This is a genomic window from Kitasatospora sp. NPDC058063 (assembly GCF_042885395.1).
GTDB classification, from domain to species: Bacteria; Actinomycetota; Actinomycetes; order Streptomycetales; family Streptomycetaceae; genus Kitasatospora; species Kitasatospora lactacystinica.
In genome coordinates this window covers 17,109-132,451 of the sequence record NZ_JBHVSD010000014.1, presented here as the reverse complement: position 1 = coordinate 132,451, position 115,343 = coordinate 17,109, and the positions used below count along the sequence as shown (strand labels likewise).

Sequence of the window (115,343 nt, the reverse complement as noted above, 5' to 3'; positions counted from 1 at the left end):
CGACCTGGACGTCCACGTCCACGTCCACGCCGACGGTCACCTGCCCGCCCGGCCGTACCGACAGTGACACGTCGGTCTCGTCGCACACGCAGACGTCCACCGCCGGACCGCGCGGGGGCCGGCCGGACTGCCCCGCGCCGGAGGCGGTCGCTCCGCCGACCAGCGCGCAGACCGCGACCACGCAGGCCGCCGCGCCGATCAGCCGCACCCGTCGCCCGGGCGCCGCGCCCCCACCGCCGCCGGGCGGTATCCGGCGGATCTGCCGACGCTGGGGCATGGGCTCCACACACCTCTCGGGTCGTCCGGGGAGGACGGAACGGCTCGGGCCGACCGACCTCAGGGGAATGGGCGGAACGGTCAAGACGGGGAGAAAGATCAGATACGGTCGTATTCCTGACGGACATTCCATCGGGTACGACCAGAAGTGATCAGACATGGTCAGGCGGACGGCCCGCCTTCGGGGGGCGGGCCGTCCGTCATCAGGTCAAACGATCTTCGAGTCGGCCGGTTACGGCCCGCGCAAGCTGTTCCGTGCGCTCAGCTGCGGCGGTGCGCGATCTCCACGTTCTCCAGCACGCCGACCGCGTCCGGCACCAGGATGGCGGTCGAGTAGTAGGCGCTGACCAGGTACGAGATGATCGCCTTCTCGTCGATGCCCATGAAGCGGACCGACAGCGACGGCTGGTACTCGTCCGGGATGCCGGTCTGGTGCAGGCCGATGACGCCCTGGTTGTCCTCACCGGTACGGATCACCAGGATCGAGCTGGTGTTCTCCTTGGTGACCGGGATCTTGTTGCACGGCAGGATCGGCACCCCGCGCCAGGCCGGCACCTGCTGCCCGCCGAGGTCGACATGGGTGGGGTACAGCCCACGGGCGTTGAACTCCCGGCCGATCGCGGCGATGGTCCGCGGGTGGGCGAGCAGGTAGTCGGGGTCACGGCGACGGTTGAGCAGCTCGTCCAGGTCGTCCGGGGTGGGCGGGCCGGAGTGGGTCTGGATCCGCTGGTCGAAGTCGGCGTTGTTGAGCAGGCCGAACTCCGGGTTGTTGACGATCTCGTGCTCCTGGCGCTCGCGCAGGGCCTCGATCGTCAGCCGCAGCTGGTGCTCGGTCTGGTTCATCGGCTGGTTGTACAGGTCCGCGACGCGGGTGTGGACCTTCAGGACGGTCTGCGCGACGCTCAGCTCGTACTCACGGGGCTTGAGCTCGTAGTCCACGAAGGCGCCGGGCAGCTCGAACTCGCCGCGGTGGCCGGCCGACATGGCGATCTCGGCCTCGCCGCGCTCGTTCTGCGCCTGGAGCGGCAGGGCCAGGAAGGCCTGGAGGTGCTCCTGGAGGCTGGGCGCGTTGTCCCGGATGGCGGCGAAGTCCGCCCGGGTCAGCGTCAGGGCGACACCGGCGGTGGCGGTCTTGGCGGTGAACTCCCAGGTGGCGTCCGGGTTCAGCAGCCCGTCCTCGCCGAAGCGGTCGCCGTCGCCGGCCACGCCGACCACGGTGTCGTCGCCGTACTTGCCGGTGCCGATCTTGTTGACCTTGCCGTGCGCGATCAGGAAGATCTTGTCGGCGGCGTCCCCCTGGGTGGCGAGCACCTCGCCGGGGCCGAAGTCCCGCTGCTGGCAGCGGTCGGCCAGGGCGGTGAGGACGTCCTCGTCCTCGTAGCCGCGCAGCAGCGCCAGCTCGCCCAGCTCCGCCGGGATCACCCGGACCTGGGAGCCGGTCTTGATGAACTCCACCACCCCGTTGCCGACGGCGTAGGTGAGCCGGCGGTTGACGCGGTAGGCGCCACCGGCCGCCTGGACCCAGGGAAGCACCTTGAGCAGCCAGCGGGAGGTGATCTCCTGCATCTGCGGTGCGGACTTGGTCGTGGTGGCAAGGTTCCGGGCAGCGGCTGTCGCGAGGCTCTGCTGCTTGGCCTGCACTGCCTCCGGGCTCGTGTCCACGGTCATCGGCAGGGATCTCCATTCCTGTGATCGGGTCACGCGTCCAGGGGCATACCGGCCCGTCCTGGCGCATGCCATGACGGATCATCAGATCCGCTTACTGGTGGGGGCGTTGGTGTTTCGCGCGAAAGGCGGCCGCCGTCTCCGGGCGGCCCATCCGGAACCCTAGATCACCAGGACCCGACCGGGCCCGCACGGAGGCCCACTACCCCCCGATAGGGTGAATCTCACCCGGTCCGCCCCCACAGTCACATAAACTCCGGGAACATCCGTTCGCCCCTGCGATCCCCGTACTGCCAACGGCTTTCCAGCCCCGGCCCGGGCCCTGTCGAACGGCCCGGAGGCCACCGCCGGACGTCAACCCGGCGCACCGTCCCGGCGTCGGCGCGGAGCGCGCGAACCACCCCGGCAACGCGACGGTCCCGGGGACGTGGAGGACTCCGGAAACGCGAAGGGCCCGTCAGGTGCCGGCACGGGGGAAGCCGGCACCTGACGGGTGAACGGGGGGCGCGAAGGGCGGGGTCCGCACCGGGAGGCCCGGGCGCCCGCGACGGGCTGCCGATGACGCCGACGGTCCCGCCGGGTCAGGCGCAGGCGACCTGGGTACCGGGGATGCCGATGATCCCCGAGTTGTTGGTCTCTCCGCCGTTGTACTCGTAGTACAGGTAGGAGTAGAAGTCGATCCGGGTGTTCGGACCGCAGGCCGAATCCGGGGCGACGGCGTACGTCACCGTGAAGGCGCTGCTGGCGCCCGGGGCGAGCGGAACGCTGTAGCGGGCGATGCCACCGTGGACGTTGTCGCTGCACCCGTTGGTCTGGGTGCCGCAGGCGGTCGCGGTGAACTTGAGCCCGTTCTCCAGACTGGTGGCGTAGGTCTCCTGGACACTCTGGTAGACGAACTGGATCGGGGTGTCGTACGGGTTGGTGAGCGTCAGGGAGAGCGTGAACTCGCCGCCCCGGACGGTCGTCTGCTTGTCGGAGACGGCCGTGAGGGGCAGCTGGGTGTCGGCCCGGGCGACGGGGGCGGCGGCGAGGAGCAGACCGACGACGAGGGCCGGACACGCGGCGAGCGCGGCGCGACTCGGATGTGTTCTGCGCATGACCAAGGAGCGTAGGCCTCGCCTCCGCCGGGGTTGCGTTCCTCGGCCCCGGTCCGTACCGACGCAGGAGCGGCGGACGGACACCGCGCACCCGCCGCCCGCGTTCCGCCCCCACGGGTGCGCCCGGGGCCCTATGCTTCGCCGCCCCTCCCCCGCCCCGTCACCCGCAGGGCGGCAGGATGTCGCAGAGCGCGCCGAGTGCCGCCGGGTAGGCATGGTCCGGCGGCGTGGCGTAGCCGACCACCAGTCCGTCGACGGCGGGCATCGCCTCCTCGCCGATCGCCGGGTGGCGGTAGTCGGCGAGCCCCTCGACGGCCAGGCCCCGGTAGGCGGCGGCCTTGAGCACCGAGCGCTCGGTGCCCGGCTCCAGCCGCAGCACCGCGTGCAGGCCGGCCGCGATGCCGGAGACCTCGATGTGCGGAGCGCGGGCGGCCAGTGCGGCCACCAGCTGGTCGCGGCGGTCCCGGTAGCGGCGGCGCATCCGGCGCACGTGCCGGTCGTAGCCGCCGGAGTCGATGAAATCGGCGAGGGTGAGCTGGTCCAGGGCGCTGGCCCAGCCCTCGCGTTCGCCCTTGGCGGCGAGCACCCGGTCCACCAGGTGGTCGGGCAGCACCATCCAGCCGAGCCGCAGCGCGGGGGTCAGGCTCTTGCTGGCACTGCCGAGGTAGACCACCCGTTCGGGATCGAGCCCCTGAAGGGCGCCGACCGGCTGGCGGTCGTACCGGAACTCCCCGTCGTAGTCGTCCTCCAGGAGCAGCCCGCCGTGCCCGCGTGCCCAGTCGACCACGGCCGCGCGGCGGCCCGGGTGCAGCGGGCCGCCGGTCGGGAACTGGTGGGCGGGGGTGAGCAGGGCCGTCCGGATCTCCGGATACCGGGCCAACTCACCCGTCCGGGCACCCAGTTCGTCGATCGACAACGGAACGGTGGCAACGCCCGCGGCGGCCAGCAGCCCGCGGTGGAAGCCCAGTCCGTACGCCTCGACGGCCAGCGGGCCGTGCTCGGCGGGCGGCAGGACGGGTGCGGCGCCGTCGAAGAGCAGCCGCAGCGCGTGGGCGAAGCCGGAGCAGACCACGATCCGGTCGGGGTCGGTGCGCACCCCCCGCGCGCGGGCGAGGTAGTCGGCGAGGACGGTGCGCAGCTCGCGCCGGCCCTGGGGATCGCCGGGCCCGAAGGCCTCGTTGGGGGCGCCGGTGAGGGCCCGGCGGGCGGCGGCGAGCCAGGCGGTGCGCGGAAAGGAGGCGGCGTCGGGCTGTCCCTGCCGCAGGTCGTGGGTGGGGCCGGGGCGGCGGACGGGCCGGCGGGCTCTGGTGCGCGGGACGGGTTCGGCGCGTTCGGCCACCGTGGTCCCGGAGCCCTGGCGGGCGGTCAGCCAGCCCTCGGCCACGAGTTCGGCGTAGGCCTCGGCGGCGGTGTTGCGGGCCAGGCCGAGGTCGGTGGCGAGGGCGCGGTAGGGCGGCAGCCGGGTGCCGGGGGCCAGTCTGCCGCTGCGGATCGCCTCACGCAGCGCCGCCATCAGCGCGGCGCGCCGCCCCCCGGTGGCGGGGAGGTCGAGGTGCAGGTCGTTGCCGGTCGAGTGGGCGGGCTCGGAGGGGTGCGTGCCCCGCGTGTCCGTCATGGTCACGCACCCTACCGGCCGCCGCCCCGGCCCTCCTCGGGCGGCTGCCCGGCCGCGGGCCGGGGCGATCGCCCCGAGGGTCTGTCGTCAAACCCCCGCCTGCGGGGCGGCGACAGACCCTACGGCACGACGGTGACCGGCCAGCGGCCGGCCTTGACCAGCCGGACGGCCACCGAGCCGATCACCTTGTGCCCCGCCTGCTCGGAGACGCCGACCACCACGGCGTCGGCGCGCAGTTCGTCCGCGAGCTTGGCGAGGCCGCCGTACGGGTCGCCGCGCATGGTCAGGAAGCGCCACTCCACCTTCCACACCTCGCGCACCCGGTGCTCGGCCTCGCGGAGCGCGGCCAGCAGTTCCTCGGCGATCTCCTGGGTGGTCTCCTCCACCGCGGCACCGGCCAGGGCGGTCGCGGCGCCGAGGATCGGCTGGATGTACGCCACCGCGAGGACGGCGCCCTGCCGGCGGGCCAGTCCGGCGGCGTAGGCGGTGGCTCGCCAGGAGGAGTCGGAGCCGTCCAGGCCGGCCAGGATCACGCCGGGACCGTCGGTGCCCAGCTCGAAGCCGGCGGGTGCGGCCGCGGCCTCGTGCCCCGGGGGGCCGGTCGGCGCCCCGGCCGCGGCGGCCCCCCGCGCGCCGGCGTCCGCCGCCCCACCCGTACCGGCGGCCGCCTCTCCCGCGTCCGCCGTGTCCGCTGCATCGCTCTCGTTGCTCATGGAAATGAGGCTATGCCCGCCACCGGGAGTGACGGCGGCGGGCTCTCCGGGTGAGGGCTGTGGCCCGGGCCACCCGGGGCGGTGGTCGGGGCCCCGAATCCGGCACCGGCGGCTGGCCGACCGTCACGCGCTGTCGACCGTGTGCGCGGCCTCACAGCGGTTCCGTGGGGGGTTCGGAGTGGTGCGGGCCACTTCCCCGGCCTATTTGATCTTGGAAATAGGGGCAAATCTGGCGAAATCACTACAATTCCTTGATCCTTACGCCCGGTAACAGCCCTCTGACATGGCTAAACCTTCGAATCCTTGAAACCGCCACGACCGCCCCCGTAACTTCGAACCCGTTGCACCGAGCGATCCGCTCCGGCCGGGCCAACCGCCCCCGGGCAGGACGGTGCAGAACCACGCGAGTGACGTGTCCCCGAAACCGACGGCCTTCCGAGGGTCTGGTTCCGCGCGCTCGCGAACCCTCCGAAAGGAACTCCATGACCTTCCGCAACGAGACCGCCGCTGCCGCCACCACCGCCACCCCGAAGCGCCGCAACCGCGTCCGGATGGCTCTGATGGCCGGGGCGCTCACCGCCCTGCCCGCGGCCGGCCTCGTCGCGGCCACCAGCGCCTCCGCCGCGCCGGCCACGGTCTGGGACAAGGTCGCCGCCTGTGAGGCGACCGGCAACTGGGCCGTCAACTCCGGCAACGGCTTCTACGGCGGCCTGCAGTTCACCTCCAGCACCTGGGCCGCCTTCGGTGGCACCGCCTACGCCCCGCAGGCCCACCAGGCCACCAAGGCGCAGCAGATCGCCGTCGGCGAGAAGGTGCTCGCCGCCCAGGGCCCCGGCGCCTGGCCGGTCTGCTCCGCCAAGGCCGGTCTGACCAAGTAGGACCGCACGCCACGAGGCCGCCGCACCCCGCCCCGGGGTGCGGCGGCCTCGTCGTGCCCGGGGCCTCGTCGTGCCCGGGGCCCGCGGGATCGGGGCCCGCAGGATCGGGGCAGCCGTGCCGGTCAGGACGGCCGGGGCGGGAGCGGCAGCGGGACGGCCGGCAGGCCGTCGATGCTGGTGCCGACCAGCGGCTTGCGCTCGCAGTAGGCGCCGAACTCCTCCTCGTCCTTGCGGTCGAAGTACTGGGCGTGCAGGTCGCGGTCGGCGCGGTAGTCCATGAACGGCACCGCGTACCCGCAGGAGTCGCTGACCCGCTCGGCCTCGACCAGCACGATCGCCCGCAGACCGGAGCCGTCCGCGGCCGGGTCGAAGTGGCGCAGCAGTCCGGCGAACCGCGGGTCGTCCCGGAAGACCGGCTCACCGCGCCCGTGCACCCGCACCACGGTCGGCGGGCCCTCGAAGGCGCACCACATCAGGGTGATCCGGCCGTTCTCCCGCAGGTGGGCGACGGTCTCGGCCTGTGAGCCGCCGAAGTCCAGATAGGCGAGGGTGAGTTCGTCGATCACCACGAGCGTCCCGGCGCGGCCCTTGGGCGAGAGGTTGACGTGCCCGTCGGCGGCCAGCGGGGCGGTGGCGACGAAGTAGACCGGCTGGCGCTCGATGAAACCGCGCAGCCGGCCGTCGATGCGTTCGTACTGCTTTCCCATGGGCGCAAGTGTGCCCGCATCCCGACTGGTGGGAAAGGAGGTTCCGGCCCCTGAGACGGCCGCTCGGGCGGCCGGGGCCGCCCGAAGCCGACCGACCGCCGTCCGCGCCCTCCAAAGGCCGCCCGACGGCGCCTACGATGGTTCGGGTACCTGTCACCCGCCAGGCCGAGCACGGGAGTTGCGATGACCCGGAGCACCCTCCCCACCACCGCGCCCGGGACGGTCCTCGGCACCCCCGCCGCGCCGCTGCGCCCGTACGTCCTCGGCTACCGCGGCTACCGGCTGGCCCTGCGCCGGCCGCTCCGGCGGCTGGAGGTGCCGACGGACGTGGTCACCGTGGCCCTCGCCTTCGAAGGCACGATGAGCCTCACCGACGCCGTCTCCCCCGAGCCCGCCACCGCCTTCGGCTCGGTCGCGGCCGGGCTGCGCCGCACCGCGACGATCGCCGAACACGCGGGCGTGCTGCACGGTTTGGCCGTCTCGCTCACTCCGCAGGGCGCCTTCCGGGCGTTCGGTCCGCTGGCCGGCGAGCTCGGCGGGCACTGGGCCGAGGCCGGGGACGTGCTGGGCCCGCGGCTGCGGGCGCTGACCGACCGGCTGGCCCACGCCCCGAGCTGGCCGGCCCGGTTCGCCATGCTGGACGGCTACTTCGGTGCGCTGTTCGCGTACGGGCCGGACTGGGACCCGTCCGTGCACTGGGTCTGGCGGCAGCTGCGGCACACCCACGGACTGGTGCCGATCGGCGACCTGGTCGAGGGCACCGGCTGGAGCCGCCGCAGGCTGGAGCTGCGCTTCCGCGAGCACCTCGGGCTGGCCCCCAAGCAGGCGGCCGGCATCCTCCGGCTCCAGCACACCCTCCACGTCCTGACCGCCCACGAGGAGCGGACCGCCGGGGACCACCCCTTCGGGAACCGCCCCACCGGGGCGCGAACCACCGGGGCGCGAACCACCGGCGCCGACCTGGCCACGCGCTGCGGCTACTACGACCAGTCCCACCTCGACCGGACCTTCCGCGCCATGGTCGGCCGCTCGCCGAGCGCGTTCCTGGCGTCCCGGCGCACCGCCGCCGCCCTGCCCGAGCCCGCCGGCCGGGTCACCGACCGGGTCACCGGGCGGGTGACCAGCACCCTCCTGGACGCCGGAGGCTGAAGCGCACGCCTGCGCACGGCGCGTGGTCTCCGAAAGTGCGCGGCCGCCGACGGTGCGCATTTGTACAAGACGAACCGGTGCCCCGCACGGCACGCTCGAAGGGCCCGGCCGGTACGGGGGACCGGCCGGTCACGGGGGCGGGCAGGCACGGGGCACGCGGGGTGTCAGCCGGTCACTGCTTCATGTAGACGCTGTCCATGAACTCGATGATCTGCTGGTCGGTCAGCCGCTGGCCGTCGCGGTGCCCCATCGCCAGGTCGGCCTCGCTGATCATGCCGACCAGCCGGTCCCCGTCGATCACCGGGATGCGCCGGATCTGGTGCTGCTCCATCTTGCGCAGCACCGCCTCCATGCTGTCCTCGGCGCGCACGCAGTGCAGGTGGCCGGAGAGCTCCATGGCCGTCATGGTGGCCGGGTCCTTGCCCTCCGCGATACATCGCAGCACGATGTCGCGGTCGGTGATGATGCCCTTCAGCTTCTGGTCGTCGCCGCAGATCGGCAGCGCGCCCACGTTCTTGTCGCGCATCATCCGCGCGGCCTCGGCCAGTGTCTGGTGGGCGCCGACGCACTGGGCGCCGGTGTGCATGATGTCTCGGGCAGTGGTGGTCACGGGGACTCCTTCGTCGGTGGTTCCCCCCGCTGGTCCCCCCGCATCCCCCCGGCGGTGCTCCCGGGCTCCCGCCGTCGGAGCGGAACGGGTGTGACCGCGCCCTCACCATAAGCAACCCCGCCCCCGCCCGCGACCCCGGGCCGGGGAGACCGGTTCCGGAACGTCCGAGGCGGGGCGCCGGGTGCGGCCGCAGAGTGGGAGGCGGAACGACCGGCACGACGACCCACGCTTCCCGAGGAGTGAGTGAGCCATGGACGCCACCGAGACCCCCGCCCCGCAGGTCTGGCCCAGCCTGCGCGCCACCGACGCCCGGGCCCTGATCCGCTTCCTGGTCGAGGCCTTCGGCTTCCAGGAGGTCGTCACCTACGGCGAGGGCGACGTCGTCGCGCACGCCGAACTCGCCTGGCCCGAGGGCGGCGGCGTGATGCTCGGCTCCGAGCGCGGGACGCCCGAGGGCGCCGAGTCCTGGCCGGGCCGGCCGGGCGGCTTCACCGCGTACGTGGTCACCGCCGACCCGGACGCCGTGCACGCCCGTGCGGTGGCCGCCGGGGCCCGGATCACCACCGGGCTGTACGAAACCGACTACGGCTCGCGGGACTTCGCCGCCGCCGACCCGGAGGGCAACCGCTGGTACTTCGGCACCTACCCGGGCGCGCCCCGTCCGCCCGCCGGGCGGACGACGGGAGTCTGAGGGCAGACCCCGGGAGACCTCGGGGCGGCCGCCGCCGAACGGGGGCAGACTGGCTGCGGGGGCACCCCACCGGAGGCGCCGGAGACAGCGGAGGCACCTGGGACACCGGAGGCGCTGGAGGCATCGGAGGCATCGGAGGCGGAGCGTGCCGCAGATGACGGTGGACGGGCGCACCCTCGCCCTCTCCCACCTCGACAAGGTGTACTACCCGCGCACCGGCACGCCCAAGGGCGAGGTGCTGCGCTACTACGCCGCCGTACACACCGCCCTGCTCCCGCACCTGCGCGACCGCCCGGTCTCCTTCCTGCGCTGCCCGGACGGTGTCGAGGCGGAGGTGTTCGTCGCCAAGAACCCGCCGCCCGGCACCCCGGGCTGGGTGCGCACGGTCGACGTGCCGAGCAACACCGGCGAGCTGCGGCAGGTGGTGCTGGAGGACGGCGCGGCGCTGCTGGCGGTCGCCAACCTGGGCTGCCTGGAGCTGCACGTCCCGCAGTGGCACGCGGCCGTGCCCGCCCTCGCCGACCGGCTGGTGCTGGACCTCGATCCCGGCGAGGGCGCCGACGTGCTCACCTGCCGCGCGGTCGCCCTGCTGCTGCGGGAGCGGCTCGCTGCGGACGGTCTGGCGGCCTGGGTGAAGACCTCCGGCTCCAAGGGCCTGCACCTGCTGGTCCCGATCGAGCCCACGCCGAGCACCCGGGTCTCCGGGTACGCGAAGGCGCTGGCGGCCGCCCTGGAGGCCGAGCACCCGGAGCTGGTGGTGCACACCATGGCCAAGGCCCGGCGCCGGGGGCGGGTGCTGGTCGACTGGTCGCAGAACAACGCCAAGAAGACCACCGCGGCGCCGTACACCCTGCGGGCCCGGCCGCTGCCGACCGTCTCCACCCCGCTGGCCTGGGCGGAACTGGAACGGGCCGCCGAGGAGCGGGACCTGGTCTTCACGCTCGCCGAGGTGCCCGGCCGGCTGGTCGCGCACGGCGACCTGCTCGCGCCGCTGCTGGACCCGGAGCGGGCCCGGCCGCTGCCCGGTGCGCCCTCGGCGGCCGGAGCGCCGCCGCCGGTGCGCCAGGTGCTGCACCCGCCCGTCGAGGTGATGCGCCCGGCCGCCGTGACCGCCGTCCCGCCCGCCGACGGCCTGGGCGGCGGGGGCGTGCAGTACGAACTGAAGCTGGACGGCTTCCGCTGCGTCGCCTTCGCCCGGGGCGGGCGGCCCGCGTACCTCCAGTCCCGCAGCGGCCGCGACCTCGCCGCCGAGTTCCCGCCGATCGCCGCCGCCGTCGCCCGGCTGCCGGAGGGGCTGGTGCTGGACGCCGAGCTGGTCGCCTGGCGCGGCGGCCGGTTCGCCTTCGGCGAGCTGCTGCGCACCCGCCGGGCCCGCGCCGCCGCCCCCGAGGTGGCACTCGGGCTGATCGCCTTCGACCTGCTGGCGCTGCCCGGCCGCGACGTCCGCCGGCTGCCGCTCACCGACCGCCGTCGGCTGCTGCTCGCCGCCCTCGCCGACGTCCCGCCGCCGATCCGGCCGGTGATGGCCACGACGGACCGGGCGGAGGCGCTGGAGTGGATGGAGCGGCTCGCCGACACCGGGGTGGAGGGCCTGGTCTGCAAGGCCGCCGCCGCCGCGTACCGGCCGCGCGGCGCGGGCCGGGTCTGGGTCAAGTTCCGCCGCGGCGACACCCTGGACGCCACCGTCGGCGCCGTCACCGGCCCGGCCGACCACCCGCACGCGCTGGTCCTGCGGCTCGACGACGGCCGGGTGTTCCTGACCGCCCCGCGGCTCACCCCGGTCCAGTCCGGCGAGGTCGCCGAGGTCGTCCGCCCCCTGCTCGGCCCGCCCGGCACCGACCCCGAGCACGGCCCGGTCCACCCCCTGACCGCCCCCCTGCGCGCCGAGTTCACCCTCACCGGCCGCCCGCCCACCGCGACCTTCGTCCGCCTCCGGGGCGACTGACGTCGGACCGCGCTCACGTCCCGCGCTTCGCCGACGCGTGGGCGAACTCCGTGACGAAGGCGTCGTCGAACAGCGGCAGGTCGGCGGGCCTGCGGCTGGTGACGAGCGGGCCGGGGCCGTCGTGGCAGACGTGCACCGGCTCGTCCACCCAGTGCGCGCCGGCGTTGACCAGGTCGGTGCGCAGGCTGGGCCAGGAGGTGAGGGTGCGGCCGCGTACGGCGTCGGCCTCGATGAGTGTCCAGGCTGCGTGGCAGATCGCCGCGACCGGCCGGCCGGCGGCGCCGAAGGCGTGCACGAAGTCGACCGCCGGGCGCTCCAGGCGCAGCCGGTCGGGGTTGGCGACGCCGCCGGGGAGGACCAGCCCGTCGTAGTCGGCCGGGTCGGCCTCGGCGACCAGGGCGTCGACGGCGAAGGTGTCGCCCTCGGCGTGGTGCCGGACGGTCCGGACCCGCCCCTCGGCGGTGGACAGCAGCCGCGGGGTGCCGCCGGACTCGGCGACCGCCTGCCACGGGTCGGTCAGTTCGACCTGCTCGGCCCCGTACGGCGCGACCAGGAACGCGATCGTCCGGCCGGTGAGCGTGGTGGACGGCCAGCCCATGGCGCAGTCGCTCAGCCCGGGTGCGGGGCGGTCAGGTCGACGGCCACGGGCGGAGCGGTGCTGAGCCGGGCGCGCGGGCAGTCGAGGTGGACGGCGCGGTCGAGGTGGTCGAGCCGGGCGACCAGTCCGGCCGGGACGAGCACCCGGGCGCCCGGCACCCAGGGCTCGGCGTCGACCAGCAGGTGGTCCCCGGCGTCCTGTTCGACCCGGCCGACCGGGCCGTCGGTGGCGTGCACCTCGTACCCGACCAGCGTGAGGTCGGCGGCGGGATGGGAGCCCGGGCGGTACTCCCACAGGTCGGTGGTCATGGCGTCACGCCTCCGGCCGGTCCCAGGGGCGCCGCTCGCGGCGCTCCCGGCGTTCCCGGAACTCCGTCGGGTCCGCCGGTGCGACACCGCTGCGGGCCTCGCGCCGGCGGCGCAGCAGTTCGGAGGCGGCGACCGCGGCCCCCACCGTCGCCGCCCAGACCACCCCGAGCGCGACCAGTACGGCGGTGGCCGGTGTCCGGGCGCCCACGCCGAAGCAGATCGCCGTCATCACCAGGGCGGTCAGCGTCACCCCCGCCGTGACCCTGCGCCCGACCCCGCGGAGCACGCGCCGGACCCGGCTCGGCGCTTTGGCGCCCATCGTGCTCAGCTTCCGGTCGAGCCGTGCGTCCTGCCGCAGATCGGACTCGATCTCCTCGAGGAGCCGCCGCTCCCATCCGCTCAACGCGGGTCCGTCCATCTCGGTCACCTCCGACACTTCCGGTGACGTGCTCGCACCCGGCGGGTTGCCCGGTACGGGCCGGCACTAACCGTTGCGGGCACCGCCTGTTCCGGCGCCGACGGGCCCGAAGGCCCGGGGGCGGGCGAGCAGGCTGTCGTCCAGGACGCCCAGCAGGGCGGCGGCGTCGCGGTGGACCTCGGCCGCGCCCGCCGCCCGCAGCTCCGGGCCGGTGTCCCGGCCGGCCGTCAGGGCGACGCACGGCACCCCGGCCCGCCGCACGGCCCGTACCTCGCGCACGCTCCCGGCGACGGCCACGGCGTGCCAGGGCCTGCCGTCCACCAGGTCGAGCGCGGCTCTCACCGGATCGCCCCCGGGATCGGCCACGGTGAGCGCCGGAGCCCCGGCGGGACCGGGGCCGGTCAGCACCACCGTCCACCCCCGGGCGGCGCACTCGCGCAGCAACTCGGCACCGCCGGGCAGGGTGGGCTGCCACCAGTCGGTACCGAAGAGAGCCGCCGAGACCACCGTCATGACCACCGCTTCCGTTCGCGGGCGACGCACCGAATGCTCCCTTCCAGGTTAGGTCGCTCCCCCGCCGCGCGCGCAGCCTGCGCCCGGACCCCCGGGAAACCTTCCGGCGGTCCGGAAAAGTGGCTGGCCGCAGGTGATCGTTTGGCCCTAGGGTGTCGCTCCGTCACATTGGTCCAGTCCTGGAGCCCGATCCCCGATGCCTTCGCCCGCCGTGTACCGCTCGCCGAGATCGAGCGCCACCGTCGCCACCGTTCTGCTCGCCGTGAGTGCCGCCACGACCCTCGCCTCGCTCGGTGCGGGCTTCCTCCTGTACGGGGAGGCCGGCGATCTCGCCAACGGCGCCGAGACCGACGGATCCGCGCTGATGGACACGGCACAGCTCTACGACAACATCGGCTACCTCCAGGTGGTGGCCCTGGCCGCGTCCGCGGTCACGTTCGTCACCTGGTTCCATCGGGTCCGGGTGAACGCCGAGGTCTTCGACCCGCGCGGGCACCGGTTCAAGCGCGGCTGGGCGATCGGCGCCTGGTTCACCCCCGTGGTCGCGCTCTGGTTCCCCCGCCAGATCGCGGGCGACATCTGGCAGGCCGGTGCCCGGCCGGACGCCTCTGGCGTGCGCCCGCAGCTCCCGCAGACGCTGCTCAACCTCTGGTGGGCCGCCTTCTGGGCCTCCAACGTGACCGGCCGGGTCGGCTCCCAGTACCTCTCCTCGGCCTCGGCGCAGTACGCGGACGGCTACCAGCAGGCCGTCGGCTGGCTGATCGCCTCCGACCTGCTGTCGGTGGTGGCCGCCGTCCTCGCCGTCCTGGTGGTCCAGAGGCTGACCACCATGCAGGAGGAGCGCTTCACCGAGGCTGCCGTCCCCGCGTTCGGGCTCCACGGCGGCACCGTCCGGGGCTGAGCCCGCTAGGCCCTCTCTTTCGGATCACGTCGGACCAGTGGGCGTCGTTGGAGTGCGTGCATCGGCGGTGCGGAGGAGGGAGTCCATGCGGAGCATCGGCGACCGACGACAAGCCGGCGAGGTGCGTGCTCCGGCGGCGACCGCCTGGCGTGATCCGAAAGAGAGGGCCTAGGTCGGCCGGGGCCCGCGGGCGGGGCCTCGGCCGGGGCCCGCGGGCGGGGCCTCGGCCGGGGCCCGCGGGCGTGGTGCTCAGTCCGTGAACGGGTCGGAGGCCAGCCGGGCGTGCAGGTGCTCGTCGGTGTAGACGCCCCCGCCGTAGGTGTAGGAGGCGCGCAGGGTGCCCTCGTACGGGAAGCCGGCCCGCGCCGCGACCCGGCAGGAGTCCTCGTTGCCGACGGCGTGGTAGAGCTCGATGCGGCGGGCGTCGGCCTGCTCCACCGCCCAGCGGGTGGCGGCGGTGGCGGCCCGGGTGGCCAGGCCCCGGCCGCGGGCGGCGGCGAGCAGCCAGTAGCCGACCATGACGACGCCGTCGTCCCGGTTGGTCCACACCAGGTAGGCGTTGCCGCACAGGCGGCCGTCGGCGGCGTCGACGACGGCGAAGGGGGCCGCGCTGCCGTCGGCCCAGCGGGCCTCGCAGCGGTCGAGGTAGGCCTCGGCGTCGACCGGGCCGGAGCCGCCGAGCGGGGTCCAGCGGGCGACGGCCGGGTCGGCCGCGGCGGCGACCAGGGCGGGCACGATGCCGCCGGGCACGTCGAGGCCGTGCCCGAACGGGCGCAGCAGGGCGTCGCCGAGGTCGAGGACGGCGGGGCGGAAGACCCGCCGGTCGGTGGCGGGATCGCTGATGGTCATCCCGTCTTCCTATCCCCGGCACCCCCGGGCCCGCCAGCGAATTTCCCGGGCCCGGAGCGGGTCAGATCCGGGCCAGGTAGCCGTTCTCGACCAGCCAGAGCACGTTCGGCCTGGCCGGGCCGCCGGGCAGCAGGGCGCCGTCGAGCTGGTACTGGAGGCCCCAGCCGGGCTGGTTGAACCACGGCGCGATCGGGCCGGCGTGCACCGTGAAGGCCTTGACCACCTTGTAGTCGTGGTAGTTGCAGGCAGCCGGCGGGTTGCTGTCCAGGCTCTGCGGCGGGAGCGCGCGGTTGGCATAGGGCAGGCCCTCGGGGGCGAGGTAGGCGCCGTACTCGCTGCCGTAGCGGTCGATGTTCTGGTTCGGGTACAGCGTGAGCTCGAACTCGATCGGGCTGCCGTCGGGCAGGGTGACGTAGCCGTCGGCCGGCGGGTAGATCCAGCCGCCCTTGCCGCCGTTGCCGGCCGGGTCGTAGTACTGGGCCAGGAAGGTCTGGTCGCTCGCGCCGCCGGTGCGCTGGTAGCCGGCGAGCTGGCGGCCGACCGGGCCGGTGGTCGGGAGGTCGGCGGGGCCGAGGCGGGCGTCGTCGTGGCGGAAGGCGGCGGAGCACTGGTCGGAGGGGGTGGCCGCCGGGGCCGCGAGGGCGGCGGGGGTGCTCACGGCGGTGAGGGCGGCGGCCGCGGCGAGCGGCGCGACGAGCAGGCGAAGGCGAAGGCGCACGGTGTCTCCGTCGAACGGGTCAGCGGTCGAAAAGGGAGCCACGGAGGGGCATTGTGCTCACCCTCCGTGGCTGGTTCGACACCAGGCAATCGGATCTTCTGATCATTCGTCAATATGATCCGTACGACTGCTCGTTCGACTGCGCTGATTCCGCCGAATCCGGGACAGCGGGGCCGCCCGTCCAGGAGGATGGGCGGTCCGGCGCCACCGGGTCGCCTCCCCGGGTCACTTCCCCGGGGCGACCCGCCCGAGCAGGTGGAGCAGCCGGTCGAGGGCGTCCTTGGAGTTCGGCTCGGTCAGGTTGACCATCAGCCGGAACGCCACCTTCAGCAGCGCCGGGTGGCCGAGCCCGGCGGCCCCGGCCGCGCCGAGCAGCTTCGGGCGGCCCAGCAGGTCGGCGGCCAGGCGGCCGAGCGCGAAGTAGCCGGCGTACGCGGAGCGCAGCGCCTGCGGGTAGGCGCGCAGGGCGAGTTCGCGGCCGCGGTCGGTGCGGCGGGCGAGGGCCTGGACGATGGTCTCGGCGGCGAACCGGCCGGACTCCATCGCGTAGGCGATGCCCTCGCCGGTGCCCGGGCTGACCGTGCCGCCCGCGTCGCCGACCAGCAGCAGGCCGTCGGCGTAGTGGGGCCGGCGGTTGAGGCCCATCGGCAGGGCGGCGCCGCGGATCGGCTCGGTGACCCCGTCGGGGGTGTAGCCGTACTCCGGGGGCAGGCCGTCGCACCAGCGGCGCAGCAGTTCCCGCCAGTCCGCCTCGGTCCCGGCGGTGTCGAGGACCCCGAGGCCGACGTTGGCGGTGCCGTCGCCCATGCCGAACACCCAGGCGTAGCCGGGCAGCAGGCCCCGGGCCGGGTCGTCGGGGTCGCGCAGGTCGAGCCAGGCCTCCAGGTAGCGGTCGTCGTGGCGCGGGGTGGTGAAGTACGTCCGGTACGCGACGCCCACCGCGCGGTCGGTACGGCGGTAGCGCTTCATCGCCACCGACAGCCGGGTGGAGTTGCCGTCGGCGGCGACCACGACCGGGGCCCGGTAGGCGACCGGTAGGCGCTCCTCCCCCGACCTGGCGGTGACGCCGGTGATCCGGCCGGTCCGCTCGTCCAGCAGCGGGCCCGTCACAGTGACGCGTTCGACCAGCCGGGCACCGGCCGAGGCGGCCTTGCGGGCGAGCAGTTCGTCGAAGTCGGCACGGCGCCGGACCAGCCCGTACCCGGGGTAGGCGGAGAGCTCGGGCCAGTCGAACTCCAGCGAGCGGCGCCCGGAGATCAGCCGCAGGCCCCGGTTGTGCAGCCAGCCGGCGTCCTCGGAGACGTCGATGCCGAGGTCGGTCAGCTGCTTCACGGCGCGCGGGGTGAGGCCGTCGCCGCAGACCTTCTCGCGCGGGAAGGCGGATTTCTCCAGCAGCAGGACGTCCAGCCCGGTCCGGGCGAGGTGGGCGGCGGCGGTGGAGCCCGCCGGTCCGGCGCCGACCACGATGACGTCGGCGCTCTCCGCGGCCCGGACGGCCTCCTCGTCCCTGTCGGTCTCCTCGGGCCGGACGGTCCGCTCGGGTCGGACGGTCTGCTCTGGGCCGGGCATCGCACTCTCCCACGGGTCGGATCGGCTGTACTCGCGACGGATTCCTCGGACTGGGCGGTTCCGGACGGACGATAGAGAACCCCGGCACCCGCCCGCCGCCCCGACACGCAGGCCGCCGCCGCGAACCGGTCAATACCGGCCACCACGGCCGTCCGGGTTCACCCACCGGACCGGGGAGCGGAGTCGACCGCTCGGGCCGCACGGGCCGCACGGCACCATGACGAGCGGGTGATCGAGTACCTGCGGGGCGCCGCGGCCGGGCCGCGGCGCCACTGAGCCCCTGGCCCGCGAGCAGCTGCGGGACCAGGGGCTCCTTGTCGTTCCACGGTGCGCACCCCCTGGCCAGGGGGTTCACCGGCGGTCGCACCGGATTCGACGAGGGGCCCCGGCCACGGGGGCGGCCCAGGGACCCTCACCCGGTACCACGGCCGCCGCCGCTCCCCGGGTTCACCCACGGCCCCGCCAGCCCCGCCGGCCCTGCTGGCCACACCAGCCGCACCGGGCCCACGCGGTCCGCGCGGTCCGGCCCCGGGAACGCCGGAAGCCCCTGGCCGCACGGGGGAACGGGCCAGGGGCTTCCACTCCGGACTACGGACGGCGGGCCCTCACGGGTTCAACGCCAGCACCACGTACCCCGCCAGCACCGCCAGGTGCACCGCGCCCTGGAGCGGGGTCGCCCGGCGCGGGATGACCGTCAGGGTGAGCAGGATGATCGTCAGGGTCAGCAGCACCATGTGCGCCGGGTCGAGGCCGAGGACGAGGGGGCCGGAGAGCCAGCTGGAGGCGATCGCGACCGCCGGGATGGTCAGGCCGATGCTGGCGAGCGCCGAGCCGAGGGCGAGGTTGAGGCTGGTCTGCACCCGGTTGCGGACGGCCGCGCGAAGCGCCGCGATGGTCTCCGGCAGCAGCACCATCAGGGCGATCACCACGCCGACGACCGCGTGCGGGAGCCCGGCGTCGTCCACCGCCTTCTCGATGGTCGGCGACACGCCCTTGGCCAGGCCCACCACCGCCACCAGGGCGACGGCGAGCAGCAGCAGGCTGATCCCGGCGGCCCGGACGGTCGGCGGGGAGGCGTGCTCCTCCTCGTCCAGCACCCGGCCCTCGGGGGTGACGGGCAGGAAGTAGTCCCGGTGCCGGACGGTCTGGGTGGCCACGAACAGCCCGTACACCACCAGTGAGGCGGTGGCCGCGAAGGTGAGCTGGGTGGTGGAGAACTGCGGGCCGGGCGAGCTGGTGGTGAAGGTCGGCAGCACGAGGCTGAGGGTCGCGAGGGTGGCGATGCAGGCGACCGCGGCGCCGGTGCCCTCGGCGTTGAACACCGCGGTCCGGTACTTGACGGCGGCGACCACGATGGACAGTCCGAGGATGCCGTTGCAGGTGATCATCACGGCGGCGAAGACGGTGTCCCGGGCCAGCGTGGAGGACTTGTCCCCGCCGTCGGCCATCAGCGTCACGATCAGCGCGACCTCGATCACGGTGACCGCCACCGCGAGGACCAGTGACCCGAACGGCTCCCCCGACCAGTGTGCGATGACCTCGGCGTGGTGCACGGCGGACAGTACGGCGCCCACCAGGAAGCAGGCGACCACCGCCACCACCCAGCCGGGCAGTTCCTTGTGCCAGGTCAGGGCGAGGACGAGGAACGACACCACCGGAACGACGACGGTCCATTGCGCGACGGCCGCGCGGAGCTTCGTGATCATGCCGCCGAGGATCCCAGACCGGAGGCCCGTCACCCGGGTACCCGCGCCGGGATTCGTAGGGATGTGGCATAACTCATCCCCTTTCGCGCCATTACCCTCCGTAGTCGCGAAGGTACTGAAGCACTTTGTCGACATGGCGCCGCACCCCCTCCGGCACGCCCCCGGCGGCCACCACGCTCTTGTCGCTGGTGCGGTAGGCCGCCGCGACCAGGGCGGGCAGGTCGCGGGTGAGGCCGCGGTGCTTTATCTGCTGGTCGAGCCAGCAGACGTAGTTGCCCATCGCGGCGATCGCGTCGCCCGGGTCCCAGTACGACTTGGCGCCGGGGTGGGTGGCGGCCTTGCCCCAGGCCTCGAAGACCGAGGGCGTCCACATCGCGATGCCGTACTCGCCGGTCTCCGGGCGGGCCGCGTTCGGGTCGAAGCCGCTCTCGGCCCTCAGCATGGCGGCCAGCAGCACCGGGGTGACCTCCGGCTCGGGGCAGCGCCGCGCCGCGGTCTCGATCATTCCCCGGTAGGCCGGCGGGACGTCCGAGCCGGCCGGGATCGCACCGGGCAGCGGGGGCACCGCGCGGTGGGCGGCGCCCGGCCCGCCCGGCTCCGGTCCGCCGGTCAGCGCGAGGACGGCGAGCCCGCAGGCCAGCAGGCCCGCGCCGGCCCGGACGGCGGCGCGCCGGCGCCGGCCCGGCGGGGCGGCGGCCCGGGCGACCAGCAGGGCCAGCCCGGTCCGGGTCCGCTCCTCCCGCCCGGGGGCCAGGCAGGCGGTGACCACGGGCCGCCAGCGCGCCGGCAGCGCCTCGTCCAGCCGCAGCGGCGCGGCGCCCCGCGCGTACGCCTGGCCGGCCAGTGAGCGGGCCCGGGCGGTCGCGCCGAGGAAGGGGTGCAGGCCGCCGGTGAGCAGCTGGTGGGCGATCACGCCGAAGGCCCAGACGTCGGCGCTGGGGCGCACGGCGACGCCGCGGGCGCCGGTGCGCTCGGACCACCACTCGGGCGGGACGTGGTCGGGCGAGCCGAGCGGAGGGGCGTAGGCGTGGGTGCCCTCCAGCTCGGCGGTGAGGCCGAAGTCGGCGATCTTGGCGGTGCCGTCGGGCATCAGCAGGACATTGGCCGGTTTCAGGTCCCCGTGCACCCAGCCGGCCCGGTGCATGTGGGTCAGCCCGGCGCAGACCTCGGTCAGGATGCGTTCGGCGCCGGGCACCGCCGTACCGGGGCGGGCCTCGGCCAGCAGGTCCTGGAGGCTGCGGGCGGCGCGTTCCATCACCAGGGCGACGGCGCCGTCGAGCGCCGGGTGGTCCGGGTCCTCGACGGTGGCCACGGCGAAGGTGCGGATCAGGTGGGGATGGTCGGCGCGGCGGCTGAAGCGCTGCTCGCTGCGGGCCATCCGGGCCACGGTCCGGCGCTGGCCGGGGCTGAACCGGGCCGCGCCGAGGATCTTGACGGCGGCCGGGCCGCCGTCGGGGCCCTCGGCGGCGTGCACGCTGCCCCAGGCGCCCGCGCCGAGGAAGGCACCGAGGCGGTAGCCGGCGATCGGATAGCCCGCCGGGACGGCGAACGGCGGGCCACCGGGCGCGGTCCCGCCGCCGGGCGGCTCGGACTCCGGCCCGGGCGGGGCGGCGGACGGGTCAGCGGTCCCGCCCCCGGGCGTCACGGGCTCCGACCCGGGCGGGGCACCGGGCGTCACGGCCGGGCGGCCGGGCGCCGGGGCGGGAGCAGTGCGAGGTGCTCCTCCCGGACGAGGTCGAACCTCAGCGCCAGCGCCACCAGTTCCTCGCGCTTTCCGCCGCCGGGGCCCTCCTCGTACGGCTCGCGCAGCCGCAGCTTGGTCGCCACCAGGTAGTCGATGTGGTAGTTGACCGCCGAGCGGCTCAGTCCGCCGCAGCCGGGCAGGGCGCGCAGCCGGGCGAGCACCTCGGTCACCCCGGGGACGGCCGCGGCGGAGGGCGAGCGCAGTCTGGGCTCGCAGAGCGCGAGCAGGACCAGGAAGTACTTGGCGGTCGGGTCCAGGGCGAACGGGCTGACGGTGCGCTCGCCCTCGGCGCCGCCGGGCCGGCCGTCGAGGTAGGCGTGCTGCGGGGCGAAGACCTTGAAGGCGGCGGGCCCGCCGAGGGCGGGCAGCAGCACCCGGGAGAGTTCGAACGGGACGGGCGCGCCGATCCGGCCGGGCGCGACCTTGACGTGCTCCCCCGCGCCCTCCAGGTTCTCCACCACGTAGGTGGCCGAGGTGCTGAAGTTGGACAGCCGCCAGTAGTCCTCGGCCGCGACCACCTCTCCCGCCCGGCGGGAGACGCCCTGGTCGGGCAGCGGGATGGGGACCGGCCGGCCGGGCTCCCCGCGCCCGAACACCGCGGTCTCGCCCGGGCCCATCCGCAGCAGGCCGGGGGTTTCACCGGGTGCCACCTCGGGCCCCGGGCCTGGAAGTTGCACGATGACCGTGTCGACGCGGCACCTCCGTGGGATCGGGCCGATGGTATCCGTCCGATTCACCCCGGGGGCAACCCGCCACCCGGACGGGTGAGCGGAGCACCGGGGCACCGCCAACCCCGCCGGGCCGTGCGCGGGTTGCCGACGTCACCCGCCGTTTCCCGATGAACTGATCGTCCGTCAGGACTGGAGTTGTCCGTGTGCTGAACGGGTGGCGAATGGTTGCAGGATGTAGTTGAACCGTCACCATGAGTGTGACGCAACGCACACACGCCGAGTTCACAATGTGTGCAAGACTCATCTCAAGGAGTGAGATTCCCTTAATTTCCAAGGAGGTTCGCATCATGCGCGCTCGGATCGCAGCTGTGGTCATGGCGGCGGCAGGGATAGCCGGCCTGTCGGCGGCCCCGGCCACAGCGGCCACGGCGACGTCCGGCACCGACGGCGCGGCCTGCGCCGCGGTGCTCAACCGGCCCTGCGTCTCGCACCAGGCCGACGGCGAGGGCATCGTGGGCGTCGCCCGGGTCAGCGCCGACCGGGGCCAGTTGACGCTGGTTCGGGTCGAGATCCGCACCCAGGCCGCCTGGGGCAGCCCGTGGAAGACGGTCGCCACCGCGACCACCGTGCGGTTCGGCTCCGCCGAGGCGGTCACCCCCCGGGTGACCGCCACCGGCCCCCGCGTGATCTGCGCGACCGCCGGCCCCGCGCTGGACGTCGCCCAGCAGGTCACCACCTGTACCAACCCGTTCTGACCGCGGGGCCGCCGAGGCGCCGCACCCGCCCGCCCCACGCCGTCCGTACGACCGGGCAGCCGTCCGGACGACCGGTGAGCGGGAAGCCGTAGAGGACACGAACGCCGGGCCGGCCGTCGGGACATCCCCCGACGGCCGGCCCCGGCCGTTCCCACCTGGCAGAACGGGCAGGGGCGGAAGATCGCCCGCCAGTCGGACCCGGGTGGACCTGGGGCACCCCTTCACGGCAAACTGGTCTAGACCTCGGAGGTCTAGACCTCAGACTCGCCTCAGAACGGTGGACCCAGTATGGAAATCGTGATCGTCCCTGACGCCCGTGCGGCCGGCGACCTCATCGCCGCGGCGATCACCGATCTGCTGACCGACAAGCCCGACGCCCTGCTCGGCGTGGCGACCGGCTCGACCCCGCTGCCGATCTACCAGGCCCTGGCCGAGCGGGTCCGCGACGGCCGGCTGGACGCCGCCGAGGCGCGCATCTGCCAGCTGGACGAGTACGTCGGCCTGCCCGCCGGCCACCCCGAGTCGTACCGGTCGGTGGTGCTGCGCGAGGTCGTGGAGCCGCTCGGCCTGACCGAGGACTCCTTCCTGGGCCCGGACGGCAACGCGTCCGACATCGCCGCGGCGGCCGTCGCCTACGACCGCGCGCTGGCCGAGGCCGGCGGCGTCGACCTCCAGCTGCTCGGCATCGGCACGGACGGCCACATCGGCTTCAACGAGCCCTGCTCCTCGCTCTCCTCCCGGACCCGGATCAAGACCCTCACCCGGCAGACCCGGGTGGACAACGCCCGCTTCTTCGACAGCATCGACGAGGTCCCGCACCACGTCATCACCCAGGGCATCGGCACCATCCTGGAGGCCCGCCACCTGGTGCTGCTCGCCACCGGCGAGGCCAAGGCCGAGGCCGTCGCGCTCGCCGTCGAGGGCCCGCTGTCCGCGGTCGTCCCCGCCTCGGCGCTCCAGCTGCACCCGCACGCCACCGTGGTGGTGGACGAGGCGGCCGCCTCCCGCCTCAAGCTCGCCGACTACTTCCGCGACACCTACGCGGCCAAGCCGGCCTGGCAGAAGCTCTGACCACTCCCGGGCGGCACCCCTGACGGGCCGGGGTGCCGGCCGCCGACTCCCCTCGGCGGCCGGCGCCCCGGCCGCTTCGCGTCCGCACCGGGTCCGCCCCGGGTGCGCCTCAGCGCTTGCGGAGCCAGTCGCCGAAGGCCGCCAGGCCGGGGCCCGGGTCGCGGCGGCCGAGGCCGATCCGGAAGCGGTCGGCCGGGGTCGGGGTCAGCTCCGAGCGGAAGATGCCGGCGGGCAGCAGCAGCACGCCCGCCTGTTCGACCAGGGCGGTGCAGAACTCCGCCACGTCGCCCGGGCCCCGGTAGCGCGGGTAGGCGACGCAGCCGCCGTCCGGCGCGCGCCACTCGAAGAGGTCGGCGAACTCGGCGAAGAAGGCGTCGAACCGCGGCAGGTTCTCGGCGATGATCGCGCGGTTGCGGGCCAGGATGTGCTCGCGGGCGGTGATCGCGATCCGGGCCAGCACCTCGCTCGGCGCCGAGTTGCAGATCGTGGTGTAGTGCTTGGCCCGCTCCAGGCGCGAACGCAGTTCCCGGTCCCGGCAGGCGATCCAGCCGATCCGCAGGCCGGGCAGGCCGAGCGACTTGGAAGTGACGTTGAGCGACAGGGCCCGCTCGGAGAGGTCGGCGGCCTGCGGCAGGGCGCGGGCCCGGTCGTGCTCCAGGCCGCGGTAGACCTCGTCCGAGAAGAGCCGGATGCCTCGCTCGTCGCAGAGCTCGGCCAGCCGGACGAAGTCGGCGGCGTCGATCACCTTGCCGGTCGGGTTGTTCGGGAAGTTGACCGACAGCACCCTGGTGTTGGGGCGCAGCGCCGCCTCGACCGCGTCCAGGTCCAGCGCCCAGTCCCGCTCCGCGTCCAGCGCGACGCCGGTGACCTCGCACAGCGAGAGCGGAACGGTCTCGGCGGACTGGTAGTTGGGGGTCAGCACCACCGCGTGGTCGCCCGGTTCGAGCAGCACCTGCATGGCGAGGTTGAGCCCCTCCTGGGCGCCGCCGAAGCAGATCACGTCGTCCTCGCCGACCAGCTCGTACATCCCGGCGACGGCGCGGCGCAGCCCGGGGTCGCCGAAGGTCTCGGTGTAGCCGAGGGCCAGGGTGTCCCAGGCCTCGCGGTCCTCGGGACCGGCCAGGACGAGCAGTTCGGCCATCGTCATGGTCTGCGCGTCGGAGGCGGTGAGGTGGTACCGGGCGGTGAACTCCCAGCGCGAGAAGTGGGTTTCGAGCCGGAAGTCGGGGAGCTGGGTCACTGGTGGTACTCCTTGGCGGGGCCCGCCGGGTGCTGCTTGAGCTCGGCGAGCAGGCTGTACGCGGTGGAACGGGAGATCCGAAGCGCGGTGGCGACGACCGGGACGGCGCGCCGGACGGCGAACACCCCGGCCCGGTCGAGTTCGGTCAGGACGGCGAGCCGGTCCTCGCGGGTGAACCGTTCCAAGGGGCGGCCCCGGTCGCGGACGTACCCGCCGACCACGTCGTTGATCCGCTCGGTCCAGTCGCGCTCGAAGAGCGGTTCGGGGCGCGGCGCGGTGGGGGCGGCGAAGCCGGCCAGCAGGGCGGCGGCCTGCTCCAGCGGGCCGCGGTCGAGGTTGACGCAGAGCACCGCCGTCGGCTTTCCGGTCTCGTCGCGCAGCACGGCGCTGACCGAGGAGAGGCGCCGGCCGTCGGGCAGCAGCTTCTCGTAGGGGCCGTAGACGTCGGGGGCGGAGGGGTCGATCCCGTCCAGTTCGCCGAGCAGCGAGGGGTCGCCGGGGGCCCGCGGGGTCATCGGGTTCCAGATGGCGAGGACCCGGTCGGTGGCGGTGTCGTGCAGCACCACCTCGGCGTACGGGCCGAGCAGCAGGGCCACGGCGCGGCAGACCGGGGACCAGGTCGGCACGCGTGGGTCGGGGTTTTCCGCAGACATGATCGGACTGTACGTCCGGGTCGGACACTTCGTCCAGGACTTTCGCGCACCGGGCCCCGCCGAAGGATCTCGGCGGGGCCCGGTGCGGCTGCCCGTGTGCGGCGGGCGCTACTTGCAGGTGATCAGCAGCCCCAGGATCGCGGAGCAGCTGCGGGTGGCCCGGCTGGTGGCGGGCGACGGGTCGGCGGGCGCCCCGGCGGTGCGGGCCACGGTGACGTCCCAGCTGCGGAGCAGCGAGAACAGGCCGACCCCGACCGAGAAGTGCCGGGTGGTGCTCGCACCCTTGGCCAGTGGCGCGGTCAGCGCGCAGCTGAGCTTCCCGGCGGCGACGGTGCAGTCGCCGGAGGTCGTGGTCAGTCCGGCGGGCAGGTCGGCGGTGACGGTGGCCGCGGCGACCGGGTCGGGGCCCTGGCCGGTGAGGGTGACGGTGTAGTCGACCCGGCTGGAGAGCAGCCCGGCCACCGGGGTCGCGGTGAGCGCGACGCCCAGGTGGGCGGCGGGGGCGGTGTAGGTGAAGCGGTCGGCGGCGACGGCCGCGCTGGTGCCGCCGGGCCCGGTGACCCGCACGTCCACCGGCCCGGTGACGGCGGTCGCGGGGGCGGTCGCGGTGCAGCTGGTCCGGGTGCAGCTGAACGAGGCCGCGGCGCCGGCCGCGCCGAAGGTCACGGCGGTGGCGCCGGCCAGGTCGGTGCCGGTGACGGTCACCGTGGTGCCGCCCGTCCCGGAGCCGCCGTTCGGGCTGATCGCGGTCACGTCCGGCACCGGCAGCGGGAAGTCCACCACGTCGACGGTGTTGCCGGTGAAGTCGGCGAGGTAGCCGTGCCGCCCGTCGGCGGTCAGGGCCAGGCTGTACGGGGCGGCGCCCACCGGGACGGTCGCGGTGACCGTCCGGCTCGCGGTGTCCACCACGCTCAGGGTGCTGTCGGCGTAGTTGGAGACGTAGACCGCCGCGCCGTCCGGGGAGAGGGTCACGGCGTAGGGGCCGGAGCCGACCGCGACGGTGCCGAGGACCGTGCCGGCCGCGGTGTCGATCACCGCGGCGGTGCCGTCGTCGCCGTCGGCGGCCCACAGCCGGGTGCCGTCCGGGCTGAGCGCGAGCCCGAAGGCTCCGTGGCCGACCGCGACGGTGCCGCTCACCGTGCCGCTCGCGGTGTCGACCACGGTGACGGCCTTGTCCCCGGAGGCGGCGACGTACAGCCGCGCGCCGTCCGCGGAGACGGCCAGCCCGTGCGGTTCGGCGCCGACCGGCACGGTCGCGGTCACGGTGCCGGACGACGTGTCCAGCACGCTCACCGTGTTGGCGGCGGCGTTGCTCACGTAGGCCCGGGAGCCGTCCGGCGCGAGGGCGAGGCCCCAGGGCTGGGCGCCGACCGGGACGGTCGCGGTGACGGCGTTGGTCGCGGTGTCCACGACGCTGACGGTGTTGTCCAGGTGGTGCGTCAGGTAGGCCCGGTGCCCGTCGCGCGACACGGCGACGGCGTAGGAGCCGCTCCCGGCGGTGAAGGTGCCGGACACGGTGTTGGTCGCGGTGTCCAGCACGCTGACGGCGCCGCTGCTCTGGCTGGTCACGTAGGCGTGGCCGCCGTCCGGCGTCAGCGCGACGCCCGCCGGGTAGGGCGCCACCGCCACGTGCGCGGCGACGGCCGGCGGCGGCGTGACGGCCTCGGCCGTCGCGGGCAGCGACAGCAGTGCGGCCGTGGTCGCGACTGTCGCGGCCACGGCCGTCCGGGCACGGAATGCGCGGGGTATGCGGGGTGCACGGGATGCACGGGGTGTTCTCATGGATCTCTCCAGCTGCTCGGCACGTACGGGTGGTGCGGATGTGGTGGTGTTCGGAGCAGGGGGAAGCGTAGGAGCCTCTCTGACTTTCCGTCAGGGAGTGACTACTAATGTCGCCAAATGTTCAGATCCGATCGCAGCGCGGCACAGCCAGGCCCGGCATCCGCCTCCCCGGGGGCAACGTGACCACGGTCTCGGTCGGAGTCGTGCAGAAAATTGGAGTTGGAGAGTCGTATTCGGTAGCGTTCCAAACGTGAGGCTGACCAAGAGCACCGACATCGCCCTGCGGATCGCCATGCGACTGGCCGTCCTGGGCGAGGGCGACAACCCGACCACCCGCGAGGTGGCCGAGTCGGTCGGTGTGCCGTACACCCACGCGGCGAAGGTGGTCAGCCGGCTGCAGCACCTGGGGGTGGTGGAGGCCCGGCGCGGTCGCGGCGGCGGGCTGATGCTCACCTTCGCCGGGCGCACCGGCTCGATCGGACTGCTGCTGCGGGAGCTGGAGGGGGTCGGCGACGTGGTCGGCTGCGAGGACGACCCGCCGTGCCCGCTGCGGGCCGCGTGCCGGCTGCGCGGGGCGCTGCGGAACGCCCAGGAGGCGTTCTTCGCGGCGCTCGACCACCTCTCCGTCGCCGACCTGGTGGCCTCCCCCACCGGACCGGTCCTGCTCAGCCTCACCACCGGACCCCCTGACACCGCCGGACCCACCGGCTGATCAGCCCACCCGGGGCCGCGCACCTTCTTGCGGCCTTTAATGCGAATCTCAGATACCAATAAGGAGTCGTCTGATGCTGTCCGCGAAGTCCGCCGAGGTCATCGAGGCCACCCTGCCCGTCGTGGGCGCCGCCATCGGGGACATCACCCCGCGCTTCTACGACCGGATGTTCGCCGCTCACCCGGAGCTGCTGCGCGACCTCTTCAACCGGGGCAACCAGGCCAACGGCAGCCAGCGCGAGGCCCTGGCCGGCTCGATAGCCGCCTTCGCCACCGCCCTGATCGCCAACCCGGACCAGCGGCCGGACGCGATGCTCGCCCGCATCGCCCACAAGCACGTCTCCGTCGGCATCGCCGACGACCAGTACAAGATCGTCCACGAGCACCTGTTCGCCGCCATCGTGGAGGTGCTCGGCGAGGCCGTCACCCCCGAGGTCGCCGCCGCCTGGGACGAGGTCTACTGGCTGATGGCCAACGCGCTGATCGCCGTCGAGGACCGGCTGCGCGCCGAGGTCGCCGCCGGCGGCGACCCGGCCGACCTGTGGCGCCCCTACACCGTGGTCGCCCGCGTCCAGGAGACCGAGGCCGTCACCACCTACCTGGTCCGCCCGGCCGACGGCCGTCCGGTGCCCGCCTTCCGCCCCGGCCAGTACGTCTCCGTGCGCACCGAACTGGCCGACGGCGCCCACCAGATCCGCCAGTACAGCCTCTCCGGCGGCGCCGACGGCGCGCTGCGCTTCAGCGTCAAGCGCGAGGACGGCGGCGAGGTCTCCGGCCACCTGCACGACCACCTGAAGGCCGGCGACCCGATCGACCTGGCGCCCCCGCTGGGCGACATCGCGCTGGCCGACGGCGACGGGCCGGTGCTGCTCGCCTCCGCCGGCATCGGCAACACCCCGATGACCGCCATGCTCGACCACCTGGCCACCACCGGCTCCACCCGGCGGATCGTCTCCGTGCACGGCGACCGCGACCAGCTGAGCCACGCCTTCCGGGCCGAGCTGGCACGGCTCACCGGCACGCTGCCGAACGCCACCTCGCACGTCTTCTACGAGCAGCCGCTCGGCGAGTGGCCGGCCGAGCGCACCGGCCTGGTGGACCTCTCCACCGTCGAGGTCCCGGTCGGCACCACCGCCTACCTGTGCGGGCCGCTCCCGTTCCTGCGCGCCGTCCGCGAGCAGCTGCTGACCGCGGGCGTCCCGGCGGCGGACATCCACTACGAGGTGTTCGGCCCGGACCTCTGGCTCGGCGCCTGAGGCCCTGAGGTCCTGAGGTCCTGAGGTCCTGACGACCCGAGGCCCCGGGGCCCGAGGTCCCGGGCCGAGGTCCCCCCGCGGCACCGGTCCGCTCGGTACGATCACGAGCGGACCGGTGCCGTTCGGCCTCCGGCGCCCTCCGCGTGTCCGCAAGTCCGCACACCGGTACGTCCGGCGGGAGTTCGGCAGAAGGGAGCCCGGATGCGGGTCGCGCTGTTCGCCACCTGCGTCAACGACGCGCTGTTCCCCGCCACCGCGGTGGCCACCGTCCGGCTGCTGGAACGGCTCGGCGTGACGGTGGACTTCCCCGCCGGGCAGACCTGCTGCGGTCAGCCGCAGTACAACACCGGCTACCGCAGGGCCTGCGAGCCGCTGGTCCGGCGAACCGCGAAGGCCTTCGCCGGGTACGACCACGTGGTGACGCCCTCCGGCTCCTGCGTGGCGATGGTCCGGGACAACTACCCCCGGATCGGCGCCCGGGCCGCCGCCGAGGGCCGGGGCACCGAACTCGCCGACCTGGCCACCGGCCTGGTGCCCCGGGTCGTCGAACTGACCGAGTTCCTCACCGACGTGCTCGGCGTCGAGGACGTCGGCGCGTACTTCCCGCACACCGTGACCTACCACCCGTCCTGCCACGGCCTGCGCCTGCTCGGCCTCGGCGAGCGCCCGCGCCGGCTGCTGGGCGCCGTCGAGGGCCTGGAACTGGTCGAGCTGCCCGGGGCCGAGGAGTGCTGCGGTTTCGGCGGCACCTTCGCGGTCAAGAACGCGGCGGTCTCGGCGGCCATGGCCGAGGACAAGCTCGCCAACGCGCTCGGCACCGGCGCCCGGATCCTGTGCGGCGCCGACAACTCCTGCCTGCTGCACCTCGGCGGCACCCTGCGCCGCACCGGCGCGCCCCTGCGACCGCTGCACCTGGCGGAGATCCTGGCCAGTACCGAGGAGCACCCCTGGAGGCCGTCCGCATGAGCGCGCGCAGCGAGCGGACCGGGAACCCGGCCGGCACCTTCCTCGGCATGCCCGCCTTCCCACAGGCCGCCGCCGGGGCCGTACGGGACGAGCGGCTGCGCGCCAACCTCCGGCACGCCACCCGCACCATCCGGGACAAGCGGGCCCGGGCCGTCGCCGAACTCGCCGACTGGGCGGAGCTGCGCGCCGCCGGGAAGGCGATCAAGGACCACACGCTGCGCCACCTCGACCGCTACCTGGTCCAGCTGGAGGAGACCGTCACGGCGGCCGGCGGCACCGTGCACTGGGCCGCCGACGCCGAGGAGGCCAACCGGATCGTCGCCGGGCTGGTCCGGGCCACCGGACGGACGGAGGTGGTCAAGGTCAAGTCGATGGCCACCCAGGAGATCGAGCTCAACGAAGCGCTGGCGGCCGAGGGGATCACCGCCTACGAGACCGATCTCGCCGAACTGATCGTGCAGTTGGGCGACGACCGGCCCTCGCACATCCTGGTGCCGGCGATCCACCGCAACCGGGCCGAGATCCGGGAGATCTTCGCCGACCGGATGGCCGCCTGGGGCCGCCCGGCACCCGCGGGCCTCACCGACTCCCCCGCCGAACTCGCCGAGGCCGCCCGGCTGCACCTGCGGGAGAAGTTCCTGCGCGCCGAAGTCGCCGTCTCCGGCGCCAACTTCATGGTCGCCGAGACCGGCACCCTGGTGGTGGTCGAGTCCGAGGGCAACGGCCGGATGTGCCTCACCCTGCCGCGGACCCTGATCTCCGTGGTCGGCATCGAGAAGGTGGTGCCGACCTGGCGGGACCTGGAGGTCTTCCTCCAACTGCTCCCCCGCTCCTCCACCGCCGAGCGGATGAACCCGTACACCTCGCTGTGGACCGGGACGACCGAGGGCGACGGCCCGTCCGAGTTCCACCTGGTGCTGCTGGACAACGGCCGCACCGCCGCGCTCGCCGACCCGGTCGGCCGCCAGGCGCTGCGCTGCATCCGCTGCTCGGCCTGCCTCAACGTCTGCCCGGTGTACGAGCGGGCCGGCGGGCACGCCTACGGCTCGGTCTACCCGGGGCCGATCGGTGCCGTCCTGACACCCCAACTGCGCGGCACCGCGAGCGCGGTGGACGCCTCGCTGCCGTACGCCTCCTCGCTCTGCGGGGCCTGCTACGAGGTCTGCCCGGTGGCGATCGACATCCCCGAGGTGCTGGTGCACCTGCGCGAGCGGGTGGTCGAGCAGGGCGGGCACCCGCTGGAGCGGGCGGCGATGGCGGCGGCCGGCTTCGTATTGGACCACCCGGCGGCGCTCACCGCCGCCGAGCGGCTGGCCGGGCGCACCCGCGCGCTGCACCCGCGCCGGCTGCCCGGGCCCGGGCGGGCCTGGACCGACACCCGGGACCTGCCGGAGGTGCCCGCCGAACCGTTCCGCGACTGGTGGCGGAGGAACCGCACATGACCACCCCCGACCGCACGCGACCCGACAGCCCGTCCGGCTCGCGGGAGTTGATCCTCGGCCGGATCCGGGCCGCGCTCGGCGACACCGCCGGGGTGGCCGAACAGCCGCCGCCCCGCGACTACCTGACGGCGCACGTGCCGACGGACGACCCGGCGGCACTGCTCGACCTGCTGCACCGCAACCTGGCCGACTACCGGGCCCTGGTGCACCGCTGCCGCGAGGACGAACTGCCGCGGCTGATCGCCCGGTTGCTGATCGAGCGGGGCAGCCGAACGGTCGTGGTGCCGGACGGCCTGCCGCCCGGCTGGCTCGCCGCCGCCGAGGCCGAGGGGGTCGCGCTCCTCCCGGACGACGGGACGCCGACCGCCGCCCGGCTGGACACCGCGGACAGCGTGGTGACCGGCTGCGCGCTGGCCGTCGCCGAGACCGGGACGATCGTGCTGGACGCCGGCCCGGGCCAGGGCCGGCGGCTGCTCTCGCTCGTCCCCGACCACCACGTCTGCGTGGTGCGGGCGCCGGAGCAGGTCGTCGCCTCGGTGCCGCTCGCCCTTCCGCGGCTCGATCCGGTGCGCCCGCAGACCTGGATCTCGGGCCCGTCCGCCACCAGCGACATCGAACTGGACCGGGTGGAGGGGGTGCACGGGCCGCGCACCCTGGAGGTGCTGCTGGTCACGGCGGCGGAACGGGACGCCGGGTAGGGCGGGTCAGTGCAGCCTGAGCTCCAGGGTGCAGCACTTCGCCCCGCCGCCGCCCTTCAGCAGCTCCGAGACGTCCACCGGGACCGGCTGGTAGCCGTGCTCGGCCAGACGGCCGGCCAGGTTCTTGGCCGCCTCCGGCAGCAGCACCCGGCGGCCGTCCGAGACCGCGTTGAGCCCGAACACCTCGGCGTCTGCCCGGTCGGCGAGGACCGCGTCCGGGTACAGCGCGCGCAGCACCGAGCGGCTGTCGGCGTCGAACGCCTCCGGGTAGTACATGACGTGGTCGTCGGCGAGCACCGCCAGTGCGGTGTCCAGGTGGTAGAAGCGCGGGTCGACCAGGGTCAGGCTGACCACCGGGACGCCGAACAGCTCCCCGGCCTCGGCGTGCGCGGCGCGCGAGGTGCGGAAGCCCGTCCCGGCGAGCACCCGGCGGCCCACCACCAAGTGGTCGCCCTCGCCCTCGTTGACGTGCCCGGCCCGGCGCACCTCGCGGTAGCCGTGCTCGCGGAACCAGGCCAGGTAGGCCTCCGACTCGGCGGCCCGCTCCGGGTGGCGGAAGGTGGCGACCAGGGCCCGGCCGTCCAGCACGGTGGCGCCGTTGGCGGCGTACACCATGTCGGGCAGGCCGGGCACCGGGTCGATCAGCTCGACGGTGTGGCCGAGCCGGCGGTACGTCCAGTAGAGCCGCTCCCACTGGCGCAGGGCGAGCGCGGTGTCGGTGGGCTGGGACGGGTCCATCCACGGGTTGATCGCGTAGTCCACGGTGAAGTGCGTCGGCCGGCACATCAGGTAGCGCCGCGGCCGGGCCTGGCGCTCCGGTGTCTGCGTGAGCATGACTCAACCATCCTTGGATCGCGGGGAGTTCGTCGCACGGAGTTCGGGGTTCGCGAGGCCGAACACCTTCGTTCCCAAGGCGGCTGCCCCGGCGGAACCGTTCGCACACCCGGGCGGGCGCTCCCGGCGGTCGCACGCCCCCGCGCACCCGGCGCAGGCACCGGCGCACCGGCCCTCCGGCGCCCGCGGGCGGGCCGCGCCGCCCGTGGACCCCGGCCGCCCCGACGGGCCGCCCTGCCCGTGGAGCCCGACCGCCCCGACGGACCGCCTGCCCGTGGACCGCGGCTACCAGCGGACCGCGCCGAAGTCCACCGGCCCGGGCCGCAGCTCCCGGCACCGCTCCGCCAGCGCCCGCAGCCGGCGGTCCGCCTCCTCGGCGGACATCCGGCGCCGCCCGCCGTGGCCGGGCAGCAGCCACTCGAAACGCAGAACGCCGAGGCCGCGCCGCAGCGAGGCGGCGAGCTCCTCGATCGAGTACCAGGTCACCGACTCCGCCACCTCGATGTCCCCGGTGGTGCGGGACCAGTACAGGCTGTCGCCGCTGAAGCAGTACCGCTGGTCCGCGAGGTAGAGCACGCTGCCCCGGGTGTGGCCGGGGAACGGGTGGGCGACCAGGCCGGGCGAGACCTCCGTCGGCCCGGTGCCGCGCAGCACCCGGTCGGCGTCGGGCGCGGCCTCCAGGTCGCCCTCGTGGATCCAGAGCCGGGCCCCGAGGCGGTCGGCGTACGCCCGGCCGTGCGCGGCGTGGTCGCGGTGGGTGAGCAGGACGTCGGTGACCGGGCCGAGCGCGGCGTACCGGGCGGCCAGGGCCTCGCTGTAGCGCGGCGTGTCGACCATCACCCAGCCGGTCGGGCGGCGGCAGAGGTAGGAGTTGGCGCCCGCGATGCGGCGGGAGTTGTGGCCGAGCAGCAGCAGGTCGTCGGCGAGGGCCAGCGGGAACGGGTCCTCGGCCGGGTCCAGCGGCCCGGTGCCGGGGCGGATGGAGCGGGTCGGGCAGGCGTGGGCGGCGGCGAGCAGCTGTCGGCGCTCGGCCGCGTCGCGCGGCTGGCGGACCAGCTCGGAGCGGCCCTCGTGCTCGCGGACCAGGCCGGGCGCGAGCTGCCGGGCGACGTCGCAGTTGGTGCAGCGGTCGTCGATGGACCAGTTCTCGGGCGGGCCGGGGCGCGGGTCGGTGGTCATGGATGCCTTCCCCCAGGAGGACTGCGGCCGGAGCCGGCCGCTCCCTTCGAGCATCCGCCGGACGGGCCGGAAAGCGGAAGGGGGTGCCGATCTTGTGCTTTCCGGGGACCGGGTCTCTGCGGGCGGAAGCGCCCGGTTCGGGTACGTGGCCCATCTCACGTGCCGCCGGGGTCACCTACGGTGGCGTAGGTCACTTGATTAGGTGAACTATCTCTTTCATGCCGAATCTCCAGGAGACCCTTGACCTCGATTCGTACGCCGCCCTCGGGGACAGCTTCACCGAGGGTCTGAACGACCCCGGCATCGACGGCAGGTTCGCCGGCTGGGCCGACCGGCTCGCCGGAATCCTCGCCGACGGACGCCCGCCGGGCGACTTCCGCTACGCCAACCTCGCCGTGCGCGGCCGGCTGCTGGACCAGATCACCGCCGAGCAGGTGCCGCAGGTCCGCCGCCTCCAGCCCGACCTGGTCACCTTCTGCGCGGGCGGCAACGACATCCTCCGGCCGGGCAGCGACCCGGACGAGGTGGCCGGACGCTTCGAGGCCGCCGTCGTCCAACTCACCGAGAACGCCGGGACGGTGCTCGTCTGCACCGGCTTCGACACCAAGGACGTGCCGCTGCTGAAGCACCTGCGCGGCAAGATCGCCACCTACAACGGACACGTGCGCGCCGTCGCCGACCGCAACGGCTGCCAGGTGGCCGACCTGTGGTCGCTGCGCGCGGTGCAGGACCGCCGCGCGTGGAGCGAGGACCGCCTGCACCTGTCCCCCGACGGCCACCAGCGGGTCGCCCTGCTGGCCGCCCGCTCGCTGGGCCTGCGCACCGCGCAGGACCCGGAGGCCCCGTGGCCGGACGCCCGCGTGCTCACCCCCGCCGACCAGCGGCGGGAGAACATCCAGTGGGCCCGCGAGCACCTGCTGCCCTGGGTCGGCCGGCGCCTGCGCGGCGAGTCCTCGGGCGACCACGTCGAGCCCAAGCGGCCCGAGCTGCTTCCGCTCTGACGGTCCGTCGGTTCACTCCGCCGGACGGCTCCACCGAACGGCTCCGCCGGCCGCTGCGACTCGGGAGGTCCGCAGCAGCCGGTGGAGCGCTCCGGCACAGCCCGCGCCGACCAGGTACCAGAACAGGTCCGGCGGGTTGAAGGTCGAGCCCAGCACCAGCCGGGCCAGGACGCTGTGCCGCCCCCAGGCGTCCGGCAGGCCGGTGAGCTGGAACAGCTCCACCGCCCAGCTCAGCGCGGCGGCCAGGACGGCGGCCCGGCCGGGGCGCAGCCTCGGCGCGGCCAGCACGAGCAGGGCGTACAGCAGGACGGTGTAGAGCGCGTCCCCGGCGTCCTTGGCGAGGTCCCCGCCCAGCGCCGCCCGCACCCCCAACCCGGCCGCCACGGTCAGCGCGGCGGCGGCCCCTGCCGCCAGGCGCACCCGAAGGCCTGTCCCCCCAAGATCGTTCACCCGCCCCACGCTACCCCGCGCCGCACGCACTCCGCCCCGGCCTCCCGCCGCCTCCCCGGAGCCCGCACGCTCCGCCCCGCGCCCGATCCCGACCCGCGCCACCTGCGCCCCGCAACCGGACCCCCTTCCCCCGGAACCACCGCGCGACGCCGCACGTCACTCCCCCCGACGAACGTCCGCGCAGGTCGCGGGCGGGACGAGGACCGGAAGGGACGGGCGGGACAAGTGGCGCACGCGGGTGGGGCCGAGGCGGCCGAGGATCGGTCGGGGCCGACGGCGGGGCGGGACGAGCGGACCCGGCGCGGGTTCGCGGTGGCCGGGTTCGCCCCGGCGCAGGACGGGAGGGCGCGGGAGCGCGGCAAGGAGCTGCGGGCGCGGGTGCCCCGGGAGCGGCACGCGGAGTTCGCGCCCGCGCCCGACCGGCCGACCGCCGTGTCCGCGCTGGAGACCTCCAACACCGGCCGAATAGCCCGGCTGGTACCGATCCGGGTCGGCCGGATGGCCGCGAGCCCGTTCGCGTTCCTGCGCGGGTCGGCCGGACTGATGGCCGCCGACCTCGCGGGCACCCCGGTGACCGGGGTCGGCGCGCAGCTGTGCGGGGACGCGCACGCCGCCAACTTCGGCCTGTACGGCGACGCCCGCGGCCAGATCGTGCTGGACATCAACGACTTCGACGAGACCGTCCCCGGCCCCTGGGAGTGGGACCTCAAGCGGCTGGCCGCCAGCCTGGTGCTGGCCGCCCGCGAGGCCGGGGCGAGCGAGAGCACCGCCCGCGAGGCCGCCCAGCACGCGGCCGGCTCCTACCGCCGGACGGTGCGCACGCTCGCCAAACTCCCCGGACTGGACGCCTGGAACGCCATCGCGGACGAGCAGCTGGTCTCCTTCGCCGAGGCGCACGACCTCGCCGAGGTGCTGCGCAAGGTCGGCGCGAAGGCGCTCGGCAACACCAGCGCGCGGTTCGCCGCCCGCAGCACCGCCCGCACCGCGGACGGCGGTTGGCGCTTCACCGCCGCTCCCCCAGTGCTCACCGAGGTGACCGACGCGACCGCCCGCGCCGTCGCGCACGCGCTCGGCCCGTACGTCGAGACGGTGCCGGCCGAGGTGCGCACCCTGCTGTCCCGCTACCGGGTGCAGGACGTGGCGTTCCGGGTGGTGGGCACCGGCAGCGTGGGCACCCGCTCGTACGTGGTGCTGCTCACCGACCACCGGGACCAGCCGCTGGTGCTGCAGGTGAAGGAGGCGCGTCCCTCCGCGCTGCTGCCGTACCTGCCGGCCGGGCCGCGGTCCGTTCCGGACGGGCACGAGGGCCGCCGGGTGGTGCTCGGGCAGAAGCACATGCAGGTGGTCAGCGACACCCTGCTGGGCTGGACCACGGTCGACGGACTCCCCTACCAGGTGCGGCAGTTCCGCAACCGCAAGGGCAGCGTCGACCCGGCCGCACTGCAGCCGTCCCAGCTGGACGACTACGCCCGGATCACCGGCGCCCTGCTGGCCCGGGCGCACTCCCACACCGCCGACCCGGGCCTGCTGGCCGGGTACTGCGGCAAGGGCGAGACCCTGGACGAGGCGGTCGCCGCCTTCGCGGTCGCCTACGCGGACCGCACCGAGGCCGACCACGCCGACCTGCTGACGGCGGTGCGCAACGGGCGGCTGCCCGTCGAGCACGGCGTCTGACCCACCCGGCCGCGGCCCCGCTCAGCGGGGCGGCGGCTCAGCGGGCCGGCGGCTCACCGGGCCGGCGGCTCACCGGGCCAGGAACGGCGCCACCGCGGCGACGAACTCGGCGGGCCGGGCACCGTGCACCAGGTGCCCGGCCTCGACGGTGACCAGGCGGCAGTCCGGGATCAGCCGGGCGAGTTCGGCGATCCGCTCCTGCGGGATGTGGCTGGCCGGGCCGCCGGCCACCGCCAGGGTGCGGGCCGTGATCCTCGCCAGCCCCGCCCGCCAGGCCGGGTCGGGGTCGTCGAGCTGGGCCCTGACCGCCCGGACCATCGCCCAGTCGAAGTGCACCTCCGGGTCCGGATCCTCGGGCAGCGCGCTCGCCGGGCGCGGGTACAGCGCGGGGATGTCCTCCAGGACCAGCCGGTCGATCCGCTCCGGCGCGGCCTGGGCGAGCAGGTAGGCGACGGCGCCGCCCATCGAGTGGCCGACCAGGTCGACGCGGGCGAGTCCGAGGGCGTCGAGGAAGGCCAGCACGTCGTCCCGCATCGCCTCCAGCGAGTAGGCGGCGGTGCGGGAGCTGCCGCCGTGGCCGCGCAGGTCGAGCGCGTACACGTGGTGGCCGGGGGCGAGCCCGGGCAGGACGGGTGCCCAGTCGGCGGCGCGTTCGCCGAGGGCGTGCAGCAGGACGAGGGGAGGGCCGCCGGGGCGTCCGCTCTCCCGGTAGGCGAGCGTCACCCCGGGCAGGTCCACGGTCCGGTTCCGTACGGCGTCGGTCATGCCCGCCACGGTACGCACGGACCACCGGCTAGCGGACCGGCGTTCGCCCTCGGCGGATCGCGACCGGCTCGCCCTCGCGCTGCTCACGGTCCGCGGCCCGGCCGGCGAACACCGAGGCCAGGACAGCGAGTCCGGCCACCGCGGCGCACACCGTGCTCGCCGTCAGGAAGGCCGAGCGGTGCCCGCCACCGCCGGCGGTCTCCCGCAGGTAGACCCCGGACAGGGCTGAGATCGCGACGGCCGCCGCGATCCGCTGCGCCATCTGCAGGATCGCCCCGCTCACCCCGGCCGCCTCGGCGGGCGCGTGGCGCAGCACGAACGCCTGGTTGGTGGAGCCCATCAGTCCGACCGAGGCGCCGCCGAGCAGTTGCAGCAGCGCCAGCAGCCAGGGCAGGACGGCGGCGGGCGCCCAGTGCGCGAGCAGCCCGCTGAGCAGCATGGCGAGCGCCGAGCCGACCATCCCGGCGGTGACGGTGCGCCGGCCGTAGCGCTGGACGACCCGCCAGGCGAGCGCGGAGGCCGTGCCCATGGCCACGGCGGAGGGCAGCGCGACCAGCGCGGCGCCCATCGGGGACAGGCCGAGGCCGTCCTGCAGGAACATGGTCAGGACCAGCGAGGCCGCGAGCGAGGAGCCGAACTGGGCCATCGCGGTGGCCGTCCCGAGGGCGTACGGCGCGGAGCGGGTGAGGGCCGGGTGGATCAGCGGCCGGCCGCCGGCCCGGGCGTAGCGGCGCTGCCACCAGGCGAGCGCGCCGAGCAGCAGCAGGGCGGTGGCCGCGAAGGCGAGCCAGCCGGTCCAGCCGGGCGGCCGGACGAAGGGCAGCATCAGGGCGAGGGTGAGCGCCCCGACCAGCAGCAGGCCGAGGAGGTCGAGGTTGGCGCCGCGCGCGCTGGGGCGGGGCCTCGGCAGGTGGCGGGCCGCCAGGGCGACGGTGGCCAGGCCGAACGGGACGTTGAGCAGGAAGGTCAGCCGCCAGCCGTTCTCGGGGCCGGCCAGGGCCAGCACGGCGCCGCCGATCGGCGGGCCGAGCGCGAAGGCGAGGCCGCCGGTGACGGCGTACATGCCGAGGGCGCGGGCCCGCAGCTGGCCGTCGAAGACGTCCTGGAGGGTGCCGATCATCTGGGAGTTGACCAGGCCGGCGCCCGCGCCCTGGAGCAGCCGGGCCGCGATCAGCACCCCGGGCTCGGTGGCGGTCGCGGAGACCAGGCTGACCAGGGTGAACAGGGCGAGGCCGGTGACGAAGAACCACTTGCGGCCCTTGACGTCGCCCAGCCGCCCGCCGGGGATCAGCGCGAGGCCGAAGGCCAGCGAGTAGCCGGCGACGATCCACTGGAGGTCGGCGGGCCCGGCGTGCAGGCTCTCGCGCAGGGCGGGGATGGAGGTGTTGAGGACGGACTGGTCGAGCAGCGTGGTGAAGCCGCCCGCGACGCAGACCAGCAGGATCCGGCGCCCGGCGGCGTCGAAGCGCTCCTTGGGCTTTCCGGATCCTCCGGGCTTCCTGCTGTCCTCGGGCTCCCTGCTGCCCTCGGGCTTCCCGGGCTCCCCGGCTATCGGGTCGGCGGCGGCGCTCACGGTTCGACCACCACCAGCGCGTACCGGGCCTCGTCCGGGCCGAGGCTGCGGAAGCGGCTGGTGACGCCGACGTAGCGCAGGCAGTCGCCGGGGCCGAGCGGCTGCGGCTCCCCGTCCACGGTCAGCTCCAGGTTCCCCTCGAACAACCACAGGTGGTGCTCCCGGCCGGGCGTACAGGCGCGGTCGTACGCGATGTCCGCGCCGGCCGGCAGCCGGCCCTCGATGATCTCCGCCCGCAGCGAGCCGTGCGGCGGCGAGACCGACCGGCGGACGAACCCGGTCGTCCCGTCCCGCCAGACCTGCTGCTCCCCGGCCCGCACCAGCCGGGCCGGGCCGGACTCCACCTCGGCGAGCAGCCGCGACATGGTCCGCCCGTACACGGCGCACAGCCGACCGAGCAGCGCGGCCGTCGGACTGACCTCCGCCCGTTCCACCCTGGACAGCGTCGAGCGGCTGACGTCCGCCAGCCGCGCCAACTCCTCCAGGGTCCATCCGCGTTCCAGCCTCAGTTCGGCGAGCCGTTGCGCCAGCCGCTCGTCGGCGGCCGTGTCGATTCCCATATTCGCGATGCTATCCCGGATCTGAGATCATCTCACCGGCTCCGGGCCCGCGACTCCGGCCGGCCGGCGCAGCCGGGACGGCGGGCAGGGGGGCGGGCAGGGGGCGGGGCGGGCGGCGAGTGGCGGGTGTCGGGCGGCGCACCCCCGGGGAGGTGCGTCCGTCACCTCCGGCCGGTCGCCGGGGCTTGACGGGGCCTCGGCCCGAACGGGGCGCCGATCATATGATGTGCGGCGGATCGTGGCCGGTCGGCGGCCCGTGAAACAAGGGGGACCAGCGTGTTCGGCATCATCAGACCGTGCAGGCACCGATTGTCGGAGCGCCTGCAGACTTCCTGGATGGCCCACCTGTGCGGGCTCTGCCTCGCACTGCGGGACGACCACGGGCAGCTGGCGCGAACGGCGACCAACTACGACGGTCTGATCATCTCCGTGCTGGTCGAGGCCCAGGCCGCCCGGGAGGACTCCTCCTGGCGCCGCACCGCCGGGCCCTGCCCGCTGCGCGGCATGCGGACCGCCTCCGTCGCCAAGGGCGAGGGCGCCCGGCTCGCCGCCGCCGTCTCGCTGGCACTCGCCTCGGTCAAGATCCGCGACCACGTCGAGGACCGCGACGGCGTCTTCGCCCGCCGCCCGGTCGCGGCCGGAGCCCGTGCCGTCACCCGGCGCTGGGACCGGCAGAGCGCGGGCAGCGCCTCCACGGTCGGCTTCGACACCGCGGTGCTGCTCGACGCGGCCTCCCGGCAGGGCGAGTTGGAGCGCACACTGCGGCCCGGCGGGTCCGTCCTGCTGGTCACCGAGCCCACCGAGACCGCCACCTCGGCCGCCTTCGCGCACACCGCCGTGATCGCCGGGCGCCCCGGCAACGCCGCCCCGCTCGCCGAGGCCGGACGGCTGTTCGGCCGGCTCGCCCACCTCCTCGATGCCGCCGAGGACCAGGCCGCCGACGCGGCCTCGGGCGCCTGGAACCCGCTGACCGCCACCGGCACCGACCGCGCCGAGGCCGAACGGCTCTGCCGTGACGCCGTCCACGGCATCCGGCTCGCGCTGCGCGAGGTCGAACTCGCCGACCGCACCCTCGTGCACGTCCTGCTCGCGCACGAGACCGAGCGGGCGGTGGAGCGGGTCTTCGGACCGGCCCGGCACGGGGCGGCCTGCCGCCGCCCGGACGCGGCGGGCACCGCCACCGGCGAGCACCCGCACCAGGCGCCGCCGCAGCAGACGCCGCCCGGCCAGGCACCGATCCCGCCGTGGGTGCCGCAGGGCCCGGGGTTCACCCCGCCCGGCGAGAAGCCGCCGAACCCGCGCAACCTGCTCGCCGGGTGCGCGATGTGGGCGCTGATGGCCTGCACCTGCCAGCTGCTCTGCTGCGACCACGAGGACCCGTTCAGCCGCGAGCGCCGCGAGGGCTTCTGCGTGCGGAACGACTGCGAGTGCGGTGACTGCGGCGGCTGCGGCGACTGCTGCCAGTGCTGCGACGGGGACTGCTGCGACGGGTGCGACTGCTGCTCGTGCGACTGCGGCTGCAGCTGACCGGTCAGTCCCTCCGGTCGGCGCCGCCCTCCCGCTCCCGGCCGCCCGCCACCGGCCCGGGGTGCCCCCGCAGCACCCCGGGCCGGTCCGCGTTCCACTCCCGCCCGGCCTCCCCGCGCCGCCAGAGCGGCAGCACGGCCACCGGCAGCACCGCCACCGGGCCCGGCCCGGCGCACTCGGGCGGCTCGGCGCACTCAGGCATCGCGCCCCGCCGCCTTCCGGTCCACCACCAGCGAGTCCTCCAGCCGCGCCAGCAACCGCCGGAACCGCTCGGTGTCCTGCTCCGTCATCCGCCCCTCGGGCGACGCCCCCGGCCGCTCGGCCGCTCTCTCGTCCATGCGCCCGAGGCTAGGCGGTGGCGATCAATGGGCGATAAACGCGCGTTCGGGCGAAAAGCACTCGCCCGGTGCGGTTCGACCGGGAACGGTCGCCCCGCGTGGCGTCCCCTCCGCACCGCCGGCACCGCCGACACCATCGGCACCGCCCGAGGCCGCCCGGGACCACCCGCTGCCGACGGGCAACGACGGCCCGCACGCGGCGTTCGCCACGGGCGACGGGGTGCGCTCGCCCCCGGTCCCGGCCCCGCCCCGGCCCCCTCCCCCGACTACCGCCCCGGCGTCGCGGCCAGCAGCAGCCGGGCGGCCTCCCTCGCGTCGGCGGCGGCCGTCGGATCGCCGTGGACGGCCGCGCTGGTGATCGCCCCCTCGGCCAGCAGGGTCAGGTGGACGGCCGTGGCGGACGGGGCTCCGGCGGCCTGGGCCAGGCCCGCGAGGTAGCTCCCGAACTCCGCCTTGTGGTGCCGGGCGGCGGCCACCACCGCGGGGCTGACGGCGCCCAGTTCGCCGAGCGAGTTGACGAAGGCGCAGCCCCGGAAACCGGGTTCGGCGAACCACCGGCCGAGCCAGTCGTAGACCGCGAGCAGTTGCTCCCGCGGGTCGCCGCCGGTGCGCGAGACGTACTCGGCGAGGCTCGCCCGCCAACGGCCGTCGCGGCGCAGCAGGTAGGCCTCGACGAGCTCGCCCTTGGACGGGAAGTGCTGGTAGACGCGGCGCATGGTCATGCCGGAGGCGGCCCGGACGGCGTCCATGCCGACCGCCTGGATGCCCTGCCCGTAGAACAGCTCCTCGGCCGCGTCGAGGATCCGGGTCCGCGGGTCTTCCTGCTCCATCTGCCGTGCCCTTTGCGTGAGAACGATGATTCTCCTATCGTATCCACCAGAGTGAGAACGATCGTTCTCACCAGCGGAACGCCCATTCCGAGGAGCATCCATGCCCGAGACCGGCACCGAGCAGCGCCCGCCCCTGCCCCCGTTCACCGAGGAGACCGCCCGCCGGAAGGTCCGGGCCGCCGAGGACGCCTGGAACACCCGCGACCCCCGGCGGGTCGCCCTCGCCTACACACCGGACAGCCGCTGGCGCAACCGCTCCGAGTTCCTCGCCGGCCGCGAGCGGATCGCCGACTTCCTCACCCGCAAGTGGCAGCGCGAGCTCGACTACCGCCTGATCAAGGAACTCTGGGCGTACGACGGCGACCGCATCGCGGTCCGCTTCGCGTACGAGTGGCACGACGGCGACGGCCGCTGGTACCGCTCCTACGGCAACGAGAACTGGGAGTTCGACCGCGACGGCCTGATGGCCCGTCGGCACGCCTCCATCAACGACCTGCCGATCACCGCCGAGGAGCGCCTGTTCCACTGGCCGCTCGGCCGCCGCCCGGACGACCACCCGGACCTCACCGACCTCGGCCTCTGAACCGCCCCCGCCACGGGGACGAGATCGTCTACGCCAACACCCCGGCCAACGAGGTGTACCTGTACGACGACTGCATCCGCCCGGCGACCCGGGACCTGGGCAAGGGCTCGCAGCCGGCCCGCACCCCGGACGGCATCAGCACCCTGCCCGCCGACGGCTCGGCCGCGCCGACCCAGGTCTCCACCGTCAAGGGCCTGCCCTCCTACCGGCCCTGATGCCGGCTCAGGCAGACCGGCGGCCACCGGTACAGGACCGATACGCCGTTACCGGAACCTGATCGTTTCGACGGCCGGCCGAGACCCGATCCACACGGGAGCCTGACGTCCCGCGCCTACGGTGCCGTGCATGCCGAAGACACCCGGAACACCGACCACCCGCCGCGCACTGCCCCGCAGGCTCGCCGCCGTGGGCGCCCTCCTGCTGAGTGCGACCACGGCGGCGGTGCTGCTGCCCAACACGGCCCTCGCCGCGGAGCGCGATACCGTCACGACGCACACCGGCGCCACGACCGCGCAGGAACGCGGCCGGATCGACGCCTACTGGACACCGGACCGGATGAAGCTGGCGGGCGCCCTGGTCCCCGAGATCACGCCCCTGCCCGAGGACGACAACACGCCGAACGACCCGCGGCCGCTGCCCGCGGACACCCCGGACCCCGGGGCCGTGTGGACCCACGGCGGAGCGGTGGACCGGAGCGTCGGCCGGCTCTTCTTCACCTTCTCCGACGGCTACGACGGCAGTTGCACCGCGACCGTCGTCAACAGCGCCAACCGCAGCACCCTCCTCACGGCGGCGCACTGCCTGCGGGGCGTCGGGGCCCCCGCGACCGACGGCACCTGGAACCACAACCTCTACTTCGTGCCCGGCTACCGCAACGGGACCAAGCCGCTCGGCGGCTTCAGCATCAGGACCATGGCCACCTCCTCCCGCTGGGACGCCGCTCCGGGCGGGACGACCTCGAACGACGTCGCCGTGGCCGGCTACGACACCGGGGTCCTGGTGGCGAACCCCTCGACCGGGGGGCGGCGGGTCGCCGACATCACCGGCGCCCAGCGGATCGCGTTCACCCCGCCCACCGAGGGCGAGTTCGTCCACACCTTCGGCTATCCCAAGAACCGGCTGAACGACCCCTCCGCCGCATACTCCGGTTCGCGCATGATCCACTGCGCCGGACCGGCCCGCCCCGGCCCCCAGGCCCCGGTCCTGTGGGGCGAGTCCTGCGACATGTCGCACGGGGCCAGCGGCGGCCCCCACTTCGCCCGGTTCGACCCGGCCACCGGGACCGGCACCCTCGTCGGCGTCACCACCACCTCCGAGGAGCTCGCGGGCGGCACGGTCAACACGCTGTACGCCACCCGCCTCGGGGACAGTGCCCACCGGCTCTACGACTGGGCGCAGACCCGGGCGCTCTGACCCCCTCGGCCCCGAACCCGCCCGGCCGGCAGCTCCGCCGGCCGGGCAACCGGGGCCGCACCGGCCACGAGAGCTACAGCGGCTTCGCCAACTCGGCGCGCAGCTCGGCCAGGTGCTCGTCGGCCGGCTCGTGCGGCAGGAACTCGACCACGTCGAGGAAGCGGAACAGCACCCGGGTCCCGGTGACGGCGTACTCGTAGTCGCCGAACCCGACCACCGCGCCCGTACCGCCGCGCACCGCGCCCCGGACGGCGGCCGAGGTCAGCTCGTCCGCCGTGTCCCCGGTGCTCGCCCGCCGCCGGGCGTTGGGGCGCGCCAGGTACGGGCAGACCATGGCGGCGTAGAGCATGCAGGACCGGTGGCCGGGGCCCTCCATGGTGGGCGCGAGGTTGCGGTACGGCTGCCCGGCCGCGAGCGCCCCGGCGATCGCCGCGCTCTCGGCGGCGCCGACCACCCGCCACACCGGTCCGCGCTCCATGAACCGCCCGCACACCGAGCACCGCCGCTCCAGCGCGCAGTCGGCGCTGCGCCCGTAGTCGGTCAGCGCGAACTGCGGGACGTCGCCCTGCCACGGCGTGATCGCCGGCACCGGGTAGCCCCGCCCGTCCCGGGGCCGCGCCCCGACGCCGTCCGGCACCGGCACAAGTTCGAATCGCACGCCCCTATCGATACCGGGGACGGACGCCGCGGGTCGACCCCGGCCGCCGCCCCGGGGCCTACCGCTCGCTCTCCTGAGCGAGCATCACCTTCCGCAGCAGGTCCGCCAGCGTGCGCAGGACGAAGCCGCGCCGTTCCAGGGTCTCCAGCCGGCCGATGACCGGGGCGGGGGCGAGGTTGAGGTCGGCCCGGAGGCCGGAGGGGGCGGCGCGGGCACGGCGGCGGTGCCCGGCGTCCGGCGGACCGCCGGAACCGCGCCCGGGCCGGCGGCCGAACGGCCACCGGCCCGGCCCGGGGCTCACGATCGGATCGGACCCCGGATCAGGACCGGGACCAGGCCCGGGAGCAGGCCCCGGGACTGGACCGGACCCCGGATCAGGACCCGGCCGGGATCAGGGCCTGACCGCCGCCGTTCAGTTCCAGATGCCGGTGATGTCGGCGGCGGAGGCCGCGTTGCCCGCGTGGCCGGAGGTACCGGCCAGGTCCTCCAGGGTGCGCAGCACGTTGTAGTGGTTGTAGGTGGTGGCGCTGCTGCTGCCGGGCGTCACGTGGGCGCCGTAGATCACGGTCGGGATCCGGTTGCCGGACAGCTTGTTGTCCTCGTCGAAGGTGACGACCAGCAGGCTGTTGTGGGTCTGCGCCCAGGTGGCGTACGCGCCCAGGTTGTTCTTGATCCAGGTGTCGCCGGTGCCGACCGAGCAGTCGTGCATGTCGCTGCAGAGGTTCGGCACCACGAAGGAGACGTTCGGCAGGGTGCTGTAGTCGGTCGGGAACTGGGCGAAGGTCTTGGCGGAGCCGAGCGGGACGTTGCCGAAGCCGAACCAGGGGTTGTGCTTCTGGGCGTAGCTGCCGCTGCTGCACACGGTGCTGCCCTGGCTGGGCAGGGACTCGTTGTAGCTGCCCCAGGTCTTGCCGGCGGCGATCACCTCGGAGGCGAGGTTGGCGGCCTGGAAGCCGCCGACCGTCACACAGCTGTCGTCGACGGTGCCCTGGGTGGAGCCGGAGAACAGCGCGTAGTAGTTCGGCTCGCTCGGGTGGGTGATGCCGAAGGACTGGGTGAGGTTGGCCCCGCCGGCCTTCAGGGTGTTGTTGATGTACGGGGCGCTGCTGCTGCCGATGACCTGGGTGTAGGCGTGGTTCTCCATCACCACGACGACGATGTGGTCGGGCGTGGGCAGCGCGGCGGCCTGGGCGGTGGTGGCGGTGGCCGCCCAGAGGCCGGCGGAGGCGGCGAGCAGGGCGACGGCGGAGCCGATCGCGGTCGCGGTGCGGCGGGAGCGGGGGCTCAGGGCCTTCGTGGACGAAGTCATGACAATTCCTCGGGTGGAAGACGGCCCGGCGAGCCGGGCACGGGACGGGAGGTGCCTGCCGCCGGTGTGCGGCGTCCGGGGCGCCGCGCCCGGGGTACGGCCGGGCGCAGAGCGCCCGAACAGCATCGGGCGCCGCGTTCGACGCGGGTAGGCGACGGCAGGTGAAACCTTGGCCCCGGCGCGGGAAACGAACGGTGCGGCCGCCGACCGCCGCATCGACAACGCGAAATGCGGGCGAACCGGTTCACATTGCCACGGACCGCCCGGGCCGGTGATAGTGATCTTCGAACGACGCGGTCCGACGCCGCGTCAGCTCACGAGAGAGCCGAGGAACATGGCGAAGACCAGCCTTCTGCGCCCGCTCGCGGTGGCCGCCGCCGGCGCCGTCCTGGTGGCGACCGGTGCCCTGCCCGCCGCGGCCGCCGGCCGGAACACCACCGACGCGACCGCCCCCGACCTCGCCGGTGTGCGCGCCGCCCTCCAGGCCACCGTCTCGGCCGGCGCCCCGGGCGCCTTCGCGGTGATCCGCGACCACGACGGCGGCGACCGGACCCGCTCGGTGAATGTCGGCCTGGCCGACCTGGACGGGACCCCGATGAACTCCTCGTGGAGGTTCCGGGTCGGCAGCAACAGCAAGATGTTCACCGCCGTTCTCGTGATGCAGCTGGCGCAGGAGGGCCGGATCGACCTCGACCGGCCGCTGCGCGAGTACCTGCCCGCGGGCACCCTCCCGGACGGCTGGACCATGACGGGCCGCCAGGTGCTGGAGCACCGGGCCGGGATCTTCGACCACACCAACGACCTGCTGGAGCAGGCCGGCGAGGAGACCACCAGCGCCTTCGAGGCCCGCATCCGCAGCACGGTCTACGACCCGCGCGAGCTGGTCGCGATGTCGGTCAAGCACGGCCTGCAGTACACCCCCGGCACCCGCTACTCGTACTCCAACACCGACTTCGTGCTGATGGGCCTGGCGGTCGAGCACCTCACCGGCCAGCCCTTCCCGGAGGTGCTGAACGAGCGGATCATCCAGCCGCTCGGCCTGCGCAAGACCTCCTTCGTGGTGCCCGACCAGGCGATCCGCGGCGCCCACGTCACCGGCTACCTCACCAACGACGACCGCACCAAGCCGCTGCTGGACTCCACCGAGCAGAACGGTTCCTGGGTCTGGGCCGCCGGGGCCGTCATCTCCACCGCCGAGGACCTCGACCGCTTCCTCACCGCGCTGACGGCCGGCGACAACGGCGGGCTCGTCTCGACCGCCTCGCTCCAGCAGATGACCGCCGCCCTGCCCACCCCCACCGCGAAGATCTCCTACGGCCTGGGCCTGCGCCGCATCTCGCTCTCCTGCGGGGACGTGTACGGGCACGGCGGCATCGTGCAGGGCTTCAACACCCAGTCCTTCACCACCCCGGACGGGCGGCGCAGCGTGGTGGTCTTCGCCAACGCCTCCAACAACGGCTCGGTGACCCAGGGTCTGATGAACACCCTGGAGCCGGCCTTCTGCGGCAAGCAGCCCACCGTCGCCCCGCGGACGGCCTTCGCACCCGCCTCGGCACCGGTCGACTCGCTGCCGGTGGTGGAGGACACCCGGATCTGACCGGTCCGACCGGCCGCTCCGGCCCGCGCGCCCGCCCGCTTCCGGTGAGACCGGGGGCGGGCAGGGGCGTTTCCGGCTACGGCCGACCGGCTCCGGGCGCCACCGGCAGTGCTCCTCGGGAGAACCGGTCAGTGCCGGGCGCCCGCCCCGCGGGGGCCCTCCGCGCTCAGATCGGTGAGCGCCTCGGTCAGCAGCTCGCGGGCCTCCTCGGCGCGGCCCTGCTCGATCAGCGCGGTGCCCAGTTCGGTCAGCGTCTTGGTCATGCTGTCCGGGCGGCCCACCGCCTCGAAGTGCACCAGGGCCTGCCGGTAGGCCTTCTCGGCGGCCGGCCAGCGCCTCAGCGCCGCGCGGTCCAGACCGAGTTCGTGCGCGGTCATGGCCGCCAGCAGGTGCATCAGCGGCGAGGACCAGCGCTCCACCAGCTCCAGCGCCCCGGCCAGGGCCCGCCGGCGCGAATCCGCCGCCTCCTCCGCCCGGCCGGACTCCCGCAGGCAGTTGGCCGCGCCCCGCAGGGTGACCAGCCGGCCGATCATCGCCGAGCGGCTGGCGAGCTCAGCGAAGGCGTCCGCCGCCCGGCGGAAGGCGTCGGTCGCCTCCCGGTGCCGCTGGAGGTGGCGCAGGCCCGAGGCGAGGTAGGTGAGCGCCCAGCCCTGCTGCTCCCGGTCGCCCACCGCGAGGGCCAGCTCCAGCCCCTCGGTGGCCAGTTCGATGCCGCGCTGGTAGCGGTGCAGGCAGGTGATGTACGTCCAGGCCAGGTAGTTGACGTGCACCGCCTCCACCCGCCGGTCCCCGGTCGCGCGGGCGGCGTCCGCCGAGAGCTGGAACACCTCGGCCCAGATGCCCCAGCTCAGCAGCCGGTCGGAGAACCAGTGCATCGCCTCGGCGGTGTCCACCACTTCCTGGTAGCGGCCGGCCAGTTGCGCCTGGTGCAGGGCGGCCAGCCACTCGGGGTACTCGTACTCCAGCCAGGCGGCCGCCTCGGTGAGGTGCGGGGGCGCGGCGCCGCCGGTGCCGGCCGCGTCCGTGGCGTGGTCGGGGTCGAACCGCAGTCCGTACTCGGCCGCCCGGCCGAGGATCCAGCGGCCGGCCCGGGTGCGGGCCTCGGCCAGCTCCTGGCCCGTCTCGTCGGCGGTCAGCCGCTCGCCCGCGTAGAGCCGCACCAGGTCGTGCAGGCGGTAGCGGTCCGGGGTGGCCGCCTGCATCAGCCCGGCGTCGACGAGCTGCTCCAGCACCAGCTCGGTTCGGGCCGCCGACAGGCCCGCGTAGGCCGCGGCGATCTCCGCGGTGAAGTCCTGCCCGGCGGTCAGCGCGCAGCGGCGCAGGACCAGTTGGGACTCGGCGGGCAGTCGCCGGTAGGACAGCTCGAAGGCCGGGCGGACGGCCAGGTCGCCGGTCTCCAGCAGGTCCAGCCGGTTCTCCTCGGCGGTGAGCTGGCGCACCAGGTGGGCGACCGGCTGCTGCGGGCGGGCGACCAGGCGCTGCCCGGCAATCCGCAGCGCGAGCGGCAGGTAGCCGCAGAGCCTGGCCAGCTCGGCGGTGGCGTCGGGCGCGGCGTCGATCCGCTCGCGGCCGGCGATCCGGGCCAGCAGCCCGGCCGCCTCCGCCGGGGAGAGCACGTCCAGGCTCAGCCGGTGCACCGACTCCAGGCCGGGCAGCACGTTGCGGCTGGTCACGATGGTCACGGCCGGGCCGGAGCCGGGCAGCAGCGGACGCACCTGGCCCTCGTCGGCGGCGTTGTCCAGCACCAGGACGAGCCGCCGCTCGCGCACCAGCGCCCGGTAGAGGCCGGCCCGCTCCTCCGTCCCGGCGGGCACCGCGGCATCGGCCACGCCCAGGGCGCGCAGCACCTGGCCGAGCGCGTCCCGGGCGGGCAGCGGCTGCGAGGACATGCCGCCGAGGTCCAGCGAGAGCTGGCCGTCCGGGAAGCGCTCGGCCAGGACGTGGGCGGCGTGCAGGGCGAAGGCGGTCTTGCCGAGGCCGGGCTGGCCGCTGACCAGCACCACGCGCGGGTGGGCCGGCCGCTCGTCCTCGGCCAGCCGGGCGAGCAGGGCGAGGGCGTTCTCGCGGGCGGTGAAGTCGGCGATGTCGCGGGGCAGCGCGAGGGCGCTCTGGCCGGCCTCGGCGGCGGGCACGGGCGGGGCCGCGGCGCGCGGCGCGTCCGTACGGGCGGCGTCCGTACGGACGGCGGCCTCGTGCGCGGCGGACCGGAGGGGCCGGGCTCGGCCCCCGGCGGGCGCCGAGCCCGGCCGCACCCCGCGCGGGCGTCCGGACTGCGCGGCCCGGTCCAGCGCCTCCGCCTGCCCGCCGTCCAGCCCGAGTGCCTCGGCCAGGGCCCGCACGGTGCGCCGCTGCGGGCCGCGGGTGCGACCGCGCTCCATGTCCCCGAGGGCGCGCAGGCTGACCCCGGCGGCCGCGGCGAGCTCCTCCTGGGTCAGGCCCGCCGCCACCCGGTGCCCCGCCAGCAGACAGCTGAACTCGTTCGCGTCCGTGTCCGTACCGCCCCCGGCCGCCATGCCCCGCCCCCACTCACTCGGTCCTGCGCAGTTCCGCACTTCTGCCTGGAGTCGCCTCCGGCGGTTCGTTCCAGGCAGAAGTATGCCCGGGCGGAAAGATTCCTCCCAGTCGCCCCTCCCTCAGGATATCCACCCAGGTCAGGAGGGATGCGTGCGGGCGGGGCGACGCGGGCGGGGGCGGTTGCGCGGGAGCGGACCGCCGATAGTTCCGCCTGTGGTTCCGCCGGCCGATCAGCGGTTTTCCGCCACGGACGGCCGGTCCCGGCCGCCGCCCGGCGGTTTCCCGCCGCCGGGGCGGCCGGGACAGGACCCGCCGAGCGGCGGCCCTACACCGGGCGTCTCGCCTCCGCGCCCTCGACGGTGCGGCCGAGGGCGTCCAGCAGGTCGGCGAGCAGGCCGTGGGAGCGGGCTTCGAGGGCCGGGTCGCCGACGGTGCGGCCGAGGGCGACGGCGAGCCGGGCCGAGGAGAGCGCGGCGTCCCGGCGGCCGAGCGCGTGCAGGGCGCGGGCCCGGCTGTGGGTGGCGAGGACGGCCTCGGCTCCGCCGGAGCGGGCGGTGGCGGCGCGCACCGCCTCGTCGGCGTGGCGCAGGGCGGGCCCGGGGTCGCCGGCCAGGACGAGCGCGTCGGCGAGGTCGGTGAGCGCGCGGACCAGCAGGTGGTCGGTGGCCGGGGTGCGGGCGGCGGCCACCAGGTCGCCGAGCATGGGCACCGCCCGCTCGTACCGGCCGGTCCGCAGCAGCGCGGCCGCCACCCGGCTGCGGCAGTGGTGGCGCAGCGCCGCGTCGCCGGCCCGGTCGGCGGCGTCGACCGCCCGCTCCAACTGGTCGGCGGCGGTGCGGTGGGCCGCGCGGTCGACGTGCAGGACGGCGAGGTCGGTGCCGAGCCGGGCGACCGCCGCCTCGTCCCGGTCCGCGTGCGCGGCGCGCAGCCCGGCCTCGACCACGGCCCGCCACTGCGTCCGGTCGTGGCCGGTGGTCTCGTACAACCGGCCGACCCGGTGGGCGAGTCGCCAGGCCGCGGTGGGCCGTCCCTTCTGCTCGGCGCAGAGCACGACGGCTCGCAGGGCGCTCTCCTCGCGGCGGAACCAGGCCGCCGCCGAGCCGCTGTCCCCGGCCGCCGCGCCCCCGGCCCCAGCCCCCTCGCCCGCCCAGTCCGCGGTGACGTCGAGGTAGTGGGAGATCAGCCGGTCGAGAGCCAGGTACCGCTCCTCGCAGGCGAGTTCGGCGGCCTGCGCGGCGGCGTGGCGGCGGACCAGCTCGCGCCGGGCGTACCGGCCGGGGCTGGTCTCCTCCAGCAGGTGCACGGCGTCGAGCCGGGTCAGCAGGGTGCGGGCGGTGGCGGGCGGGAGGTCGGCGAGGGCGGCGGCCGTGTCGGTGCCGATCTCCGCGCCGGGGTGCAGGCCGAGCAGGGTGAACAGCCGGGCGGCGTCCGGGGCCAGCGCGCGGTACGTGCGGTCCAGCGCCGTGGTGAGGCCGAGCGGGCCGCGGTCGGTGCCGGTGCCGGCACCGGAGAGGGCGGCCAGGCCGGTCTGCTCGTCGGCGAGTTCGGCGGTGAGGTCGGCCGCGGACCAGTCGGGCCGGGCGGCCAGGCGGGCGGCGGCCAGGCGCAGCGCGAGCGGCAGGTGGTCGCAGCGCTCGGCGAGTTCGGCGAGGGCCTCCGGCTCTCCGGCCGTGCGGTCCGGGCCGAGGATGCGGGCGAGCAGGTCGGCGGCCTCGTCGGCGCCGAGCGCGCCGAGCGGCACCGGTATGCCGCCGGTACGGACCAGCAGGTGGCGCAGCCGGCTGCGGCTGGTGACGATCGCGACCGGGGCGGGCTCGCTGTCGGTGGCCGGCGGGTCGGGCAGCAGCGGGGCGAGCTGCTCGTAGGAGGCGGCGTCGTCCAGGACGACCAGCATCCGCCGGCCGCCGATCAGTTCGCGGTAGCGGTGGGCGCGTTCCTCGGGTTCGGCGGGCAGCGCGTCCGGGTCGACGCCGAGGGCGGTGAGGAGTTCCCCGAGCACCTCGCCGGGTTCGCGCGCCCCGTCCGGGTCGAAGCCGCGCAGGTCGGCGCGGAGGACGCCGTCCGGGAAGTAGGCGTCGCCGCGCCGGGCCGTCCACTGCCGGACCAGGCTGGTCTTGCCGACCCCCGCGGGCCCGGTGACGAGGATCGGCCGGCCGTCCCGTGCGGCCGGCAACACCTGGTCCAGCCGGGCGAGTTCGGCGCTCCGGCCGACGAAGCGGCGGTCGGCGGCGGGCCGGGCGCCGGCCAGCTCGCCGGCCCGGCGCAGTTCGGGCCCGGGCGGCCAGCTGAGCCGGGCCACCGCCCGCTCGTAGCGCTCCCGCGCCTCGGCGCTCCGCCCGTCCTGCTCCAGGCAGCGCACCAGCCGGGCGGCCAGCGGCTGCCGGGCGGGGTGGCCGTCGGCGGCCTCGTCGAGTTCGGCGGCCAGTTCGCCGCCCCGGCCGGCCCGGAGCAGGCCGTCGGCCAGGAGCTCCAGGGCGCCCAGCCGCAGGTCGGTCAGGTACGGGAGGGTCCGCTCGCGCAGCAGGGCGGAGCCGCAGTCGGCGAGCGCCGGACCGCGCCAGAGGTCCAGCGCGGCGCGCAGCAGGGGCAGTGCCCGGTCCGGCGCGGCGCCCCGCGGCGGGCCGGCGGGCTCGGGGAGCAGCACGCCCGCCTGCTCGCAGAACCGGGCGAAGCGCAGCACGTCGATCCGGTCGGGCTCACCGGCCAGCAGGTAGCCGGAGCCGCGGGTGTCGAGTTCCAGTCCGGGGCCGTCCAGCAGCTGGCGCAGCGCCGCGACGTGGCCCTGCAGGGCGGCCCGCGCGGTGGGCGGCGCGCAGCCCTCCCAGACCAGCTCGATCAGCTCCTCGGTGGCCACCGTCCGGTTCAGCCGCACGGCGAGCGCGCTCAGCAGCGCCCGGCGCTTGGGCGCCGAGGGCGTCACCGCCGTCCCGTCCTCCCGCCGCACCACCACCGGTCCGAGCAGATCGATGTGCACGCGCCCGTCCCCCTCCCCCGTCCTCGACTCCCCGGCCCGACCGAGGATAGGGCCGACCAGGCCGTTCGCACCGGTCCGGGGCCGTCCTCGGGCACCGTACCGCAGGGGTACGACACGGCGTCCCGGCCGAACCGAGGGGTACGGCACGGCGTCCCGGCCCGTTCCCCCGCCGGCGCAACCATCGGCCGCTCCCGACGCGTCAACCGGGGGCAGGGACGACCGACCGACATGACCGGACATCTTCTCGCACTACACTGCTCCACCCCGAGGGCCGATGGCCGCTTCGGGGTGTGATGCGCGGTTCTGCGGTGAAGTGGGGGTACTGGTGCGGATTCGGCTGCTCGGGCCGGTGGAGTTGCGGATCGGGGCAGGCGGCTTCACGAGCGTGGCGGGCGCGCAGCGGCGGGCCGTGCTGGCGCTGCTGGCGCTGCGGCTGGGGCACCTGGTCACCGTGGACCAGCTGTGCGAGCTGCTGTGGGACGAGCAGCCGCCGCCGAGCGCCCGGGCGGCCGTGCAGGGCCACGTCGCCGCGCTGCGCAAGGTGCTCGCCGGTACCCCGTTCGAGCTGCACACCCGGGACTCCGGCTACCTGCTGGCCGGGCCGGCCGACGAGGTGGACGCGCTGCGCTTCGAGGAGCTCACCGGCGCCGCCGACCGGCAGGCCGGCCACGGCGACTGCGCCACGGCGGTCGCGCTGCTGGAGGGGGCACTGCGGCTGTGGCGCGGCGAGGCGCTGGCCGACCTGCCCGACACCCCGCTGCGCTCCGCCGCGGTGGACCGGTTGCGGCAGTCCCGCACCGCCGCCCTGCTCCGCTGGGCCGGACTGCGGCTGGGCCAGGGCGCCGGGGCGTCGGCCGTGCCGCTGCTGGAGCAGGGCGTCCGGTTGGACGGGCTGCGCGAGGAACTGGTGGCGCTGCTGATGCGCTGCCTGCACCAGGCGGGCCGGCCGGCCGAGGCGCTGACCGCCTACCACCGGGCCCGGATGCGGCTCGCCGAGGAGCTGGGAATCCACCCCGGACCGGCGCTGCGGGCGGCGCTCGCCGATGTGCTGGCCGACGACCGCACGGTGGAGCCGCCGTCCGCCGCTCCCCCGGCCGCCGAGCCGGCGCCGCAGGACCCGCCGGTGCCGCCGGTCCCGCTGGTGCCGCGCCAACTGCCCCGTCGCCACCCGGACTTCGTCGGCCGCACCGGCGACCTGGCCCGTCTCGACCGGGCCTGCGGGCCGGGCCCCGGCGGGGGCGGCCGGGCCGGGGACGGCCCGGTGCTGGTGGTCGGCCCGGCCGGGGTGGGCAAGAGCGCGCTGGTCACCGCCTGGGCGCACCGGGTCGCCGACCGCTTCCCGGACGGCCTGCTCCACGCCGAGCTGCACGGCCTCGCCCCGGACGGCCCGGCCCGGCCCGAGGCCGTCCTGGCCGGCTTCCTGCGCGCGCTCGGCGTGCCGCGGGACGGCATCCCCGCCGGGCGTGCCGCCCGGGCGGCGCTCTACCGCGAGCGCACCGGGGGCCGGCGGCTGCTGGTGCTGCTGGACGATGCCGCCGACGCCGACCAGGTCGCCGACCTGCTGCCCGCGGGCCCGGCCGGCACCGCCGTGGTCACCGGCCGGGGCGCGCTGGAGGGCCTGGTCGCGCTGGAGGGAGCGACCCTGCTGCGCCTGGCCGAGCTGTCCGAGGACGACGCCCTGGAGCTGCTGGAGCGCGCGCTGACGCCCGAGCGGCTGCGCTCCGAGCCGGAGGCCGCCGCCCGTCTCGCCGGGCTCTGCGACCGTCTGCCGCTCGCCCTGCGGATCGCCGCAGCCCGGCTGGCCGCCCGGCCGGACTGGACGATCGCCGAGCTGGTCACCGAACTCGCCGACGAGCGGACCGGGCTGGCCGCCCTGGACGCCGACGGCACGCTCTCCGTCGCGGGCCGGCTCCGGCTGACCCACCGCCGGCTCTCCGAGCCCGCGGCCGAACTGCTGACCGTCCAGGCCGCCCACCCCGGCCGCGAGCTGGACCCTTCGGCGAGCGCCGCACTGCTCGGCAGCGACACCGCCACCGCCCACCGGGCGCTCGGCGAGCTGACCTCCCACCACCTGCTCACCGGCACCGCCCCCGGGCGCCACGTCCGCACCGACCTCGTCCGGCGCTACGGCGCCGGACTGCTCGCCGAACGGCCCGAACGGCACCGGCGGCTGCTGCGCGAACGCCTGGCCGACCACTACCTCACGGCCCTGCGGCACTGCGGCTCCTTCCTCGACCCCGGCCAGGAGGACACCGCCCCGCCCGTCGGCCCGGCGCAGTCCCTGCCGGCCGCCGTCGACATCCGCACCGCGCTCGACTGGTTCGACACCGAGGAGCCGGCGCTCTCCGCGCTGGTCGCCTCCCCCGACACCGACCCGGCCCGCGCCTGGCGGCTCGCGCTGACCTGCGGCTCGCTCTACTACGGCGCCGGCCGCTTCACCGACTGGCTCGCCTGCGCCCGGCTGGGGCAGACGGCGGCCGAACGGTGCGGCGACCCGGTCGCGCTCGCCCTGCTGCTCAACTGCCGGGCGCAGGCCCTGGTCGCGCTGGAACGCCGACAGGAGTGCGCGGAGGCGGCCCGGCGGGCGGTGGCCGCCGCCGAGTCCGGGACCGGGCCCGCGGCCGTGTCCGCGCACGTCCGGGCGCTCGCCACGCTGGCCATGGTCACCGCGATGCTCGGCCACGGCGCCGAGGCCGAACGGCTGGCGGCCGGCGCCACCGCGCTCGCGCTGGAGTCCGGCGACCGCCGGCGGCTGGTCGACGCCAAGGTGCACCAGGGCTGGGTGAGCCTGGCCGTCGGGGACCGGGAGGGCGCCCAGCGCCGGTCCCGCGAGGCCCGGGAGCTGCTGCCCGCCACGCCCGTCACCCAGGTCCACCTCTGGTCGCTGCTGACCGAGGCGCAGGCCCTCCCGCCGACCGTCCGCGACGTCGCCGCCGACCTCGCCTGGCACCGGCTGCTCGCCGCGTGCGAGGAGGCCGGCCTGCTGTACCTGCACGCCGTGGCCGAACAGTCCTACGCCGCCCACCTGTCGGCCCGGGGCCGGGAACCGGAAGTGGGTGCCCGGCTGCGCTCGGCGCTGGACCGCTTCCGCTCGCACGACCGGCGCGCGGGCTACCGGAGCGGGTTCACCACCGGCCTGGAGGAGTCGCTCAAGCTCCGCACCGGGCGGCGGCCGGCGGACGGCTGACCCGGGCGGCGGCCGGCCCTGGCGGAGGCCGGCGGGAGGCGGGCGGCGGGAGGCGGGCGGCGGGCGGCGGCGGCCGACAGCCGGCCGGCCCGGGCCGCCCGAGGGGGCGGGGGGCCGGTCAGCCCGCGGCCGAGGCGGCCCCGCGCCCCGTCGGGGCGTACCCGTGCTCCGCCGCCAGCACCGGGCGCAGCGCCCGGATCGCGTAGAAGTTGCGGGACTTGACCGTCCCCGGCGGCACCCCCAGCCGGGACGAGGCCTCCAGCACCGAGCGGTCCTTGAGGTGCAGCTCGACCAGCACCTCGCGGTGGTGCTTCTGCACCCGGCGCAGCGCCAGCGCGATGTCCCGGGCCACCACCACCCGCTCGTAGGGGTCGTCGGCGACCGGCCGGTCCTCCATCGGCTCGCCGATCACCTCCTTGGCGCGGGCGGCGGCCATCCGGTAGTGGTCGATCGCGATCCGGCGGGCGACCGTGAACAGCCAGGGCCGGCTCGCCTCCGGCCCGGCGGACAGCGCCTCCGGGTGCTGCCAGGCGCGCAGCAGGGTCTCCTGGAGGATGTCCTCGGCCTTGCCGCGGTCCCCGCCCGTGGCCCGCAGCAGCGCGCGCAACAGGTAGCCGCCGTGCAGCCGGTGGATCTCGGCGAGCGTGTCCGGGTCGAGGGTCGGACGGACCGGGGCGGTGACGCCTTCCGGCGCGTCCGCCGGACCCTCGGACGACGGGGTGACGGACGTGGGCTGGGCGACGGACGGCTTCGACACGCGCTACCTCTCAGGTCGGGCAGGGGCGCAGCACGGGCAGGGCGTGCTGGGCAGCGACCGGACAATCCCCCGGCGGTGGCTGCAACAGCACACTGCCGGAGGCCGCCAAGTCCGCACCAAGGCAGCACCAACGCCCCCGCCCGGGGCACTCGGCGTGGTCCCGGGTGCCACCGTTGGCGGGCGCCGACGACTGTTGGCCGGTCGTTAGCGGCCGTGGGCCGCGGCGCCCGGCCCGCCCCGGGCCCGGGGCCGACACCGCCCCGGGCCCGGCGGTGTCAGCCCCCGCCGAGCGCCCGGAGCAGCTCCTGCACCCCGTCCTCGCCCCGATGCTCGATCAGCACCGCGACCCAGCCCGTCAGCCGCTGCCGCTCCGCCTCCGACCACTGCGGGGCCGACGGGTGCTCGTCCACCACCAGCGCCGTCGCCATGTCCAGCAGCGCCGTCGCGGGCCGCGGCCACCACCGGCCCTCCGGCACCACGCGCAGCGCCATCCGCCGGGCGACCGCGATCACCTCCTCCGCCTCCGCCTCGGGCACCGCCAGCGCGGCCGGCCCGTCCGCGCTCGGTGCCCCGGCCCGCACCAGGGCCGCGACGAACTCCCGCGCCTCCGGCCCGTCCGCGGCCATGCCGCGTCCCTCCCCCGTCCCGTTCACGGGACTCACGCTCCTTCCGACTCGGTGGCACTCGGCAGGCGCCGGGTGCCACCGGATGACGGTACCGATCGGTAGCCGGTGGGGCGGAGGGTTTTCCGATGCGGACCTCCCGATGCGACCAGGGGTGCTCCGTGCACCCTGCCCCGCTCAACGGGCCCCCCACCGAGGGCGGTTCAGTGAACCGGAGGGACGCCTTCAGCCGTACTCCCGGCTGTACGGGCCGGCCGAACCGGAGGCACCGGTCCGGCGCACCCTGGACCGGGAGGTCATCCGATGGCTTTCTCCGACGGCACCGCGGGCGCGGGCAGCACCACCCCGGCCGCACCCGACTACTCGCCCGCCGCCTGGCCCGAGCCGGTCGCCCTGCTGCCCCGGCGCCCGCTCGACCCGCTCGGCACCGTCCTCATCCCGCCCGCCGAACGGCAGCTGTTCACCCGCGCCGTGACCGCCGAACCCCCCTCGGCCGTCCCGCCGGCGGAGCCGTCGGCCCGGGACGCCGACACCGTCGCGGCACCCGGACCGCTGCCCGACCCGCCCGCACAACACCCCCGGACGGACCTCCCGCGCGCCCTGCGGCTCGTCCTGCCCGGCGGCGGGGAGGCACGGCGGCGGCGCCTGGTCGAACGCGTCCGGGTGCCGCTGCGGGCCTGCCACCGGATCGCCGTCCTGGGCGGCCCCGCCGAGGGGGCCGCCGCCGTCCTCGGCGCCCTGCTCGCCGAGCACCGGGCCGACCCGGTGCTCGTCCTGTCCACCACCGGGCCCGCCGGGAGCGAGTGCCGGACCGGCGGCCGGCTCGTGCTGCGATCCGTACGACCGGACCCGGCCGCCGTACGGGAGGCCCTCGACGAGGCCCGCGGCCACTACCCGGTGGTCCTCGCCGACACCACCGGCGCCCCGGCCGAGATCCAGCTCGCCGCCGTCGACCGGGCCGACCAGCTGATCCTCTGCGCCCGGGCCTGCGCCGACGGCGCCCGCACCGCCGACGCCCTGCTCGACCACCTCACCGCCCTCGGCCACGACCGGCTGGCCCGCGGAGCCACCGCCGTCTTCACCCCCGCCCCGCCCACCGAGCGCCCGGTCGCCGACCGCGACCTCCTCCCCCACTTCCGCACCCGCTGCCGCGGCGCCCTCGCCCTCCCGCTCCCGGGCCGCCCCCAGGCGGCCCCCGCCGCCCTGCGCCCCCGGGCCCGCCTCGACTACCTCGAACTCGCCGCCCTCGTCGGCGACGCCATGGCCGAGCGCCGGGGCTGAGCGGGGCCGCAGAGGGAGCGACCCACCGCCCGCGCCCTACCGGACGGGCGCAGGCCAAGCCGCTCCCCGGCCTCCCGGCGGGCGCCGGGAGGCCGGGGAGGAGACGGCGAGCAGCGGCGGGGCACCGCCTCACCCACCCCGCGCGGAGGCCCTCCGCGGTCCACCCCACGAGGAGGCCCTCCGCGGTCCACTCCGGGAAGCCCGCGCGGCAGGCGGCCCCCGCTACCGCGTCCGGGCGCGGCTCAGCGCCACTTCTGGGTGGCGGACCCGTTGCACTGCCACTGGCCGGCGACCGCACCGTTGTGGGTGGCGTCGCCCCAGATCTCCAGGCACTTGCCCGAGTTCGCGTTTCCGAGCTCGCCGGTGGAATACCAGTACCACTGCTGGGTTTCCGACCCGTTGCAGTCCCACTGGCCGGCGCGGGCGCCGTCATTGGTGGCGTCGCCCCAGATCTCCAGGCACTTGCCCGAGTTCACGTTGACGATGGTGGCCCAGATGCCGTTGTAGGACAGCCGCCATTGCTGGGTGGCCGATCCGTTGCAGTCCCACTGGCCCGCGCGGGCGCCGTTGCCGGTGGCGTCGCCCCAGATCTCCAGACACTTGCCGGAGTTGACGTTGACGAAGGTCCTCTCCCCGGCCGACAGCGCAGGCGCTGTCGCGGCGCCGGCGGTCGGTGCGCCCGCGAAGCCCGTGGTGATCGCGATTCCGGCGACGAGCGCCGCTGTTCCCTTACCGATCCGAAGATTCACAGCTCTCCCTGAAGGTAGGTGGCACCACCTGCCTTCCCTGCCGGGTTCCGGGGAAGCCGCGGCACGGGCGAATGGCGGGAAAGCACGAGGGCCGAGCGGGAAGTCGACCTCACCGGCCTCCCCCGTCCCTGCCGACCCGTCAGCGCTCCTCCGCCCGGCCCGGGCGCCAGCCCCGGGCGCGGGCGCGGGGGGCCACCGCGCCCGCCGCCGCGACCAGGGCGACGAGGGCGAGGGAGGACAGGGCGATCAGGCCCGCCCGGTGACCGGCGTCGGTGGGGGGCGGGACGGGGGGCATGGCGGGGGCGGCGGCCGCGGTCGGCGGGGCCGGGGCGGCGGGGGCCGCGAGGCGGGTGACGGCGGCGACGGGGTCGACGGTGCCGTGGCCGTACTGGGGGTCGGGGCTGCGGTAGGCGGTGGCTTCCAGGCGCTGGGTCAGCTGGTCGACGGTCAGGTCCGGGCGGTAGCCGAGGACGAGGGCGGCGGTGCCGGCCACGAAGGCGGAGGCGAAGCTGGGGCCGGCGCCGGTGTAGTAGCCGCCGGGGGCCGGGCCGGGGCCGGTGACGGCGTCGCCCGGGGCGGCGAGGTCGACGCGGCCGCCGACCGGGACGGCCGAGGGGCCGTCCGGGAGCGCGCCGCCGGGGGCGAGGTCGCGGACGGCGAGCACCTCGGGGTAGGCCGCCGGGTAGGCCGGGCCGGCCTTGGCGGTTCCGGAGCCGTCGGTCGGGACGGTGTCGGGTGCGGCCGGGGCGACGATCAGCGCGCCCTTGCCGCGCGCCGCGCGGACCGCGGCGGCCAGGGCGTCGGTGCCGTTCGGCAGCGCCACCCCGACCGCGATGACCCGCGCGCCGCGGTCGGCGGCCGCGGTGATGCCCTGGGCCAGCAGGTCCGCCGAGGGGGTTCCGGCGTCGTTGGTGACCGGGACGGCGAGGATCCGGGCGCGCGGCGCGAGGCCGGCGAAGCCCGCGCCCTCGCGCTGGTCGGCGGCGATCAGGCCGGCCAGGAAGGTGCCGTGGCCGACGCAGTCCTGGGCGGGGTCGGGGCCGCCGGGCAGCTGGGCCAGGTCGAGCCGGCCGGCCAGCAGGCCGCTGCCGTCCTTGACCCCGGAGCCGAGGACGGCGACGGTGACGCCCTCGCCGCGGCTGAGCGGCCAGACCCGGTCGGGCCGCAGGAAGGTCTGCGGCCAGGGGGTGAGCTGGGTGCCCTTGGTGGACGGCGGCAGGCAGCCGGCCGACCGTCCGCTCGCGTCGCGCCGCTGCTGGCTGACGCCGGGCAGGGCGTCGGGGCCGGCCGGCGTGTCGGCGGCGGCCGTACCCGCCACGGGCAGCAGCAGCCCGGCCAGGAGCGGCGCGGCCACCGCCCGGGCCAGGGGCGCCCGCTTCATGCGAGGCTGCCGATCCGCTCGGCCGGGATGTCCTGCGGCAGCAGCAGGCTGAGCTCGTCGAGGTCCGCGATGTCCAGCCGGGACAGCCGGCCCGCCTGCCGGGTGATCATCGCCTCCAGCACCTGCCGGGCGAACCGCCCGTTGCCGAAGGAGCGGTCGCGCGGGACGGCCGCGAACAGCGTGCCGAGCGCGGCCAGGGTCTCCGGGGTACAGGTGTAGCCGGCGGCCTCGGCCTGCACCCGGACGATGGTGACGAGTTCGTCGTCCGCGTAGTGGTCGAAGGTGATCTCCCGGGAGAACCGGGAGGCCAGGCCGGGGTTGGAGGCGAGGAAGCCGCGCATCTCCTCCTGGTATCCGGCCACGATCACCACGACCTCGTCGCGGTGGTCCTCCATCAGCTTCATCAGGGTGTCGACGGCCTCCTGCCCGAAGTCCCCGCCGGAGCCGTTGCGGGGCGTCAGGGTGTACGCCTCGTCGATGAACAGCACGCCGCCGCGGGCGCGTTCGAAGGCGTCCCGGGTGAGCTGGGCGGTGTGGCCGATGTAGCGGCCGACCAGGTCGGCGCGGGCGGTCTCGATCAGCTGGCCCGAGGGCAGCACGTCGAGTTCGGCGAGGAGTTCGCCGTAGAGCCGGGCGACGGTGGTCTTGCCGGTGCCGGGCGGGCCCGAGAACACCAGGTGGTGGCTGATGGTGGCGGCGGGCAGCCCGGCCTCGACCCGGCGCCGGGTCTGCCGGGTCAGGTTGACCAGGTCCTCGACCTGCTCCTTGGCGGCGGCGAGGCCGACCATGGCGCGCAGCCGGTCGAGCAGGCCGGGTTCGTCGGCCTTCGCCTCGTCGGCGGCGGCCTGCTCGCCCACGTCGGCGGGCAGCAGCCGGGTGAGCGCGTCGTTGTCGAAGTGCTCCAGTTCGGCGAGCCTGGAGGCCTGCCGGTCGACCATCTCCTCGAACACCTTGCGGGCGGCCCGGCCGTTGCCGAAGTCGGCGCCCTTGGGCATCCGGTCGAAGTGCGCGGCGAGCGCCTCCCGGGTGCCCTCGACGAGTTCGTACCCGTGCCCGGCGGCGGCGTGCTCGACGATCGTGGTGAGCTCCTCGTCGCTGTAGTTCCGGAACTCGACGGTGCGGCTGAACCGGGAGGCCAGGCCCGGGTTCGAGGCCAGGAACTCGCGGATCTCGGCCTCGTACCCGGCGACGATCACCACCAGGTCGTCGCGGTGGTCCTCCATCAGCTTGACCAGGGTGTCGATGGCCTCGCGGCCGAAGTCCGGTCCGGTGCCGCCGGAGCCCGCCGACAGGGTGTACGCCTCGTCGATGAACAGCACCCCGCCGAGCGCCTCCTTGACCACCTCGGTGGTCTTCAGGGCCGTCCCGCCGATGATCGAGGCGACCAGGTCGGCCCGGGCGACCTCGACCAGGTGGCCGCTGCGCAGCACGCCGAGCTCGGCGAGGATCGCGCCGTAGAGCCGGGCGACGGTGGTCTTGCCGGTGCCGGGCGGGCCGGCGAAGACGAGGTGCCGGCTCATCGGCAGGGCGGGCAGTCCGGCCTGCTCCCGGCGCCGGGCCAGCTTGTTGAGGTTGACCAGGGTGGCGACCTGCTCCTTGACGCCTTGCAGCCCGACCAGGGTCTGGAGGACGGCCTGCGGGCCCTGCGGTGCGGCCGGGGCGGGAGCCGCGGCGCCCTCGGCCGGGGCCTCCGACCCGTCGCCGGCGGGGGCCGCGCCGGGCTCGGTGGTGGCGACGGCGGCCGCGCCGTGGGCGTCCGGGGCGCGGTTGTCCCGGCTGTCGAGGTTCTCCACGGCGAGGCGGTCGGTCGGCTCGGTCTGCCGCAGCCCGGCGCCCTGGTTCTCGGCGGCCACGCAGTCGGTGAGCCGCACGGGCTCCACGGAGTCGGAGCGCAGCCCGTCCACGGTGTTGTCGCTGAGCTGGCAGGCAGTCAGGGTGGCGCGGGCGCCGGACCGCAGGTGCAGCCCGTGCCGCCGGTTGGTCCGCAGCCGGGTGCGGGTGGCGGTCAGGTCGCCGCCGTGCTCGACCTCGGCGCCGTCCAGGGCGTTGTCGGCGGACTCGACGTCGCGCAGGGTGGCGATGCCCTCGGCTCCGATCGAGATCCCGCAGGATCCGCTGCCGCGCACCAGGCTGCCGCCGAGGTAGGTGTTGGCGCCGTCGGCGATCCGCACCCCGTGCCCGCCGGCGTCGACGACGGTGACGTCCTCCAGCCGGCCGCGCCCGTCGCGCAGCGCCTCGATCCCGTGGCCGCCGGCGGCGGTGACGGTGCTGCGGCGCAGCAGCGGGTTGGCGCCGTCGCGCACCACGATGCCGACGCCGGCCGCGTCCCGGACCTCCAGGCGGTCGAACTCCGCGGCGCTCTCCCCGGTGAGTTCGACACCGTCCGTCCCGGCGTCGCGCACCACCGCCCGCACCAGGCTTGGCCCGGCCGACTCGCCGACGTGGATGCCGGCCAGGGCGGGGGCGGTGACCTCGCAGTCCTCCAGGGTGCCCCGGGCCCGGCCGGCGATGTGCAGGCCGTGGCCCTGGGGGCGGACGGCGCGGCAGCGGCGCAGCAGCGGGTCGGTGCCGTTGGTGAGGACGTAGCCGTGGGCGCGCACGGCGGTGACGGTGCAGTCCTCCAGCACGACCCGGGCGGTGGAGCCGATGAAGACGCCGAGCGCGCTGTCCCGGATCTCGGTGCGCAGCAGCCGGGTGGTGCTCTGCTCCTCCAGGGCGACGGCGGGCTTGTCGGTGGCGGAGATCTCGCAGTCCTCGACGAGGCCGCGCGCCTCGCCGTTGGCGCACAGGCCGTTGCCGCGCGCGTCGCGCAGCACGCAGCGCCGGACGGTCGGGTTGGCCCGCTCGCCGATGACCACGGCCGAGGTGCCCAGGTGCTCGATGACGCTGTCCTCGATCACGCTGGTGCCGGTGGAGGTCTCCACCAGCCCGGCTCCGGCCGGGTTGGTCACCCGGCTGCCGCGCATGGCGAGTTCGCCCTGCTGGCGGGTGAGCACGGCGGTCCACGCGTTGCCGATCACCTCGCAGTCCTGCATGGCCAGTTGGCCGCGCGGGACGTCGACGGCGGGCAGGTCGTCGTCCTGCCCCTGGAGCACCAGGCCGGTGAGCTGGACGGCCTCGGTGAGCACCTGGACCACCGAACCGCGGCGGGGACTGATCCGCACACTGCCCCGGACGTCCTCGGCGGTGATGCTCACCACCTTGGTGAGCACCAGGTTCTCGTCGTACCGGCCGGGGCGGACCGAGATCACCGCGCCGCTGCGGGCAGCCTGGAGGGCTTCGCCGATCGTGCGGTAGGAGCCGGGCTCCCGCTGCTCCGCACAGACCGTCAGCACCGGGCGCGACATGCCTGGGGTTCCCTTCGTCGTGGGGCGTTGTTGTTCGGGTTGTTCGGGTGGTTCGGGTGGTTCGGGTGGTTCAGGGGGTTCGGGCGGGGTCAGGCCGTGCAGGTGGCGCGGACGGCGGCGGCGGCGTGGTGGGCGAACGTCTCGGTGCTGCCCGACCAGTCCAGGCCGCGGCTGTGCAGCGTCAACGAGATCGGGCCGCGGTAGGAGAACGGGCCCTGGTTCACCCAACTGCCCCGGCTGGCGGTCTGGTTGATGGAGAACGAGCCGATCTGGCCGCCACCGCTCTGCACCGTGTAGAGGCTGGGGTTGCCGCCGACCTGCTTCACGTCGCCGCTGGCCGGGATGTAGACGGACAGGGTGCAGCTGCTGACCTTGTCCACGGTGAAGGTCCAGACCACCGAGTTGCTGTTGTCGTCCTTGTTCGCGTCGCCGGACATCGGCATCGAGGCGTACGTGCCGTTGCAGCCGTCGCCGCTGTAGCCGCCCGAGTTGTTGCGCCAGCCCTTGGTGCCCTGGTCGTACCAGCCGTTGGGCTTGTACTGGCCGCCGCTCGAACAGTACGGGCCGGCGATCACGGTGACCGGTGCCGGCGGCTTGGCGGCGGCCGGCGGCGGCGCGGGCTGCTGGGCCGCCGGTGGCGGCGCGGCCGGCGGGTTCGCCGGGGGCTGGTTGGGGGCCGGGTTGGCCGCGCCGCCACCACCCGTGCCGCCGGAGGCCGAGCCGCCCGAGGCGGCCGCCGCACCGCCCTGGGAGCGGTCGGTCCCGCCGCCGCCCGGGGCGGGGTTGGCCGCGCCGCCGCCGGGACGGGCGGCCGCACCGCCGCCGCCGGTGCCGTTCGGGACGACGGCGCCGTTGGGAGCCGAGGCCGCCTGGTCGCCCGGCGAGGGTGCGGCCGAACCGTCGGGCAGCGGGACCACCGCACCCGGCTGCCCGTCCTGCGCGGTGCCCCCGCCGGTGCCGCCGTGCTCGTCGAAGCCGGGGACGTAGCCGTTGCCGCCGTCCCCGCCGCCCTGCCCGTAGCCGGGCGGGACGTCGGCCTGGGCGGGCCCGTGCTTGGGGTCGTTGCCGCCGAGCTGGGTGACCACCACGGAGGTGCCGACCAGCACCAGGCCGACGGCGACGGCCGCGGCGATCATCGGCCGGGAGACCCGGCCGGGGCGCGGCCCCGGGTCCGTGGTGCCGTCACCGGCCGGCTCGGCGGACGCGACGGCGGCGAGCGCCACCGCCTCGGGCGCCCCGGGGGCGGTCGAGGCCACGACGGGGGACGGCAGCGGCGCCGGCCCGATACCCGTCGGCGCCGCGGACTCGGGCTCCGCCTCGGGCTCGGCCTCAGGCTTCGATCCGGCCTCGGGCTTCGGTCCGGTCCGTGCCCCGCCCGTCGCGGCGCCCGCGGCACCGGCACCTGCACCGGCACCGGCACCGGCACCCGACGACGCCGGGAGCACCGCCGTCGCGGCGCTCGCGGGCTCCTGCACCGGCTCCGCCCGCTCCCCGGGGTCCGCCTCGGCCGCCAACGCCCAGTTCACCGCCGGGAGCTGGAAGCCGCCCGCCCTCCGCTCCGGCTCGCCGCGCTGCTCCTCGCCCACCATGCATCCCCTGCGTTCGACGACACTCCTGTGGGGAGCTACGGCCCGCGTGGCCGAACCGGTTCAGCCGGACCGGTTCGACCGGCCGGCGCGCTTCAGCTCCCGACCGTCCAGACCGGCTCCGCGGCCGCCTCCGGCGGGGACAGCACGAAGGACACGGCCTGCTCCAGCACCGCCGCCGAGGGCTGCGTCCACGGCTCGTCGAGCTGCTCGCGCACGTGGGCGAGCAGCTCGGAGTCGGGCGCCAGCCCGTACTCCTCCAGGTAGTACGTCACGGTGTCGGTCCAGATCCACCGGCCGTCGGTGCGGAAGCCCATCGGCACGACGCCGCGCCGCCCCGGGTCGACCACGTCGTCCATCAGCATCGGCGTCAGCAGCACCGTCGCCCCGGCCCGCAGGTACCGGGCGACGGCCTCGCGATCCGCCCCCGCCGCCAGCCGCGGCCGGTCCGGCGCGAACCCGGGCCCGGTCACCGGATCCACCGCGTCGAACACCGCCGCCAGCCGGAACCCGCCGTTCACCGTCTCGCCCATCCCCGTACTCCTCCTGCCGATCACCACAGCCCTACGTTCCGTCCGACGGCCGACCGGCGGCCCGGGGTTCACCGGGGCACCCGCGGGCCGCGGCTGTCGGTGCCCGCTGCGAGAATCACCGCACAGTGACACGAGGAGAGCACCATGGGCGCCTGGGGCATCGGCCCGTTCGAGAACGACACGGCCGCGGACTTCGCCGACGCCCTGGACGAGACCGCCGAGGACGCACGGGAAGCCCTGGTCCGAGCGGCGCTGATCCGCGCCGTCCGGCCCCGGGACCACCTGGAGTACCGCGAGGGAACGGAGGCCGTCGCCGCCGCGGCCCTCATCGCCGCCCAGTGCCCCGGCGATGGACCGGTCACCACGAGCTACCGGCCCGACCGGGCTGTTCCCGTCCTCGCCACCGACCTGCGGCCGCTCGCCGTCGAGGCGCTCGACCGCGTGGTCGCCGGGGCGTCCGAGCTCGCCGAGCTCTGGGACGAGGCGCCCGGCGGCACGAAGTGGCGCCACGCCATCAGGCGCCTGCGCGCCGTACTCGCACCCGATCCCGAGCCGCAGGACGCGCTGTTCGACCTCTAGGGTCTGTCAGGCGGCGCCCAGGGCGAGGGCGTAGCGGGAGGGGTCGGCGGGGCGGACGCGGTCGGCGGGGGCGACGGCGTCGCGGCGGGCGAGCCAGGTGCGCAGCCGGTCCGGGCCCGGGCGGACGCCGCCGATCTCGTGGAGCAGCACCCGGGCCGGACGGCCCTCCTCCGGGGCGGCCGGCTCGACCTCGACCACCTCGAACTCCGTGCCCGGGGCGAAGATCACCGTCGGCTGGTCGCCCGGACCGCCGAAGGCCGAGCTGCGGCGGCCGCTGACGGACCAGATGGCGAACTCGATCCCGATGTCCTCCCCCAGGTCCGCTCCGGGCGCCGCCAAGCCGGTCACCGGGGCCCGCTCGGTCAGCACCGCGCCCGGGGCGTACGCGGCGAGGTCGCAGTCCTGCGCCGGGCCCGCGACCAGCACGCCGCCGTAGTGGCTGGGCAGCCGCCGCAGGCCCGCTGCCAGGCAGCGCAGGTACGGGCCGTAGGGGCCGGGCGCGCCGGACCGGGCCGCCGCGAGGAGTTCGGCGCGCGGGGCCAGCGGGTCGCAGTCGCCGTGCTGCAGCAGGACGGCGACCAGTTCGGGGCCCTGCTCGCCCTCCTCCGCCCGGGCGCGCAGGGCGGGCAGCCGGGAGGCGACGTCCTCGGCCCGCCGCGCCAGGCGCTGGTAGGCGGGGCCGAGCCGGGCGGCCAGGGCCGCGCCGTCCTCGGCGGGGGTGGCGGGGGTGGCGGGGTCCGCCTCGGTCGGCGCCGCCGACGCGGGCGGGGGCGTCACGGGCGCCACCGGTGTCACGGGTTCGGGGACCGGCTCGGGCTCGGGCTCGGGCTCGGGGACCGGCTCGGGCTCGGGCTCGGGCTCGGGTTCGGGGACCGGCTCAGGCTCAAGCTCGGGGACCGGCTCGGGCTCGGGGGCCGCTTCGGGCTCCTCGCCGATCGCCTCAGGGAGCAATATTGTTCCTTCGCTGGTTTCCCCCGAGGTCTCCGCCACGAAGGCCCCGCCCGAGGTCGACACCCTGGCAGCGGGCTCCGGCACCGTCACCGATTCAATTTCGGGATCGGGTTCGGGATCGGGATCGGGCACGGCCACCGGCTCCGGCTCCGGCTCCGGCTCCGGCTCCGGCTCCACCGCAGCCTCGGTCTCGGCCTCGCCCTCGACCGCGGCCTCGGCCCGGGGCCACGGCTCCACCGCCGCACCCGCCGCCACCGACTCCGCCCCGATCCAGTCCAGCCCGTACAGCCGCGCGCAGAACCGCCCCACCGCCGCCGACTCCACGTCCAGCATCCCCGCCACCGCGAGGGCGAGCCGCGCCGCCCCGGTCGGGAGCGAGCCCAGCAGCGCACCGAGGTGGTCCCAGACCGTCTCCGGCACCGGACGGCCCGGCGTGCCGACGACCAGCACCGGCCGCGCCGGGTCCGGCCGGCGCAGCCGGGGTCCGCGGTCCGCGGTGGCGGCCGGGCGCAGCCACAGTCCGGCCGCCACCGCCTCCAGCTCCCAGCCGGGGAAGGCCGGGTAGCGGGCCGTCCCGGGGGCCGGGGGCAGGTCGGGGCGGGTGCGCCAGCCGACGGCGGTGACGGTGCGTTCGCTCGGGCGGGCGACCAGCTCGGTGAGGTACGGTTCCCAGCCCTCGCCGCCGTCCGCCGCCACGTGGACGGTCCGCACGTCGGGCCCGGCGGCCCCCGCCGCACTCACCGGCACGCCGATCGCCGCCCGCACCTCCTGCCGGAGCGAGGCCGCCAGCACCGCCGCCAGTTCGATGAGTTCGACCGGTGCGGCCCACGGCGCGCTCAGCACGAGGTGTTCCGCCCGTCCGGCCGTCTCCTGCAGCAGCACCGCCGCGTTGGCCAGTTGGGCGCCGCTGGGCAGCGGCCCGGCCGGCTCGCCGATGATCAGCAGCAGCCCGTCCCGCGGTGCGGCGGCCCGCTCCAGTACGGCGGGCCGGGCGGGCCCCACCGCCGCCTCGGTGACCCAGAACGCCCCGCCGGCCAGCGGGGTGATGGTGGCGGCGGCGGGCCAGCGGCCGCCGAGCGGTTCCGCGCCCCCGCCGGGCCGGCAGCGCCACCACGTCCCGTTCACGGCCGGCAGGGTGCCGTCCGGTTCGACGCTGACCACCGCGTCGGGCGCGACGACGGTCAACCCGCAGCGCCTGGCGAGCAGTTCGGCGGGCCGGCGGCCGTCCGGGCCGAGCGCCGCCAGCCCGGAGGCGGCCAGCACCAGCACGTCGGCTTCGCGTTCGCGCGCGGCCCGGGCGAGCTCGTCCAGCGAGGCCAGCAGCACGGGCGCCGCGTCCTCGGCGGCGGCGAGCAGCAGCAGGGCCCGCGGTTCGGCCCGTACCGGCGCCAGCGCCTCGGCCAGTCCGTCCGCCTCCGCGCCGGGCGGTGCGATCACGTAGTGCGGGCCGAGCGCCCGCAGCGTCGAGGCGCCCATCACTCCTCCTCCGCCAGCTGCCCGGTCTGCACCTGCACGGTCCGCCGCCGGGTGATGTACAGGCCGCGGCCGGCCGGGAACTGGCGGGGCTTGAGGTTGCCGAACAGGTAGCCCTCGGAGGGCGGGCAGGACATCAGCAGGGTGGGCGAGTTGACCTCCTGGAGCTTGCGGATGAGCGGGTCGCCCAGCGATCGCCCGATGCCGTTGGCGCCGCGCGCGACGACCACGTGGAGGCCGATCTCGGTGCCCTGGGCGAGGTCCTCCAGCAGCACGTTGAAGGGGTGGCCGCCGCTGCCGGAGCCGACCAGGTCGTAGTCGTCGACGAGGATGAACAGCTCGGGGCCGGTCCACCAGTCGCGCAGCCTGAGCCGGGCGGGGGTGATGTCGGCGGGCGGGACGCGGTTCTTCATCGCCCGGGACGCGCCGTCCACGATCTGGCGGAGCTTGTCGACGGCCACCGCGTAGCCGAGCCGGTACTCCTCCGGCACCGCGTCGTACAGGCCGCGCCGGTAGTCGACCAGCATGATCCTGGCCTCGGCCGGGGTGTAGGCGGTGGTGATGGCCTTGATCATCAGCCGCAGCAGGTTGGTCTTGCCGGATTCGCTGTCGCCGACCACCAGCAGGTGCGGGTTCTCCTCGAAGTCGTGCCACAGCGGCGAGACCTCGGTCTCCTCCAGGCCGATCGGCACCCGCAGCCGGCCCTCGGGGGCGGGCAGCCGCTCGGCGTCGAGGACGAGCGGCAGCATCCGCACCTCGGGGGCGCGCGGCCCGGTCCAGTGCGCGGCGACGGCGTCGACCAGGTCGGCGACGCCCTCGCCGAGGTCGTCGGTGCTCCCGGAGCCGTCGATCCTGGGCAGCGCGGAGAGGAAGTGCAGTTGCTCGTCGGTGAGGCCGCGGCCGGGCAGCTTGGGCACCTTGGCGGCGGCCCGCATGTTGATCATCGAGTCGACGGAGTCGCCGAGCCGCAGCTCGAAGCGGGTCTGCAGCTGGTCGCGCAGACCGCCGGTGATCTCGCCCCAGCGGGTGGTGCCGACGACCAGGTGGACGCCGTAGTTGAGGCCGCGCTGGGACATCAGGGTGAGCGGCTGGACGAGGTCGTTGAACTCCTGGCGCAGGGTGTTCCAGCCGTCGACCACCAGGAAGACGTCGCCGTGCGTCTCGTCGGGCAGCTCGCCCGCGGCCCGGCGGCGGAAGGACGCGACGGAGTCGATGCCGAGCTCGGCGAAGTACTTCTCCCGGCGGGTGATGATCCCGTTGACCTCGGCCACGGTCCGCAGCACCCGCTCGCCGTCGTGCCGGCCGGTGACTCCGCCGACGTGCGGCAGGCCGCGCAGCGCGGAGAGCGTGCCGCCGCCGAAGTCCAGGCAGTAGAACTGGACCTCGCGCGGGGTGTGGGTGAGCGCGAGCCCGGTGATCAGGGTGCGCAGCAGGGTGCTCTTGCCGCTCTGCGGGGCGCCGGCGATGCCGACGTGGCCGCCGGCGCCGGAGAGGTCGGCGGTGAGCAGGTCGCGCAGCTGGTGGAAGGGGCGGTCGACCACGCCGACCGGCAGGCCGAGGGTGCCGTGCCGGGCCCGGTCCTCGGTGGTCAGGCCGCGCTCGGGGTGCGGTACGAGCGGCGGCAGCAGCTCGTCGAGGGTGGGCGGGACGTCCAGCGGCGGCAGCCAGACCCGGTGGGCGGGCGGCCCGGCGTCGCGGAGCCGGCCGGACGCGATCTCCAGCAGCGAGCCGGCCGAGACCTGCTCCTCCTCGGTCTCGGTCGCCGCCGCCGGCAGCTGCCGGGGCATCACGTAGTCGGTGCCGTAGGCGACGACCTGCCCGGCGATGGCGGCCTGCTGGGCGGCCCGGCGCTTGGGACGGTACGGGCCGGAGACGTACGCGGCCTTGAACCGGGTGAGGGTGGAGATGTCGCTGCGCAGGAAGCCGTTGCCGGGCTGGGAGGGCAGCTGGTAGGCGTCCGGGACGCCGAGCACGCCGCGGCTCTCCATCGCCGAGAAGGTGCGCAGGCCGATCCGGTAGGACAGGTGGGACTCCAGGGCGCTCATCCGGCCCTCGTCGAGCCGCTGCGAGGCCAGCAGCAGGTGCACGCCGAGCGAGCGGCCGAGCCGGCCGATCATCACGAACAGCTCCATGAAGTCCCGGTGCGCGGACAGCAGTTCGCTGAACTCGTCGACCACCACGAACAGCGTGGGCAGCGGCCGCAGCGCGGTGCCGGCGGCGCGCGCGGTCTCGTAGTCCAGCAGCGAGGCGTACCCGGCCTCGCGCAGCACCTCCTGGCGGCGGACGAGTTCGCCGTGCAGGGCGTCGCGCATCCGGTCGACCAGGGCGGCCTCGTCGGCGAGGTTGGTGATCACGGCGGAGGTGTGCGGCAGGGTGTCCAGGCCGAGGAAGGTCGCACCGCCCTTGAAGTCGACCAGGACGAAGTTGAGCACCTCGGAGGAGTGGGTGACGGCGAGCGCCAGCACCAGGGTGCGCAGCAGCTCGGACTTGCCGGAGCCGGTGGCGCCGATCAGCATGCCGTGCGGGCCCATGCCGCCCTGGGCGGACTCCTTGAGGTCCAGGTCGACGGGCCGGCCGTCCGGGCCGAGGCCGAGCGGGACGCGCAGCCGCTGCGGGATGCCGCGCTGCGCCCAGAGGGCCTCGACGTCGTGGGCGTGCAGGTCGGGGATGCCGAGCAGCGCGGTGAGGTCGAAGTCGGTGGCGAGCGGTTCGGCGGCGTCGACGCCGTCGGCGATCCGGTAGCGGGCGAGGCGGGCGGCGAGGCGGGTCGCCGCGGGCAGGGGGAGCCCGTCGGGGCGGCCGAGGTCGGTGACGACGTCCTTGCGGTTGCGGTCGGCGCCGACCATGGTGAGCCGGCCGTCCTCGATCCGCAGCCGCAGGGTGGTGCGGGCCGGGCGCCACTCCAGGGAGTCGGCGAGGTCGATCAGGACGGCGTTGCGGTAGCCGGCCAGCGCGGCGCGGCTGCCGGAGTGGGCGCCGGGGCCGTCCAGGACCAGGACGGTGAACGGCTCGTCCCGGGCCGGTACGGCGTCCGGTTCGAAGCCGGGGCGGCCGGTGAACTCCTCGCCGAGCAGCTGCTCGACCTCGCCGAGGCTGCCGGCGACCAGCCGGACCGGGCCCGCGCCGTCGGTGTCGGTCGGGTGCAGGGCGTGCGGCAGCCACTTCGCCCACTCCCACTCGGCCCGCCGCTCGGGGTCGGTGACGACGGCGATGCACAGCTCGTCCGGGCCGTGCACCACGGCGAGCTGAGCCAGCACCGCCCGCACCAGCGAGCGGGCGGCCTCGGGGTCGTCGGAGCGCAGCAGCAGGTGGGCGAAGCCGCGCAGGTGGATCGCCATCGGCTGGTCGGCGAGCGTGCCGTAGGCGTGGATGAAGCGGCGCAGCGCGTGGGCGCAGAGCGGCTCCAGGTCCTCCACCGGCTTGGTGGCCAGCGGCGCGAGCGGGGTCGCCAGGCGTTGGGCGCCGAGCGCGATCCGGACGTCGCTGAAGTCGGGGTGGGAGGCCCGTCGCTCCCACAGCCGGGTGGTGCCGACCAGCGAGCCCAGTTCGGACGGTGCCGGGTGCCGCCACGCCAGGGCCTTGCGCTGGGCGTCGATCGAGCGGCGCACCTGACGGCGCATCTGGGAGAGGTAGCGCAGGTAGTCGCGGCGCTCGGCGCGCAGCTGCTGCTTGCGGTCGCTGGAGCCGCGGATCAGCTGGGTGACCAGCATCCCGACGGCGGACAGCGCCATCATGCCCATCGCGACGTAGCTGAGCATGCCGCCGCTGCCCTCGCCGCCGCCCGGGTGCAGGAACATGAACACCATCGACAGCGAGCCGAGCGCCATCGGCGCCATGCTGATCACGCTGGCCATGCCGCTCTGCTTCTCGGGCAGGCCCGGCGGTTCCTGGAGCTGGATCTCGCCGTCCGGCATCTCGGGCCCCGGACGCCGGGGCGTCCGGTTGATCAGCTCCACGCTCACTCAGGGCTCCTTCTCACCACGGCCGTTCCCTCTGGGTGACGGACGGCGCGGCACCGGAGGTTCAGCGGCGCGGGTTCCGACCGCGGCACACCGGTTGAACGCAGCACGCCGGGCAGGCCGTTCATCCGGGCGGAGAGGCGGACCACCGCCCAGCGAACCGGAGGACCGGCGTGAGCAGCAGTGTCGTGGCAGGACTGTGCCGATTGAGGTTCCATGCGCCGGGGACGGCCTTCGAGCTGGCCGTCCCCGCCGATGTGCCCCTGGCCGACCTGCTGCCCGCCGTCCTGGGGCACGCCGGTCCCGGGCTCGCCGAGGAGGGCCTGGAGCACGGCGGCTGGGTGCTCCAGCGGCTCGGTGAGGAGCCGCTGGACGAGGAGCGCACCGCCGAGGCGCTCGGCCTGCACGACGGCGACGCCCTGTACCTGCGGGCCCGCCACGAGGCCCTGCCGGAGGTGCACTTCGACGATCTGGTGGACGGCGTCGCCACCGGCATGAACGAGCGCGGCGACACCTGGCGCCCGGCCCTCACCCGGGTCCTCTCGCTGGCCCTGGCGCTGACGGCGCTGGCGGCCGGCTGGGTGCTGCTCGCCCTGTCCGGCCCGGCCGCCCCGCGCGAGGCCGCCGCCGCGGCGGTCGCCGTCCTGCTGCTGCTCGGCGCGGCCAGCGCCTCCCGGGCGATGGCCGACGCGGGCGCGGGCGCCGCGCTGGGCGCCGCCGCCGTCCCGTACCTGGCGCTCGCCGCGCTGCTGCTGCCGAACGGGCCGGGCGGGTCCGGCGGGGGCGAGCTGCTCGGCGCCCGGATCCTGGCGGCCTCCTCGGCCGGGGCCGGGGCGGCGGTGCTGGCCCTGGCGGCGGTGGGGGCGGCGGCGCCGCTGTTCCTCGGGGTGGCGCTGGTCGCACTGCTCGGGGTGCTGTCGGGGGTGCTGGTGCTGGCCGGGATGACGCTCGCCCAGCTGGTGGCGGTGGTCGGGGTGGTGGCCGTGCTGGTCGGCGCCTTCGTGCCCTCGCTGGCGTTCCGGCTGTCCGGCCTGCGGCTGCCGATGCTGCCGCGCAACGCGGACGAGCTCCAGGAGAACATCGAGCCGGTCCCGGCCGCCGCCGTGCTGCCCCGCGCCCTGGTCGCCGACGACTACCTGATGGCCCTGCACACCGCGATCGGCGCCGTCTGCGGCGTCTGCCTGGCCGTGCTGCCCTTCGCCGACGGCTGGGCCGGCCCGGCCGAGGCCGGCGCGCTGAGCCTGCTGCTCCTGCTGCACGGACGGGCCGTCGGCAGCATCCGCCAGCGCCTGGCCGTCCTGCTGCCCGGTGTCCTCGGCGGCCTGGTGCTGCTCGCCCGCGCCGCCGCCGGCGCCTCCGCCACCGACCGGCTGCTCCTGCTCGGGGTCCTGCTGACGCTGACGGCCGCCCTCCTCGTCGCCGCCTGGACCGTGCCCGGCCGCCGTCTGCTGCCCTACTGGGGCCGCCTCGCGGACGTCCTGCACACCCTGTCCGCGCTGGCCCTGCTGCCGCTGGCGCTCCAGGCCTGCGGGGTCTACCACACCCTGCGCGGCCTGGCCGGCTGAGCCGGGCGGGGATCCGCGGGCCCGTCACCGTCTCCCGGTGGCGGGCCCTTCCGCTGCCCGCCCCGGTGCGGACCGGCTCAGCCGAACGGGCGCTGCGGACCGGCTCAGCCGAACGGGCGGAGCGGGCCGCCCCGGTCGCCGGCCCGCTCCCGGGCGTCGAGGGCCGCCCACAGGGAGCCGGGCTCCAGCCTCATCGCGGCCGGGGCTCCCGGGTTGACGACGATCCCGAGGCCGGGGGGCAGCCGTTCCAGCAGCGTGCCGGGGCCGACCACCGCGTGCCCGGGGCTTCCCGCGGCCTCCAGCCAGGAGCGCGCGGAGAACACGACCACCGCCGGTTCGCCGTCCGGGAGTCCGAAGCCGCCGACGGTGCCGAACTCGTCCAGCAGTACGGCGACCCGGGCCGAGGCGAGCGCGCGGTAGACGTCGTCGCCCGGCCCGTACCCGGTCGCGGCCAGCTGGACGGCGGCGTCGACCGGGTCGGTCGGTGCGGGCCACTCGCGCGCCAGCGGCGACGGGCGGTACTCCGCGTTCGGCGCGAACTCCTCGACGGAGCCGTCCTCGCCCGCACGCCACCGGCCGATCACCGCCCAGTCCGGGGGCTGCCCCTCGCCCTGCCAGTTCGGGTCGACCAGCCCGATCCACTGCCCCGGCGCGGCCCGGGCGGCGGCCAGGATCCGCTCGGGCACCGGCGCCGTGTCGGGTGGCGGCGTGTCGGGTGACGGCGTGGCGGCCGTCGGTTCGTCGTGGCCCTGTCCGGGAGCGGTCATCGCGGTCCTCGCTGTCTGGTGGCTGTCAGTCGTCGGTCAGGCCGTAGTCGGGGTTCGGGGCGAAGTGCTCCGCCGTCTCGTCCCCCATCGGCTCGAAGTCCTCGTCGGCATCGTCGTCCGGCGGCTCCACCCTGCCGTAGACGATCCACTGGCTCTCCGGGGGCACGTCCGCCTCCCCGCCGTCCAGGGCCCCCTGCGGCAGGGGGTGGTCCGGGGGGATGATCCGGACCGGCCGCCAGCGCAGTCCGGCGCCGAGCAGGATCTCGTTCTCGGCCGGGCTGTGCGAGACCTCCCGGAGGAACGCCCCCGGTGTCCGGTCGGGCAGCATCAGGTACAGCCGGATGAGCCGTTGGCCGAAGGCCCCGTGCAGCCGGCTGCCCGCCGAGACCGAGACGTACGTGGGTTCGGTGACGACCTGCCCGACCTCCAGGGTGCCCGGGTGCAGCCCGGGTCCGACGTACGGCGCTCCCCTGCTCCCCACGAGGTCCCCCGTCACCGGGCTCTGCTCGATGGAACTGTCCAGATTGCCGATGACCTCCCGCACCGGGCCCGGGGGCAGGGCGGTGTGGTCCCGGCCCGCCATGGACAGCTGCCACCGGATCTGCTTGACCTCGTAGTACGAGAACTGCTGGGCGACCTCGCCGTCCCCGGTCTCGCTCGGGGCGGTGTAGAACTCCAGTGCCCCGCGTTCCTCGTCGCTCAGCCCGCGGACGAGCTCCGCCATCGGTTCGAGCCCCTGCCCGTCGTAGTAGGCGTCGCGGCCGAGCCTCTGCTGGTCGGGCCCGAAGAGCTCCAGCTGCGCGAGGCGCTCCCGGAACGCCCGCGGCATCGCGTCGAACTCGGCCGTGCTCATGGTCCAGCCCCCGTCGCGCCAGAACAGGTCGGCGGCCTGGGTGCCGTCGATGCCCGCCAGGGCCCAGCCGGACGGGTCGGCCCAGACCTCCGGGTCGTGCTCCGGGAGCTGGTGGTGCCAGCCTCCGGGCGGCGCCGCGCTGTTGTCGGAGTCGGACCCCACCGAGGAGTCGTCGCCGTTCACGATGTTCAGCCCGCCCAGGCCGTTCAGGACGCTTTCGATGTCGTCGGCCGTGTGGTCGCCGACGTGCCCGCCCGGGTTCCCGCCCGCTTCCGCGGCGGGCTCCGTCAAGCCCATCGCCGCGGCCTGCTCCGGGGTCCGGTGGTCCGGCCGGTAGGCCTCGTTCGGGACGAACTCGACCGCTTCCGCGTACCGGCCGCTCTCGTGGTCCAGTTCGGTGCCGCGCACCAGTTCGACGCCGACGATGTACCGGCCGTCGATGCCCCCGGGGAACGCGACCTCCTGTTCCTCCTCCGAGAGGCCCGGACGGTTCAGGGTCTCCCGGACGTCGATGCCTCCCGGTGCGTCGATCACGTAGCGGTGCCAGGTCCCCCAGTCGACGTGCTGGGCCGTGCGGGAGCGCGTCGTGCTCACCAGGGCCGACGCCTCGTTGCTCCCCACGTAGTCCTGGAGGTCGGGGTAGCGGTCCTCCTGCCTCGGCCGCATTCCGCCCTCGAAGACCTCGGGGTAGTCGACCATGTCGGAGCGGCTCCGCTCCCACCGGTACAGGTGGCCGGAGTCGTACCGCCACATCAGGGGAACGGACTGGGCCTCCCGCAGCGCGTCCAGGTCGACGTACCGGCTCGTCGCGACCGGGTTCGGGGGCTCCTGCGCGGCGGCGTGCGGGACGTCGTCCCTCGGCACCAGCGGGACCTCGGGCACGCCGAACTCGGTGTCCAGGTAGGCGTTCCGCTCGTCGAGGGCGACCTCCAGCGGGCGCAGCTCGGGCCCGTGGTGGTGGTCCTCCGGCGCGCGGTACCGCTCGACCAGCCGGCCCTCGCCGTCGTAGGTGTCCACCCGGCCGTCGGCGAGGTAGCGGGTCTCCCCGCCGCCCGGGAAGCGGTGGATCTCCGTCCCGTCCGCGTAGCGGTGGATCTGCGTCCCGTCGGTGAGGTAGTGGACCTCGCGGTCCGCCAGGTAGTGGACCTCCCGGTCCTGGAGGAAGTGGATCTCCCGGTCCGCGAAGCGCTGGATCTCCGTTCCGTCGGTGAGGTGGTGGACCTCGCGGTCCGCCAGGTAGTGGACCTCCCGGTCCGGGAGGAAGTGGACCTCCTCCCCGGTGGCGTAGCGGTGGATCTCCACACCGTTCTCGTGGCGGACCTCGGGGCCGGACTGCGAGGAGCCCTCGCCGTTGCCCGTGTTGTCCAGCGCGCCTCGCACCGGCGCCGACCGTTCGAGCCGGCCGGCCTCCGGGGCGTGCGACGGGGGCGTACCGCCCGGGACGGCGCCGGCCGGGTCCGGGTGGAACGTCCGGAACAGCCCGGTCGAACCGTCCGGGCCCGGTTTGACGTACAGGCTCGCGGTCGACGGACCGTCGGGGCCGCCCGGCCTGCCGCTGACGCCGGTGCGGCCGGTCGGCGCGTGGACCGGCAGTCCGGTCTGCCGGGCGACGGCCTGGGCCTGCTCGGCGGACTCACAGCTGAGCAGCGTGATCGAGGCCGGACCGCGGCCCGGACCGCCGTTCGTGTCGCCGTCCGCGTCGGCGCTCACGTTCCGGTGCGCGTCGGCCGCCTTCAGCGCGAGGTCGGCGAGCCGGCGCTTGAGCAGGGCGCCGACCTCGGTGCCGGTGACCCCGTGGGCCTTGGTGCCGTCGGTCAGCGGGAGGTCGAATCCCTCCGGACGGCCGTGCGCGGCGAAGAAGTAGGTGTGCTTCCCGTCCCACGGCACCTGCCGCGGCACTCCGGTCGCGAAGCCGTCGGCGGAGCGCGGCACGAAGCTCGTGACCTCGCTCAGCTCGGGGTACAGCGGCGACCGCTTCGCCCAGTCGGCCTCGTCGAAGAGCGCCTGCCCGGTCTCCCGGCCGGTGGCGTCGGTGATGGCGTGGGTGAGCAGCAGCTCGTCGGGGACGGTCCGTCCGTCCGCCAGGCGCACCCCGCCGGAGGCCGGCCCGGTCTCCTCGGCGGGGTCGGTGGCGGGCCCGTCGCCGGTGCGCCGGGGCGGCGGCACGGCGGCCGTGTTGTCCGTCTCCTCGGACACCGACTCGCGGGCCCTGAGGCGGACGTAGGTGACGCCGTCCTCCGTCCGCGTCAGCGTGCGCTCGGTGACCCGCATCCGGGCCCCGGGCAGGAAGAGGACCTCTTCCTCCTCCATGTGCGAGGAGAACGGCGCGATGTCGCGGCCGTTGAGGCCGGTCGCCTCCAGCTCCAGCAGGACCCGGTACTCGTCCTGGCCGTCGTACTTCTTCATGAAGCCCAACGAGGTGCTCTCGTTGGTGCTGAAGCTCGCGAACGTCCGGTGCAGGATGACGTCGCCGCCGTACTCGGGCCCGGCGGGCCGGCCGGTCGGCCGCATCGGGTCCTCCAGGGTGCCGTCGCCGCGGAACAGCGTCCCCCTCGCCGCGGGCAGCAGCCGCAGCGCGTCCGCCAGCAGGTGGCTGTGCAGCTGCATCTCCCGCTGGATGCCCGCCAGTTGCTCGGCGGTCAGGGAGTCGGCGAGACTCCACGGTTCGGTCCTCGCCCGCATGCCCTCGTGCAGCTCGGGGATCCCGGTGATCGAGCCGGGCAGCGCGGTGCCCGGGTCCCGGTAGTGCTTGGCGATCAGCGCCGCGATCTTCCCGCGGAGCGCGGGAACGGCGCCGGGGCCCGGGTTCTTGAGCAGCACGTTGATCAGCGAGTAGGCCGGGCCGGTGTAGGTGTACAGCGCCACGAAGTGCGCGGGGCCCAGCAGGTCCGTCACGTCCGTCGCCCTCGCGACGCCGTTGCGGGCCATCCACTGCAGGTACGGGGGCGCCCCGAGTCCCTCGTCCGGGTTGGTCTCGGTCAGCGACTCCCAGCGCCGCCGCGTCTCCTCCACAACCGTGTCGTTCACCTCCTTCGAGGTGCGGGCCCACTCCAGGTACGTGCGCTCGTGCGGCAGTCCGGCGGTGAGCTCCGCCGGTGCCGGGTGCTCGAAGGCCGGCCTGACCGGCCCGTCCCAGCCCTCCACCGGCGGGCGCAGCTCCGCCGGCGGGACCCCGGGCACGTTCCGGTACAGCTCGGCGCCGTCGGTGTACCGGTGGCCGGGGAAGGCACCGGCGAGCCGCATGCCCGCCACCACCTCGTGCAGCGAGTGCTCCCCGCCCGTCAGCAGCCAGCCGTACAGCGCCCGGGCGAACAGGTCGTGGTCGCCCTGCCCGAGGAGCCGGTACGCCTGCATGGCCTCGGCCGCGACCCGGGAGGCCGCACCGTCCGCCGTCCTGATGCCCAGTTCCCGCAGGTCCGCCTGCCGGACGGGGTCGGCCCGCAGGGCCGCGGAATCGTCGAGCCGGAACCGCTCGTCGCGGGCCAGCCGGTGGAACTCCCGCATCACCTCGTGCAGGCTCCCGCCGGTGACGAGGTGGGCGGTGCCCTCCGCCCCGGTGGCCTCGGCGATCCGGCGCAGCGCCGCACGGGCCCGGTCGACCACCCGGGGGTCGCCCGCCGTCCACGCTCCGAGCTCCCGGTCGAAGGCCTCCGCGTGGTGCCGGTACCGCGGCTCGTCGAAGACCGTGTGCCGTACGAGCGCTGCCGTGGGCGGTGGCTGGGTACCGGGGAGCACGGCGGGCGGGGTGCCGTCGCCGGAGTGGAGCTGCGGGTCGAGCGGCGTGCCGGTGTCGAGCGGCGTGTCGACGCCGAACTTCACCGCTCCGTCGATCCCGCCGTGGACGTCGCCCCGGTCGGCCTCCGGGTACGCCGCCGCCCCGTCGTCGTTCAGGTAGGCGCCGAGGTCCGCGGTCCCGTCCTGGGCGATGCGCTGCCAGTTGCCGCCGCGGACGATCACCGGACGGCCGTGCGCGTCCATCCCGACGCCGGAGGTGACCACCAGGTGGCCCCGGCCGTCGCCCGCCGCGCCGGCCGCGGGAGCCGGCGGGACGAACCAGACCTGGCCGTCGGCCGCATAGGCGACGGCCTCGGGCAGCCGGGCCCACACGTGCTCCATGACCTCGCGCACGTACTCGCGGTCCGGCCGGACGTTGAGGTCGCAGGCGACGAAGCGCACCGGCTTCTCGCCGTCCCAGCCGTCCTCCTCGTAGAGCTTGAGCAGCCCGCCCGCGACGTCCGCCGGGGCGACCATGACATGGCCCATCACGGGCACGCCGTCGGCGGTGTGCATGGCCAGGGTGAGGTAGTCGTTCGCGTGCGGGAGGTTCGGGAAGACCGACTCGGTGAGCGTCCGCCAGTCGGCGTGCCGGTCGCCGACCCAGTACAGCGCCTGGGACTCCAGCACGGTCAGCTCGGGGGCGGGTTCGTACCCGGGGTCGCGCCAGCGCTGCTCGACCTCGGTGACGGCCACCGCGCGGCCGGGGCGCTTGAGCTTGTCGACCACGTCGACCAGGGTCCGCAGGTCGCCCGCGTCGACCTCACCGCCGCCGTCGCCCTTCAGCGTCCGGACGTGGTCGACCAGGTGCGCCCTGGTCACCTGCTGGTCGGCCGGCAGGTGCAGGGCCTCGCGGACGAGGTCGGCGGTGCGGCGCAGCCTGGTGAGGTGCGCCAGGGTGATCCGCTCGGTGCCCTGCTGCAGTTCCTGGGCGAGCTTGGCGGTGCGCCAGGCGTTCATGCTCGCCTCGCGGCGGGCCGCCTCCCCCGCGACCAGGTCGGTGACCCGGCCGGCGAGCGGGCGCCCGTGGTCCGCTCCGATGTACTCGGCCAGTGGCCACAGGTCGTCGTGGGTGCGCAGCTCGGGGACGTTGGCGAGCCCGGCCAGGGCCTCGTGCAGCCGCCGGTCCGCGTCGCTCGCCTTCGGGAACGGCGAGGGCGTGGTCCGCTCGGTGGCCTCGATCTGCACGTACGGTTCCCGCAGCGGGGACTGGAGGAGTTGCCGTCCGCCGAGGTCGAAGGTGCTGCCGGGCCGGATCAGCACCTCGGCCTCGCCCTGCTTGTCCGAGAACGGCTGGATGTCGAAGGCGCTGCCGCCGCCGCGCACGGAGAAGTGCAGCAGGGCGCGGTAGGTGAGCGGGAGTTCCGTGCGGGTCTGCATGAACATCATCGCCGTTTGGCGGTCCATGCTGGTGCTCACGAAGTCGGGGTTGCTGAAGGTCTCTCCCCCGTAGGAGGGCGACAGCCGCCTGCCGACCGGTCCCGGCAGGCCCAGGACCCGGTCGCCGCGCCAGAGCTCGCCGGTGTACGGGGGGAGCTTGGCGAGCGACTCGGAGATCAGTTCCGCGTGGGCGATCAGCTCCCGCTCGATCTGCGGGAGCCGCTCCTTCACGGCGCTCTTCAGGGCCTTCCGGTCGTCGGCGGTGCGGTCGCGCGGCAGCTTGGTGAGCAGTGGTGCGAGCACCTCGTCGTGCTTGAGGATCGACGGCAGGCGGGCCGGGTCCGGTGTGCGCAGCAGCCCCGTGATCTGGATCTCCAGGGCCCGCTGCCGGGTGAGCGGACCGAACCTCAGGGCCACGTTGATCAGCGCGTAGGCGGGGCCGGTGTAGACGGCCAGCGCGTCGAAGTGCGCGGGGGTCAGCCGGTCGAGCACCTCCCGCGCGCTCAGCGGGTTGCGGCCCAGCCACTCGGCCACGACCCGCGAGGCCCGGGTCGGGTCGTTCGCGGCCAGCGTGAACCCGTCCCGGTTGCGCTGCGCGTTCTCCACCACGTCGTCCCGCCAGCCGCCGTCGGCGCGCGGCTTGTGGAGCAGGTCGTGGTAGGCCGCCTCGTGGGGCAGCATGCCGTCCTCGCCCAGCAGCGCGCGCACCTGCTGCTGCGGGATGCCCGGGATGTGCTGGTACAGCGTCGAGACGTCTTCCAGCGCGTTCGGCGGGAGCGGGGGCAGTTCGTCCAGCAGCTGCGCGCCCTTGAGGATCTCGTACAGCGAGTGGTCGCCCAGCGGCAGCATCCAGCCGGTGAGGGCCAGCAGCATGTCCTGCGGTGCGCTGTCCACGACCTTGAGCAGTCGGAAGGCGTTCAGCATCTTCGCCGTGGTGGCCGAGATGCCGGTGCTGAGCGGCATGCCCTTGTCGAGGTGGGCCTCGCCGTACCAGGCGGACTTCTCGTTGAGCATGTAGTGCGCCCGGCCGGGCTTCCACGTCAGCGCCTCCCCGTCGCCGACGCCCTGCTGGTACGCCAGTTCCCGGGGGCTCAGCGGCATGCCGCGGTCCTGGAGGCCCTGCGCCGTCAGGTCGTTCGGCGGCACCGGCTCACGGGCCTGGCGGGCCTTCAGGCTGGCCAGGTACTCGGCACCGGCCTTGAGCGGTTCCGCGCCCTGCTTGATGACGGTGCCGGTGCCGAAGTGGTCCTTGGCGAACATGGTGTTGAGGCCGGGCAGGATCTCCAGCACGGAGCGGGTCCCGCTCCGGAGGAAGTCCTGCTGGGCCGCCAGCTCGCGCAGGTCCAGCCCCATCGCCTCGGCCGTCGCCGTGGGGTCGGAGGACTCCAGCATCCGCTGGAGCACCTGCTTGAGGCCGAGCGGGGAGTCCTTGACGTAGGCCGCGTTGTAGAACGCGGTCAGCAGTTCCCGGGTGTTGCCGGTCCGCATCATGGTGCGGAACTCCGCCAGGCCGAGCTGCTCGCCGACCTGCCCGGCGGCGCCCTCGTCCGGCTTCCGGTCGGTGTTGAGGAAGACCTGGTAGAGCTCCCCCTCCGGGGTCTCGGGGTGGGCGGCCCGCAGGGCGTCGTAGAGCCGCTGGACGGCGTTGCGGGCCGCGGCCTGCGCCTGGGGGTGCGCGAAGGCGTAGGCACCCAGCCGCGCCTCGAACTCCTCGGCGCGCCGCCGGTGTTCCGGGGTCGCGTGGAGCGCCTGCTTGGGGACGCCGAGGGGCTGGAGGTCCCGCTGGTCGACGACCGGGTGCTGGGCCGTGGCCTCGGCGAGCGGCTGCGGGTCGTGCAGCTGCGGGCCGTGGACCTCGACGACCTCCACGACCGGCCCGTGGGCGGGCGGCGGGGCGTGGTCCGGCGGCGGGGCGTGGACGCCCGCCCCGTTGTCGACGGTCGGGGTGTGCGCCCCGGCGCCCTCCACGGGCAGCCTCAGGTGGAGCCACTGCCCGCCCGCCTCCAGCCGGGGCCGGCCCGAGGCGTCCCAGCCGACCCGCGAGCCGACCACCAGGTGGGTGCGGCCCTGGTCCTGGACCACCCAGACCTTGCCGTTCCCGACGTACGCCTGCAGTTCCACGCCGGGAAGCCGCTCGCGCAGGGACCGCAGCACCTGGGTGACGTACTCCTGGGCGTCGCAGGCGACGAACCGCAGCGGGCGGCCGTCCCACTCGCCGGTGGCGTGGAGCTCCGCCAGCGACTGGGCCAGGTCGTCCGGGTGCAGGGGCCAGCCGTTCCAGCCCGGCGCTCCGTTCTCCGTGACGGCGTGGTAGGCGATGGTGAAGTAGCGCGGGTCCTCCTCGATCGACCGTACGCTCCGCTCCAGGTTCTCGTGCGTGGCCTGGTCGGCGAGCGGGTCCCGCAGGACGCGGACGCCCCCCTCGTGGTGCGGGGTCAGGGCGCGTGCCACCTGGATTCCGACCTGGCGCCGCGGCACGGTCAGGCCGTCCGGGTGCTCGGGCGTGAACTGCGTCCAGTGGTCCGCGGGCGAGACGCCCGCCCTGGTGTCGGCGTGCGGGATCTCCAGCTCGACGGGCAGCAGCCCGGACAGCGACCGGTTGCCGCCGGAGCCCTGGTCGGCGGGGTCGCCGCCCCTGTGGAGGGTCAGTTCGAGCTGGACGTAGCCCGTGTAGCGGGCCATCGGGGTGTTCGCCTTGGCGTTGGCCACGTACCGGCCGCCGGCGTCCGTGACGGTGCCCGTCCGCCCGCGGTAGGCGCCTCCGAGCAGCAGCGAACCGGTGCCCTCGACCAGGGCCCCGAGGTCGGCCTGGGCGCCGACCTGGCCGCGCAGGTTCCACTGCCGGCCGGTCAGCTGCGTGCTCCGGTTGCCGCCGCCCGACTCGTTCGCCGGGCTCAGCGCGGCCCCGGTGCTGTCGCCGTGGTGCTCCAGCTGGACGAGGGAGGCCTTGACCGTCACCTCCGCGTCGTCGACGAACCAGCGCCGGCCCGAGGAGGGGGTGCCGATCGCCCGCTGCGGGCCGACCGCGGCGCCGGCTCCCGGGTGGGCGCCGACCGCCGGGGCCAGCAGGGAGGAGAGCTGGGCGTGGCTCAGGCCCGCGGTGACGACGGGCTCCAGCCGCTTCCAGGTGCCCCCGCCGAAGAAGCGCGGCCCCTCGGTCCGCAGGAGGCTCCGCAGGCCCGCGGTGTCGCCGACCCAGCGCAGCACGTCCCCCGGGCGCAGGCCCGCGGTGAAGACCTCCGCCGGCGGCACCCGCAGATCGCGCGGGAGGGAGGGGCCGCGCCGCTGCCCGGGCCCGGTGGCGTCCGCGGTGGCGCGGGCGGTCTCGGTCAGCACGTCGGCGTGGATGACGGCCTCCGCGACCGTCCGGCGCAGCCGCCACTGCGGGACGACCGCGTTCCCGGCCTCGGCCAGGTTGCGGACGACCGCCTGCGTCCTGGAGCGGGCGGGTTCGGGGACGGTCTGCACCGGCCGGGCGTCCAGCGGCAGCGGAACCGCGGGACGCCGCTCCATCACCACCGACAGCCGGATCGTGGCCCGGTGCGCCTCGGCGGCGAGCTTGGTCTTGACGGCCGTTCCGGTCACCAGGACGTCCCGGCCGTACTCCAGTGCGTCCGTGCGCCGGGTGTGGGTGACGCCGCCGCCGATCACGGCGGACACGCCCGTGCCCACGGTCCCCAGCACGGTGAGCCCGAGCGAGTCGGCGTGCCCGCTGCCGGAGTTGGTGCCGGCCTCGGAGCTGGTGAAGGCGGTCTGGGAGCTGGCACCGATGTTGAACTCGACCTGGGGCGCGTCGCCGGACTTGGTCATCCGGTCCACCGAGGCGGTGATCCGCACCGTGCTGCGGCCGTGCGTCAGGACGATCTCGTGGCCCGAGGTCATGGGCTTCAGCAGCGGGTGCAGCCTGTCGAAGTCGAGGGCGTCGAGGAGCCGGGTCCGCATCCCCGCCCAGTCCCGGCCGAGCACGGCCCGGCCCTTCGGCGCCAGCTCGGCGACCACGTCGGCCACCGCCCGCGGCCCGGTGCGCACCGTTCCGTCCTGGGCCTCCAGGTGGACCCGGGTGACGATGTCCGAGGAGCCGAGCCGCTTGTCCGGGAGCTGCAGGACCGCCGGGTTGTCGTCGGCCGGGGGCCGGACCACCTCGCGGTGCGGGGCGGCCACCAGGACGGGCGCCTGCGCGGTCGCCTCGGCCAGCGACCGCTGGAGCATTCCCGGCACGAACCGGACCGTGAACACGGCGTCCCCGTCGAACAGTTCGGCGGTCTCCACGCTCTTGCCGCGGCTTCCGGTGCCGCCGGTGCGCTCGATGGTGAGGCCGCGCGCGCTGTCCCGGGTGTGGGCGTACTCGCCGGTGACGCTCACGTGCGGGACGGTGCCCTTGAGGGAGACCCCGCCCCGCCAGCGGCTGAGCCGGTCCCAGCTGTAGCCGACGACGGTGCGCTGCTGGCTCCCGAGCTCGAACTCGAAGCCGTCCACCGTCCGCCGGTGCCGCAGGGCCAGCGGGGCGACGGTGACCTCCACCGTCCCCTTCCAGTTGCCGGTGTCCACCGACACCTTGAGGCTGCCGCCCCGGCTGAGCCGGGACAGCGAGGCGGTCAGGCCGGCCGTGTCCAGGTGGGCGGCGAGCCGGGCCGACGCGTGGGCGGAGACCGGGCCGGCCGTCCCGAGGACGCGGTGGGCCTCCTCCAGGACGGACGGGCCCCGCCGGCCGACGCTGAGCACCACGTCGGAGTGGCCGAGCCTGTCGGGGACGCTCAGGTGCTCGGGGGCCTGCCCCGCGGGCTCCGGCTGCGGGGCGGGCGGGTCGGCGGGCGGGGGCACCGCTTCGTCGAAGGGGTTGGCGATGACCCGGTCGGGCCGCTCCCGGGGCTCGGTGTGCGCCTGCTCCATGCTCAACGCGGCGTCCAGCGCGACCGGTTCGCCGTGCGGCCTGCCGTTCAGCGTCAGCCGGAGCTCGAACCTCGCGTCGTACAGCACCTGGGCGCTGCGGTACTTGCCGTTGGCGTAGCTCTTGGCCGAGGCGCCGCCCCGCCAGCCGTCCCGGTCGCGCACCTCGTGCTGGACCGTGGCGGTGCCCTGGAGGGTGTCCGTGAACGGCTTGCCGTTCCCGTCCAGCACGTTCTCGCGGGTGTGCACCGGCCCCTTGCCGAAGGCCTGGGCCGAGACGTTCCTGCTGTCGGAGTTCAACAGCCGCTTCGACTCGAAGGTGGTGCTCTCCCGGACGGGGTTGAGGTCCGCCGACGCCTGCTCCCGCCGGTACGTCAGCGAGGTGACGTGCGCGGTGACGCCGAGGCCGAGCCTGCTCAGCGGGCCGAGCGTGACCGCGGGGCCGCGCAGCGGGACCTCGTGGGTCATGCCCACCAGGTGGGCGCCGACGGCCGCCTGCGAGAACGCCCGCAGGACGTCCTCCCTGACCCCGCGCCACGTCTTCGCCCCCAGCTGGGCGAGGCCGATCTCGTCCAGCCGGGCGTGCAGCGGTGCGACGCTGTGCACGTCACGGACGACCGTGGTCACGGGCAGGCCGGTGTAGGCGGCCGAGCCGTGCCAGATCCCGGTCGGCGGGTGCGGGACCAGGGTGCCGGGGGGCAGCGGCGCGTGGTCCGGGTGCGGGGCCGGGTTCTCCTGGCCCGGGGCCGGCGGGGAGGTCTCCGCCCGGTCGACGACCACCCGGAAGCCGAGCCCGGCGTCGACGGAACGGGCCGGGCCGGGCCGCAGGGTGCCGAAGGGGCCGAACTCGACCTGGATCCGCGCCTCCCCCTCGAACACCACCGCCGCCGTCTTCACCTTGGTGCCCAGCGACAGTTCGTCGCCGCCGCCGTTCAGCGTCACCCGGTCCCGGCCGGTCCCGGCACCGGCGCCGGCGCCTCCGCCGCCGTTCTTGGCCGACCCGGTCGCGCTGAGCGGCAGCGGGAACTGCCAGCCGGTGCTCGTGGTGTCCTGCTGGATGTGCGAGCGGGACGTTCCGGTGGCGATGTTGAACTCGGTGGCCGGCAGCTCCGCGGTCTGCCCGATCGTGTGGATCCGGGCGTTCTTCAGGGTGATGACGGCCTTGGGGCCGACGAGGCCGTCCACCTCGACGGTCAGGGTCTCGCCCGACATCAGCGCCTTGAGGTCCTGGTGCAGCGCGCCCAGGTCGACCTCGTCCAGCAGCTTGGCCTTCAACGCGGGCCAGGCGCTGCCGAAGTGCTCCCGCGCCTGGGTCTCGAAGCCCGCGACGAACGCGGCGATGCCCTTGCCGCCGGCACCGGGTGCGTTCAGGTCGGGGAGCTGGATGCCCTCGGGCCCCTCGACCGGCTCCGGCCGGTGCCGCAGTGCCCACACGTCCGTCACGATGTGCGAGCCGGACAGCCGCCCGCCCGGGCCCGCCCCGGGCGGCGGGAGGAGCGGGAGGTCGACCGGCAGCGGAGCGCCGGTCTCCCGGAGCGGAACGGCGACCTGGGCCCGCACGTCCACCGGTCCGATCGGTCGCGGGACGGCTTCCGGGGACACGTCGGTGCCGCGGTGGGTGAGGTCGAGGAACCGCGCCGACAGGTGGAAGACGGTGTCGAACAGCGCGGCGGTCTCCGAGGTCTTGCCGCGGGCCACCGTCCGGCTCGCCTGGGCGTCGGTCGTCCCGTGCTGCCGGCCGTACCGGTAGCCGACGGTCTCGGTGAGGTCGGCCGGCTTGCCGAACTTGAACTTCGCCTGGCCGCCCACGTTCCCCTGGAGCAGCCGGTCCCCGGTCACGCCGACCGAGGTCTGCCGCTCCGAACCGTACTCGAACTCGAAGTTGTCGGCGGCCCTGAGGAAGGTGCTGTTCCCGAGGTCGGCCCCGACCCGGACGGTGCCGCTCCAGGAGCCCGCCGAGAACGGCACGTCCCACACCTCGCCCCGGGACAGCGCCGTGAGCTTCGCCTGCAGGGTCTCCGCGCCGAACAGGCTCTCGGCGAGCGTCCTGGCCGCCGGCTCCTCACCGTGCAGCGCCGCGGCGAACCGGCGGGTGAAGTGGTCGAGGAGCTGGGTGCGGGTGCTGCCGAGCCCGATCAGCACGTCCGAGGACGCCAGGCCGTGCTCGTCGATCCGCGACGGGCGGGCGGGCAGCTCCGGGCCGACGACGGTGCGGACGACACCGTTCAGGTCGGTGACGGTGTCACCCGGCTGCAGGACCTCCAGGGGAGCGTGCTGCCCCTGGTCGTGCTGCTCGACGACCGTCTCGTCCACCGGCGCCACGGATTCCATGAACTCCCGGAACCCGGTGAACACCTCCTCCTCGCTCGGCCGGACGACCGTCGCCCTCTCCCGCGTCGCTGAGTCCATGAACTCCCGGAAGCGGCCGAACAGGTCCTCCTCGTCCAGCCGGGCGACGGTCCTGCGCTCGCGGACCGCGGAGTCCATGAACTCCCGGAACCCGGTGAACAGCTGCTCCTCGGCCTCGGTCCGGGCGACCTGGTTGGCCGGCTCCGGGTGGTCCGCCCGCGGGTCCGTCCCGAAGAGGCGCTCCAGCAGCGGCACCAGCTCGGGCACGTTCTCCCGCACCCACGGCGCACCGTTGTTGCGCGGCGACCCGGTCGACGGGTCACTGCCGTGGTTGTGCCCGAAGTACGCCGTCACCAGCTGCGCGAAGAACTCGTGCTCGTCGCGCGCCGAGTAGTTCCCGACCCGCTCGCCGTTCCCGTCCCGCAGACCGCCGTCCGGCCAGGCCGTCACGGACTCCTCGCCGAACAGCTCCGCCAGCGCGTCGGAGACGCTCCGGTCCCGGAAGGCCTGCCCGACCAGCTCCCGCTGCGCCTCGGTCAGACCGAACTCGTGTATCGCGTGCGCGAGTTCGTGCGCCGACGTGGAGTACCCCTCGGCGTACGCCGGATGCTGCCCCACCGGCGTCCGCGCACCGAGCAGGTTCTCCTCCGTGATCAGCACGGTCCCGTGCCCGCTGGAGCCCCGCACCACCGACCAGTCACGCCCGTCACCCGTGCTGTGCCCGGACGCCGCGAAGCCCGGGACCTCCGTCATCGGCACGTCACGCGGCACCACTCCGACCCGCAGGCCCGCCGCCACCAGCCGCTCCGCGACCTCCTTGTTCGCCAGCATCCGCGCCACCAGGTCCTCGGCCGTCCGGCGGGCCGCGACCGGCTGGTGCGTCCGGGGGTCGACGTCGACGAGCAGCCGCGCCGCCGCCTGCGCGAAGTCCTCCGGCCCCAGCTCGCCCCGCAGACCCGCCATGAAGGCCTGGTCCGCCGCGAGTTCACGCCGGTCCTCCGAGGAGAGGTGCTCCAGCGCCTGCACCCACTCGTGCAGCGGCCCCGGTACCGGCATCTCCCCGCCGCCCAGCCCCACCGGCGGCCGGCCCGGCGCGACCTGCCCGTCCTGCCCGGTCGGCGCGGGCGCCGGGAACGTCGGCGACGGCTGGGACGGCGGCTGCTGCATCGCCGTGTCCGTCGGCGACGGCGGCCGCGTCACCGTGCCGGGCGGCGGCGGGGTGGGGGCCGGTCCGGTGAGCCGCAGGTCCGAGGAGAGTTCCGTGGCGACCTGGTCGGCGGGAACCCCCGAGTAACCGGCCGGCACCTCGATGACCACGGGCACCATCTGCACGCTGCTGCCGCTCTGTCCCGCATCGGACTTGACCATCATCCACGTACCGCCCGTGGCGACCACCGGGAAGCCGTGGGAGTCGTAGCCGGTCGAGGTCGAAGCGACGAAGGTCCGGCCGCCCCCGGGAGGCAGGGGATCGCCGATGTGCCGACCGGGGAACGGCACGAACCAGAGGTCCTCCTTGGGTGCCCGCATGGTGACGTGCACGTCCCTCATGGAGAGGTACACGTGGAGTGTGGCCAGGTACACGCCGCCCTGCGTCGCGCCGAGGCGGGGGACGGCGAGCTCGATGTCCCCCGTCCCGCTCCAGTACCCGTGCTTCTTGAGATCCGCGATCAGGCGGGCCATCTCCCAGGAGGTGACCTGGTGCCCGTCGACCGTCGGGAAACCGTCCGCATCGGCGCGGCCCACGATCTCGAACGTCCTGGACGAGCTCTCGACGTACCCGAACTCCGGCAGCACCGTGCCGTCCAGCACCCAGCCGTGGAACCCTCCCGAGGTATCCGTGAGCGGCCGGCCCTGCTGGACCCAGTCGTCGCCCGGCAGTCGGTGCACGACCGGACCGGGCACCGGCGGCAAGGTCGGCGGCACCTGAGCGCCCGGTCCCGTCTGCTGCCCCGCCGCGGCGTTCCCGTCCACCGCCGGCGATCCGTGCGCGGTGTTCCCGCCGTCCTCCAGCAGGTCGTCCAGCTCGATGATCCTTCCCTCGGACTCCTGCCCCGGCCCGTGCACCAGGTGGTCGTCGGCCGGGTCCGGATCGAGGTGCGTCTCCCAGGAGGTGACCTCGGTGCCGAGCCCGACGGTGTGGGGTGCCGGGCCCACGAGCGGCAGCCCTTCGCCGTTGGTCACCCTGAACTCGGTCTTCTCGTCGGCGAAGTACGGCCCGAGCTTCTCCGGCCGGCTCCCGTGCTCCAGCCAGACCCAGTTTCCGGGACCGGCGTACACCTGCTCCCCGGCGACGGACAGGCCGACCTTTTCGGCGACGAGGAGGTGCGTGGTGCCGAGCGGCGAGGCGGCGATCCAGACGTTTCCCGCCGCCGCGAGCGCGAGGATCCTCCGGTCCATCCGCCACAGGTGGTTCAGCATCTGATCGGCGTACGACCGGTGGGCGTCCGACGCCAGGTCGGTGGCCAGCAGGCGCAGGGGCCGGCGGACGTCCCAGCTGCCGTCCTCCACCAGCTTGAACAGGGCGTGCGCGGCCTCGGCCGGGGTGAGGGCGGTGCCGTGCAGAGCGGGGCGCCCGCCGACGGTGTCCAGCACCACGGTGAGGAAGTCGCCCCGGAACTGCAGCGTGGTCAGGAGCGGCACCAGGGCGTCGTGCTCCGCGGGCCGGTCCCCCAGCAGGTACAGGCCCGCTTCGCCCGGGACCGCCGGCTCCGCGTCGGCCCGCCCGACGGCCTCCCAGGCCGTCCGCAGGGCGGCCACGGCCGAGGCGTGGTCGGTGTACTCCACGTCCTGTGCGACCGCCAGGATCCGGCGCAGGTCGTGGTCGCCCGTTCCGGTCCTGCCGGTCACCTGTCCGGTGAACCGCTGCAGGTCGTCCTGGGTGATCCGGTGGTCCGGGGACAGACCGAGTTCGGTGCGGGCCAGGGTGGCGACCAGGGACGCACCCGTGAGCTCGGCGAGGGTGTGCCCGACGGCGTCGTGCAGGGTGGCGGTGATCCGCGCGGCGTCCCACAGGTGCTCGGTCGCCCGGCGGACCAGGACGTCGTCCGGAGCGTCCGCATGGGCCCGGCGCGCGTCCGGCAGCCCGACGTGGGCACCCGCGGCCTTGGCCAGCTGCCAGAGGTCCCGGTGGAACCGCGCCTCGGACGTGTTCGCCAGGCCGGCCAGCTGGGACCTGAGCTTCTCGTGGAGCCGCTGGGGCCACTGCGGCGAGTCGTTCTGCCACTCGAACGGCCGCGCGGATCCGTTCTCCATGTAGTCGATCCGCTCGTACGGTCCGGTGCCCGCGCTGCCGGTGCCGCTGCCCGTGACCGTGAGGACCGCACCGGGCTTCATCAGAATCTCCCGCTCCCCGTCCCGGTAGCGGGAGAAGGGCGTGATGTCGACACCGCTGTCGCCCGCCAGGCGGATCCGGGCCAGGACCCGGTGGGCCAGTCCGTACTGGGCGAGCTTCTCGTCGGGCGCCAGGAATTCCTGGGCCGTCTCCTCCAGCCGGCTGGTGCTGAGCAGCCCCGCGCTGCTCTGCTTGTTGCCGGGCCTGGCCGCCGTGAACACGCTCTCCGGGCCGTCCAGGCGGCCCAGCCCCCACTCTCCCCGGTACACGACCCCGGTCACCGCCGGCAGCCGGTCCAACGCCTCGATGATCATCTCGGCGTGGATCCGCAGCTCCTTCTCGATCTCGGGCAACAGTTCCCTGGCCATCCGGGAGAGTTCCGCGGTGTGCTCGGGCGTCCGGTGCTGCGGCCCCGGAGTGGCGATGAGCCCGCCGAGCACCGGGTGCTCCAGGAGCATCGACGGCACCGCCTCGACCTTCCCGGCCAGCAGGGCGTCGATCTGCTTGGCCAGCGCGGTGTGAAGCAACGGTCCGTCGTACTTCAACAGCGCGTTGACCAGCGGGTACGCCTTCCCGGTGTAGATGTTGAGCGCCTCGACGTGGGCCACGCTCAGCCGCGCGCCGAGTTGCTCCCGCGTCAGCCCGTTGTCGGCCAGCCACTCCCGCTCGAACGGGTACGGCACCTTCCCCGGCTCGACCATCCGCTGCCACACCCGGCGCACGGATTCCAGGCCCTCCTCCTCGAAACCGCCGTTGCGGCGGGAGCGGCTCGCCAGGGCGTGGTACACCGACTCGTGCGGGAGCATCCCGAGCTCCCGGCGCAGAGTGCCCTCGGGCAGGCCCGGAATGTGCCGGTACATCGCGGCGGCCTCGGTCAACAGGTGCGACGGTACCGGCGGGAGCTCCCCGGCGAGTTCGGCGCCCTTGAGGATCTCGTAGAGCGAGTGGTCGCCCAGCGGCAGCATCCAGCCGACCAGCGCGAGCAGCATGTCCTCGGCCGTGACGTCCGGGACCTTGAGCGCGCGGAACGCGCCGAGCATCTTCGCCGTCGTCGCCGAGACGCCGGTGCTGAGCTGCATCCCCTTGGTGTTCCGGGCCTCGCCGTACCACTTGGAGGCCGTGTTGACGTCGTGCTTGAAGTTGCCGGGCTCCCACTGGAGGGCCTGGGAGGAGTCGGCGCCCTGGAACGTCTTCTCCCGGGGGCTCAGCGGCATCCGGAGCTCGATGAGCTTGCGGTCCAGCTCGAGCGGATTCGTCTCGGTCCGCGGCGTGCGGGCATCGGAGCTGGCCCGGAACTCCCGCTGCAGTGCCAGCGGGGCCCGGTGCGCGACCGCACCGGTGGCGAAGTAGTCCTTGTCGAAGTAGCCGGCCCCGCCGGTCAGCGTGTGCGAGACCTTCCGGGTGGAGCTGTTGAGGTAGTCCAGCTGCTGCGGCACCCGGGTACTGTCCAGTCCCAGCTCGCGCAGTCGGGCGGCCGGATTCCCGTGCTCGGCCAGGCCGGTCAGCAGCTGCTTGAGACCGTACGAGCCGGGTGGCTGCGTGGCGTCGTGGGCGTAGGCGGCGTTGAAGAAGGCCGTCATCAGCTCGCGGAGGTTGCCCGTCGCCAGCAGCTCGTGGAACTCGTCCCGGGTGAGGTGCTCGCCGACCTGCCCGGCCGAGGTCAGGTCCTTGCTCAGGAAGACCCGGTAGACCTGCTCGCCGGTCGGGTCGCCGTGCGCCGACTTCAGCGCCTCGTACAGCCGGTACGCGCTCCCCCGGGCCGCTTGCAGCGCCCGTTCGTCCCGGTAGGCGAGCAGGCCGACGGACCGTTCGAAGTTCTGCGCGACGGTCTCGTACTCCGGCGCGTTGTACAGGTGCTTGCGGCCCGCGCCGAACTCGTGCGCCTGCGGGTCCGGCGCGACGATCCGGTGCTCGGGCGTGGCGGTCAGCGGTGCGGATCCGCCGTCCTGGTGGGCCGGCAGCTCGGTGGCCACCACCTGGGCGTGCTCGGCCGGGGCGTGCTCCGCCGGGGTGTGCTCGGCCGGGGCGGTGAGCCGGACCCAGTGGCCGCCCGGCTCGACGCGCGGGAGTCCGGCGCTGTCGAAGCCGACGTCGCGGGTGACGACCAGCCGGCGCGAACCGTCGCCCGCGACGCGGTCGGGCACCAGCCACAGGGTGCCGCCCGGGGCGTCCACCTCGACCTTCAGCGCCGGTCGCTGCTCGCGCAGCGCGGCGACGAAACGGCCCGCGTACGAGTCCGCGCCACCGCGGCCGACGTCGCAGCCGGCCAGGCGCAGCGGCCGGCCGTCCCACACGCCCCGGTCGTACAGGTCGAGCGCGGTCCTGGCCAACTCGCGGGGCGGTACGGGCTTTCCGTCGACATGCGGCGCGCCGTCCGGTCCCTTGCCGTGGAAGACCAGGGTGAAGTGGGACGGGTCGGAGGGGAAGTGGGCGAGCGCCTCGTCGGTGGCGCGCGGGTCGGAGCCGCGGTCGGCCAGCCAGTGCACGCCGGGTCGGATCTCGGTCGTGACCAACGGGTGCTCGTGGAGGGCGAGCGGAGCACCCAGCGCCGAGGCGACGACCACCGCCGGGTCGTCCCCACCGGGCAGGTCGGCGGTGTCCCGGGCCCGGACGGCACCGCCGCCGTCGGCCCCCCGGTCGTCGGCGCCGCCGTGGTCGCCGCCGGTGGTCCGGATCAGGGCCCCCGCGGCTCCCCCGTCCGGGGAGCGGTCGCCGCCCTCCTCGGGACTGGCTTCCGTCCGGCGGCCGAAGGCGTCCTCGTGTGCGCGCTGGTGGGCCTTCCAGCCGGCCGCGTCGAAGTGGGCGAGCGTCCACAGTTCGCGGTAGTGGGCGATGAAGTCGTCGCCGTACTCGCGCTTGAGGTGGTCGGTCAGGGCCTCGTTGAGGTCGTGGCGCGCGGCGAGCCCGTCGAAGCCCTTGGCGGCCTCGCGCAGGGCGGGGGCGGCCTCCTTCTCGAAGGCGGCGTGCTCGGCCAGTTCCCCGGTGAGCTCGCGGCGGCTCTCCTCCCAGTGCTCCTGGCGGCCGGCGAGGTCCTCGTGGGAGCGGAAGGACTCGTCGAAGGCGCGGGCGATCCGGTCGCCGTGGCCCTCCGCCAGGCGCTCGGCGGCGTGCGTGGACAGGCCGTGCTCGCGGGCGACGGCCTGGGCCTCCGCGGTGGCCTGCCGGCGGACGGCGAGGCGGGCGGCCTGGCGGGTGAGCCGGTCGTGCAGGGCGGCGGGGTCGGTGAGCCGGTCGAGGGCGCCGCGGAGCGCGGCCGGCTCGCCGACGCGTTCGGCGGCGGCCCGGTCCGCTTCCTCGGCGAGTTCGCGGAGCACCGTGTCCCTGGCCCGCAGCACGTCGGACTCGCCGGCGCCGAACTTCTCGGCGAACTCCTTGCGCGCGGCGTCCTCGGCCCAGGATTCGGCCGCCTTCTCCGTCTCCGCGACGGCCCGGCGGATCGCCGCCTCGCGGACCGCCTGGACGGCGAACTCGTGCGGCAGCGCCCGGTCGTGCCCGGCCAGGGACCGGGTGAACAGCTCCACGGCCTCGTCGCGGTCCCGGCGCTTGCCGGTCGCCGCGTCCAGCGGGCCGGCCGCCTTCTCGAAGTCGGCGGCGAGGCGGTCGCGCAGCCGGTCCCGGACCGCCTGCATGCTGCTCGACGACAGCTCGGGGCGTTCCGTCACTCCGGCGGCGTCGAGCAGTTCCCGGTCGGCCGGGGAGAGCCGCTCGTACCAGTCGTGGGCGGCCCGCTCGACCCGGTCCTTGGCGAGGGCCAGGGCGTTCGCCCGGTCGGTGTGCAGGGCGAGTTCGTCGCGCGCGTGCTCGGTGAGCCGCTGGAGGGCGTTCCCCGCCCGGGTGTTGGCCTCGGTGGTGAGACTGTCCGTGTCGGCGTAGATCCGGGCGACCTCCGCCTCCGCCCGCGCCTTGAAGTCCTGCCGCACGAGGTCCACGACGGGAGCGGGGGTGCGGTCGGGGGTGTGGGCGACGCCGGTGTCGCCGTCGGTGATCCGCGGGGCGTTCCAGGCGGCCGCCGCCCGGTCGAAGTGCTGCACCGCCACCCGGACGGCCGCCTCGCGGACGGAGGCGACCCGCACCAGGCCGTCGAGGTCGCCGAGGATCCGCTCGCGCTCCCCCGGCCGGGCGGCCAGCTCCTCGTACATCATCGCCCGGGCGCGCTCGTGGACCGCTCCGCGCAGGTTCGCCGGCGCATCCTCCGGGAACCGGCCGGGGGCGTCGAGGGCCTCGTTCAGCAGCCGCTCGGCCTCGTCCTCGCGCCGGTGGCCGCTGCCGTCCGGGTCGGCCCGCAGCTCCTCGGCCGCCTCGGTGAGCTTGGCCTCGTACTGGTCCTGGAGGTCGCGCTGGGTCCGGCGCCACTGCTCCGCCCGCTCGCCGTCCGCCTCGGCGCGGATGTGCTCGGGGGCGTCGGTGTAGTGGTAGGCGTCCGGTTCGGTGCCGAAGCGCACGGCGGTGTCCATGGGGCGCAGGTCGCCCTCGGACTGGTGCTGGTACTCCGTCGGCTTCGTCGACGCGGTCGTGGTCACGATCGGCTGGTCGCCGTCGGGCGACTTGGCGTACGTGTGCCATTCGCCGCCGCCGACGACCGCCGGGCGGCCCAGCGAGTCGAAGCCGACCTTGTCCGCGACGATCACGTGGCCGGTGCCGGAGGCCGTCTTCATGGTCGTACCGTCGAACCCGGGCGCCACCCAGACCGGCCCGTTCGCCGCGACGGCCTTCAGGTCGGCGAGCTTGGGGTGCGACCAGACCTCGGCCATCACCTGCTTGATGTAGTTCGGGTGCGCGCTGTCGAGGTTGCAGGAGACGAACTCGATCGTGCGGCGACCGCCCGACAGGTGTCCGAGGCTGTCCAGGCCCACGATCACGGCGGCCAGGTCCTTGGCCGACACGGGCACGCCGCTCTCGTCGGTGTGGATCGCGACGGTGTAGCGGTCGTTCCGGACGGGCAGCAGCGACAGCACGTCCGGCAGGTCGGCGCCCGGCTTGCCCGCGACCCACCCGGGCTGCCGCCCCTCGCCCTCGGGCAGGAAGTTGCCGCGGTCCCACGGGACGTCGCCGTCGCCGCCCGTGCGGAGGTAGTCCAGGCGCTCGTGGACGACCGGTTCGGGCTTCGGCTGTACGTCGGGCTTCGGCTGCAGGTCGGGCTGCGGCTCCGGCCGGGACTTCGACGGCCCCTCGGACCCCTCGGACCTGTCGGACCCCTTGGGCTCGTCGGGGTCCTTCGGGTCCTTCGGGTCCTTGGGGTCCTTGGGGTCCTTGGGGTCGTGCGAGTCCTTCGGCTTCGGGTCGAGGTCCTGCCGCTCGCGGGTGCCCTGGTTCCCGCCGTCGTCGTGCTGCCGGGGCGGAGCGGCCGGCTGCTCCACCGGAATCGGCGCCTCGACCGACGACTCCGTCCTGGGCCGCGTCACGGGCGGGGCGGACCCCTCCGAGGTCTGCTCCGCGGTCCTCTGCTCCGCGGCCGTCTGCTCCGCTTCGTGCCTCGGTGCCTGCTCCGGCGTCTCCTTCGGGCCCCCCGTCGTGTTGGCCGGCTTCGGCGCCTCCGGCCTCTCGTTGTTCGAGGAGGACTTGGGCGCCTCGGACGACGTCCTCGTCGAGCCGTCCCCGCCGGTCGTCCTCGGACTGCCCGCCGGGGGCTTCGCCGACTTGTCCCCGGCCGGGGCCGCGGAGCCGTCGGAGTCCGTCCTCAGGTTCTCCGGCCGCGAGGCGTCCAGCGGGCCGGTCCCGGGCAGCTTGCCGCCGATTCCCTCGGGGCCGCCGCCCACCGCCCCCGCCCCCTCCGGGCGGGAGACCCACAGGGAGGTCGGGTGGCCCATCAGGGTGGACACCACGGCCAGCGGGAAGCGCGCGTAGTTGGGGAGGTTGATGTCCTCCATCCGCAGTCGCAGCGGGCCGCCGGCGATGTGCCCGAGGTGGCCGAGCGCGCCCATGGCGACGCCGCCGTAGAAGCTCTCGACGCTGACGGTGAACTTGTGGTTCTCGCCGAAGGCCAGGTTGTACGCGCCCTCGGTGACGATGTTCTGGACGCCGCCCTTGAGGTAGTTGCCGACGCCCTCGCCGAACCGGTACAGGAACTGCCCGGCGGTCTGCGGGTGCAGGCCGTCCATCAGGCTCACCGCGCGCCCCGCGAGGTCCTGGGTGGCCTGGATGGTGTCCCGCAGGTGCTGCTGCTCCGCCTGGAGGAACTTCAGGTCCCTCATCCCGCTGTCCAGCGCACCGCCGCCGAGCTGCTTCAGCTCGTTCTGCATGTGCCCGATCTGCTTGGTGATGCCCTGCAGTTCGGCCCTGAGCGTGCCCGACTCCATCCTTCCGCTGGCCGCGACGAGCGTCGACACCAGCTTGTTGACGGTTCCGAGGTCGATGGCGTAGCGGGCGCCCTGGGTGGCGAGCCGCGAGGCGATCAACCGGCCCGCGGCGTTGGAGAGTTCCTTGTCGATGCCGAGCTCGAGGAGCTGCCGCTCGAAGGTCTCCCCCATCTTCTGGGTGAGCTTCTCGACCTTGCTGAGGTGCTCGGCGACGTTCTCGATCCCCTTCTCCCCGGCCTCCTTGCCGAACTTCTCCCCGACCTTGTCCGCGAGCTCCTTGAGGGCGTTGTCCTGGACCTTCTTCTCGGTGTTCTTCGCGACCTCCTTGGCGGTGTTCTTCGCGGCTTCCTTGGCGGTCTTCTTCGCGAGGTCCTTGGCGACGTTCTTCTCGGCCTGCTCGATGGCGGTCTTGAGCGTGAGGCTGCCCTCCTTCCGCATGAGGTTGAGGGCCTCCTTCAACGTGCCGGTCGGGAGGTTCTTCAGCAGGCCCTTGAACTCGGAGCCGGCCAGCGCCTTGAGGTCGGCCTGCAGTCCCTTGCTGACGCCGCGCCCGAAGATCCGCCCAAAGGCCTTGCCGAGGCCGAAGGTGAACAGCTCCAGCGGACCGGTGAGCAGGCCGTTGATCGCGCCCATCTCGATCGACTGGATGAAGGATTCCTTCTCCCACTTGTCCTTGTGGCCCTGGCCGATCTGGATGCCCTGGATGATCCCGTCCATCAGCATGGCGGTGGTGATGGAGAGGAACTCGTGCAGCAGGAGCTGCTTGAACAGCCAGATGAAGACCTGCTTGATCACCGCGCCCGCGGTCTCGTAGGCGACGAAGATCCCCGCGAGCGAGCCGCCGAAGGTGATCGGCGACATGGCGATCGCCCAGGCGATCTGGGCCACCAGCTGGATGAGCTGGGCGATGATCATCCACTTGGCGTACTCGACCTGGTTGGCCACCTTGTGGGCGAAGTCGCCGAGCTGCTTGGCCATCTCGCCCGCCGCCGAGACGTAGTCCGGGCCGTCGGTCTCGCCGATCAACTGGCGCATCTGCTCCATGAAGGCGTCGGCCGCCTGGCCCTCGAAGCTCTCGCCGCAGAGCTTGACCAGCTCGACCAGGTAGCCGCGGAGCTCGGGGACCTTCTCGTGGATGGCCAGGTAGTCGTCGCCCGCCATGCGCAGGTGGTCCTCGTTCGCCTCCGGCCACTTCATGCCGGTCACGATGCTGAAGAACTTCGCCAGGCCCGGCGGCAGCATGATCGACACGGTGGTGCACTCCTGGCAGTGGACGAGCGGGGAGGGGGGTGCCCGGCGGCGGAGGTCCGGCGGACCGGTGGGGCCCGCCCGGACGCGGGGCGGGCCGGAGGGGCCTCGTCAGGCGTTCCTGGCGTCCTGGTCGGCGTCGTTGAGGATGTTGGAGGTGTTCGTCCCGCCCCTCCCGGCGCTCTCGACCGTCTTCCGCACCTTCTTGAACAGCGCCGTGATCGAGGTGGTGGGCTCGTCGACGTTGTCGTGGTACGTCGTGCCGATCTCGTCGCTGCCGGCCGAGTTCTTGTTGTACTGGTTGATCTCCCCGGTCTTGACCTCGAACTCCTGGAAGAGGTCGGACAGTTCGGGGTACTTGGAGAACTTGTCGGTCAGGTCCGACAGCGCGGTCAGCCTCGGCTTAGCCACGGAACTCCTCCTGCCGGTCGCGCTTGCGCCGCTCCTCGGCCGCCGCCGCGTCGGCGAACCCGGGCCGCATCTGCCGCAGCGGGGCGAAGAGGTCGCCCAGCTCGGTGCCGCCGGTCATCGAGGCCGCCAGGGTCTCGCCGAGGCCGCTGAACCCGCTCATCGTCTCGGCCACCCGGTCGCCCATGTCGGCCCGCGCGGTGTTCAGCACGTCGATGAGGGCCTTGGACAGCTCGCCCGGGGCCATCGAGCGGTAGGCGGTGGTGTGGAAGGTCAGCGACACCACCTGTCCCTGCGCTCCGACCACGGCGGTGACCAGCCGGTCCTTGGAGGTCACCGAGGCGGTCGCCGTCTCCAGCTCCTTGGCCGCCGCGGCCATCCTGGCCTGCTGCTCCCCCAGCGCGGCCATCGCCTGCTCGATCTGTGCGGTGAACGGGAACTCCACGCCCGCACCTCCCTCTCTTCCCGAGGGTGCGTCCCGGGCCCGGAGGTGTCGGGCCCGGGACGCACCGGTCCATGGGGTCGTACGGTCCTCTCTACGGCTGCGCCCGCCCGCCCGGTTCGACTCCGGCCGCGAGCGCCCCGATCAGCGGCCGATGACCCCCGTCACCGCACCGGAGTCGGTGCCCCAGACCTCCTCGTCCTCGGACAGCCAGGTGGTGCGCTGGCGCTCCTTCTCGCCCTGGCTGCCGGCGGCCCCGGCGCCGGCACCGGCACCCATCGGCGGCATCATCGGGCCGCTCATGCCGCCGGCGCCGCCCGTGGTCGAGATGCCCCGGCCCATCAGCTGGGACTCCTCGGCGGCGGCCGTCGCGGCCCGTCCCGCGGCGGAGCGGCCGGCCTGCGCCTCGGCGGCGAGTTCGGCGGCCTTGGCCGCGTCGCCCATCACCGCCGACCGGCCGCCGATGCCGATGGTCGGCGGGCCGGACGCGCCGATGCCGCCGATGCCGCCGCGGCCGCCCGAGCTGCCGAACGACTGGCCCGCCAGGTCCGGGCCGCCCTTGAACGAGGTGGTGATGCCACCCGTCCCGGTCCCGGTGGAGATCCCGCCGAACGACGGCAGCCCGGTCCAGTTGCCTCCGGTGGAGACTCCTCCGCCGGGGTAGCTGACGCCGGTGCCGGGGCGGCCGGCGATGATGGCGTGCGCCTGGTCGTTCATCAGCTGCTCGAACTGGGAGACCGGCCTGCCGTCCGCCCCCCGGACGATGCCGTCCTTGTCGATCGTGTCGTCCTTGCCGAGCACGACCGTGTTGCCGTTGGCGTCCTTCAGCAGGTTGCCGTCCGGGCCGGTGACGGTGCCGTCGTCGTTCCGCTTGGAACCGACCGGCACCTTGAACGCGCCCCCGCCGGTCGTGTTGTCGGTGCCCGGCACGGTCGTCGGCTTGCTGACCGTCGTCCCCGGGGGAACGATGATCGGCTTGCCGTCCTTGCCGAGCACCGGCTTGCCGTCCGGGCCGATCACCTCGCCCTTGCCGTTGACGGTGCTGCCGGGCGGCACGGTGATCGGGTTGCCGTCCTTGCCGAGGACCGGCTTCCCCTTTCCGTCCAGCAGCGTGGACTGGCCGCCACCGGGGCCCTTGTTGCCACCGATGCCGCCGGGGTTCCCGGGCACCGTGGTGGGCGGTGGAGGCGGGATCTTGCCCGTGCCGGAGCCGCCCCCGGCGCCCTTCTTGTCCTTGTTGTCACCGATCCCGCCGATCCCGCCGGTGCCGCCACCGCCCGCACCGCCGCCCGCACCGCCGTCACCCGCACCGCCGCCGCCGGTACCGGGCGGCGGCTTGGGGCCCTCCTGGGTCGGCGGCTTGTCGGCCGGCAGCCACTTCTGCGGGGGTTCGAGCTTCTGGAGGACGGCGGCGGCGTGCGCGTACGCCGTCTTGAAGGTGGCCATCACCTCGGTCGCCTGCTTGTCCAGGACGATCTCGATCCACGAGGTCCAGATCTTCTTGGAGATCTCGTCGATCCACGCCTTCAGGGCTTCCTTGTCGTCCGGCGACGGGGCCGCTCCGGTCGCCGTGAATTTAAAGGTGCGCGTTCCGTCGCCGTTCGTGGTCATCGTCGGCGTCACGTAGGCCGTGGCCGCGCCGAAGGCCGAGTGGACGCACTCGGAGGGCCAGGAGAACGACACCCCCTTGCCGTCCTTGTCCAGGTCGTCGTTCTTGAGGATCCACTTCGTCCCCCCCTCGAGTCGTTTGTCCGGGACCGCCCTCCAGGCGGCGTAGCCGCTGTACAGCCCCTTGTACGCGGCGCGCAGCGCCTCCGCGGTCTCGCGCAGGCACTTCGCCTTGGCGTCGGCGTCGTCGCCGAGCTCGACGTGCACCTGGATGAGCTGGTTCCGCAGCCCGATGAGGACTTCCTTGAACCGGCCCGCCGCGCTGCCCTGGAACTCGCTGCCGGCGCCCTCGACGCTGTCGGCCCAGCCCTGGACTTTCCCCTGCTGTTCCTTGACCCAGGTGTTGACGGCCGAGATGACCGTCGCCGCCTGATCGAACGTCGCGGCATTGGTACGGTCGTTGAAGCCGCCGCCCCAGATCAGCGGGCCGAGGATGTTGTCCGCGGCGTGCCCGAAGTGCCCGAGCGGGGTATCGGTGTCGCCGGCGGGCGGCTGGAGCTGCCAGAAGTTCCAGTCGACCGTGACGCCGACGATGGTGCTCCTCTCGTAGACGTCGCCCTCGGCCTTCGGATAGACCCACTCGGCCCACATGTCGAAGCCGGCCTGGCCCTTGTCCTTGTCGTACGGCTTCAGTGCGTCGTTCGTCGACTTGAGGGTGCTGCTGACCTGGATCCCGGTGATCCACGGTTTGCCGATGACGGCGTCCCGGCTCGTGATCGAGCTCTGGGTCGAGGCCGCGAACGCCGCCAGGCCGTCTTCCCACGGATAGTGCTTCGGTGCTGTTTCTGCCATGACTTCCTCCCGGAGGCACACGGGGCGGAGCGGGAACGGAACGGGTGTCGGTCCGGCCGTCGGACGGATGGTCCGCCCGACGACCGGGGGGCGCTCAGCCGGTGCTGGTCGGGGGCTTGGAAGTGCCGCCGCCCAGGACGTCCTTGAAGAGCTCCATCGTCTCCGCCTCCGTCAGGCTGTGGTCCTCGCCGTCCGCGAACATGACGCCGGCCATCTCCAGATCCAGCTTGGTGTGCTTGGCCTCGGTCTGGATCGTGGTCAGTGCGTCCTTCACACTGCCCATGAAGGCGTCGACGCCGGTCTTCAGCGTCTGGATCTCCAGCACACTGGTGTTGCCCGGCAGCACCGGCGGACAGTTCTGCACCGTGTTCGCCTCCGTGCCGAGGTCGATCCGGAAGGTCTCCAGATTCGTGGCGAACGCCTTGAGGCCGCTGGTCGAGACCTTGATCGTGGTTTCACCCATGGGGAGCGCCTCCGCCCTCTCGACTAGCCGAACTGCTTGCGCGCGCTCTGGTCGGCCTCGTTCATGATGTGGTGCATGTTGGTGAGCTTCCCGCCGGCGGCGATGATGTCCTGGTTCATCTGTCCGGCGTTGGCCGTCACGGCCTGCTTGAACTCCGTGAAGGCGTCGGCCGCGGCACCCTGGAAGTTTCCGCTCTCGGTCAGGGAGTTGAGCTTCCGCTCCACCTCCCACAGGGCGTCGTCCATCAGCTGGCCCGCCTGGCCCAGCTCGCTCGCCGCCTGGGCGACGGTCTCGTGGTGGAGCTGGATGCTCCCGAAGTTGTCCATCGACATGTGCTCGTTCCCTTCCTCTCCGTGGCGCGCCGTCAGGCGCCGTTCAGCGCGTCGACGATGCCGTCGGCCGCGTGCAGCCGGGCCTCTTCCTCGGCGTGGCTGAGGACCTGGTCGGCGACCTTGGTGGACTCCGCGAAGCGCTCGAACGCGCCGATGACCGTGTGGTAGCGCGTCATCCAGTCCTCGACCTTCTGCTGGAAGGTCGAGCTGGCCCCGGAGATGTATCCGCTGGCCAGTTCCTGCTTGATCCGCTCGACCGTGCGGCCGGCGGTGATCATGCCCTCGATCTGCTGCTCGATGTCGGACAGCGCCTTGCGGATCGCCTCGTCCTGTTTGTTCAAGTTCGCCGGCGTGCTCACCAGGTGCTCCTTTCTCTCCGCGCGCCGGTCGCGCGCGGCTCTGATCGACTCAACGGGACCGCCGCGACCGGCGGTTCAGCCGCACGTCGCCGTCGTGGCGGCGGACACGGCGGCGTCGAGCGCAACCCCTGCGACGGGCACGGCGGCGGTTCCGGGAACCCCTGCGGTGACCGCCGCGACGGTGGGCGCGGCCGAGGCCGCGGCGTCCGCCAGGGCCGCCGGGTCGAGGCTCGGGCCGGCCGGCAGCAGGGCCACCACCGCGGCCGGGACCGCGACCGGCGTCGCGCCGCCGTAGCCGAGCTGCTTGACGACCGCCGCCGAGGGCAGCGGGTAGCGCACCCCGGCCTCGGTGACCAGGTACTCGGTGCCACCGGCGCCGGCGCCCGACAGGGCTCGCACCAGGGCACCGCGCCCCGGCCGGACGGCGATCCGGTCGGCGACGGTGCAGGCCGGCCCAGCCGTGCCGCTCGCCGGACCGGCCGGGGCCGCCGGGGGGCGGCCCTCGTAGGCCCGGCCGGCGGGCAGCACGGTGACGGCGGTGGTCGGGGCGCCGGCGCCGGTGTGCAGGTCGGCGCAGACGCCCTCGCCGTGCAGCGGGGCGACCAGCGCCGGCGGCGCCTCCGGGAGCCCCGGGGGAGGCGGCCCGCCGGGCGCGGTGTGCCCGGCGAGGTCCAGGGCGCCGATCGGCGCGGGCGCCGGGGCCGCGCTGCCGTACGCCTCCTTCTGGGTGCGCGGGTCACCGAGCAGCAGGGCGTACAGGGTCGGGGTGAGCGGGGCGAGGCCGTCCTTGGTGAGCAGGTAGTGCGCGCCGCCGGGGGCCTCGAAGAGCTGGCCGATCCGGGTCGGCTTCCCGCCCAGCGCCGGGCCCGCCTCGCCGCGCCGGGCGACGGCGGGCGCCGCGAGGTCGGGCCCGGCCGGCAGCGCGTTCAGCACCCCGGCCGGCACCGGGAACGGCGTCGCACCGCCGTAGCCGAGCGCCTGGAGCGCCTGGTTGGCGGTGTCGACGCGCAGCCGCTGGCCCTGCCAGAGCAGATGCGTCGAGCCGTCCGGGGCGGCGACCAGCAGACCCTGGCCGGGCGCCAGCGCCCGCCCCTCGGCCGCCGGGTCCACCAGCAGGGCGAGCTTCGGTACCGGGGTGCCGGTCGGGCCGGGCTGGGCGGTGGCGCAGACCAGCCAGGTGCCGCCCGCCAGGTCGGCGGCCGGCGGCAGCCCGTCCGGGGCGCCGACGATCCCGACCGGGGCGCCGCGCGGCGCGTCCGCGATCGACGCCCGGCTCACCTGCCGCACCGTCATCTGCTCACCGGCCAGCAGCCTGGCGCTGGTGTCGTTCAGCACCGGGTGCAACTGCCCGCCGATGGACAGGTACCGGGCACCGGTCTCCTCGACCACCACCAGGGTGCCGGGCTTGGCCCAGCCGTCACCGCCACCGGGCCGGATCACCCCGTACACCGTGACGCCCAGCCCGATCAGCACCCCCACCGCCAGGCCCGTCATGGTGCCCCGGGTGGTACGCCCGGTGGGGGTGTCCGGCGCGTCGGGCTCCGCCCGCAGCATGCCCGAGGCCAGCCTGCTCATCACGAACAGGTGTGCCTGCACCTGGTCGCGTCGGGACTGCATCCAGTTCCTCCCCGGTTCCTCACGGACGCACCCGCTGCTTCGCGGCCGCACCGCTGCGCGCGCCCACTTCGGTCCTACGGCCCCCCGCACCGGCCGGGTTCACCTCCCCCGCCCGGCCCGCGGCGGCCGGGCGTCGCCGCCCGGGCCCACCGGGGCGGGGCCGGGCGCACCAGGACGGGTCCGGCCCCCACCCGTCACTCGCATCGGCGCCGCGAAGTGGCATGCCCGGGGTGCCTGGCCGAGGCTGGGGCGGGGGTCCAGCCTCAGAGGGGTACGGTGCCGATGTTCGAGACGAGCTTTGCCTTCCCGCGCTCGCTGGAGAAACCGGTGGCCGGCGCCCGGGGCCGGGTGGCGGTGATCGGGGCGGGCGTCTCCGGGCTGGTGTGCGCCTACGAGCTGCAGCGCCGCGGGTTCGACGTCGCCGTGTACGAGCGGGCGAACCGGCCGGGCGGGCGGGTGCGCACCCACCGCTTCTGGGACGGCACCCACGTGGACCTCGGCGCCATGCGCATCCCCGGCAACCACCACTGCGTGCTGCACTACGTCTCCCGGTTCCGGCTGGCGACCCGCCCCTTCGTCAACGCCAACCCGCACGCCTACTACCACCTGCGCGGCCGGCGGGCCCGGGTGCGGGACGTCGCGGCGCTGTTCCCCGCGTACGAGCTGCGCCCGGCCGAGCGGCAGCCCCCGGGCCCGGTGCTGGACCATCTGCTCGGCTCGGTGTGGCGCACCCTGACCGTGGAGCAGCAGCGCCGCACCCTGGAGGGCCACTGGGACGACCCGGCGCTGGAGCGGGCGGCCTCGGTGTCGCTGTGGCAGTTCGTCCACGAGCACCTGTCGCAGGACGCCTGGGACCTGGTCGGCCACGCCACCGGCCTCGCCCACTACGAGCAGTCCTCGCTGCTGGAGGTGCTGGTCGACTACTTCGGCCTGTTCCACTGCGGGCAGGTCGAGCTGGTCGACGGGCTGGAGGCGCTGATCCACGCCTTCGTCGGCTCGCTGCGCCCCGGCACGCTGCGGCTCTCCACCCAGGTCGACGAACTGGCGCTGACCACGGACGGCGTCCGGCTGCACGGCCGGCGGATCGGCGCCCGGCTGCACGAGGACGTCGACTACGTGGTGTGCTGCGTCCCGGCGCCCGCGCTCGACCGGATCACCGTCACCCCGGGCCTGCCGCACGCCCAGCGGCACGCCATCCGCGGCATCAGCTACGCGAGCAGCATCAAGACCGTCCTGCACCTCACCCGCCGCCGCTGGGAGCTGGAGGACGGCATCCACGGCGGCGGCAGCTTCACGGACCTGCCGATCCAGCAGTGCTGGTACCCGTCGGACAACGCGGTGCGGGCGAAGAAGGACGGGGTCAACGGCAGTTCCGGCCCCCGCTGGGCAGTGCGCGACCCGCTGCGCTCGGCCGAGCCGACGGCCCTGCTCGGCGCGTACCTGTGGGGTGCCAACGCCCGCCGCTTCGCCGCCCTGGAGCCGGCGGACCGGGACGCGCTGGTACTGGACTGCCTGGAACGGCTCCACCCGGGCATCACCGGGGACGTGGACGACATCGTGCACTGCAACTGGGACGTGCAGACCGGCATGGGCGGCGGCGCCTTCGCCCACCTGACGCCCGGCGAGCACACCCGCTACCTGTCCGTGCTCGGCTCCGCCCACCCGGCGGAGCAGCCGCGGATCTTCTTCGCCGGCGAGCACCTGTCCGGCGCCCACGCCTGGTGCCAGGGCGCGGCGCAGTCCGCCCTCGGCGCGGTGGGCGCGCTGCTCGACCGGGCCGGGCACCCCCGGGTCGTCACCCGGGTGGGGGCGGTGTGACGGAGGACGAGGCCCGTCCGGCGCCGGACCCCGCCCCGGCGCCGGACCTCGCGGCCCCGGAGCCGGACCCGACGGACCCGGACCCCGCCGCGGACCCCGCCGCGGACCCGGGCCCGGCACTCGGCCGGGCCGAACTGCTGGCCCCGTTCCGGCCCGGCCGCGGCGAACTGATCGGCATCGAGGTCGAGTGCGGCCTGGTCGACCCGGTCACCGGACTGGCCGCCCACTACGACGGCGAGCGCGGCGTGCTGGCCGTCCTGGAGGCCGTGCTGGCCAGGTGGGGCGGCGAGCGGCAGGAGGACGCCGGACGACTGACCGGGGTCCGGCTCCCGGACGGCAGCCAGATCACCCTGGAGCACGGCGGCCAGATCGAGTACTCCTCGACGCCCGTCCCGTCCGTGGCCGAGGCGGTGGACGACATGCGCGCCGCCCTGGAGCAACTCGCCGAGCTGGTCGACCGGTTCGGCCTCGCCCTGCTGCCCGGTGCCTATCTGCCCTTCGACCGGCTCGCCGACATGCGGTGGGTGCCGATGACCCGGGGCGCCATCATGCGGGACTACTTCACCGGGCTCGGCGAGCCCGGCAGCCGCGCCCGGTACGTGATGGCGCTGTCGCTGTCCACCCAGGTCACCCTGGACTACCTCTCCCCCGCCGACTTCACCCGCAAGCTGCGGATGCAGACCGCCGCCGCCCCGGTGGTCTCCGCCCTGTTCGTCAACTCGCCGCTGCAGGAGGGAAGTTCCTCCAGCGGTCGGCTGTCCCACCGGTGCTGGGCCTGGCTGCGGATGGACCCCCGCCGGGGCGGAGTGCTGCCGCCCGCGCTGCGCCCCGACGTCACCACCGAATCCGTCGTCGACTGGGCGCTCGACATCCCGCTGATCCACTACCGCACCCCGGACGGCCGCTACCACCCGGCTCCACCCGGGCGCACCTTCGCCGAACTGCTCCGGCACGGCTACCCGGACGGCTCGCGGCCGACCCCGGCCCACTGGAGGGCCCACCTCAACCAGCTCTGGACCAGCACCAGGGTCCGCGACACCCTGGAGCTGCGCGCCTCGGACGGCCCGCCGTACCCGTTCGTCCCGGCCGTCCCCGCGCTCTGGGCCGGACTCAGCTACCACCCCGCCTCCCTCTCCGCCGCCTGGGAGCTGCTCGGCCGCTACACCCTGCACGACCACCGGGCGGCGCTCGCCGAGCTGCCCGCCCTCGGCCTGGCCACCCGCCTCGGCGGCGACCCGGTCCGCCCGCTGGCCGCCGAGCTGCTGCGGCTGGCCCGGGCCGGCCTCGCCGCCCGGATCGCGGCCGGCCTCGAACCGCCGCACGTGCTCGGGTACCTGGACCCGCTGGAGGAGATCCTCGCCACCGGACGGACCTTCGCCGAGCAGTGCCGCGAGCGCTGGCACGGGGACCTGCGCCGCGACCCGGCCCGCTACGTCGCCGCCTACCGGGTCTGACGCCCCGGCGGACCCCGCGGCGGACCCGCGGCGGACACCTCCGCGTCAGCAGTTCGTCAGCGGGGTGTCAGCAGCCCGTCAATCCGGCCCGCGGCGGCCGCGAACCGGCGGAAGCTGGACGGACCGCACCTGCACGACCCGCAGGTCCTCCCGGAGGTGAGCCGCATGTCCGTCCTCGCTGGGTTCCATTCCGTCGTCCCCGACGTGCCCCGCCACGGCCACGGCCTGCGCACCGCCGTCGCACGGGTGCTGGACCGGCTGGCCGCCAGCCCGCTCGACAACACCGTGCTCGGCGCGATCGGTACGCCCCGCCCGTCCGGCCGACCGGCCACCCGCCCGGGCGGCCTGCGCGCCCGGTGGCGCCCCGCGCCCCGGCCGGACGGCACCACCGCCCTCGAAGCCACCTGGCACCCGGACCGCTGACACCGCCCGACAGCCGTCCGAACGACCGTCCGAGCGGCGGTCCGCGCCCGGCGGCGGCCCGGCGCGGACCGCCATTCGGCGCAGCGCTCCCCCGCACGGCACGGCCCCGGCCCGGGGTGCGCGCCTATGGTGGGCGAATGACCGATCGTCGGACCGCCCGGCCCGGCATCGCCCGGGTGGGGCACCTCGTCGCCGCCGCCGCTTTCGCCGTCTGCATGGCGGGCACCACCCTGCCCACTCCGCTGTACGGGCTGTACCAGGAGAAGCTCGGCTTCTCCGAGCTGACGGTGACGGTCGTGTTCGCGGTGTACGCCTTCGGTGTCATCGGCGTCCTGCTGCTGATCGGCAACGTCTCGGACTCCGTCGGCCGCCGGCCCGTACTGCTCTGCGGGCTGGTCTGCTCGGCGGCCAGCGCCGTGGTCTTCCTCACCGCGGACAGCGTCGCCCTGCTCTGCCTGGGCCGCCTGCTGTCCGGGTTCTCGGCCGGCCTGTTCACCGGCACCGGGACGGCGTACGTGCTGGAACTCGCCCCGCCCGGGCACCGGGCCCGCGCGGGCTTCGTCGCGACCGCCGCCAACATGGGCGGGCTCGGCTGCGGGCCACTGCTGTCGGGCGTGCTCTCGCAGTACGCGCCCAACCCCCTGGTCCTGCCGTTCGTCGTGCACCTGGGGCTGCTCGCCGTCTCGTTCGCGCTCACCTGGCTGCTGCCCGAGACGGTCGCCGGGGCCCGCCCGCTGCGCACGGCCCGGCCCGACCGGCCCTCCCTGCCGCCGGAGGTCCGGCGGGTGTTCGTGCCGGCCGCGGTCGCCGCCTTCGCCGGCTTCTCCCTGCTGGGCCTGTTCACCTCGGTCAGCCCCGCCTTCCTCGCCGTCGACCTGGGGGTCCACAACCGCGCGGTGATCGGCCTGGTGGTCTTCACGGCCTTCTTCGCCTCCACCCTCGGCCAGCTCCTGGTGCCCCGGCTCGGCACCGCCCGGGCGATCCCGCTGGGCTGCCTGGTGCTGATCGCCGGGATGGCCCTGCTGGCCGCCTCGCTCGCCCGGGAGACCGTGCTCCCGCTGGTGCTCAGCGCCCTGGTGGGCGGCGCCGGGCAGGGCATGGGCCTGCGCGGGGCGGTGGGCGAGGTGGCCGCGGCCGCTCCGGCCGAGCACCGCGGCGGCGCCCTGTCGGCGCTGTTCGTGGTCGCCTACTTCGGCATCTCGGTCCCGGTGATCGGGGTGGGCCTGCTCACCGGACCGCTCGGTCTGGCCCACGCGGGCCTGGTCTTCGCCGCCTGCATGGCCGTGCTCGCCGCCGCCTCCGGCGTCTACCTGCTGCACCAGGCGCGCCGCGTCGGGGGCTGACCCCCGCGCGCCCCCGTACGCGCCCGTCGCGCGCCGCCCGCGCACGCCCGCCGGGTGCCGCCCGTACCCGCTTGCCGCGCGGGCCGGGTGCCGATAGACACGAGCCAGACACCCTGCGTGACACCCGGAGGTCCCCGCCATGAGCGTGACGAACCGCTACCTGGACGCCTGGGAGGGCTTCTGGCGCGATGCGCCCGAGGAACCGGGCGCGGTGATCTGGGACGCCGAACCGGCCCTCGGCGCCGAACGCCACCTCACGCTGTTCCGCCCCCACCTGGCCGACCCCGCGCTGCCCGTCGTCGACCTGGGCTGCGGCAACGGCACCCAGACCCGCTTCCTCGCCGAGCGCTTCCCGCTCGCCCTCGGGGTCGACCTGTCCGCCGCCGCGGTGGACCGCGCCCGGCGCGGCGACCCGGCCGGGCGGGCCGAGTTCACCCGGTTGGACGCCACCGACGCCGAGGCCGTCCGGGCCCTCCACCGGCGCCTCGGCGACGCCAACGTGTACGTGCGCGGGGTGATCCACCAGAGCGAGCCGGCCGACCGCCAACGCGTGGCCGAAGCCATTCGCATCCTGCTCGGGGCCCGCGGCCGGGCCTTCGTGTTCGAGCTCGCCGAGGCGGCCAAGGGCGTGCTGGAGGCGCTGGTCCGCGACCCGTCCGGCCCGCCCCCGAAGCTGCGCCCCGTGTTCACCCACGGACTCGCCCCCGCCGAGGTCGCCGACGCGGTCTTCCCCGAACTGTTCCGCGCGGCCGGACTCGACGTCCTCGCCACCGGTGAACTGCCGCTGGCCACCACCGAGTCCACCCCCGACGGCGCCCGGATCGAGCTGCCCGCGCACTGGCTGGTCGCCGGGCCGCGCGGGTCCGCGCCGCTCTGAGCCCGGCGCGGCCACGCCCTACTCGGGCCGGATGTTCAGGTTGCCGCGCAGGACGTTCGCCGGGTCGTAGGCCTTCTTCACGGCCGCGAGCCGGGCGTAGCGCTCCGGGCCGTAGATCTCCCGCGCCTTCCGGTCACCCTCGCCCTGGACGTAGTTGGCGTACGCCCCGCCGGTGCCGAAGGCCTCCAGGCCCTCCACCGTCGCCCGCGACCAGGCGATGTGCTCCGCGTCCCGCGCCGGGTCGGTCCAGTGCGCCTCCGCCGTCACCTGGTAGGGGGCGGCGCGGCCGGGGAAGGCGGAGTCCTCCTCGGGGACGTCCGCGATGGCCCCGCGCAGGAACTCGAAGTCGATCGAGCAGAGCGCGGACGGGTTGGCCCTGGTCGCCTCGACCAGCCGGGCCACGGCCTCGGGCGAAAGATCCTGGAGGTAACGGGACTTGACGAAGTACCGGTCGCCCTTGGGCTCGCTGCTGTCGCCGAGCGCCTGCAACTGCGGGTAGGTCATGGGGATGCTGACGCGGGCCGCGGGCGCGACCTCCCGGTAGAGCGCCTCGGTCTGCGCCCGGCCCTCCTCCGGGTCCCCGGTCCACACCGCCAGGAGCAGCAGCGCGTGCCGCCCCCGCAGGTGCTCCGGTATCCACTCCTGCTCGCCCGCGCGCTTCAGCCCGCCGACGACGTGCAGGCCGGCCGGCTGCCGCGCGGTGTACGCCCGGTAGGCGGCCAGGGCCTCGGGGACGTCGTCCAGCGCGTGGACACCCATGCTGAAGAGCGCCGGTCCGACCGGGCGCAGCCGCAGCGTGAAGCGGGTGACCACGCCGAAGTTCCCGCCGCCGCCGCGCAGCGCCCACAGCAGTTCGGGGTGGCTCTCCTCGGTGGCCTCGACCACCGAGCCGTCGGCTAGGACCACCTCGGCGGCGAGGATGTGGTCGCAGGTCAGGCCCCAGCGGCGGGCGAGCCAGCCGTATCCGCCGCCGAGGGCCAGTCCGCCCAGGCCGGTGTGGGAGATGACGCCGGCGGGGCAGGCCAGTTCGTACGGTGCGGTGGCCCGGTCGAGGTCGCTGAGCAGGCAGCCGCCCTGGGCCTCGGCGGTGCGGGCCCCCGGGTCGACGGTGACGGCGCGCATCGGCGACAGGTCGATCATCAGCGCGCCGTCGGCGACGGCGCTGCCGCCGACGTTGTGGCCGCCGCCGCGGACGGTGACGTCGAGGCCGTGGGCCGCCGCGTGGCGCAGCGCCTCGCTCACGTCCGCCGCGGTGCGGCAGCGGGCGATGCGGGCGGGGCGGCGGTCGTGCATCCCGTTCCACACCGCGCGCGCCTCGTCGTACCCGGCGTCGCCGGGGCTCAGCCAGTGCCCGGGCGGTGTCGCCCGTGGCAGAACGTCGTCCTCCGGCATGGCGGCACCCCCCGTGTTCGATGCATGGCGTACACACGATAGGTGGCCCGTCGACACGGCGTGCGTGAAGATTTGATGATCCATCAGGTTTCGGCCATCCTCCGTTCCGGGCCGAACCCTCCCGGACGGGTCACGCCGGCGGGCCGGCCGGTCCCGATCGCCGCTGGTCAGCCTCGGACCACCCGGCGGAGCGCTCAAGTCCCGCCGCCGACCGGGATCTTGGCGCATTTGCGGGGCCGGAGCGACGAAAGCGCTCGAACAACGGGGCCCGCCGTGTTTTGCTTCCCTGCACATGACATCGGTCGGCACGACGGCAACGGGGTGAGGGATGGCTGGGACCGAGGGCGCTCCGGACCGATCGCGTCCGTCGGGCGTGGCCCGCTACCGCACCCGCGGCGTCCCCGGCCTGCACGACCGCTTCATCCGGGACGCCCGCTCGCACGACTGGGAGCCGGCCGGGGTAGTCCACCGGGCCCTGCGGGACCGGACCGGGACCGCCCAGCCCTCCGAGCTCTCCTGGCTGCTCGCGAGCGGCAGCACCTACGCCGAACAGGTCGGCATGGACGTGGCGGCCGGCCTGCTGCACGCCTGCCCCGAGGGCGACATGAAGCTGGTGCTGGCCACCGCGGTGGCCGACGAGGCCAAGCACTCGGCGGTCTTCCACCGCTACGCGCACGCCGTCGCCGGGTCCGTCAAGGATCCGGGCGACGCCGTCGAGGAGCTGTCGCGCGACCTGTGGTCCCTGGACGACTACACCGCCCGCTTCCTGGCCCACACCCTGGCCGAGGGCTTCGCCGCCGACGAGTTCCGCTGGTTCGACGAGGGCCTGCGCGAGGAGGGCCTGGGCGAGGTGTACCGGCTGGTGCGCCGCGACGAGTCCCGCCACGTCGCGCTCGGCATGGCCTACCTCACCCACGGCCCCGGCGCGGATCGACTGCGCCGCATGCCCGCCGAGTTGCTGCTCGCCGCCGAACAGGTGGTGGAGAAGCACAACGACGTGGACAAGCTGGCCTCGCTGGTGCACCGGCTGCTGCCCGGTACACCGGCACCACGGGTCGCCGCCTGGCTCCGGGCGCGACACGCCACCCGCATGCGGGTGCTCCTGAACGTCCGGGACGACCGGCAAGAACTGTCCCGGCGCCGAAAATCCACGCGAGAACACATGGAGGTGTGATGGAGATCAAGAAGGTTGCCGTCCGCGCTGAGACCAAGGCGGCCAACAAGTACAGCGTGAGCACACGTCGCGCGAGCAAGTAACGAGCACTGGTTGTACCGAGGCGGGCGCCCCCCCGGGGGGGGGGCCCCCCCCCCCCCACCGCGGCCCCCCCCGCCACCCCGGAATGCCCGGGGAAGCGGATGGCGGGCGGGTACCAGCCCTGGCGGGGCCGGGGGGTTGCCGGGGGCC

Annotated in this window: 81 protein-coding genes and 1 pseudogene; 30 read left to right on the top strand and 52 right to left on the bottom strand. The window is 75.0% G+C overall.

Annotated elements, in window-relative coordinates:
- Window positions 1-537: 537 nt before the first annotated feature.
- The 4 genes from ACFVUY_RS24290 to ACFVUY_RS24275 form a co-directional block, all read right to left on the bottom strand.
- Window positions 538-1,944 (bottom strand): family 2B encapsulin nanocompartment shell protein, encoded by a 1,407-nt coding sequence (locus ACFVUY_RS24290; protein ID WP_387694683.1) that lies wholly within the window; start codon window positions 1,942-1,944, stop codon window positions 538-540.
- Window positions 1,945-2,522: 578 nt separating this feature from the next.
- Window positions 2,523-3,038 (bottom strand): hypothetical protein, encoded by a 516-nt coding sequence (locus tag ACFVUY_RS24285; RefSeq protein WP_387694682.1) that lies wholly within the window; start codon window positions 3,036-3,038, stop codon window positions 2,523-2,525.
- Window positions 3,039-3,198: 160 nt separating this feature from the next.
- Window positions 3,199-4,653, bottom strand: a complete 1,455-nt coding sequence (locus ACFVUY_RS24280) for a PLP-dependent aminotransferase family protein (RefSeq protein WP_387733141.1) — start codon at window positions 4,651-4,653, stop codon at window positions 3,199-3,201.
- A gap of 119 nt (window positions 4,654-4,772) precedes the next feature.
- Window positions 4,773-5,366, bottom strand: a complete 594-nt coding sequence (locus tag ACFVUY_RS24275) for a universal stress protein (RefSeq protein ID WP_380549216.1) — start codon at window positions 5,364-5,366, stop codon at window positions 4,773-4,775.
- Window positions 5,367-5,848: 482 nt separating this feature from the next.
- Here ACFVUY_RS24275 and ACFVUY_RS24270 point away from each other — a divergent pair, with 482 nt between their 5' ends.
- Window positions 5,849-6,244 (top strand): transglycosylase family protein, encoded by a 396-nt coding sequence (locus ACFVUY_RS24270; protein WP_387694680.1) that lies wholly within the window; start codon window positions 5,849-5,851, stop codon window positions 6,242-6,244.
- Window positions 6,245-6,366: 122 nt separating this feature from the next.
- On the opposite strand, the gene ACFVUY_RS24265 is transcribed toward ACFVUY_RS24270, so the two are convergent.
- The gene (locus ACFVUY_RS24265; protein WP_380549213.1) at window positions 6,367-6,951 is read right to left on the bottom strand and encodes a pyridoxamine 5'-phosphate oxidase family protein; all 585 of its coding nucleotides are present in this window, start codon (window positions 6,949-6,951) and stop codon (window positions 6,367-6,369) included.
- A gap of 183 nt (window positions 6,952-7,134) precedes the next feature.
- On the opposite strand from ACFVUY_RS24265, the gene ACFVUY_RS24260 reads away from it, so the two are divergent.
- Window positions 7,135-8,100, top strand: a complete 966-nt coding sequence (locus ACFVUY_RS24260) for an AraC family transcriptional regulator (protein ID WP_387733138.1) — start codon at window positions 7,135-7,137, stop codon at window positions 8,098-8,100.
- Between the two features lie 172 nt (window positions 8,101-8,272).
- Here the strand turns inward: ACFVUY_RS24260 and ACFVUY_RS24255 are convergent, their stop codons facing one another.
- Window positions 8,273-8,686 (bottom strand): CBS domain-containing protein, encoded by a 414-nt coding sequence (locus ACFVUY_RS24255; RefSeq protein WP_380549250.1) that lies wholly within the window; start codon window positions 8,684-8,686, stop codon window positions 8,273-8,275.
- A gap of 274 nt (window positions 8,687-8,960) precedes the next feature.
- Here ACFVUY_RS24255 and ACFVUY_RS24250 point away from each other — a divergent pair, with 274 nt between their 5' ends.
- The 3 genes and pseudogenes from ACFVUY_RS24250 (at window position 8,961) to ACFVUY_RS24240 (ending at window position 11,346) form a co-directional block, all read left to right on the top strand.
- Window positions 8,961-9,401, top strand: coding sequence for a VOC family protein (locus ACFVUY_RS24250; protein WP_387733136.1), 441 nt, complete (start codon window positions 8,961-8,963; stop codon window positions 9,399-9,401).
- A 154-nt stretch (window positions 9,402-9,555) separates the two neighbouring features.
- Window positions 9,556-10,425, top strand: a pseudogene (gene ligD, locus ACFVUY_RS24245) (non-homologous end-joining DNA ligase); the annotation flags it as partial.
- Window positions 10,426-10,491: 66 nt separating this feature from the next.
- A complete protein-coding gene (locus ACFVUY_RS24240) occupies window positions 10,492-11,346 on the top strand; it encodes a DNA ligase (protein ID WP_387733349.1) in 855 nt (284 codons plus the stop codon).
- A 13-nt stretch (window positions 11,347-11,359) separates the two neighbouring features.
- On the opposite strand, the gene ACFVUY_RS24235 is transcribed toward ACFVUY_RS24240, so the two are convergent.
- The 4 genes from ACFVUY_RS24235 to ACFVUY_RS24220 all read right to left on the bottom strand — a co-directional run bounded on the left by ACFVUY_RS24235 (window position 11,360) and on the right by ACFVUY_RS24220 (window position 13,213).
- Window positions 11,360-11,944 (bottom strand): type 1 glutamine amidotransferase domain-containing protein, encoded by a 585-nt coding sequence (locus ACFVUY_RS24235; protein WP_387694677.1) that lies wholly within the window; start codon window positions 11,942-11,944, stop codon window positions 11,360-11,362.
- Between the two features lie 11 nt (window positions 11,945-11,955).
- Window positions 11,956-12,252, bottom strand: a complete 297-nt coding sequence (locus ACFVUY_RS24230) for a PRC-barrel domain containing protein (protein WP_387733133.1) — start codon at window positions 12,250-12,252, stop codon at window positions 11,956-11,958.
- Window positions 12,253-12,256: 4 nt separating this feature from the next.
- The gene (locus ACFVUY_RS24225) at window positions 12,257-12,670 is read right to left on the bottom strand and encodes a hypothetical protein (protein ID WP_387694675.1); all 414 of its coding nucleotides are present in this window, start codon (window positions 12,668-12,670) and stop codon (window positions 12,257-12,259) included.
- A 66-nt stretch (window positions 12,671-12,736) separates the two neighbouring features.
- On the bottom strand, window positions 12,737-13,213 hold the full coding sequence (locus ACFVUY_RS24220) for an HAD family hydrolase (RefSeq protein ID WP_387733130.1): 477 nt from the start codon (window positions 13,211-13,213) through the stop codon (window positions 12,737-12,739).
- 166 nt (window positions 13,214-13,379) lie between these two features.
- On the opposite strand from ACFVUY_RS24220, the gene ACFVUY_RS24215 reads away from it, so the two are divergent.
- The gene (locus tag ACFVUY_RS24215) at window positions 13,380-14,084 is read left to right on the top strand and encodes a DUF4328 domain-containing protein (protein WP_387694673.1); all 705 of its coding nucleotides are present in this window, start codon (window positions 13,380-13,382) and stop codon (window positions 14,082-14,084) included.
- Between the two features lie 249 nt (window positions 14,085-14,333).
- Here the strand turns inward: ACFVUY_RS24215 and ACFVUY_RS24210 are convergent, their stop codons facing one another.
- The 6 genes from ACFVUY_RS24210 to ACFVUY_RS24185 all read right to left on the bottom strand — a co-directional run bounded on the left by ACFVUY_RS24210 (window position 14,334) and on the right by ACFVUY_RS24185 (window position 21,380).
- Window positions 14,334-14,933 (bottom strand): GNAT family N-acetyltransferase, encoded by a 600-nt coding sequence (locus ACFVUY_RS24210; RefSeq protein WP_387733127.1) that lies wholly within the window; start codon window positions 14,931-14,933, stop codon window positions 14,334-14,336.
- A 61-nt stretch (window positions 14,934-14,994) separates the two neighbouring features.
- Entirely contained in the window at window positions 14,995-15,651 is a 657-nt protein-coding gene (locus ACFVUY_RS24205; protein ID WP_387694671.1) for a TNT domain-containing protein, read from the bottom strand.
- Window positions 15,652-15,876: 225 nt separating this feature from the next.
- Window positions 15,877-17,220, bottom strand: a complete 1,344-nt coding sequence (locus ACFVUY_RS24200; protein WP_387733125.1) for a geranylgeranyl reductase family protein — start codon at window positions 17,218-17,220, stop codon at window positions 15,877-15,879.
- 605 nt (window positions 17,221-17,825) lie between these two features.
- A complete protein-coding gene (locus ACFVUY_RS24195) occupies window positions 17,826-18,926 on the bottom strand; it encodes a calcium:proton antiporter (RefSeq protein WP_387694669.1) in 1,101 nt (366 codons plus the stop codon).
- A gap of 91 nt (window positions 18,927-19,017) precedes the next feature.
- A complete protein-coding gene (locus ACFVUY_RS24190) occupies window positions 19,018-20,571 on the bottom strand; it encodes a protein kinase (protein ID WP_387733122.1) in 1,554 nt (517 codons plus the stop codon).
- 29 nt (window positions 20,572-20,600) lie between these two features.
- Complete coding sequence (locus ACFVUY_RS24185; protein ID WP_387733346.1) at window positions 20,601-21,380, bottom strand: serine/threonine protein kinase; 780 nt, start codon at window positions 21,378-21,380, stop codon at window positions 20,601-20,603.
- Between the two features lie 308 nt (window positions 21,381-21,688).
- Between ACFVUY_RS24185 and ACFVUY_RS24180 the strand changes: the two genes are divergently transcribed.
- Window positions 21,689-22,096, top strand: coding sequence for a hypothetical protein (locus tag ACFVUY_RS24180; RefSeq protein ID WP_387693876.1), 408 nt, complete (start codon window positions 21,689-21,691; stop codon window positions 22,094-22,096).
- A 288-nt stretch (window positions 22,097-22,384) separates the two neighbouring features.
- Window positions 22,385-23,167, top strand: a complete 783-nt coding sequence (nagB, locus tag ACFVUY_RS24175; protein ID WP_359899350.1) for a glucosamine-6-phosphate deaminase — start codon at window positions 22,385-22,387, stop codon at window positions 23,165-23,167.
- A gap of 109 nt (window positions 23,168-23,276) precedes the next feature.
- On the opposite strand, the gene ACFVUY_RS24170 is transcribed toward nagB, so the two are convergent.
- The 3 genes from ACFVUY_RS24170 to ACFVUY_RS24160 form a co-directional block, all read right to left on the bottom strand.
- Complete coding sequence (locus ACFVUY_RS24170) at window positions 23,277-24,407, bottom strand: aminotransferase class I/II-fold pyridoxal phosphate-dependent enzyme (protein WP_387733119.1); 1,131 nt, start codon at window positions 24,405-24,407, stop codon at window positions 23,277-23,279.
- Complete coding sequence (locus ACFVUY_RS24165) at window positions 24,404-25,060, bottom strand: transcriptional regulator (protein WP_387733117.1); 657 nt, start codon at window positions 25,058-25,060, stop codon at window positions 24,404-24,406. The genes ACFVUY_RS24170 and ACFVUY_RS24165 overlap by 4 nt, the downstream gene beginning before the upstream one ends.
- 108 nt (window positions 25,061-25,168) lie before the next feature.
- Window positions 25,169-26,779 carry a beta-propeller fold lactonase family protein gene (locus tag ACFVUY_RS24160; RefSeq protein WP_387733115.1) on the bottom strand — a complete coding sequence of 537 codons (1,611 nt, stop codon included), beginning with the start codon at window positions 26,777-26,779 and terminating at the stop codon, window positions 25,169-25,171.
- A 313-nt stretch (window positions 26,780-27,092) separates the two neighbouring features.
- Between ACFVUY_RS24160 and ACFVUY_RS24155 the strand changes: the two genes are divergently transcribed.
- From ACFVUY_RS24155 to ACFVUY_RS24135, 5 genes are all read left to right on the top strand, one after another.
- A complete protein-coding gene (locus ACFVUY_RS24155; protein ID WP_387693872.1) occupies window positions 27,093-27,554 on the top strand; it encodes an RrF2 family transcriptional regulator in 462 nt (153 codons plus the stop codon).
- A 73-nt stretch (window positions 27,555-27,627) separates the two neighbouring features.
- On the top strand, window positions 27,628-28,809 hold the full coding sequence (locus ACFVUY_RS24150; RefSeq protein ID WP_387733113.1) for a globin domain-containing protein: 1,182 nt from the start codon (window positions 27,628-27,630) through the stop codon (window positions 28,807-28,809).
- A 201-nt stretch (window positions 28,810-29,010) separates the two neighbouring features.
- Window positions 29,011-29,775, top strand: a complete 765-nt coding sequence (locus ACFVUY_RS24145; RefSeq protein ID WP_387693870.1) for a (Fe-S)-binding protein — start codon at window positions 29,011-29,013, stop codon at window positions 29,773-29,775.
- On the top strand, window positions 29,772-31,217 hold the full coding sequence (locus ACFVUY_RS24140; protein ID WP_387733111.1) for a lactate utilization protein B: 1,446 nt from the start codon (window positions 29,772-29,774) through the stop codon (window positions 31,215-31,217). Before ACFVUY_RS24145 ends, ACFVUY_RS24140 begins: the two co-directional genes overlap by 4 nt.
- Complete coding sequence (locus tag ACFVUY_RS24135; RefSeq protein ID WP_387733108.1) at window positions 31,214-31,915, top strand: lactate utilization protein C; 702 nt, start codon at window positions 31,214-31,216, stop codon at window positions 31,913-31,915. Before ACFVUY_RS24140 ends, ACFVUY_RS24135 begins: the two co-directional genes overlap by 4 nt.
- A gap of 6 nt (window positions 31,916-31,921) precedes the next feature.
- Here ACFVUY_RS24135 and ddaH read toward each other — a convergent pair whose 3' ends face one another.
- Entirely contained in the window at window positions 31,922-32,749 is an 828-nt protein-coding gene (gene ddaH, locus ACFVUY_RS24130) for a dimethylargininase (RefSeq protein ID WP_387733106.1), read from the bottom strand.
- Window positions 32,750-33,034: 285 nt separating this feature from the next.
- Window positions 33,035-33,928, bottom strand: a complete 894-nt coding sequence (locus ACFVUY_RS24125) for a 4Fe-4S domain-containing protein (RefSeq protein ID WP_387733104.1) — start codon at window positions 33,926-33,928, stop codon at window positions 33,035-33,037.
- Window positions 33,929-34,146: 218 nt separating this feature from the next.
- On the opposite strand from ACFVUY_RS24125, the gene ACFVUY_RS24120 reads away from it, so the two are divergent.
- Window positions 34,147-34,929: an SGNH/GDSL hydrolase family protein gene (locus ACFVUY_RS24120; RefSeq protein ID WP_387693865.1), complete on the top strand. Its 783-nt coding sequence runs from the start codon at window positions 34,147-34,149 to the stop codon at window positions 34,927-34,929.
- Between the two features lie 12 nt (window positions 34,930-34,941).
- Here ACFVUY_RS24120 and ACFVUY_RS24115 read toward each other — a convergent pair whose 3' ends face one another.
- Window positions 34,942-35,379, bottom strand: a complete 438-nt coding sequence (locus ACFVUY_RS24115; protein ID WP_387733102.1) for a DUF2809 domain-containing protein — start codon at window positions 35,377-35,379, stop codon at window positions 34,942-34,944.
- Between the two features lie 225 nt (window positions 35,380-35,604).
- Between ACFVUY_RS24115 and ACFVUY_RS24110 the strand changes: the two genes are divergently transcribed.
- Window positions 35,605-37,053, top strand: coding sequence for a DUF2252 domain-containing protein (locus ACFVUY_RS24110; RefSeq protein WP_387693864.1), 1,449 nt, complete (start codon window positions 35,605-35,607; stop codon window positions 37,051-37,053).
- 69 nt (window positions 37,054-37,122) lie between these two features.
- Here ACFVUY_RS24110 and ACFVUY_RS24105 read toward each other — a convergent pair whose 3' ends face one another.
- The 3 genes from ACFVUY_RS24105 to ACFVUY_RS24095 are packed head-to-tail and all read right to left on the bottom strand — an operon-like array spanning window position 37,123 to window position 39,951.
- Window positions 37,123-37,818, bottom strand: coding sequence for an alpha/beta fold hydrolase (locus ACFVUY_RS24105; protein WP_387733099.1), 696 nt, complete (start codon window positions 37,816-37,818; stop codon window positions 37,123-37,125).
- Between the two features lie 28 nt (window positions 37,819-37,846).
- Complete coding sequence (locus ACFVUY_RS24100; protein WP_387733096.1) at window positions 37,847-39,391, bottom strand: MFS transporter; 1,545 nt, start codon at window positions 39,389-39,391, stop codon at window positions 37,847-37,849.
- Window positions 39,388-39,951: a helix-turn-helix domain-containing protein gene (locus ACFVUY_RS24095; RefSeq protein WP_380631354.1), complete on the bottom strand. Its 564-nt coding sequence runs from the start codon at window positions 39,949-39,951 to the stop codon at window positions 39,388-39,390. Before ACFVUY_RS24095 ends, ACFVUY_RS24100 begins: the two co-directional genes overlap by 4 nt.
- A gap of 276 nt (window positions 39,952-40,227) precedes the next feature.
- Between ACFVUY_RS24095 and ACFVUY_RS24090 the strand changes: the two genes are divergently transcribed.
- Window positions 40,228-41,478, top strand: a complete 1,251-nt coding sequence (locus ACFVUY_RS24090; protein ID WP_387733092.1) for a DUF5685 family protein — start codon at window positions 40,228-40,230, stop codon at window positions 41,476-41,478.
- Window positions 41,479-41,482: 4 nt separating this feature from the next.
- On the opposite strand, the gene ACFVUY_RS24085 is transcribed toward ACFVUY_RS24090, so the two are convergent.
- The 3 genes from ACFVUY_RS24085 to ACFVUY_RS24075 form a co-directional block, all read right to left on the bottom strand.
- Window positions 41,483-41,680: a hypothetical protein gene (locus ACFVUY_RS24085; protein WP_387733089.1), complete on the bottom strand. Its 198-nt coding sequence runs from the start codon at window positions 41,678-41,680 to the stop codon at window positions 41,483-41,485.
- Window positions 41,673-41,816: a hypothetical protein gene (locus ACFVUY_RS24080; protein WP_359899386.1), complete on the bottom strand. Its 144-nt coding sequence runs from the start codon at window positions 41,814-41,816 to the stop codon at window positions 41,673-41,675. Before ACFVUY_RS24080 ends, ACFVUY_RS24085 begins: the two co-directional genes overlap by 8 nt.
- Window positions 41,817-42,082: 266 nt before the next feature.
- Window positions 42,083-42,646, bottom strand: coding sequence for a TetR/AcrR family transcriptional regulator (locus ACFVUY_RS24075; RefSeq protein ID WP_387733086.1), 564 nt, complete (start codon window positions 42,644-42,646; stop codon window positions 42,083-42,085).
- Window positions 42,647-42,746: 100 nt separating this feature from the next.
- Between ACFVUY_RS24075 and ACFVUY_RS24070 the strand changes: the two genes are divergently transcribed.
- The 3 genes from ACFVUY_RS24070 (at window position 42,747) to ACFVUY_RS24060 (ending at window position 44,642) form a co-directional block, all read left to right on the top strand.
- Window positions 42,747-43,229: a DUF1348 family protein gene (locus ACFVUY_RS24070; protein WP_387733083.1), complete on the top strand. Its 483-nt coding sequence runs from the start codon at window positions 42,747-42,749 to the stop codon at window positions 43,227-43,229.
- A gap of 53 nt (window positions 43,230-43,282) precedes the next feature.
- Window positions 43,283-43,444: a hypothetical protein gene (locus ACFVUY_RS24065; RefSeq protein ID WP_387733080.1), complete on the top strand. Its 162-nt coding sequence runs from the start codon at window positions 43,283-43,285 to the stop codon at window positions 43,442-43,444.
- Window positions 43,445-43,574: 130 nt separating this feature from the next.
- Window positions 43,575-44,642 (top strand): trypsin-like serine peptidase, encoded by a 1,068-nt coding sequence (locus tag ACFVUY_RS24060; protein ID WP_387733077.1) that lies wholly within the window; start codon window positions 43,575-43,577, stop codon window positions 44,640-44,642.
- Window positions 44,643-44,715: 73 nt separating this feature from the next.
- On the opposite strand, the gene ACFVUY_RS24055 is transcribed toward ACFVUY_RS24060, so the two are convergent.
- From ACFVUY_RS24055 to ACFVUY_RS24045, 3 genes are all read right to left on the bottom strand, one after another.
- Window positions 44,716-45,300 (bottom strand): hypothetical protein, encoded by a 585-nt coding sequence (locus ACFVUY_RS24055; RefSeq protein ID WP_387733075.1) that lies wholly within the window; start codon window positions 45,298-45,300, stop codon window positions 44,716-44,718.
- 58 nt (window positions 45,301-45,358) lie between these two features.
- A complete protein-coding gene (locus tag ACFVUY_RS24050) occupies window positions 45,359-45,601 on the bottom strand; it encodes a hypothetical protein (protein ID WP_387733073.1) in 243 nt (80 codons plus the stop codon).
- Between the two features lie 111 nt (window positions 45,602-45,712).
- Window positions 45,713-46,609: an alkaline phosphatase family protein gene (locus ACFVUY_RS24045; protein ID WP_387693850.1), complete on the bottom strand. Its 897-nt coding sequence runs from the start codon at window positions 46,607-46,609 to the stop codon at window positions 45,713-45,715.
- A gap of 334 nt (window positions 46,610-46,943) precedes the next feature.
- On the opposite strand from ACFVUY_RS24045, the gene ACFVUY_RS24040 reads away from it, so the two are divergent.
- A complete protein-coding gene (locus ACFVUY_RS24040; protein WP_387733070.1) occupies window positions 46,944-48,206 on the top strand; it encodes a serine hydrolase domain-containing protein in 1,263 nt (420 codons plus the stop codon).
- 128 nt (window positions 48,207-48,334) lie between these two features.
- Here ACFVUY_RS24040 and ACFVUY_RS24035 read toward each other — a convergent pair whose 3' ends face one another.
- The gene (locus ACFVUY_RS24035) at window positions 48,335-50,719 is read right to left on the bottom strand and encodes an ATP-binding protein (protein WP_387733067.1); all 2,385 of its coding nucleotides are present in this window, start codon (window positions 50,717-50,719) and stop codon (window positions 48,335-48,337) included.
- A 326-nt stretch (window positions 50,720-51,045) separates the two neighbouring features.
- Window positions 51,046-53,694, bottom strand: a complete 2,649-nt coding sequence (locus ACFVUY_RS24030; RefSeq protein WP_387733065.1) for a BTAD domain-containing putative transcriptional regulator — start codon at window positions 53,692-53,694, stop codon at window positions 51,046-51,048.
- Between the two features lie 325 nt (window positions 53,695-54,019).
- On the opposite strand from ACFVUY_RS24030, the gene ACFVUY_RS24025 reads away from it, so the two are divergent.
- A complete protein-coding gene (locus tag ACFVUY_RS24025; RefSeq protein WP_387733063.1) occupies window positions 54,020-56,881 on the top strand; it encodes a BTAD domain-containing putative transcriptional regulator in 2,862 nt (953 codons plus the stop codon).
- A 118-nt stretch (window positions 56,882-56,999) separates the two neighbouring features.
- Here the strand turns inward: ACFVUY_RS24025 and ACFVUY_RS24020 are convergent, their stop codons facing one another.
- Both ACFVUY_RS24020 and ACFVUY_RS24015 read right to left on the bottom strand, forming a co-directional pair.
- A complete protein-coding gene (locus ACFVUY_RS24020) occupies window positions 57,000-57,638 on the bottom strand; it encodes a sigma-70 family RNA polymerase sigma factor (protein ID WP_387693845.1) in 639 nt (212 codons plus the stop codon).
- Window positions 57,639-57,913: 275 nt separating this feature from the next.
- Window positions 57,914-58,291 carry a hypothetical protein gene (locus ACFVUY_RS24015; RefSeq protein WP_387693844.1) on the bottom strand — a complete coding sequence of 126 codons (378 nt, stop codon included), beginning with the start codon at window positions 58,289-58,291 and terminating at the stop codon, window positions 57,914-57,916.
- A gap of 273 nt (window positions 58,292-58,564) precedes the next feature.
- On the opposite strand from ACFVUY_RS24015, the gene ACFVUY_RS24010 reads away from it, so the two are divergent.
- Window positions 58,565-59,542, top strand: coding sequence for a hypothetical protein (locus ACFVUY_RS24010; RefSeq protein ID WP_387733061.1), 978 nt, complete (start codon window positions 58,565-58,567; stop codon window positions 59,540-59,542).
- Window positions 59,543-59,784: 242 nt separating this feature from the next.
- Here ACFVUY_RS24010 and ACFVUY_RS24005 read toward each other — a convergent pair whose 3' ends face one another.
- From ACFVUY_RS24005 to ACFVUY_RS23985, 5 genes are all read right to left on the bottom strand, one after another.
- Window positions 59,785-60,291, bottom strand: coding sequence for an RICIN domain-containing protein (locus tag ACFVUY_RS24005; protein WP_387733059.1), 507 nt, complete (start codon window positions 60,289-60,291; stop codon window positions 59,785-59,787).
- 139 nt (window positions 60,292-60,430) lie between these two features.
- On the bottom strand, window positions 60,431-61,672 hold the full coding sequence (locus ACFVUY_RS24000) for a S8 family serine peptidase (RefSeq protein WP_387733057.1): 1,242 nt from the start codon (window positions 61,670-61,672) through the stop codon (window positions 60,431-60,433).
- Window positions 61,669-65,019 (bottom strand): right-handed parallel beta-helix repeat-containing protein, encoded by a 3,351-nt coding sequence (locus ACFVUY_RS23995; RefSeq protein ID WP_387693840.1) that lies wholly within the window; start codon window positions 65,017-65,019, stop codon window positions 61,669-61,671. Before ACFVUY_RS23995 ends, ACFVUY_RS24000 begins: the two co-directional genes overlap by 4 nt.
- 89 nt (window positions 65,020-65,108) lie before the next feature.
- Window positions 65,109-66,608 (bottom strand): hypothetical protein, encoded by a 1,500-nt coding sequence (locus tag ACFVUY_RS23990; protein WP_387733054.1) that lies wholly within the window; start codon window positions 66,606-66,608, stop codon window positions 65,109-65,111.
- Window positions 66,609-66,700: 92 nt separating this feature from the next.
- The gene (locus tag ACFVUY_RS23985; RefSeq protein ID WP_387733052.1) at window positions 66,701-67,138 is read right to left on the bottom strand and encodes a hypothetical protein; all 438 of its coding nucleotides are present in this window, start codon (window positions 67,136-67,138) and stop codon (window positions 66,701-66,703) included.
- A gap of 144 nt (window positions 67,139-67,282) precedes the next feature.
- Here ACFVUY_RS23985 and ACFVUY_RS23980 point away from each other — a divergent pair, with 144 nt between their 5' ends.
- Window positions 67,283-67,717, top strand: a complete 435-nt coding sequence (locus ACFVUY_RS23980; RefSeq protein ID WP_387733049.1) for a DUF4259 domain-containing protein — start codon at window positions 67,283-67,285, stop codon at window positions 67,715-67,717.
- A 6-nt stretch (window positions 67,718-67,723) separates the two neighbouring features.
- Here the strand turns inward: ACFVUY_RS23980 and ACFVUY_RS23975 are convergent, their stop codons facing one another.
- Together ACFVUY_RS23975 and eccCa are read right to left on the bottom strand one after the other, a co-directional pair.
- The gene (locus ACFVUY_RS23975; RefSeq protein WP_387733046.1) at window positions 67,724-70,144 is read right to left on the bottom strand and encodes a hypothetical protein; all 2,421 of its coding nucleotides are present in this window, start codon (window positions 70,142-70,144) and stop codon (window positions 67,724-67,726) included.
- A complete protein-coding gene (gene eccCa / locus ACFVUY_RS23970; protein ID WP_387733043.1) occupies window positions 70,144-74,103 on the bottom strand; it encodes a type VII secretion protein EccCa in 3,960 nt (1,319 codons plus the stop codon). The genes ACFVUY_RS23975 and eccCa overlap by 1 nt, the downstream gene beginning before the upstream one ends.
- Before the next feature lie 203 nt (window positions 74,104-74,306).
- On the opposite strand from eccCa, the gene eccD reads away from it, so the two are divergent.
- Window positions 74,307-75,665: a type VII secretion integral membrane protein EccD gene (gene eccD, locus ACFVUY_RS23965; protein WP_387733040.1), complete on the top strand. Its 1,359-nt coding sequence runs from the start codon at window positions 74,307-74,309 to the stop codon at window positions 75,663-75,665.
- A 104-nt stretch (window positions 75,666-75,769) separates the two neighbouring features.
- Here the strand turns inward: eccD and ACFVUY_RS23960 are convergent, their stop codons facing one another.
- The 9 genes from ACFVUY_RS23960 to eccB form a co-directional block, all read right to left on the bottom strand.
- Complete coding sequence (locus tag ACFVUY_RS23960) at window positions 75,770-76,432, bottom strand: type VII secretion system-associated protein (protein ID WP_387693832.1); 663 nt, start codon at window positions 76,430-76,432, stop codon at window positions 75,770-75,772.
- Window positions 76,433-76,457: 25 nt separating this feature from the next.
- Window positions 76,458-100,544, bottom strand: a complete 24,087-nt coding sequence (locus ACFVUY_RS23955) for an ADP-ribosyltransferase (RefSeq protein ID WP_387733343.1) — start codon at window positions 100,542-100,544, stop codon at window positions 76,458-76,460.
- Between the two features lie 117 nt (window positions 100,545-100,661).
- Window positions 100,662-100,961 (bottom strand): hypothetical protein, encoded by a 300-nt coding sequence (locus tag ACFVUY_RS23950; protein WP_387693831.1) that lies wholly within the window; start codon window positions 100,959-100,961, stop codon window positions 100,662-100,664.
- Window positions 100,954-101,403: a YbaB/EbfC family nucleoid-associated protein gene (locus ACFVUY_RS23945; protein ID WP_387693830.1), complete on the bottom strand. Its 450-nt coding sequence runs from the start codon at window positions 101,401-101,403 to the stop codon at window positions 100,954-100,956. Before ACFVUY_RS23945 ends, ACFVUY_RS23950 begins: the two co-directional genes overlap by 8 nt.
- A gap of 141 nt (window positions 101,404-101,544) precedes the next feature.
- Window positions 101,545-103,860: a hypothetical protein gene (locus ACFVUY_RS23940; RefSeq protein WP_387733037.1), complete on the bottom strand. Its 2,316-nt coding sequence runs from the start codon at window positions 103,858-103,860 to the stop codon at window positions 101,545-101,547.
- A 94-nt stretch (window positions 103,861-103,954) separates the two neighbouring features.
- Window positions 103,955-104,323, bottom strand: a complete 369-nt coding sequence (locus ACFVUY_RS23935; RefSeq protein ID WP_387693828.1) for a hypothetical protein — start codon at window positions 104,321-104,323, stop codon at window positions 103,955-103,957.
- A gap of 23 nt (window positions 104,324-104,346) precedes the next feature.
- Window positions 104,347-104,655: a WXG100 family type VII secretion target gene (locus tag ACFVUY_RS23930; protein WP_359899441.1), complete on the bottom strand. Its 309-nt coding sequence runs from the start codon at window positions 104,653-104,655 to the stop codon at window positions 104,347-104,349.
- 32 nt (window positions 104,656-104,687) lie between these two features.
- On the bottom strand, window positions 104,688-105,014 hold the full coding sequence (locus ACFVUY_RS23925) for a hypothetical protein (RefSeq protein ID WP_359899443.1): 327 nt from the start codon (window positions 105,012-105,014) through the stop codon (window positions 104,688-104,690).
- A 75-nt stretch (window positions 105,015-105,089) separates the two neighbouring features.
- The gene (eccB, locus tag ACFVUY_RS23920; RefSeq protein WP_387733034.1) at window positions 105,090-106,631 is read right to left on the bottom strand and encodes a type VII secretion protein EccB; all 1,542 of its coding nucleotides are present in this window, start codon (window positions 106,629-106,631) and stop codon (window positions 105,090-105,092) included.
- Window positions 106,632-106,913: 282 nt separating this feature from the next.
- Between eccB and ACFVUY_RS23915 the strand changes: the two genes are divergently transcribed.
- The 5 genes from ACFVUY_RS23915 to ACFVUY_RS23895 all read left to right on the top strand — a co-directional run bounded on the left by ACFVUY_RS23915 (window position 106,914) and on the right by ACFVUY_RS23895 (window position 112,546).
- The gene (locus tag ACFVUY_RS23915; protein WP_387733031.1) at window positions 106,914-108,449 is read left to right on the top strand and encodes a flavin monoamine oxidase family protein; all 1,536 of its coding nucleotides are present in this window, start codon (window positions 106,914-106,916) and stop codon (window positions 108,447-108,449) included.
- A complete protein-coding gene (locus tag ACFVUY_RS23910; protein ID WP_387733028.1) occupies window positions 108,446-109,903 on the top strand; it encodes a glutamate-cysteine ligase family protein in 1,458 nt (485 codons plus the stop codon). Before ACFVUY_RS23915 ends, ACFVUY_RS23910 begins: the two co-directional genes overlap by 4 nt.
- Before the next feature lie 165 nt (window positions 109,904-110,068).
- Window positions 110,069-110,326 (top strand): hypothetical protein, encoded by a 258-nt coding sequence (locus ACFVUY_RS23905; protein WP_387693824.1) that lies wholly within the window; start codon window positions 110,069-110,071, stop codon window positions 110,324-110,326.
- A gap of 137 nt (window positions 110,327-110,463) precedes the next feature.
- Window positions 110,464-111,669 (top strand): MFS transporter, encoded by a 1,206-nt coding sequence (locus ACFVUY_RS23900; protein ID WP_387693823.1) that lies wholly within the window; start codon window positions 110,464-110,466, stop codon window positions 111,667-111,669.
- A gap of 139 nt (window positions 111,670-111,808) precedes the next feature.
- Window positions 111,809-112,546 carry a class I SAM-dependent methyltransferase gene (locus ACFVUY_RS23895; protein WP_387733025.1) on the top strand — a complete coding sequence of 246 codons (738 nt, stop codon included), beginning with the start codon at window positions 111,809-111,811 and terminating at the stop codon, window positions 112,544-112,546.
- A gap of 18 nt (window positions 112,547-112,564) precedes the next feature.
- Here the strand turns inward: ACFVUY_RS23895 and ACFVUY_RS23890 are convergent, their stop codons facing one another.
- Complete coding sequence (locus ACFVUY_RS23890) at window positions 112,565-113,938, bottom strand: FAD-binding oxidoreductase (protein ID WP_387693821.1); 1,374 nt, start codon at window positions 113,936-113,938, stop codon at window positions 112,565-112,567.
- 328 nt (window positions 113,939-114,266) lie between these two features.
- Between ACFVUY_RS23890 and ACFVUY_RS23885 the strand changes: the two genes are divergently transcribed.
- Window positions 114,267-115,112: a ferritin-like domain-containing protein gene (locus tag ACFVUY_RS23885; protein WP_387733022.1), complete on the top strand. Its 846-nt coding sequence runs from the start codon at window positions 114,267-114,269 to the stop codon at window positions 115,110-115,112.
- Window positions 115,113-115,343: the final 231 nt, after the last annotated feature.

Coding starts and splice junctions, on each gene's coding strand:
- ACFVUY_RS23985 (WP_387733052.1), bottom strand. CDS start 67,138: ATGGGCGAGACGGTGAACGGCGGGTTCCGGCTGGCGGCGGTGTTCGAC.
- ACFVUY_RS24240 (WP_387733349.1), top strand. CDS start 10,492: ATGCGCCCGGCCGCCGTGACCGCCGTCCCGCCCGCCGACGGCCTGGGC.
- ACFVUY_RS23885 (WP_387733022.1), top strand. CDS start 114,267: ATGGCTGGGACCGAGGGCGCTCCGGACCGATCGCGTCCGTCGGGCGTG.
- ACFVUY_RS24235 (WP_387694677.1), bottom strand. CDS start 11,944: ATGGGCTGGCCGTCCACCACGCTCACCGGCCGGACGATCGCGTTCCTG.
- ACFVUY_RS24280 (WP_387733141.1), bottom strand. CDS start 4,653: ATGACGGACACGCGGGGCACGCACCCCTCCGAGCCCGCCCACTCGACC.
- ddaH (WP_387733106.1), bottom strand. CDS start 32,749: ATGCTCACGCAGACACCGGAGCGCCAGGCCCGGCCGCGGCGCTACCTG.
- ACFVUY_RS23905 (WP_387693824.1), top strand. CDS start 110,069: ATGTCCGTCCTCGCTGGGTTCCATTCCGTCGTCCCCGACGTGCCCCGC.
- ACFVUY_RS24040 (WP_387733070.1), top strand. CDS start 46,944: ATGGCGAAGACCAGCCTTCTGCGCCCGCTCGCGGTGGCCGCCGCCGGC.
- ACFVUY_RS24260 (WP_387733138.1), top strand. CDS start 7,135: ATGACCCGGAGCACCCTCCCCACCACCGCGCCCGGGACGGTCCTCGGC.
- eccB (WP_387733034.1), bottom strand. CDS start 106,631: ATGCAGTCCCGACGCGACCAGGTGCAGGCACACCTGTTCGTGATGAGC.
- ACFVUY_RS24210 (WP_387733127.1), bottom strand. CDS start 14,933: ATGACCATCAGCGATCCCGCCACCGACCGGCGGGTCTTCCGCCCCGCC.
- ACFVUY_RS24080 (WP_359899386.1), bottom strand. CDS start 41,816: ATGGACGAGAGAGCGGCCGAGCGGCCGGGGGCGTCGCCCGAGGGGCGG.
- ACFVUY_RS24095 (WP_380631354.1), bottom strand. CDS start 39,951: ATGGGAATCGACACGGCCGCCGACGAGCGGCTGGCGCAACGGCTCGCC.
- ACFVUY_RS24250 (WP_387733136.1), top strand. CDS start 8,961: ATGGACGCCACCGAGACCCCCGCCCCGCAGGTCTGGCCCAGCCTGCGC.
- ACFVUY_RS24270 (WP_387694680.1), top strand. CDS start 5,849: ATGACCTTCCGCAACGAGACCGCCGCTGCCGCCACCACCGCCACCCCG.
- ACFVUY_RS23975 (WP_387733046.1), bottom strand. CDS start 70,144: ATGGGCGCCTCGACGCTGCGGGCGCTCGGCCCGCACTACGTGATCGCA.
- ACFVUY_RS24000 (WP_387733057.1), bottom strand. CDS start 61,672: ATGAAGCGGGCGCCCCTGGCCCGGGCGGTGGCCGCGCCGCTCCTGGCC.
- ACFVUY_RS23935 (WP_387693828.1), bottom strand. CDS start 104,323: ATGGGTGAAACCACGATCAAGGTCTCGACCAGCGGCCTCAAGGCGTTC.
- ACFVUY_RS23940 (WP_387733037.1), bottom strand. CDS start 103,860: ATGGCAGAAACAGCACCGAAGCACTATCCGTGGGAAGACGGCCTGGCG.
- ACFVUY_RS24195 (WP_387694669.1), bottom strand. CDS start 18,926: ATGATCACGAAGCTCCGCGCGGCCGTCGCGCAATGGACCGTCGTCGTT.
- ACFVUY_RS24215 (WP_387694673.1), top strand. CDS start 13,380: ATGCCTTCGCCCGCCGTGTACCGCTCGCCGAGATCGAGCGCCACCGTC.
- ACFVUY_RS24290 (WP_387694683.1), bottom strand. CDS start 1,944: ATGACCGTGGACACGAGCCCGGAGGCAGTGCAGGCCAAGCAGCAGAGC.
- ACFVUY_RS23890 (WP_387693821.1), bottom strand. CDS start 113,938: ATGCCGGAGGACGACGTTCTGCCACGGGCGACACCGCCCGGGCACTGG.
- nagB (WP_359899350.1), top strand. CDS start 22,385: ATGGAAATCGTGATCGTCCCTGACGCCCGTGCGGCCGGCGACCTCATC.
- ACFVUY_RS23895 (WP_387733025.1), top strand. CDS start 111,809: ATGAGCGTGACGAACCGCTACCTGGACGCCTGGGAGGGCTTCTGGCGC.
- ACFVUY_RS24275 (WP_380549216.1), bottom strand. CDS start 5,366: ATGAGCAACGAGAGCGATGCAGCGGACACGGCGGACGCGGGAGAGGCG.
- ACFVUY_RS24265 (WP_380549213.1), bottom strand. CDS start 6,951: ATGGGAAAGCAGTACGAACGCATCGACGGCCGGCTGCGCGGTTTCATC.
- ACFVUY_RS23930 (WP_359899441.1), bottom strand. CDS start 104,655: ATGTCGATGGACAACTTCGGGAGCATCCAGCTCCACCACGAGACCGTC.
- ACFVUY_RS23960 (WP_387693832.1), bottom strand. CDS start 76,432: ATGACCGCTCCCGGACAGGGCCACGACGAACCGACGGCCGCCACGCCG.
- ACFVUY_RS23955 (WP_387733343.1), bottom strand. CDS start 100,544: ATGCTGCCGCCGGGCCTGGCGAAGTTCTTCAGCATCGTGACCGGCATG.
- ACFVUY_RS23915 (WP_387733031.1), top strand. CDS start 106,914: ATGTTCGAGACGAGCTTTGCCTTCCCGCGCTCGCTGGAGAAACCGGTG.
- ACFVUY_RS23900 (WP_387693823.1), top strand. CDS start 110,464: ATGACCGATCGTCGGACCGCCCGGCCCGGCATCGCCCGGGTGGGGCAC.
- ACFVUY_RS24255 (WP_380549250.1), bottom strand. CDS start 8,686: ATGCACACCGGCGCCCAGTGCGTCGGCGCCCACCAGACACTGGCCGAG.
- ACFVUY_RS24070 (WP_387733083.1), top strand. CDS start 42,747: ATGCCCGAGACCGGCACCGAGCAGCGCCCGCCCCTGCCCCCGTTCACC.
- ACFVUY_RS24150 (WP_387733113.1), top strand. CDS start 27,628: ATGCTGTCCGCGAAGTCCGCCGAGGTCATCGAGGCCACCCTGCCCGTC.
- ACFVUY_RS24285 (WP_387694682.1), bottom strand. CDS start 3,038: ATGCGCAGAACACATCCGAGTCGCGCCGCGCTCGCCGCGTGTCCGGCC.
- ACFVUY_RS24035 (WP_387733067.1), bottom strand. CDS start 50,719: ATGGCGGCCGGGGGCGGTACGGACACGGACGCGAACGAGTTCAGCTGT.
- ACFVUY_RS24085 (WP_387733089.1), bottom strand. CDS start 41,680: ATGCCTGAGTGCGCCGAGCCGCCCGAGTGCGCCGGGCCGGGCCCGGTG.
- ACFVUY_RS24225 (WP_387694675.1), bottom strand. CDS start 12,670: ATGGACGGACCCGCGTTGAGCGGATGGGAGCGGCGGCTCCTCGAGGAG.
- ACFVUY_RS24120 (WP_387693865.1), top strand. CDS start 34,147: ATGCCGAATCTCCAGGAGACCCTTGACCTCGATTCGTACGCCGCCCTC.
- ACFVUY_RS23995 (WP_387693840.1), bottom strand. CDS start 65,019: ATGTCGCGCCCGGTGCTGACGGTCTGTGCGGAGCAGCGGGAGCCCGGC.
- ACFVUY_RS23990 (WP_387733054.1), bottom strand. CDS start 66,608: ATGGTGGGCGAGGAGCAGCGCGGCGAGCCGGAGCGGAGGGCGGGCGGC.
- ACFVUY_RS24125 (WP_387733104.1), bottom strand. CDS start 33,928: ATGACCACCGACCCGCGCCCCGGCCCGCCCGAGAACTGGTCCATCGAC.
- ACFVUY_RS24060 (WP_387733077.1), top strand. CDS start 43,575: ATGCCGAAGACACCCGGAACACCGACCACCCGCCGCGCACTGCCCCGC.
- ACFVUY_RS23980 (WP_387733049.1), top strand. CDS start 67,283: ATGGGCGCCTGGGGCATCGGCCCGTTCGAGAACGACACGGCCGCGGAC.
- ACFVUY_RS24145 (WP_387693870.1), top strand. CDS start 29,011: ATGCGGGTCGCGCTGTTCGCCACCTGCGTCAACGACGCGCTGTTCCCC.
- ACFVUY_RS24180 (WP_387693876.1), top strand. CDS start 21,689: ATGCGCGCTCGGATCGCAGCTGTGGTCATGGCGGCGGCAGGGATAGCC.
- ACFVUY_RS24200 (WP_387733125.1), bottom strand. CDS start 17,220: ATGCCCGGCCCAGAGCAGACCGTCCGACCCGAGCGGACCGTCCGGCCC.
- ACFVUY_RS24135 (WP_387733108.1), top strand. CDS start 31,214: ATGACCACCCCCGACCGCACGCGACCCGACAGCCCGTCCGGCTCGCGG.
- ACFVUY_RS24075 (WP_387733086.1), bottom strand. CDS start 42,646: ATGGAGCAGGAAGACCCGCGGACCCGGATCCTCGACGCGGCCGAGGAG.
- ACFVUY_RS24230 (WP_387733133.1), bottom strand. CDS start 12,252: ATGACCACCGACCTGTGGGAGTACCGCCCGGGCTCCCATCCCGCCGCC.
- ACFVUY_RS24165 (WP_387733117.1), bottom strand. CDS start 25,060: ATGTCTGCGGAAAACCCCGACCCACGCGTGCCGACCTGGTCCCCGGTC.
- ACFVUY_RS24045 (WP_387693850.1), bottom strand. CDS start 46,609: ATGACTTCGTCCACGAAGGCCCTGAGCCCCCGCTCCCGCCGCACCGCG.
- ACFVUY_RS24105 (WP_387733099.1), bottom strand. CDS start 37,818: ATGACCGACGCCGTACGGAACCGGACCGTGGACCTGCCCGGGGTGACG.
- ACFVUY_RS24010 (WP_387733061.1), top strand. CDS start 58,565: ATGGCTTTCTCCGACGGCACCGCGGGCGCGGGCAGCACCACCCCGGCC.
- ACFVUY_RS24140 (WP_387733111.1), top strand. CDS start 29,772: ATGAGCGCGCGCAGCGAGCGGACCGGGAACCCGGCCGGCACCTTCCTC.